General features: G+C 66.2%; 99 protein-coding genes and 1 pseudogene (2 of these 100 cut by a window edge). 38 read left to right on the forward strand and 62 right to left on the reverse strand.

Features of this window, described 5'->3' with window-relative positions:
• The 13 genes from JOF55_RS19195 to JOF55_RS19255 all read left to right on the forward strand — a co-directional run.
• On the forward strand, positions 1-5 hold the end of the coding sequence (locus JOF55_RS19195; RefSeq protein ID WP_310276152.1) for a type I polyketide synthase. 7,687 nt of this gene lie to the left of the window's left edge; the window shows 5 of its 7,692 coding nt (coding positions 7,688-7,692); the start codon falls outside the window, past its left edge; the stop codon is at positions 3-5.
• 2 nt (positions 6-7) lie between these two features.
• Entirely contained in the window at positions 8-2,107 is a 2,100-nt protein-coding gene (locus JOF55_RS19200; RefSeq protein ID WP_310276154.1) for a type I polyketide synthase, read from the forward strand.
• The gene (locus JOF55_RS19205) at positions 2,031-5,075 is read left to right on the forward strand and encodes a thioester reductase domain-containing protein (protein ID WP_310276156.1); all 3,045 of its coding nucleotides are present in this window, start codon (positions 2,031-2,033) and stop codon (positions 5,073-5,075) included. Before JOF55_RS19200 ends, JOF55_RS19205 begins: the two co-directional genes overlap by 77 nt.
• Positions 5,076-5,104: 29 nt before the next feature.
• Positions 5,105-6,298 (forward strand): cytochrome P450, encoded by a 1,194-nt coding sequence (locus tag JOF55_RS19210; protein ID WP_310276158.1) that lies wholly within the window; start codon positions 5,105-5,107, stop codon positions 6,296-6,298.
• A 58-nt stretch (positions 6,299-6,356) separates the two neighbouring features.
• Complete coding sequence (locus JOF55_RS19215; protein ID WP_310276160.1) at positions 6,357-8,090, forward strand: fatty acyl-AMP ligase; 1,734 nt, start codon at positions 6,357-6,359, stop codon at positions 8,088-8,090.
• The gene (locus JOF55_RS19220; RefSeq protein WP_310276162.1) at positions 8,087-8,347 is read left to right on the forward strand and encodes an acyl carrier protein; all 261 of its coding nucleotides are present in this window, start codon (positions 8,087-8,089) and stop codon (positions 8,345-8,347) included. The genes JOF55_RS19215 and JOF55_RS19220 overlap by 4 nt, the downstream gene beginning before the upstream one ends.
• A gap of 75 nt (positions 8,348-8,422) precedes the next feature.
• On the forward strand, positions 8,423-10,171 hold the full coding sequence (locus tag JOF55_RS19225; RefSeq protein ID WP_310276164.1) for a fatty acyl-AMP ligase: 1,749 nt from the start codon (positions 8,423-8,425) through the stop codon (positions 10,169-10,171).
• 135 nt (positions 10,172-10,306) lie between these two features.
• Positions 10,307-11,326 (forward strand): beta-ketoacyl-ACP synthase 3, encoded by a 1,020-nt coding sequence (locus JOF55_RS19230; protein ID WP_310276165.1) that lies wholly within the window; start codon positions 10,307-10,309, stop codon positions 11,324-11,326.
• Between the two features lie 208 nt (positions 11,327-11,534).
• Positions 11,535-11,954: a PIG-L deacetylase family protein gene (locus tag JOF55_RS19235; protein WP_310278460.1), complete on the forward strand. Its 420-nt coding sequence runs from the start codon at positions 11,535-11,537 to the stop codon at positions 11,952-11,954.
• Between the two features lie 37 nt (positions 11,955-11,991).
• Entirely contained in the window at positions 11,992-12,504 is a 513-nt protein-coding gene (locus JOF55_RS19240; RefSeq protein WP_310276168.1) for a MarR family winged helix-turn-helix transcriptional regulator, read from the forward strand.
• A gap of 30 nt (positions 12,505-12,534) precedes the next feature.
• Complete coding sequence (locus tag JOF55_RS19245) at positions 12,535-13,539, forward strand: pirin family protein (protein ID WP_310276171.1); 1,005 nt, start codon at positions 12,535-12,537, stop codon at positions 13,537-13,539.
• 108 nt (positions 13,540-13,647) lie between these two features.
• The gene (locus tag JOF55_RS19250; RefSeq protein ID WP_310276174.1) at positions 13,648-14,745 is read left to right on the forward strand and encodes an LLM class flavin-dependent oxidoreductase; all 1,098 of its coding nucleotides are present in this window, start codon (positions 13,648-13,650) and stop codon (positions 14,743-14,745) included.
• Complete coding sequence (locus JOF55_RS19255; protein ID WP_310276177.1) at positions 14,742-15,341, forward strand: FMN reductase; 600 nt, start codon at positions 14,742-14,744, stop codon at positions 15,339-15,341. Before JOF55_RS19250 ends, JOF55_RS19255 begins: the two co-directional genes overlap by 4 nt.
• A 76-nt stretch (positions 15,342-15,417) precedes the next feature.
• Here JOF55_RS19255 and JOF55_RS19260 read toward each other — a convergent pair whose 3' ends face one another.
• From JOF55_RS19260 to JOF55_RS19275, 4 genes are all read right to left on the reverse strand, one after another.
• Positions 15,418-16,194, reverse strand: coding sequence for a zf-HC2 domain-containing protein (locus JOF55_RS19260; protein WP_310276180.1), 777 nt, complete (start codon positions 16,192-16,194; stop codon positions 15,418-15,420).
• A gap of 180 nt (positions 16,195-16,374) precedes the next feature.
• Positions 16,375-18,699, reverse strand: a complete 2,325-nt coding sequence (locus tag JOF55_RS19265) for a heavy metal translocating P-type ATPase (RefSeq protein ID WP_374727557.1) — start codon at positions 18,697-18,699, stop codon at positions 16,375-16,377.
• Between the two features lie 58 nt (positions 18,700-18,757).
• Positions 18,758-19,771 (reverse strand): cytochrome c oxidase assembly protein, encoded by a 1,014-nt coding sequence (locus tag JOF55_RS19270; protein ID WP_310278464.1) that lies wholly within the window; start codon positions 19,769-19,771, stop codon positions 18,758-18,760.
• Between the two features lie 77 nt (positions 19,772-19,848).
• The gene (locus tag JOF55_RS19275) at positions 19,849-20,508 is read right to left on the reverse strand and encodes a DUF5134 domain-containing protein (RefSeq protein WP_310276186.1); all 660 of its coding nucleotides are present in this window, start codon (positions 20,506-20,508) and stop codon (positions 19,849-19,851) included.
• 373 nt (positions 20,509-20,881) lie between these two features.
• Between JOF55_RS19275 and JOF55_RS24555 the strand changes: the two are divergent.
• A pseudogene (locus JOF55_RS24555) lies at positions 20,882-21,100 on the forward strand (PAS domain S-box protein); the annotation flags it as partial.
• 245 nt (positions 21,101-21,345) lie between these two features.
• Here JOF55_RS24555 and JOF55_RS19280 read toward each other — a convergent pair.
• Complete coding sequence (locus JOF55_RS19280; protein WP_310276189.1) at positions 21,346-22,338, reverse strand: LacI family DNA-binding transcriptional regulator; 993 nt, start codon at positions 22,336-22,338, stop codon at positions 21,346-21,348.
• Positions 22,339-22,453: 115 nt separating this feature from the next.
• Here JOF55_RS19280 and JOF55_RS19285 point away from each other — a divergent pair, with 115 nt between their 5' ends.
• Together JOF55_RS19285 and JOF55_RS19290 are read left to right on the forward strand one after the other, a co-directional pair.
• Positions 22,454-23,371, forward strand: a complete 918-nt coding sequence (locus JOF55_RS19285; protein ID WP_310276193.1) for a dihydrodipicolinate synthase family protein — start codon at positions 22,454-22,456, stop codon at positions 23,369-23,371.
• A 295-nt stretch (positions 23,372-23,666) separates the two neighbouring features.
• Positions 23,667-24,848: an Nramp family divalent metal transporter gene (locus JOF55_RS19290; protein WP_374727558.1), complete on the forward strand. Its 1,182-nt coding sequence runs from the start codon at positions 23,667-23,669 to the stop codon at positions 24,846-24,848.
• A gap of 388 nt (positions 24,849-25,236) precedes the next feature.
• Here JOF55_RS19290 and JOF55_RS19295 read toward each other — a convergent pair whose 3' ends face one another.
• The 12 genes from JOF55_RS19295 to kdgD form a co-directional block, all read right to left on the reverse strand.
• Positions 25,237-25,836: a GNAT family N-acetyltransferase gene (locus JOF55_RS19295; RefSeq protein ID WP_310278467.1), complete on the reverse strand. Its 600-nt coding sequence runs from the start codon at positions 25,834-25,836 to the stop codon at positions 25,237-25,239.
• A 2-nt stretch (positions 25,837-25,838) separates the two neighbouring features.
• A complete protein-coding gene (locus tag JOF55_RS19300) occupies positions 25,839-27,383 on the reverse strand; it encodes an APC family permease (protein ID WP_310276199.1) in 1,545 nt (514 codons plus the stop codon).
• A 30-nt stretch (positions 27,384-27,413) separates the two neighbouring features.
• Entirely contained in the window at positions 27,414-28,067 is a 654-nt protein-coding gene (locus tag JOF55_RS19305) for a GOLPH3/VPS74 family protein (RefSeq protein WP_310276202.1), read from the reverse strand.
• Positions 28,068-28,371: 304 nt separating this feature from the next.
• Positions 28,372-28,593, reverse strand: a complete 222-nt coding sequence (locus tag JOF55_RS19310) for a hypothetical protein (protein WP_310276205.1) — start codon at positions 28,591-28,593, stop codon at positions 28,372-28,374.
• A 7-nt stretch (positions 28,594-28,600) separates the two neighbouring features.
• A complete protein-coding gene (gene mqo, locus JOF55_RS19315; RefSeq protein WP_310276207.1) occupies positions 28,601-30,112 on the reverse strand; it encodes a malate dehydrogenase (quinone) in 1,512 nt (503 codons plus the stop codon).
• A 110-nt stretch (positions 30,113-30,222) separates the two neighbouring features.
• Complete coding sequence (locus JOF55_RS19320) at positions 30,223-31,410, reverse strand: L-talarate/galactarate dehydratase (protein WP_310276210.1); 1,188 nt, start codon at positions 31,408-31,410, stop codon at positions 30,223-30,225.
• Between the two features lie 82 nt (positions 31,411-31,492).
• Complete coding sequence (locus JOF55_RS19325; protein ID WP_310276213.1) at positions 31,493-32,791, reverse strand: enolase C-terminal domain-like protein; 1,299 nt, start codon at positions 32,789-32,791, stop codon at positions 31,493-31,495.
• 147 nt (positions 32,792-32,938) lie between these two features.
• Positions 32,939-34,159 (reverse strand): MFS transporter, encoded by a 1,221-nt coding sequence (locus tag JOF55_RS19330; RefSeq protein WP_310276216.1) that lies wholly within the window; start codon positions 34,157-34,159, stop codon positions 32,939-32,941.
• Between the two features lie 67 nt (positions 34,160-34,226).
• Positions 34,227-35,573 carry an MFS transporter gene (locus JOF55_RS19335; protein WP_310276218.1) on the reverse strand — a complete coding sequence of 449 codons (1,347 nt, stop codon included), beginning with the start codon at positions 35,571-35,573 and terminating at the stop codon, positions 34,227-34,229.
• A 349-nt stretch (positions 35,574-35,922) separates the two neighbouring features.
• The gene (locus JOF55_RS19340; RefSeq protein ID WP_374727559.1) at positions 35,923-37,284 is read right to left on the reverse strand and encodes an enolase C-terminal domain-like protein; all 1,362 of its coding nucleotides are present in this window, start codon (positions 37,282-37,284) and stop codon (positions 35,923-35,925) included.
• Between the two features lie 77 nt (positions 37,285-37,361).
• Entirely contained in the window at positions 37,362-38,924 is a 1,563-nt protein-coding gene (locus JOF55_RS19345) for an aldehyde dehydrogenase (NADP(+)) (RefSeq protein WP_374727560.1), read from the reverse strand.
• A 95-nt stretch (positions 38,925-39,019) separates the two neighbouring features.
• Positions 39,020-39,946 (reverse strand): 5-dehydro-4-deoxyglucarate dehydratase, encoded by a 927-nt coding sequence (kdgD, locus tag JOF55_RS19350; RefSeq protein ID WP_310276225.1) that lies wholly within the window; start codon positions 39,944-39,946, stop codon positions 39,020-39,022.
• 203 nt (positions 39,947-40,149) lie between these two features.
• On the opposite strand from kdgD, the gene JOF55_RS19355 reads away from it, so the two are divergent.
• Both JOF55_RS19355 and JOF55_RS19360 read left to right on the forward strand, forming a co-directional pair.
• The gene (locus tag JOF55_RS19355) at positions 40,150-41,028 is read left to right on the forward strand and encodes a LysR family transcriptional regulator (RefSeq protein WP_310276227.1); all 879 of its coding nucleotides are present in this window, start codon (positions 40,150-40,152) and stop codon (positions 41,026-41,028) included.
• Between the two features lie 261 nt (positions 41,029-41,289).
• Complete coding sequence (locus JOF55_RS19360; RefSeq protein WP_310276230.1) at positions 41,290-42,414, forward strand: glycosyltransferase; 1,125 nt, start codon at positions 41,290-41,292, stop codon at positions 42,412-42,414.
• Between the two features lie 164 nt (positions 42,415-42,578).
• Here JOF55_RS19360 and JOF55_RS19365 read toward each other — a convergent pair whose 3' ends face one another.
• The 4 genes from JOF55_RS19365 to JOF55_RS19380 all read right to left on the reverse strand — a co-directional run bounded on the left by JOF55_RS19365 (position 42,579) and on the right by JOF55_RS19380 (position 45,864).
• Complete coding sequence (locus tag JOF55_RS19365; protein ID WP_310276232.1) at positions 42,579-43,427, reverse strand: glycerophosphodiester phosphodiesterase; 849 nt, start codon at positions 43,425-43,427, stop codon at positions 42,579-42,581.
• A gap of 328 nt (positions 43,428-43,755) precedes the next feature.
• Positions 43,756-43,971: a type II toxin-antitoxin system BrnA family antitoxin gene (gene brnA / locus JOF55_RS19370; protein ID WP_374727561.1), complete on the reverse strand. Its 216-nt coding sequence runs from the start codon at positions 43,969-43,971 to the stop codon at positions 43,756-43,758.
• Positions 43,972-44,074: 103 nt separating this feature from the next.
• On the reverse strand, positions 44,075-44,977 hold the full coding sequence (locus JOF55_RS19375; RefSeq protein WP_310276236.1) for a serine hydrolase: 903 nt from the start codon (positions 44,975-44,977) through the stop codon (positions 44,075-44,077).
• Positions 44,974-45,864: a LysR family transcriptional regulator gene (locus tag JOF55_RS19380; protein ID WP_310276239.1), complete on the reverse strand. Its 891-nt coding sequence runs from the start codon at positions 45,862-45,864 to the stop codon at positions 44,974-44,976. Before JOF55_RS19380 ends, JOF55_RS19375 begins: the two co-directional genes overlap by 4 nt.
• Positions 45,865-45,918: 54 nt before the next feature.
• Between JOF55_RS19380 and bla the strand changes: the two genes are divergently transcribed.
• A complete protein-coding gene (gene bla, locus JOF55_RS19385; protein ID WP_374727317.1) occupies positions 45,919-46,884 on the forward strand; it encodes a class A beta-lactamase in 966 nt (321 codons plus the stop codon).
• A gap of 50 nt (positions 46,885-46,934) precedes the next feature.
• Here bla and JOF55_RS19390 read toward each other — a convergent pair whose 3' ends face one another.
• The 3 genes from JOF55_RS19390 to JOF55_RS19400 all read right to left on the reverse strand — a co-directional run bounded on the left by JOF55_RS19390 (position 46,935) and on the right by JOF55_RS19400 (position 49,600).
• Positions 46,935-47,291 (reverse strand): VOC family protein, encoded by a 357-nt coding sequence (locus tag JOF55_RS19390; protein WP_310276243.1) that lies wholly within the window; start codon positions 47,289-47,291, stop codon positions 46,935-46,937.
• A gap of 178 nt (positions 47,292-47,469) precedes the next feature.
• Positions 47,470-48,285, reverse strand: coding sequence for a DUF6597 domain-containing transcriptional factor (locus tag JOF55_RS19395; protein WP_310276246.1), 816 nt, complete (start codon positions 48,283-48,285; stop codon positions 47,470-47,472).
• 268 nt (positions 48,286-48,553) lie between these two features.
• The gene (locus JOF55_RS19400) at positions 48,554-49,600 is read right to left on the reverse strand and encodes a LacI family DNA-binding transcriptional regulator (RefSeq protein ID WP_374727318.1); all 1,047 of its coding nucleotides are present in this window, start codon (positions 49,598-49,600) and stop codon (positions 48,554-48,556) included.
• A 180-nt stretch (positions 49,601-49,780) separates the two neighbouring features.
• On the opposite strand from JOF55_RS19400, the gene JOF55_RS19405 reads away from it, so the two are divergent.
• From JOF55_RS19405 to JOF55_RS19425, 5 genes are all read left to right on the forward strand, one after another.
• Positions 49,781-51,832: a bifunctional aldolase/short-chain dehydrogenase gene (locus tag JOF55_RS19405; RefSeq protein ID WP_310276251.1), complete on the forward strand. Its 2,052-nt coding sequence runs from the start codon at positions 49,781-49,783 to the stop codon at positions 51,830-51,832.
• A gap of 88 nt (positions 51,833-51,920) precedes the next feature.
• Positions 51,921-53,393 (forward strand): rhamnulokinase, encoded by a 1,473-nt coding sequence (locus tag JOF55_RS19410; RefSeq protein ID WP_310276254.1) that lies wholly within the window; start codon positions 51,921-51,923, stop codon positions 53,391-53,393.
• Positions 53,394-53,448: 55 nt separating this feature from the next.
• Positions 53,449-54,186: a (Fe-S)-binding protein gene (locus JOF55_RS19415; RefSeq protein WP_310276257.1), complete on the forward strand. Its 738-nt coding sequence runs from the start codon at positions 53,449-53,451 to the stop codon at positions 54,184-54,186.
• Between the two features lie 17 nt (positions 54,187-54,203).
• Positions 54,204-55,631, forward strand: a complete 1,428-nt coding sequence (locus JOF55_RS19420) for a LutB/LldF family L-lactate oxidation iron-sulfur protein (protein WP_374727562.1) — start codon at positions 54,204-54,206, stop codon at positions 55,629-55,631.
• Entirely contained in the window at positions 55,628-56,275 is a 648-nt protein-coding gene (locus tag JOF55_RS19425; RefSeq protein ID WP_310276263.1) for a LutC/YkgG family protein, read from the forward strand. Before JOF55_RS19420 ends, JOF55_RS19425 begins: the two co-directional genes overlap by 4 nt.
• Positions 56,276-56,387: 112 nt before the next feature.
• Here JOF55_RS19425 and JOF55_RS19430 read toward each other — a convergent pair whose 3' ends face one another.
• From JOF55_RS19430 to JOF55_RS19485, 12 genes are all read right to left on the reverse strand, one after another.
• The gene (locus JOF55_RS19430; protein WP_310276266.1) at positions 56,388-57,566 is read right to left on the reverse strand and encodes a DUF3500 domain-containing protein; all 1,179 of its coding nucleotides are present in this window, start codon (positions 57,564-57,566) and stop codon (positions 56,388-56,390) included.
• Between the two features lie 357 nt (positions 57,567-57,923).
• Positions 57,924-58,718, reverse strand: coding sequence for an acetoin reductase (locus JOF55_RS19435; RefSeq protein ID WP_310276269.1), 795 nt, complete (start codon positions 58,716-58,718; stop codon positions 57,924-57,926).
• 36 nt (positions 58,719-58,754) lie between these two features.
• On the reverse strand, positions 58,755-59,087 hold the full coding sequence (locus JOF55_RS19440; RefSeq protein WP_310276272.1) for a putative quinol monooxygenase: 333 nt from the start codon (positions 59,085-59,087) through the stop codon (positions 58,755-58,757).
• An 82-nt stretch (positions 59,088-59,169) separates the two neighbouring features.
• Positions 59,170-60,195, reverse strand: coding sequence for an NAD(P)-dependent alcohol dehydrogenase (locus JOF55_RS19445; protein WP_310276275.1), 1,026 nt, complete (start codon positions 60,193-60,195; stop codon positions 59,170-59,172).
• Positions 60,192-60,953 carry a metal-sulfur cluster assembly factor gene (locus tag JOF55_RS19450; RefSeq protein WP_310276278.1) on the reverse strand — a complete coding sequence of 254 codons (762 nt, stop codon included), beginning with the start codon at positions 60,951-60,953 and terminating at the stop codon, positions 60,192-60,194. Before JOF55_RS19450 ends, JOF55_RS19445 begins: the two co-directional genes overlap by 4 nt.
• Before the next feature lies 1 nt (position 60,954).
• Entirely contained in the window at positions 60,955-61,953 is a 999-nt protein-coding gene (locus tag JOF55_RS19455; protein WP_310276281.1) for an amidohydrolase family protein, read from the reverse strand.
• Positions 61,954-62,317: 364 nt separating this feature from the next.
• A complete protein-coding gene (locus JOF55_RS19460; RefSeq protein ID WP_310276285.1) occupies positions 62,318-63,757 on the reverse strand; it encodes a GAF domain-containing protein in 1,440 nt (479 codons plus the stop codon).
• Positions 63,758-63,958: 201 nt separating this feature from the next.
• Complete coding sequence (locus JOF55_RS19465; RefSeq protein WP_310276288.1) at positions 63,959-64,804, reverse strand: beta-galactosidase small subunit; 846 nt, start codon at positions 64,802-64,804, stop codon at positions 63,959-63,961.
• A gap of 135 nt (positions 64,805-64,939) precedes the next feature.
• Positions 64,940-66,298, reverse strand: a complete 1,359-nt coding sequence (gene tnpB, locus JOF55_RS19470; protein WP_310276291.1) for an IS607 family element RNA-guided endonuclease TnpB — start codon at positions 66,296-66,298, stop codon at positions 64,940-64,942.
• The gene (locus JOF55_RS19475; protein WP_310276294.1) at positions 66,295-66,864 is read right to left on the reverse strand and encodes an IS607 family transposase; all 570 of its coding nucleotides are present in this window, start codon (positions 66,862-66,864) and stop codon (positions 66,295-66,297) included. The genes tnpB and JOF55_RS19475 overlap by 4 nt, the downstream gene beginning before the upstream one ends.
• A 621-nt stretch (positions 66,865-67,485) precedes the next feature.
• Positions 67,486-69,366, reverse strand: a complete 1,881-nt coding sequence (locus JOF55_RS19480) for a rhamnogalacturonan lyase (protein ID WP_310276297.1) — start codon at positions 69,364-69,366, stop codon at positions 67,486-67,488.
• Positions 69,367-69,514: 148 nt separating this feature from the next.
• A complete protein-coding gene (locus tag JOF55_RS19485; protein ID WP_310276300.1) occupies positions 69,515-70,777 on the reverse strand; it encodes an SGNH/GDSL hydrolase family protein in 1,263 nt (420 codons plus the stop codon).
• Positions 70,778-71,190: 413 nt separating this feature from the next.
• On the opposite strand from JOF55_RS19485, the gene JOF55_RS19490 reads away from it, so the two are divergent.
• Positions 71,191-73,935, forward strand: coding sequence for an exo-rhamnogalacturonan lyase family protein (locus JOF55_RS19490; protein ID WP_310276303.1), 2,745 nt, complete (start codon positions 71,191-71,193; stop codon positions 73,933-73,935).
• A 214-nt stretch (positions 73,936-74,149) separates the two neighbouring features.
• Here JOF55_RS19490 and JOF55_RS19495 read toward each other — a convergent pair whose 3' ends face one another.
• Together JOF55_RS19495 and JOF55_RS19500 are read right to left on the reverse strand one after the other, a co-directional pair.
• Positions 74,150-74,989 carry a sugar phosphate isomerase/epimerase family protein gene (locus tag JOF55_RS19495; protein WP_310276306.1) on the reverse strand — a complete coding sequence of 280 codons (840 nt, stop codon included), beginning with the start codon at positions 74,987-74,989 and terminating at the stop codon, positions 74,150-74,152.
• Positions 74,986-76,149, reverse strand: a complete 1,164-nt coding sequence (locus JOF55_RS19500) for a dihydrodipicolinate synthase family protein (RefSeq protein WP_310276309.1) — start codon at positions 76,147-76,149, stop codon at positions 74,986-74,988. Before JOF55_RS19500 ends, JOF55_RS19495 begins: the two co-directional genes overlap by 4 nt.
• A 151-nt stretch (positions 76,150-76,300) precedes the next feature.
• Here JOF55_RS19500 and JOF55_RS19505 point away from each other — a divergent pair, with 151 nt between their 5' ends.
• Complete coding sequence (locus tag JOF55_RS19505) at positions 76,301-77,335, forward strand: LacI family DNA-binding transcriptional regulator (RefSeq protein ID WP_310276312.1); 1,035 nt, start codon at positions 76,301-76,303, stop codon at positions 77,333-77,335.
• Positions 77,336-77,638: 303 nt separating this feature from the next.
• Here the strand turns inward: JOF55_RS19505 and JOF55_RS19510 are convergent, their stop codons facing one another.
• Both JOF55_RS19510 and JOF55_RS19515 read right to left on the reverse strand, forming a co-directional pair.
• Positions 77,639-78,790: a Gfo/Idh/MocA family protein gene (locus JOF55_RS19510; RefSeq protein WP_310276315.1), complete on the reverse strand. Its 1,152-nt coding sequence runs from the start codon at positions 78,788-78,790 to the stop codon at positions 77,639-77,641.
• A gap of 232 nt (positions 78,791-79,022) precedes the next feature.
• Positions 79,023-80,405, reverse strand: coding sequence for an MFS transporter (locus JOF55_RS19515; protein WP_374727563.1), 1,383 nt, complete (start codon positions 80,403-80,405; stop codon positions 79,023-79,025).
• Positions 80,406-80,630: 225 nt separating this feature from the next.
• Between JOF55_RS19515 and JOF55_RS19520 the strand changes: the two genes are divergently transcribed.
• Entirely contained in the window at positions 80,631-80,921 is a 291-nt protein-coding gene (locus JOF55_RS19520) for a hypothetical protein (protein ID WP_310276321.1), read from the forward strand.
• 229 nt (positions 80,922-81,150) lie between these two features.
• Here the strand turns inward: JOF55_RS19520 and JOF55_RS19525 are convergent, their stop codons facing one another.
• The 3 genes from JOF55_RS19525 to JOF55_RS19535 all read right to left on the reverse strand — a co-directional run bounded on the left by JOF55_RS19525 (position 81,151) and on the right by JOF55_RS19535 (position 84,812).
• Positions 81,151-82,071 (reverse strand): DUF6807 domain-containing protein, encoded by a 921-nt coding sequence (locus JOF55_RS19525; RefSeq protein WP_310276325.1) that lies wholly within the window; start codon positions 82,069-82,071, stop codon positions 81,151-81,153.
• Positions 82,068-83,156: a Gfo/Idh/MocA family protein gene (locus JOF55_RS19530; RefSeq protein ID WP_310278470.1), complete on the reverse strand. Its 1,089-nt coding sequence runs from the start codon at positions 83,154-83,156 to the stop codon at positions 82,068-82,070. Before JOF55_RS19530 ends, JOF55_RS19525 begins: the two co-directional genes overlap by 4 nt.
• A gap of 438 nt (positions 83,157-83,594) precedes the next feature.
• A complete protein-coding gene (locus tag JOF55_RS19535; protein WP_310276328.1) occupies positions 83,595-84,812 on the reverse strand; it encodes an AGE family epimerase/isomerase in 1,218 nt (405 codons plus the stop codon).
• Positions 84,813-85,148: 336 nt separating this feature from the next.
• Between JOF55_RS19535 and JOF55_RS19540 the strand changes: the two genes are divergently transcribed.
• Positions 85,149-85,331, forward strand: coding sequence for a hypothetical protein (locus tag JOF55_RS19540; RefSeq protein ID WP_310276330.1), 183 nt, complete (start codon positions 85,149-85,151; stop codon positions 85,329-85,331).
• A 258-nt stretch (positions 85,332-85,589) separates the two neighbouring features.
• Here JOF55_RS19540 and JOF55_RS19545 read toward each other — a convergent pair whose 3' ends face one another.
• The 11 genes from JOF55_RS19545 to JOF55_RS19595 form a co-directional block, all read right to left on the reverse strand.
• Entirely contained in the window at positions 85,590-86,930 is a 1,341-nt protein-coding gene (locus JOF55_RS19545; RefSeq protein WP_310276333.1) for a benzoate/H(+) symporter BenE family transporter, read from the reverse strand.
• Between the two features lie 383 nt (positions 86,931-87,313).
• Positions 87,314-87,844 (reverse strand): flavin reductase family protein, encoded by a 531-nt coding sequence (locus tag JOF55_RS19550; protein ID WP_310276337.1) that lies wholly within the window; start codon positions 87,842-87,844, stop codon positions 87,314-87,316.
• A gap of 29 nt (positions 87,845-87,873) precedes the next feature.
• On the reverse strand, positions 87,874-88,218 hold the full coding sequence (locus tag JOF55_RS19555; RefSeq protein ID WP_310276340.1) for a cupin domain-containing protein: 345 nt from the start codon (positions 88,216-88,218) through the stop codon (positions 87,874-87,876).
• 30 nt (positions 88,219-88,248) lie between these two features.
• Positions 88,249-89,703 carry a 4-hydroxyphenylacetate 3-hydroxylase family protein gene (locus tag JOF55_RS19560; RefSeq protein WP_310276344.1) on the reverse strand — a complete coding sequence of 485 codons (1,455 nt, stop codon included), beginning with the start codon at positions 89,701-89,703 and terminating at the stop codon, positions 88,249-88,251.
• Entirely contained in the window at positions 89,703-90,386 is a 684-nt protein-coding gene (locus JOF55_RS19565; RefSeq protein ID WP_310276346.1) for a DUF2848 family protein, read from the reverse strand. The genes JOF55_RS19560 and JOF55_RS19565 overlap by 1 nt, the downstream gene beginning before the upstream one ends.
• Positions 90,383-91,219 carry a nitrilase-related carbon-nitrogen hydrolase gene (locus tag JOF55_RS19570; RefSeq protein WP_310276349.1) on the reverse strand — a complete coding sequence of 279 codons (837 nt, stop codon included), beginning with the start codon at positions 91,217-91,219 and terminating at the stop codon, positions 90,383-90,385. The genes JOF55_RS19565 and JOF55_RS19570 overlap by 4 nt, the downstream gene beginning before the upstream one ends.
• Entirely contained in the window at positions 91,216-91,920 is a 705-nt protein-coding gene (locus JOF55_RS19575; protein WP_310276352.1) for a GntR family transcriptional regulator, read from the reverse strand. The genes JOF55_RS19570 and JOF55_RS19575 overlap by 4 nt, the downstream gene beginning before the upstream one ends.
• 490 nt (positions 91,921-92,410) lie before the next feature.
• The gene (locus tag JOF55_RS19580; protein WP_310276356.1) at positions 92,411-94,042 is read right to left on the reverse strand and encodes an amidohydrolase; all 1,632 of its coding nucleotides are present in this window, start codon (positions 94,040-94,042) and stop codon (positions 92,411-92,413) included.
• Entirely contained in the window at positions 94,039-95,526 is a 1,488-nt protein-coding gene (locus JOF55_RS19585) for a purine-cytosine permease family protein (RefSeq protein WP_310276360.1), read from the reverse strand. The genes JOF55_RS19580 and JOF55_RS19585 overlap by 4 nt, the downstream gene beginning before the upstream one ends.
• Positions 95,520-95,690 carry a hypothetical protein gene (locus JOF55_RS19590; protein WP_310276363.1) on the reverse strand — a complete coding sequence of 57 codons (171 nt, stop codon included), beginning with the start codon at positions 95,688-95,690 and terminating at the stop codon, positions 95,520-95,522. Before JOF55_RS19590 ends, JOF55_RS19585 begins: the two co-directional genes overlap by 7 nt.
• A gap of 281 nt (positions 95,691-95,971) precedes the next feature.
• Positions 95,972-96,952, reverse strand: a complete 981-nt coding sequence (locus JOF55_RS19595; protein WP_310276366.1) for a cation diffusion facilitator family transporter — start codon at positions 96,950-96,952, stop codon at positions 95,972-95,974.
• 177 nt (positions 96,953-97,129) lie between these two features.
• Between JOF55_RS19595 and JOF55_RS19600 the strand changes: the two genes are divergently transcribed.
• Positions 97,130-97,486, forward strand: a complete 357-nt coding sequence (locus JOF55_RS19600; protein ID WP_374727564.1) for an ArsR/SmtB family transcription factor — start codon at positions 97,130-97,132, stop codon at positions 97,484-97,486.
• A gap of 142 nt (positions 97,487-97,628) precedes the next feature.
• On the opposite strand, the gene JOF55_RS19605 is transcribed toward JOF55_RS19600, so the two are convergent.
• Positions 97,629-98,216 (reverse strand): TetR/AcrR family transcriptional regulator, encoded by a 588-nt coding sequence (locus tag JOF55_RS19605; protein ID WP_310276371.1) that lies wholly within the window; start codon positions 98,214-98,216, stop codon positions 97,629-97,631.
• Between the two features lie 85 nt (positions 98,217-98,301).
• Between JOF55_RS19605 and JOF55_RS19610 the strand changes: the two genes are divergently transcribed.
• On the forward strand, positions 98,302-98,760 hold the full coding sequence (locus tag JOF55_RS19610; protein WP_310276374.1) for a nuclear transport factor 2 family protein: 459 nt from the start codon (positions 98,302-98,304) through the stop codon (positions 98,758-98,760).
• A 701-nt stretch (positions 98,761-99,461) separates the two neighbouring features.
• On the opposite strand, the gene JOF55_RS19615 is transcribed toward JOF55_RS19610, so the two are convergent.
• The 4 genes from JOF55_RS19615 to JOF55_RS19630 form a co-directional block, all read right to left on the reverse strand.
• Positions 99,462-99,686: a hypothetical protein gene (locus JOF55_RS19615; protein ID WP_310276377.1), complete on the reverse strand. Its 225-nt coding sequence runs from the start codon at positions 99,684-99,686 to the stop codon at positions 99,462-99,464.
• A gap of 121 nt (positions 99,687-99,807) precedes the next feature.
• A complete protein-coding gene (locus tag JOF55_RS19620) occupies positions 99,808-101,796 on the reverse strand; it encodes an alkyl/aryl-sulfatase (protein WP_310276380.1) in 1,989 nt (662 codons plus the stop codon).
• Positions 101,797-101,842: 46 nt separating this feature from the next.
• A complete protein-coding gene (locus JOF55_RS19625) occupies positions 101,843-103,024 on the reverse strand; it encodes an acyl-CoA dehydrogenase family protein (protein WP_310276381.1) in 1,182 nt (393 codons plus the stop codon).
• A gap of 19 nt (positions 103,025-103,043) precedes the next feature.
• Positions 103,044-104,663, reverse strand: coding sequence for a class I adenylate-forming enzyme family protein (locus tag JOF55_RS19630; RefSeq protein WP_310276384.1), 1,620 nt, complete (start codon positions 104,661-104,663; stop codon positions 103,044-103,046).
• Positions 104,664-104,824: 161 nt separating this feature from the next.
• Here JOF55_RS19630 and JOF55_RS19635 point away from each other — a divergent pair, with 161 nt between their 5' ends.
• The 4 genes from JOF55_RS19635 to JOF55_RS19650 all read left to right on the forward strand — a co-directional run bounded on the left by JOF55_RS19635 (position 104,825) and on the right by JOF55_RS19650 (position 109,001).
• Entirely contained in the window at positions 104,825-105,421 is a 597-nt protein-coding gene (locus tag JOF55_RS19635; protein WP_310276387.1) for a TetR/AcrR family transcriptional regulator, read from the forward strand.
• Between the two features lie 238 nt (positions 105,422-105,659).
• Positions 105,660-107,069 (forward strand): MFS transporter, encoded by a 1,410-nt coding sequence (locus JOF55_RS19640; RefSeq protein WP_310276390.1) that lies wholly within the window; start codon positions 105,660-105,662, stop codon positions 107,067-107,069.
• Positions 107,070-107,308: 239 nt separating this feature from the next.
• Positions 107,309-107,527, forward strand: coding sequence for a hypothetical protein (locus JOF55_RS19645; RefSeq protein ID WP_310276393.1), 219 nt, complete (start codon positions 107,309-107,311; stop codon positions 107,525-107,527).
• 115 nt (positions 107,528-107,642) lie between these two features.
• Positions 107,643-109,001: an NAD-dependent succinate-semialdehyde dehydrogenase gene (locus JOF55_RS19650; RefSeq protein WP_310276398.1), complete on the forward strand. Its 1,359-nt coding sequence runs from the start codon at positions 107,643-107,645 to the stop codon at positions 108,999-109,001.
• 139 nt (positions 109,002-109,140) lie between these two features.
• On the opposite strand, the gene ligM is transcribed toward JOF55_RS19650, so the two are convergent.
• From ligM to JOF55_RS19665, 3 genes are all read right to left on the reverse strand, one after another.
• The gene (gene ligM / locus JOF55_RS19655; RefSeq protein ID WP_310276401.1) at positions 109,141-110,544 is read right to left on the reverse strand and encodes a vanillate/3-O-methylgallate O-demethylase; all 1,404 of its coding nucleotides are present in this window, start codon (positions 110,542-110,544) and stop codon (positions 109,141-109,143) included.
• A gap of 177 nt (positions 110,545-110,721) precedes the next feature.
• The gene (locus JOF55_RS19660) at positions 110,722-111,417 is read right to left on the reverse strand and encodes a 4-carboxy-4-hydroxy-2-oxoadipate aldolase/oxaloacetate decarboxylase (protein WP_310276404.1); all 696 of its coding nucleotides are present in this window, start codon (positions 111,415-111,417) and stop codon (positions 110,722-110,724) included.
• On the reverse strand, positions 111,414-112,136 hold the full coding sequence (locus JOF55_RS19665) for a PIG-L deacetylase family protein (RefSeq protein ID WP_310276407.1): 723 nt from the start codon (positions 112,134-112,136) through the stop codon (positions 111,414-111,416). The genes JOF55_RS19660 and JOF55_RS19665 overlap by 4 nt, the downstream gene beginning before the upstream one ends.
• Positions 112,137-112,389: 253 nt before the next feature.
• Here JOF55_RS19665 and JOF55_RS19670 point away from each other — a divergent pair, with 253 nt between their 5' ends.
• The 4 genes in view from JOF55_RS19670 to JOF55_RS19685 are tightly spaced (at most 10 nt apart) and all read left to right on the forward strand, a layout consistent with a single transcriptional unit that may run on beyond the window.
• The gene (locus JOF55_RS19670; RefSeq protein ID WP_310276409.1) at positions 112,390-113,274 is read left to right on the forward strand and encodes a methylenetetrahydrofolate reductase; all 885 of its coding nucleotides are present in this window, start codon (positions 112,390-112,392) and stop codon (positions 113,272-113,274) included.
• On the forward strand, positions 113,271-114,143 hold the full coding sequence (gene purU / locus JOF55_RS19675) for a formyltetrahydrofolate deformylase (RefSeq protein WP_310276411.1): 873 nt from the start codon (positions 113,271-113,273) through the stop codon (positions 114,141-114,143). The genes JOF55_RS19670 and purU overlap by 4 nt, the downstream gene beginning before the upstream one ends.
• An 8-nt stretch (positions 114,144-114,151) precedes the next feature.
• The gene (locus tag JOF55_RS19680; RefSeq protein ID WP_310276414.1) at positions 114,152-115,039 is read left to right on the forward strand and encodes a bifunctional 5,10-methylenetetrahydrofolate dehydrogenase/5,10-methenyltetrahydrofolate cyclohydrolase; all 888 of its coding nucleotides are present in this window, start codon (positions 114,152-114,154) and stop codon (positions 115,037-115,039) included.
• A 10-nt stretch (positions 115,040-115,049) separates the two neighbouring features.
• Positions 115,050-115,343: the 5' portion of a hypothetical protein gene (locus JOF55_RS19685; RefSeq protein ID WP_310276417.1), read on the forward strand. 51 nt of this gene lie beyond the right edge of the window; only the first 294 of its 345 coding nucleotides appear in the window; it begins with the start codon at positions 115,050-115,052; the stop codon falls past the right edge of the window.

Here is a 115,343-nt window from a genome sequence, read left to right on the forward strand (position 1 = left end):
AATAATCATGACTGCTCACTCGGAGCGAGTTCAGAGCACGGAAACGAATGAGAGCGACCGCGCCGAGGTCCTGCGCCGTGCCTTGGTCGAGCTGAAAACTGCACGAGAAGAGGCCGCCGAGGCGAAGAAGAAGCTCTCCGAGCCGCTTGCTGTGGTGGGTGTGGGGTGTCGTTTTCCTGGTGGTGCTGTGGGGGTTGAGGGTTTTTGGGATTTGTTGGTGGGGGGGCGGTCCGGTGTGTGTGAGGTGCCGCCGGGTCGGTGGGATGTGGATGCGTTTTTTGATGCGGATCCGGATGTTCCGGGGCGGACGTATTCTCGGCATGGTGGTTTTATTGAGGGGGTTGGTGAGTTTGATGCGGGTTTGTTTGGGATTCCTCCGCGGGAGGCGGTGAGTATTGATCCGCAGCAGCGGTTGATGTTGGAGGTGGCGTGGGAGGCGTTGGAGCATGCGGGGGTGGCTCCGGATGCTGTGCGTGGTTCGCGTATGGGGGTGTTTGTGGGGGTGGGGGGGAGTGATTATGAGCGTTTGAATCTGTCGGCCGGTGGTGTTGCCGGGGTGGATGGGTATGCGGCTACTGGTAGTGCGGTGAATTTCGTGGCGAATCGTGTGTCGTATGCGTTGGGGTTGGAGGGTCCGAGCCTGGCGGTGGATACGGCGTGTTCGTCGTCGTTGGTGGCGTTGCATGTGGCTGCTGGTGCGTTGCGTGCGGGGGATTGCGACAGCGCGTTGGTGGGTGGGGTGAATCTGTTGTTGTCGCCGGGGACGACGGTGGCGTTGTCTCAGGGGCGCATGTTGTCTTCGGATGGTCGGTGCAGGACTTTTGATGCCGACGCGGACGGGTATGTGCGTGGTGAGGGCTGTGGTGTCGTGGTGGTGCGTCGGTTGTCGGACGCGCTGGCCGAGGGGCAGCAGATCCTCGGTGTCGTGCGCGGCACCGCCACCAACCAAGACGGTAAGAGTTCGGGGCTCACCGTTCCGCAGGGGTTTGCTCAGCAGGAGGTGGTGCGTCGGGCGTTGGCGGTTGGTGGTGTGTTGCCGTCCGAGGTGGGTTTTGTGGAGGCTCATGGTACGGGTACGTCGTTGGGGGATCCGATTGAGGTGCGGGCGTTGGCTCGGGTGTTGGGGCAGGGTCGTGCTGGTGGGGATCGGGTGCGGTTGGGGTCGGTGAAGACCAATATTGGTCATTTGGAGGCGGCGGCCGGTATTGCTGGTTTGATTAAGGCGTTGTTGGTGGCCGAGCGTGGGGTGGTTCCGCCGCATTTGAATGTGAATCGGCTCAATCCTTTGGTGGACTGGGATGGGTTGCCGGTTTCGGTGGTGCGGGAATTGTCCGCGTGGCAGCAGGATCGGCGGATCGCGGGTGTGTCCTCGTTTGGTTTTGGTGGTACGAATGCGCATGCGGTGATCGAGGGTCCGGCTGCGTATCAGGATTGTTCCGGTGGGGCCGGTGGTGTGTCGGCATCCGGTCGGGGTCCTGTGGTGGTGAAGGTGTCGGCGGCCTCGGCGGCATCGTTGCGGGAGTCGGCCCGGCAGCTTGCGGATTTCGTGGTCGCTGATGCGGAGGGGGATCTGCGGTCGGTGGCTTGGGCTGCGGGTGTGGGGCGTGCGGATTTGGCCGAGCGTGCCGCTGTGGTCGCCGGTGATCGTGGTGAGTTGGTGGGTGGGTTGCGGGCGGTTGCTGCCGGTGGCGAGGTCGCCGCGGGGGTGGTGCGGGGGCGGCGTTCTGCTGGTGGCAGTCCTCGGGTCGGGTTTGTTATTCCCGGTCAGGGCGCACCGTTGGCGGGTGTGTTGCAGGGGCTGTATGGCCATGACGCCACGATCACCCGTGTGGTGGACGAGGTGGCCACTGTGGTCGGTCCGGTCACCCGGCTTCCGCTGGCTGCGCTGCTGGATGATGGTGAAGACTCCGTCCGGGCGCTGCACGACACGGCTGTGGCTCAACCCGCGCTGTATGCCGCCGCGGTGGCGCTGGGGACGTGGTGGCAGGCCCAGGGAATCGAGCCGGAAGCCGTGGTCGGGCACAGCGTGGGTGCCTACGCCGCCGCCGCACTCACCGGCATCTTCACCACAACCACCGGCGCCCACCTCATCATGCGCCACCGATGAGCAGCAGTTCGCTGCCGTCCTGTCCGACGCGCAGCTCAACCGCGCCGAAACCGACCTGCTCACCGGCCACGGAGCGGCAGAAGCGGCTCTGGCGAGTGCCGATTTCTGGACCCGCCATGCCCAGCATCCCGCGCCCGCGGAGGCTGCTCTCGACGAGGCAGCCGGTGTGGACACCGACCTCTGGATCGAGCTTGGTACGGCGGATCACCTTCCGCTGCTCAAAAACCGCGGCGGAGAAGATGCCCCACCTCTCGTGGCCTCGCTGCCTGCGGACTGCGATAACGCGGCGGGCTTGTCGTCGGCACTTGCCCAGGTGTGGGCACACGGTGCCGACATCGACTGGACCCTCGTGAATGGCTCGCGCCCCGCGCGTCCTCCCAAGTTGCCCACATACCGCTTCGACCGCCGCTACTACTGGCGTGAGGAACCTGCGCGCAGTGCGGACGCTCCTCGCACTCGAGGAGTCGCGCTACAGCCGATGGTCCTCTCGGCGGCGACCGGCGAAACGCTCGCGGAGACCGAGCTCTCCCTCGCCGCCCTGCCCTTTCTCGGGGAACACCGGGTCCACGGGCACCTCGTCGTGCCCGGGGTGGTCTTCCTCGAACTCATCCTGCGTACCGCGGAATCGGCGTTCCACGCGCCCGCGCACGTGGAGGACCTGGTCCTCGCCCGCCCCTTGGTGCTCGGAGACCGGGACACCGCGGTCGTCCAAGTGGTGGTCTCCCGCCCCGAGGACGGTCGGGCAAAGGTCAGGGTGTTCACCAAGGACGCCGGAGACGACTGGCAGCAGCACCTGAGCGCTGTTGTTGCCACAGCAGTGGAAACGGACGAGTTCGAGGAGCTCGTGGACCCGGAGACCATCGCCAGGGCCCAGAACCGCATCGACGAATACATCGACGACGAGGAATTCTACGAGAAGGCGTGGCACCCGGACTTCCACCTCGGTCCGAGCTTCCGGCTGATTCGCGATCCCAGCAGGGGAAAGCAGGTCGGCGCGGGCACCTTGGTGCTCCCCGCGGATGACGCTTCCGGCATCACCTCCGGTGTCCGTCCCGAGCTGCTGGTGCTCGACGCCTGTATCCAGCTCGTGACCGCTGCCGCCCATTCCGGCGTCGAGCAAGGCTGGGAAGACCGACCGGTTCGCCTCGGCACCGGCTACGAGAGCATGGTGCTGCACAGGCCCATCACCGGGGACCGTATGGAGTGCACCGCCGCGTTGCGGGAGACCGGTGAAGGGCACCTGATCGGCGACCTCGTGCTCGTGGCTGCCGACGGCATGCCCATCGCCGAGATCGCCGGGGTTTCCTTCCGGCCCGTCTCACCGGAGATACTGCGCCGTGCCGTCGATGAACAAGCCACGGCGGAGGCGCAGGTTGCCCACCGGGCGACACCACCGGTGGTTGACCTGGCAGCACTGCGCGCCGCGGAAGGTGCCGAACGCGGGGAAACGGTGCTCGACCACCTGATTTCCCTGTTCGCGGACATCCTCGGGATGCGGCAGGAGGAACTCGACATCGACACAGGGATCGTCGAGCTCGCTGACTCGCTGATGATGGCCGAGCTCAAGGCGCGGGTCGAGCGAGACCTGGCGGTCACCCTCCCGATGGAGATGCTCTTCGACGGTAGCGGGCTCAAGAGCATCGCCCGCTGGGTCTCCTCCGAGATCGCGGATGTCGTCCCCACTGTCTCGGCCGAACCCGAGCCGGTGTCCGCGGTGACCGCGGATGCGGCAGCAAGCACGGCCTCCCCTGCCGCAGCGCCGGCGAGCTCGCTCGCCGTTCCCACGAGGCTGCGTTGGATGAGCGTGGAGGAAATGACGGCGGAAGCCGAGCTGGATACGGACATCACCGCGGACCGCGAGCCCGACGCCGCGGCTCCGGAAACCACGCTCCTGACCGGCGGAACCGGGTTCGTCGGCGCGTTCTTACTCGCCGAACTCCTGCGCCGGCGCAATGGGAACGTCATCTGCGTGGTCCGCGCCGAGGACGAGGAACACGCCCTGCGACGCGTTGTAAGCAACCTCGAGGCGTACGGTCTCGACGTCGGCTCCGAAACGTCGCGCATCGTACCCGTGATCGGCGACTTGGCGGAGCCCTTGTTCGGGCTTGACGAGGAATCTTTCGCGGCCTTGCACGACAGAGTGGGTGACATCGTCCACTGCGGTGGTGTGGTCAAGTGGACCTACCCCTACAAGGGATTGGAACCCGCCAACGTTTCAGGCACCCGCGAGGTGCTGCGCTTGGCGACCACGGGAGCACCGCGGCCGGTCCACTTCATCTCCACCGTCGGCGTGTTCTCCTCCGAGGAGTTCACTGCGGACGTGGTGGCGGAGGAGCAGCCGCTGCACACCAGCGGGCCGCTCGTCGTCGGATACGCGCAATCGAAGTGGGTCGCAGAGAAGATGGTGCGCACCGCGCACTCCCGCGGCGTTCCCATGACGATCCACCGGATCAACACCGGTGGGCACAGCGTCTCCGGCGCGTTCAACGAGCTGGACCACTTGAACATGATCCTGAAGGGGTGCATCGAAGCGGGCATCGCACCCGACGACGGGCCGATGCCGGTGCAGCCGGCTCCGATCGATTACGTGGCCGCTGCGGTCGTCGAGGCGTCCTGCCGGCCCGAGCTCGACGGTTCGACCCTGCACCTGGTGAATGACACGGCCATGGAGTGGCCGGAACTGTTCGACGCGGTGGAGAAGTTCGGCTACCCGCTGCAGCGGCTGAGCTTCGCCGAGTGGAAGGAACGAGTGACCAGCCGTAGCTCGGGGACGATGGCGCTGCTCGGCCTCGCCCCGTTCCTGAACGACACGGTCGACCACGTCCGCCTTCCCTTCTCCGACGCGGAAGCAACTCGCGCTGCCCTCGCGAATACGGGTCTCAGCTGCCCGCCCCTGAACGATGATCTGATCCACACTTATTTGCGCCAGTACGTGGCCACCGGATTCGTGGAAGCGCCTGCCAGGTAACGCACCATCCCCGCTCAAGGAGTGTGCTGATGACGACAATCACGATCGATCTCACCGATCCGGAATACCGGTTGAACCCGTGGCCGATCTACGAACGCCTCCGCGAAGAGGCGCCGGTCATGTATGCGAAAGGCCAAGCGTATGACGGCAGTGATTTCTACGTTCTGAGCCGGTACGAGGACGTCACCGCATGCCTTCGGGACAAGAAGAATTATTCGTCGCAGATCACCGGGCAGAACTATCTGAATCTCCCGTTGCTCGTGAACCGCGACGCGCCCGAACACACGCGGCTGCGCCACATGACCAACCGGGCTTTCAACGCCCGCCTGGTGCGGACACTGGGAACCTGGGTCGAGGAGCTGGTCGACTCTCTCATGGATCGGGTCCTCGCGGGCGACTCGACGGAGTTCGTCGAGGCGTTCACGACCGAGCTCCCGCTTCGGGTCGTCGGCGGTATGCTCGGGATCCCGCTGGACCGGAAGGCGGACCTGCGCCGGTGGTCCGGTGCGGTCATGAACATGTTCGCCGTGGCCGCGGGTATGGACCCGGACGAGGCACCCGGCTTCTTCGAGGACCTCGTCGAATTCGGCAACTACATGGGGACGCTCGCCGCCGAGCGCAAGGGCAAACCCAACAAGGGGGACGTCCTGGGCTCGCTCGTCGCCGAGCACGAGGAGGGCATGCTCGACCGCGACGAACTGGCCACGATGGCCTTCTCCTACGTTGCAGCGGGGCACGAGACCACGATGAACCTGCTCGGCGGCGGTATGCACATGCTGCTGTCGGATCCTGGTCTTGCCGCGCGGCTCCGCGCCGAACCGCATCTCACGGCTAGCTTCATCGACGAGTACCTGCGGATGTACAGCCCGACCCAGTGGTTGCTGCGCCGCACCTGCGGCGAGACCGAGCTGCACGGAGTGCACATTCCACAGGGGGCCTTGCTGCACGTGTTGCTCGGGTCGGCGAACCGGGACCCGCGTAAGTACCCGAACCCCGATGTGTTCGACCTCGACAGGGAGAACCAAGGCGACCACATGGCTTTCGGCGCAGGCAGGCACTTCTGCCCGGGAGCTGCGCTCTCCCGGTTGCTCGCCGAACACGCCTTCAATGCTTACTACAAGCATCTCGATCGGTTCTCGTTGGATCCGGACGACCCGCCGCAGTTGCGCTCTCGGCAGGGCTCGTACGGATTAGCCCGAATGAAACTTCTGATCTCGCAGTAGCGAAAACCGGAAACGGCCGGTCGTTTCGCCTCGGCCAACCGATATTAGGAAAGATCCGATGACCGTCATTACACCGGAGTCGACTCTGATCGATCGGCTCACCGCATACGGCGAGAACCAAGCAACGGCGACCGCTTACACCTTCCTCGACGAGAACGGCGAGGAAGCATCCACACTCACGTACGCCGAGCTTTCGGCGCGGACAGACAGCATCGCCGCCGCACTCCGCCGCCGTGTTGGGCGCGGTGAGCGTGCGCTGCTGCTGCTTCCGGATGGCATCGACTTCATGCCCACATATCTGGGCTGCCTGCGTGCGGGCGTTATCGCAGTCCCCGCGTATCCGCCTCTGCCGATGCAGGCGCAGCAGCGCATGCTGACCCTGCGTGCGATTTCCGCGGATTCCGAGCCCACCGTCGTCGTTACCAGCGGTCCTCAGGAACTGGTCGACACGATACGAGATGCGGTCCCCGAGCTGGCGGGTGTCTGGTGGGTGACGGCGGATGAACTTGTTCGGACACCGCCCGAACAAGCGCCCGCAGAGCGACCCGCCCCGGACGACATCGCCTTCCTGCAGTACACCTCGGGGTCCACATCGGAGCCCAAGGGCGTCGTTGTTACTCACCGTGCGCTGATGCACAATGAAGAGCTGATCAGAGTCACCTTTGGTCACGACGAGCAGAATCGTACGCTCGCCGGTTGGTTGCCCCTCTTTCACGACATGGGGCTCATCGGCAACTCACTGCAGCCGCTGTGGCTCGGCGGACATGGCATCTCCATGTCGCCGCTCTCGTTCATAAAGCGTCCCGTTCGTTGGCTCCAGGCGGTCACCAACTACCGAGCGAACACGAGTGGCGCGCCCAACTTCGCGTACGAGATGTGTCTTCGCAGAATCAGTGATGAGGAGTGTGCCGGACTCGACCTCAGTGCGTGGAAAGTTGCCTTCAGCGGCGCCGAGCCAGTGCGTGCAGCGACCCTCGACCGCTTCACTGAGCGCTTTGCCGAATACGGATTCCACAGCAAGTCGCTGTTTCCGGTGTACGGGCTTGCTGAAGCGACCCTGCTGGTCACAGCGAGCGCGGTCGGCGCGGAACCGGTACGGCTGACCGTGGATCCCGAGGAACTCCAGCTTGGCCGGGCCGTACCGCTGGCGGGCGGGTGGCCGCTGGTATCGAGCGGCACCGCCTGGAAAGACCGCAGTGTGGTCGTTGTCGACCCGGAGACGCGCGAGCAGGCCGCCGACTCGACCGTCGGTGAGATTTGGATCGGCGGTCCCGATTTGCCCGCCGGGTATTGGCGTAAACCCGAGGCCAGTGCGAAGACATTCGAAGGGCGCATTCTCGGCGGTGATGGCCGAACGTATCTTCGCTCAGGTGATCTCGGGTTCATCCGTGATGATGAGGTATATATCACCGGTCGCCACAAGGATCTTATTATTGTCGGTGGCCGTAACCACTACCCGCACGACATCGAGTGTACTGTTGAGAATGCCCACCCGGCCGCCCGGAAGGGTTGCTCGGCAGCCTTCTCGGTCGACATGAGTGACGAGGAGACCGTGGTCGTCGTGGCGGAGATTCGTGCGAATTTCGAACTCACCGATGAACTGATTGGTGATTTCTCACGAATATCTTCTTTGGCAATTTCCCAACATCACGGTATCAACGTGCACGAGGTCGTTCCGGTCGGCCCCGACAGCGTCCCCAAAACATCCAGCGGGAAGCTACAGCGTCATGCAGCCAGGCGTGCCTACTTGGCCGGAGAGTACAGCATTGTTCATGAAGGAGTCCATGTATGAGTATTTCTTCCACTTACACTGCAAGTCAGGTAGAAGATTGGATGATCGACCGCCTCGCGGCGATGTTGGATATAGATCCGGAAACGATATCCCGAGACACGGTGTTTAGTGAACTGGGGATATCCTCGATACAGGCGATCGAGTTGGCCACTGAAATCGAGGATAGCGTTGGCCGTGAGATCACGCCGACGCTCGTATACGAATACCCGACGATCGGCGAAGCTGTAAGTTACGTTATCGCGGCTTCGAGGGGATGAATCCGTTCGTGCGCTGACCGTGTCCGAGGATGATCGGCCAACAGTAGCAGGCTGATGTGGGAGTAGGAGACTTCAATGGCGACAACAAGCAGGGCTTCGACCTTGTTGAGCCGGTTGCGGGAGCATGTGGAGCGACGGCCGACAGCCACCGCGTACACCTTCCTCGACGACGATGTCGAAGTACAGCGGACCATGACTTTCGCCGACCTCGGCGCTGCAGTCCAGACAGTGGCAGCAAACCTCCTCGCACGCCTTCGCCCGGGAGATCGTGCCCTTTTGCTGCTGCCTGAAGGGCTTGACTTCGTACCGATCTTCCTTGGATGCCTGCAAGCGGGAGTGATCGCCGTTCCCGCTTATCCCCCTTCGCCGGTACAGTCACGGCTTCGTGTGGAAACCTTGCGCGCAATCGTGAAGGATTGCCAACCCGACGCAGTGGTCGCCTCGGCGCCCGAGGACGTGATAGCCGAGATAAAGGACGTAGTGCCGGAAATGGCCGGTGTCTGGTGGGCCTCGTCGGACACGCTGACGACAACGCCGGTTGATGACCCGATCGAAGAATTGCCCGATCCGGAGCGGATCGCATTCTTGCAATACACCTCCGGGTCAACATCGATGCCCAAGGGAGTCGTTGTGCCGCACGCCGCCTTGGTGCACAACGAGGAACTCATCCGGAAATCCATGGAGCACGACGAGGACCTGACCACTGTCGGATGGTTGCCCCTGTTTCACGACATGGGGTTGATCGGAATTGTGCTAAATCCGATCTGGCTCGGCGGGCAGGGCGTTTTGATGGCGCCCCGATCGTTCATCAAACGGCCTGCTCGTTGGCTGTGGGCGATTTCCCGCTACGGCGGTACGACCAGCGGAGCACCGAACTTCGCGTTCGACATGTGCACTCGCCGGATCCGTGACAGCGAAATCGAAGGACTCGACCTCAGCAGTTTGCGGGTCGCCTTTAACGGGGCAGAGCCGGTGCGCGCGCAAACATTGCACGCGTTCGGCCGGCGCTTTGCGCCCTACGGGCTCGATACAGGTGCCCTCTATGCCTGCTACGGGCTCGCCGAAGCCACTCTCCTGGTGACCGGGACTCGTGTTGGCACCAAGCCGCAGGAGATCATCGTCGATACTGATGCACTCCAGCACGGCAAGGTGGTTTTGTCCCAGACCGGGAGAACATTGGTCAGTAGCGGGTTCCCCCGCATCGACCGTGAAGTGCTCATCGTCGATCCGGACACCCATGAACCGCTCGATTCCGACCACGTCGGCGAAATCTGGATCGGTGGCCCGGGATTGCCGACGGGTTACTGGGGAAACCCTGGTGCGAGCAACCGGACGTTCGCTGCCGAACCAACCACCGGTGGCACGGGGCCGTGCATGCGTTCCGGTGACCTCGGGTTCCTCCACCGCGGCGAATTGTATGTCACGGGCCGAATCAAGGACGTGATCATCCTCGGCGGCAAGAACCACTATCCGCAAGATATCGAGGACACTGCCGAGGAAGCACACGCGTCGATCCGCACTGGCTGTGTTGCGTCCTTTTCGGTCGTCGACGACGACGCAGAAAGAGTGGTTGTCGTGGTTGGGGCAGGCGGCGCCGCCCTGGGATCGAGCGAAGCGGGAACTCGTAAGCGTGGCAACATCGTGAAGGCCGTACGTGCCGCGGTTGCCACGGATCATGGGATCACCGTTGACGACGTCGTGATCACCGGGCCGAACGCGGTCCCCAAGACGTCAAGCGGAAAAGTCCAGCGCGGTAGATGCCGGGCCGCTTACCTCGCCGGAGAATTCGCGCACACCGAAAAAAGGCAGAAGGAATCGCCATGAGCGCGTCAGGATTGGAGTGGCCACGGGGTTGTCCGACGCCGGGAATCCCTGACCATCGGGCAAGCTAATACGAACTCGAACCGGCTCGCGGTGAGACGTGCATCTATAAACCCAGGTTAGCAAGGAGAAATGACCATGGCCATCAGCTCTGCCCAGGGATCGTGCATCGCAAGCCTAGGACACTACTTGCCATCGACCGTCCTGACAACCGAGGAGGCGACCGCGAAGCTCGGTGTCGATGCGGAATGGGTTGTGGCAAGGTGTGGAATTCAACAACGGCGACTTGCCGACAAGGACGAGTACGTCGTGGACATGGCGACTGCGGCTGCTCGGGAAGCGCTGACCAAGATGGCAACCTATCCAGGTCGGGCGGACACCCCTTCCCATGTCGATACCGTCATAGTGGCGACGTCGACTGCCGAGTCCGGAATGCCGAGTGTGGCAGCACAGGTTGCCGGACGCCTCGGACTGCGACATCCGGCTGCGTTCGATGTGAACGCAGCCTGCGCAGGTTTTTGCTACGCCCTGGCTGCCGCGGACGCCATCATACGAGCGGGCAGCGGTCGCGGGGTGCTCGTCATCGGCGCCGACAAGTCCAGCAGCTGGCTGGACTGGGAGGACCGCGACACCGCCATTCTCTTCGGAGATGGAGCCGGAGCAGCAGTCGTTGTGCCACATGATCAACGCGCGATTGGCCCTGTACTGTGGGGAAGCATCGGGGAGCAGGCCGATCTCATCAGGATCGACCCCACCGAGCGGGTGATTCGGCAGGACGGTCGATCCGTGTACCGATGGGCCACAAGCCTGGGGGAGACCATCAGGGAGATGTGCCGGCGTAGCGACGTGGCCCCCGAGGATCTCGCGGCCTTCGTCCCGCACCAGGCCAATTTGCGGATCATCAATACATTGGCAAAGCACCTTGATGATGTCACCACTGCGACGGATGTTGTTGATGTCGGTAACACGATCGCGGCGACCGTTCCGATTGCGCTATCCCGAATGGTGGAACGCGAAGAAGTCGAGGATGGTGATAGCGTGCTGTTGTTCGGGTTCGGTGCAGGGCTCGCCTATGCCGGGCAGATTGTTACGCTGCAGACCGCGCCGGCTGCGACGGCTCATGAAGCCGCGATGGCAACAGCAGAACGACCAGGATGACGTCTTCGGCCGACCGTGCTGACCGAACACCGTCCTGATCGACGTTACCGCTGAGCGGGCCACCTCGGCGCTCGGTGCGGACATCCACACCCTGACCGGGCAGGTCGACGACCTGGCACGGCGCACCCGCAGTCGTACGCGGATGTTTTTCTCCCGCAGCAGTAAGAAGGCCGACGCGCTGGACCCGTCAGGGTAAGCAGGTCAGCTACTGCATGGCCACCAGCGGTGGGGTCGGAATCGACAGCATGCCCCCGAACAGGCTCGTGGGGTTCGCGAGGCTGAGCAGCGTGCCTCGGCCGAGATCGTCGGAGTAGCCGATGTGGACTTCCTCGGCCATCCGGACGGGATCGTCGGGTACGGGATCGCTTCGCGGCGCGAACTCACGCGCGCGGTGCGCAGGCACCGGCCCGAGACCGTGATCACGACCGACTTCCGCGAGACTTACGGGCCGGGCGCGCTGAACCAGGCTGATCACATCGCCGTGGGGTGGGCCACCATCGACGCGGTCCGTGACGCTGCCAACCGGTGGATCTTTCCCGAGCTGGACGACGAGGGGCTGGTGCCCTGGCACGGCGTCCGAGAAGTCCGGGCCGCCGGACACGGATGGCCGATGATGCTGGAGCAGTAGTATTTCGACGTTTGAAGTACCTCGGTATGCTGCTGGTATGTCGACCTGGCGGAATTCGCTGCAGCGGCGAGCCTGGCGGCCGTACATCGAGGCGAGCCTGCTGTTGGAGACCCGGCTCGATGAGGACTTGCGGGCGGCTGCCGGGTTGAGCTTGATGGACTACCACGTGTTGCTGATGCTCTCGGAGAGCCCGGCGCACCGGTTGCGGATGGGTGAGCTGGCAGCGCGCATGGTGTTCTCCCCGAGCCGGCTGACCTACCAGGTCAAGGTGCTGGAGCGGCGCGGCTGGGTGCTGCGGCAGCCCTCGCGCGAGGACAGGCGGGTCAATTATGCGGTGTTGACCGCGACCGGTCTCGAAGCGCTGCGCGAGGCCGATGACCACCACATCGAGACGGTGCAGCGGCTGGTCACCGACGATCTCGACGAACACGAGCTGCAGGTGCTCGCGAACGTGTTCACCCGTCTGCGGTGCCGCCTGCACGACGCACGCGGGCAGGAGGCCGACGCACGCGGGCAGGAGGCCGAGGAACCCGCATCCGGCACCGACTGACGGGCCGGGAGAGCAAGGCAGGAGCCACTGATGAGTAACGTCGAGGACTATCCCGCTGAGCAGACGGTGTGTTCGGCCGGCGTGGCTGTCGCGACCGAGCCCGACATCGAGCTGTTGTACCCGCGTGAGGTACCGCTGGGCGGGCCGCGGGCGATGCGGGTGCGGCGTGCGCTGCCGAACCGCGACCGGCGGATGGTGGGGGCGTGGTGCTTCGCCGACTCCTATGGTCCGAGCGACATCACCGGGCAGGCGGGAATGCAGGTGCCGCCGCATCCGCATACCGGCCTGCAGACGGTGACCTGGCTGGCCGAGGGCGAGGTCTGGCACCAGGACAGTGTTGGTAGCCGTCGGCTCGTGCGCCCCGGTGAGCTTCCGCTGATGACCGCCGGACACGGTATCGCGCATTCGGAGCAGTCTCCGCCGGACCATTCCGCGAGCCTGTACGGCGCGCAGCTGTGGGTGGCCCTGCCTGAAGAGTCCCGGCAGGTGGCACCGGCATTCGAGTTCCATTCCGCGTTGCCGCGGCACGAGTCGCGGCAGGGCAGCATCACGGTCCTCGCCGGAGAGGTCGACGGCGCGATCTCGCCGGCCACGACCTACTCGCCGCTGGTGGGGGCCGGGCTCGCCGTCCCCGCGGGCGGGCAGCCGACTGTGCCGCTCGAGCCGGAGTTCGAGCACGCGATCCTGGCCCTGTCGCCGGGGCTGAGCGCCGAGAACGTCTCCATCCCGGTGGGGGCGATGCTGTATCTCGGTCGTGGCCGCGATGAGGTCCGGCTGTCCGCTGAGGTAGCAGGCCAGGCGCTGGTGCTGGGTGGACAGCCGTTCGCCGAGGACCTGGTGATGTGGTGGAACTTCATCGGCCGCAGCCACGATGACATCGTCGCCGCACGTTCGGCCTGGGAACGCGAGCACGACACCGACACGCCCCACCGCCGGTTCGGCCCCGTGGACGGCTACGACGGGCCCGCCCTGGCCGCGCCGACGCTGCCCAACGCCCGGCTGAAAGCACGCGGGCGTTACCACCCCCACCACTGATCCGGAGCTCCCGCATGGCACGCGTCACCGCGTCCAGCCGGCGGGAATAGTGCCCACCTCGCCGCCGTTCCCCATTTAGTTAAAATCTGAAGGACCGAGGAGGTCGGCATGCAGTTCGGGGTTTTCACCGTCGGTGACGTCACCCCTGACCCGACGACGGGGCGGACGCCCACCGAGGGCGAGCGCATCCAGGCGATAATGCGGATCGCGCTCAAGACCGAGGAGGTGGGGCTGGACGTGTTCGCCACCGGCGAGCACCACAACCCGCCGTTCGTGCCGTCGTCGCCGACGACGATGCTCGGCTACGTCGCCGCCCGCACGCAGCGACTGATCCTGTCCACGGCCACGACGCTGATCACCACCAATGACCCGGTCAAGATCGCCGAGGACTTCGCGATGCTGCAGCACCTGGCCGACGGCCGGGTGGATCTCATGATGGGCCGGGGCAACCAGGGGCCGGTGTATCCGTGGTTCGGCCAGGACATCCGCCAGGGCATTCCGCTGGCCATCGAGAACTACCACCTGCTGCACCGGCTCTGGCGCGAGGACGTCGTCGACTGGCAGGGCAACTTCCGCACCCCGCTGCAAGGGTTCACCTCCACTCCGCGCCCGCTCGACGATGTGCCGCCGTTCGTCTGGCACGGTTCCATCCGCAGTCCCGAAATCGCCGAGCAGGCGGCCTACTACGGCGACGGGTTCTTCCACAACCACATCTTCTGGCCGAAAGAGCACACCCAGCGCATGGTCGAGCTCTATCGCAGCCGGTTCGAGCACTACGGCCACGGCTCGGCCGACCAGGCGATCGTCGGGCTGGGCGGGCAAGTGTTCATGCGCCGCAATTCCCAGGACGCGTGGAACGAGTTCCGCCCGTACTTCAACGACGCCCCGGTCTACGGCGGCGGCCCGACGCTGGAGCAATTCACCGAGCAGACCCCGCTGACGGTCGGCTCGCCGCAGCAGGTCATCGACCGCACCCTGACCTTCCGCGACTACGTCGGCGACTACCAGCGCCAGCTGTTCCTGCTCGACCACGCCGGCCTGCCGCTCAAGACCGTGCTGGAACAGCTCGACATGCTCGGCGAGGAAGTCGTACCCGTGCTGCGCAAGGAACTCGACGCGCGCAAACCCGCCCACGTTCCCGACGCCCCCACGCACGAGTCCCTGGTCCGGGCACAGCAGGAGAGCACAGAAGGGAGCGCGGCATGACCCGTATCCTCGCGATCTCCGCGGGCCTGTCGCAGCCGTCGTCCACCCGGTTGCTGGCCGACCGGCTGGCCACGGCCACCCGCAGCGAGCTGGACGACGAGCCCACGGTCGAGGTGGTCGAACTCCGCGACTACGCCCACGACATCACCGACAACCTGCTCACCGGCTTCGCCAACCAGCACCTGCGGGGCGTGCTCGACCAGCTCGAGGCCGCCGACGGGCTCATTCTGGTGAGCCCGACGTTCACCGCCTCCTACAGCGGCCTGTTCAAGTCCTTCATGGACATCGTCGACCCGGATTCGGTGCAGGACAAGCCGGTGCTGCTCGGCGCGACCGGCGGTACCGAGCGGCATTCGCTGGTGCTCGAGCACGCACTGCGTCCACTGCTGGCCTACCTACGCGCTCGGACCGTCCCCACCGCCGTCTACGCCGCCAGCGCCGACTGGGGCAACGACACCGACCTCCGCCAGCGCATCACCCGCGCCGCGAGCGAACTCGCCGCAACCGTGCGAGACCACCCGAAACGCGAGAAGACGGACCCGTTCACCGAGCCGGTACCGTTCGAGCAGCTCCTCCACGGGACCACGGCGCGCTAAGGGAAGCCATCTCCGACGAATCCACCGCTGTCGCGGTGCGGCCGTGGCCGTGGTCGCGTTCCGCGGGCACGGACTCTCATGCGCTTTCGCGGTGCCTCGCCGAGGGCGGTGCTGAACCGTCCCATCGCCGGGTCACCGGTTCGGGCGCCTCGTCGCCACCGACGTCGACGGCGTGCTCGGGGCGTTTCGCACGCGGGGTATCGGGACCGCTTTCCTCGCTGCGCAGCACGGCCAGACCGGCCACCAGCAGGACACCGAACAGTATCGGCAGATGTGAGGCCACGCGGGCCGTACTCACGTTGCCCAGCACCAGGTCGAAGCCGGACAGTCCGAACAGCACGCACGCGAAGCTGAACAGGAGCGGCAGGTGTGCGGCGGCGTGCTGTGCGCGCAGCGCGACCCATCCCAGTGCCACCGCGATCGCTGCGTTCCACGCCCCCGTCTCGTGGCTGATGTGCGGCATCGTTCCGCCGGGGGCGGGGTTCGCGTGCACGCTCACTCCCGTCCCCGTGACCTGCAGCAAGGCCACCAGCAGCTGCACCGCTGCCACCAACGCCAGCATTCCGCGCAACATCAGGCGCAGCCGCCGTCCCGCCCGCCCACGCAGGCGGTCGAGCAGCCGCGGCTGCCAGGCGGGCAGGACCGAGGCGGTCACGTCCGGCCCCGGCTCCACGGGCAGCAGTCGTGCCGACCGGGTGATGGCGGCCATCGCCTCGTAGTGCTGTCTGCAGTCGGCGCAGCCGCCGAGGTGTGCTTCGGCTGCGAGCCGCTCCTCCTCACTCGCCTCTCCGTCGAGCTCGGCGGAGAGGGTCTCGGTCGTTTCCACGCAGTCCACACGGTTCCGGTCGTACACAGCAGCCTGCGAGTTCCTTTCCCGTCCTGAAAGTCCTGCGAGACATGGGTGTCCTGCTGGCGGATGTCGACTGCGAGGGCATCGGACGTGTCGGGGCCTTCGGAAGTATCAGGCGTACTCGGGGTGTTCTCGGCGCCCGGCTGGATGTGCGTACAGCGTGGGGCCGGTGGGGGATGTCGCTCAGGTGGGGGCTACCGGGGTGCTTTCCGCTCGGTTGCGCTGTGCTCGGGTGGTCCCCCCGGTGGGGGGTGGTTCGGTGCCGAAGTTGCGCAGGCGCAGGCTGTTGGTCACCACGAACAACGACGACAGGGCCATGGCCGCGGCAGCGATCAGGGGATTGAGCAGACCGAAAACAGCCAGCGGCAGGGCGGCGAGGTTGTAGCCGAAGGCCCAGGCGAGGTTGCTGCGGATGGTGCGCAGCGTGCTGCGGGCCAGTGTGATCGCATGGGGCACGACGTCGAGCCGGTCGCGGACGAGAAGGACATCGGCGGCGTCCAGGGCGACGTCGGTGCCGGAGATCACGGCGAGGCCGAGGTCGGCGCGGGCGAGTGCGGGGGCGTCGTTGATGCCGTCGCCGACCATGGCCACGGTGCGGCCCTGGGCTTGCAGGGCCGTGATGGTGGCGGATTTGTCGGCGGGCAGGACTTCGGCCAGGGTCTCGTCGATGCCGACCGTGTTGGCGACGGCTCGTGCGGTGGCCGCGTTGTCGCCGGAGAGCAGGACGGTGCGTAGCCCGAGGCGGTGCAGCGCTGCGATCATGGGGGTCGCCGAGGGCTTGACCGTGTCGGTCAGGGCGAACACGCCCCGGGCTTGTCCGTCCACCGCCACGGCCACGGTGGTGCGCCCTTGGCGTTCCCAGTCGGCGCGCTGGGCGTCGAGTTCGGTGGGCAGAGCGCTGCCGCGTTCGCGCAGCAGCCGAGCCGATCCCACCAGCACCGCATGACCGTCCACGGTCCCGGCGGCGCCCAGTCCGGACAGGCTGGTGAAGTCCTGGACCGGTGCCGGTGGCCCGAGTTCTTGCCGGGCCAGCGCGCTGATCGCGTGGGCCACGACGTGTTCACAGGCGTCCTCGACGGCGCCGGCCTGGTGCAGCAGCGTGGCGGCGTCGGTGTCCGCAGTGGTGTGCAGGTCGACCACGGCCATGCGGCCGGTGGTCAGCGTGCCGGTCTTGTCCAGCACCACGGTGTCGATCGCCCGAGCCGACTCCAGCGCCTGATGGCCCTTGATGAAGATCCCCAGCTGGGCCCCGCGTCCGGTGGCTGCCAGCAGCGCGGTCGGGGTGGCCAGGCCCAATGCGCACGGGCAGGCGATGATCAGCACGGTCAGGGCCGCACTGAAGGCCTGCTCGAGGGGTGCCTCGAGCAGCCACCAGCTCAGGAAGGTCAGCGTGGCCAGCAGGCACACGGCGGGCACGAACCATCCGGAGATCCGGTCGGCAAGCCGCTGCACTCGGGCCTTGTCGGTCTGGGCCTGTTCGACCAGCCGCCGCAACTGGGCCAGTTGGGTGTCCGCGCCCACGCGGGTGGCGCGCACCACGATCCGTCCGCTGGTGGCGATGGTGCCGCCCACGACCGAATCTCCCGTCGAGGCTTCGACGGGGACCGGTTCGCCGGTCATCGTGCTGGTGTCCACGGTGCAGTGCCCGTGCAGCACGTCGCCGTCGGTGGCGATGGTCTCCCCGGGGCGGACCACGAAGTGGTCGTCGAGGCGCAGATCGCCGACCGGAACGCGGTGTTCGTGGCCGTGCTCGTCCAGCACGGTCACGTCCTTGGCTCCGAGGGAGGCCAGCGCTCGCAGGGCTCCGCCTGCGCGGTGCTTGGCCTTGGCCTCGAGCATGCGTCCGGCGAGCATGAATATGGTCACCGCGACGGCCACGTCGAGATAGACCGACCCGGCCGGCTGCAGGAGCAGACCGAGGAGGTCGTTGCCGGCGGTGGACGTGTGGCGGTAGGCGAAGATCGTATACACCGACCAGCAGCCGGCCGCGGTGATGCCGAGGGAGACCAGGGTGTCCATGGAGGTGGCACCGTGGCGGGCGTGCAGCAGGGCTTGGCGGTGAAACGGCCAGGCGGACCAGGTCACCACCGGCAGGGTCAGCGCCAGCAGCATCCACGGCCACCCCGGAAACCGCAACGAGGGCACCAGGGCCAGTGTGATCGACAGATTGGTCAGCGGCACGCCGCAGAGCAACGCCACCATGAGGCGGCGCCACAGGTACCGGACCCGCTCCTGCGGCTCGGCCTCGCCCGACGTGTCGGGCTCGATGACCGTGGCCTGGTACCCGGCTGTTTCGACCTGCTCGAGCAGCTGCTCATCGGCCACGTCGTCCGAGGTCTCGATGGTGGCCTTCTCGGTGGCGTAGTTGACGCTGGCCGACACACCGTCGAGCTTGTTGAGTTTGCGCTGCACCCGCGTCGCACAGGAGGCACACGTCATTCCCGCAACAGCCAGCTCCACCGAGCGCGTCTCGGGCTGGGGCTGCCTGGGTGGAGACATCGAGGTCATCCGCATCTCACTTCCTTTGAGCTCCCGGTGGAGGATGGTGGTACCCCGCGGGGCGTCGTCACGGATGGTTCTCCTGCTCGGAGCGGTGTGGGGGAGACCGTCTCGAATCGTGGTGCAAGCGGGCGAGCATGGCGTTGTAGTCGGCCAGTGCCTGCTCGTCGGCGTCGACGTCGTCGGCGTTGTCCAGCGCAGGCGCGGTCCCCGTGGTGGTGTGGGTCAAGGCGCTGCGGCGAGCCGACTCCAGCCACGAGCCGAATCCGGTCTCCGGGCCGCTGGTACGCAGCCAGATCCGGACGGTGATCAACGCCAGGACGGCCATGGTGGCATCCCCGAAAAACCACATGATCGCCCCGGCGAGGTGTTGGTCGGCCAGCAGTGTCGGGCCCCACTCGGGTCGCGCCAGACGGTAGGCCGGAGCGAAGGGCTGCGGGGCCATCATGAGCACGACCCCGACCAACGTGTCCGGCAGCATTCCCGCCATGAGCACCACCACCCGCAGCGGGTGCGGGAAGCGTTGCCACCGGGTCGGTTCCCCTCCGAGGAGGGGCAGGAAGAGCAGGTAACCACTGATCAGATACAGCGCGATTTCAAGATGCTGCAGCCAGGGGTGTTCCAGTCGTGCTTGGGCGAAGACCGTCAGGTGGGTGATCACCAGCACGGCGGCGTAGAACACGAAGGAGCTTGCGGGGTGGGTGAGCATGCCCACGGCGCGGGAGCGCAGGAACCGTTCTCGTCGCCCCGAGGGATCCCCGCCCGCGGTGACCCACAGCGACAGGGGGCGCCCCGCGATCAGCAGGATGGGCACGGCCATGATCAACATCAGGTGCTGGACCATGTGCACCCAGACCAGAGCCTCGCTGTAGACACCGATCCCGCTGTTGACCGCGAGAACGAACACGGTCAGCCCGGACAGGAAAGCCATCGTTCGCCACACGGGCCACCTGCCGTGGCGGCGGTATCTGGCAACGCCCATCAGGTAGGCCGCGGCCAGCACGGCCACGAGCCCGTCCCACGGGGAGAGTTGCCAGGATGTGAGCCCGGTGGCCCACGTCAGTGGCGGCAAATGCTGCATCACGATCCTCGAACCTCACGGGTCTGTCGGGTCCGGCCGCGTCCGCTTCGAGTCCTGCTCGGCTACGGCTGTGGTGGCTACATTATGGCCAGCATGTAAGCCATGCCGGCTGCCATCACCGCCAGCGTGACGCGTACCGCAACGGTGGAATGCGCGGTCAGTCCCACCACGGGGCCCGGCGCGGCCTCCGGCGCGGGATCGTCCGCCAACGGCGTCACCGCGTGTTCGTGCCGGTGCGTTCGCTCCACCGCGGTCGGTGAATCTCCGGGCGCGACAGTGGCCGGGAGCCCGCGGGCAAACACCGGCAATCGATCCCACAGCCCGAAGGCCCAGCCCAGAACCTGACCGCCCAGGTAGGCGACGAGCACCCAGGTCAACCACACCGGCCGGGCCGCCGGTGCCAGCAGCATATACGCCATCGCGAACATGTCCACTGCGGACAGTAGCCACAGGGGGTTGAGCATCCCTTCGCGGCGCCGGAACACGGCGGTGGCGGCGGCCTCGGCGACCATGATGAGCACGAACAGCACCAGCCCTGCCCGGTACAGCGCGGGATGCTGCATGCGGGGCAGCAGATACATCAGCGCCATGCCCGCGGCCATTGCCGTGTGCCCGACATGCCACCAGCGGCGCTGTCCCGGCATCGCCACAGCGTGGCCGACATGCGTCACGATCACGCCACACAACGCCACCACCCACACGATTCGCAACCACATCGGTAACAGCGGCATACTCATCGCTGCCATCTCACCGTGCACGTTCCGCTCCCTCGCTCCGGTTACCGCTTCGCAAAATGAACCCCGTTCGTCATACCTGTCGTGGGGTGCGGCCGTTCGGTTCCCGTCGCGCCCACATGAGCTTGGTCACTCCTCGGCCGTCAACGCGTGGTCCGGCGAAACATGGTGGTCACCGGAAAGGAGGGCCGACCAGGGCTGGTGCGGCGAGGTCCGAGCAGCAAGCGAATCGGCAGGTCCGGCCCCGATTCGTGCGGTTCGGCACGCAGGACATCGCCCCGGTCGGAGTCGGCTGTCGTTGTGGGAAAGACACAATGCCAGAGCGACCGAGGTCCTCCGGTGCCGTCCCACAACGTCGGCACTGCGGACACCCGCGGTGCTCGACCGCGAGGGGAACCACGTGGACGTCGATCCCGCCATGTGTTGCATGCTTGGTTACGATCGGGAATCTCTACGGGAGTTGCTCCCCGCGGACTTGATCCGTCCGGACGACGAGCCGATCGGGCGGGACAACATCACGGAGTTGTCGGCGGGGCACCGGGAAGGTTTCCCGACCGAGATACGACTCCGGCATTCCGACGGCAGTGTCAGTACGATGCTGTGCTCGCCGATCTGCGGCAGGACTGGGAAGGATCAGGGTCCCCGGAAGTACGGTTCTGGCCAACCGCCGCCCGCGACACGGTGGCTCGCGCCGGCGGAGACGAATTTGTCTGCAGAGGGACATCGAGAGCTGTGGCGTTCTCGGCTGACGAAGTGGGAGCTCGGGGTCGCTCGGCTGGTGGCCGGGGGACGAGCAGTGGAGAGGCTCTTGAAACGACGACCTTACGACGGGCCTGGCTGCTACGGAGGTGTGGTGGTGGAACTTCGCGGGATGAGGGTGGGGGTGGCGACCAGGGTGCGGGGCGGGTGGGTGGTGTCGTGGTCGAGGAGCAGTTCGAGAGCGCCTGTGGCGATGTGGTCGAAGGGTACGCGGACGGTGGTCAAGGGTACGGGTAGCCGGCTGACGACGGGGATGTCGTTATAGCCCGCCAGCGAGAGGTCTTCGGGGATGCGGAGGCCGAGCGCGTGGGCGGCGGCCATGACGCCGATTGCGGTGTTGTCGTTGACCGCGAAGATGGCCGTGGGCCGGTCGGACTTGCTCAACAGGGAGCGGCCTGCGGCTTCGCCGGCGTCCATGGAGAAGGAGTTGCCTGCCACGAGTGCTTCGTCGAGGCTGATTCCGGCTTCGACGAGGGCTTGTTGGTAGCCGTCGCGGCGGCCTTGGGAGCTGGAGGCGTAGGTGGGGCCGCTGACCAGGCCGATCCGCCGGTGGCCCAGGTCGAGCAGGTGGCGGGTGGCCAGATGCCCGCCGAGGCGATCGTCACCGATGGAGGAGGCGCTGATCCCGTCGGTGCGTAGGGCAAGGGCGTAGGGCACGGGGTAGCGGGCCGGTCCCTGTGGGGTTGGACCGGGTGTGCGTGCGGTGGTGAGGATGAGCCCGTCGACCCATCGTTGCAGCAGATTGTCGACAGCGATCCGCTCGGCCTCGGGCTGGTCCTCGGTGGTGGCCACGAGAGCGGAGAGTCCGCGATCGGTTGTGGCGGCGGCGATTTCCTCGTAGAGCATGGCCATGACCGTGTCGGTCAATCGCGGAACGACGACTCCGACGGTGCTGGTTCCGGTTCGCCGCAACTCCGAGGCGTGGGGGTTGCGGACGTAGCCGAGCTCGGCGGCGACCCGGCGAACGCGCTCAGCGGTGGCACTGTTGGAGCGGGGCAGGCGTTCGTCGAGCACCCGGGAGACTGTCGACTTGCTGACACCGGCCGCCCGGGCAACATCCAGGATGGTCACCACGGTCCCCGAGGCTACCGGTTGACGAGAGCGGGACGGATGAGGTGTTGACGGGCAGAACGTCATGTCGCATTGTTGGGAACGTTCCCGCAATCGTTCCCACATAGAAGGGAAGACAATGTCTCTCGATCTCCGCGGGTTGGTGCCTGCGCCGGTCACCCCGTTCACTCCCGAGGGCGCGGTCGACCACGCCGCGCTGGCCGGCTACGGCGCGTGGCTGGCCGGGTTCGACGGGGTCAAGGGCTTGGTCTGTCTGGGCCATGCCGGTGAGGGCACGTTCCTCACCCAGGACGAGCAGGTCGCCACGATCCGCACGCTGGTCGAAGCGGTCGATGGTGCGGTGCCGATCATTGCCGGCATCACCGGTGAGGGCACGGCCGTGGCCGCAGCTGAGGCCGTGCGGGCCGTCGAGGCCGGCGCGGCCGCGGGTTTGGTCTATCCCTCGCACGGTTGGTTGCGGTTCGGGTTCCAGCCTGGTGCCCCGCAGGAACGTTACCGGGCCATCCACGAGGAGTCCGGGCTGCCGCTGATCCTGTTCCAGTACCCCGATGCGACCAAGGCCAGCTACGACTTGGCCACCCAGCTGGACATCGCGGCGCAGCCGGGGGTGTTCGCCACCAAGAACGGGGTGCGCAACATGCGCCGCTGGGACACCGAGGTCCCCGTGCTGCGCGCCGAGCAGCCGGACCTGCAGGTTCTCACCTGCCATGACGAGTATCTGCTGCACACCATGTTCGATGTCGATGGTGCCCTCGTCGGCTACGGGGGCCTGGCTCCGGAGCCGCTGATCGAGCTCATCGCCGCCGGCAAGGCCAGTGACTATCCCGCAGCCCGTGCGGTGCACGACCGGCTGCTGCCGGTGACCAAGGCCGTCTACCACCGCGGGTCCCACATGGAGGGCACGGTCGCGCTCAAGCTCGGCCTCAAGGCCCGCGGCCTGCTGCCCTCGGCTACCGTGCGGTCCCCGCTGATCGACCTGTCGACCGAGGCCGAAGAGGAGATCACCCTCGCCCTCAAAAAGGCCGAGCTGATCTGACAACGCCTCCGATGAGGTTCACTCCGGCTCCGGCCGTCCCAGCACGGACGGAGCATGCCCGGGCGGCGGTAGTGCGCCGCCCGGGCTCCACCGCCGCGCCTTCGCTCGCGCGTCGGCCCGGTGACAACGTAGTCCCGACGAACTCCGCGTCTACCGTGGAGGGCGAGGAACGATCCACATGCCCGATGCAGTGCCTACCCACCGGACGAGCAGAACCAGTGGCGAATCCCACCGCTTCGACTCTGGTGACTCGTCGACCAGCCCTGCCCCTCGCGCGGGCCGCAGTGCCCGCCTTGTGCGGCTGCTCGCCCTCATGGGCCCCGCGTTCGTGGCCGGGGCTTGGCAGTTCGGCCCCGGCAACCTCACCTCGGCTGTTCAAGCCGGCAGTCGCTTCGGCTATTCCCTGATCTGGGTTCTCGTCATCTCGACCGTGTTGATGATCGCCTTCACGGACATGAGCGTGCGGATCGCGCTCGTTTCCCGCGACTCGGTCGTCGAAACCGTCAAGCGGACTCTGGGCCGCGCGGTCGGTGGCGCCGCCGGGCTCGGGGTCTTTGTCATCGCCCTGATGTTTTCCGTCGGCAACGCCGTCGGGGCTGGACTGGGGCTGTCGCTGGTGCTCGGCGGTTCGCCGGTGTGGTGGACCTTCGCGTGCACGGCCGTGGTCGCCACCTTCCTGTTCACCCGCGGACTCTACGGTGTGATCGAGAAAGTGCTCCTGGCCATGATCGCGACCATGGCGGTCTGCTTCGTGATCACCGCTGTGCTCAGCCGCCCCGACTGGACCGGTGCGGCCGCCGGACTGGTCCCGACCATCCCACCGGGAACCGGGCTGCTTCTGGTCGCACTGGTCGGAACGAACTTTTCCATCAACGCCGCGTTCTACACCGGCTACGCCTCCCGGGAACGCGGCCTGCATCGCGATCAGTACCGTGAAACCACCCTGGCCGACACCATTCCCGGCATCGTCGCACCCGGCATCATGACCGCGCTGGTCATCATCGCCTCGGCCGCCGTGCTCAGAGATGAACAGGGCGCCAGCCTCGCTGAACTGGCGGGTGTGCTCGAGCCGATCGCCGGCCAGACCGGACGAATCATTTTCGCCCTCGGCTTTTTCGGTGCTGCGTTCTCCTCGATGCTGGCCAACGCCACCGCCGGCGGCACACTGCTGTCCGACGGCCTGGGCTGGGGCAATCAGCTGTCCTCAGGCCGGGTGCGGCTCGCCATCCTCGGGGTGCTGGCCTTCGGCGCGACCGTCACCGCCGTAGCCGGCGGCTCACCCATTCAACTGATCATCACCGCGCAGGCGCTCACCGTCGTGGTCGCGCCCCTGCTCGGCATCCTGCTGGTGATCCTCGCCAACAACCGCAGACTCATGGGCGACCTGCGCAACCGCTGGTGGCACAACCCCCTCGCTGCCCTCGGCCTTGCCGCGATCCTGGCCACCTGCTACAGCCTGATCACCAGCTTCTCCTAACCTGGGACCGCGCCACGGCTGGAAAACCGAACTCCCTCGGCCGAGCGCTCACCACCACCGCCGAGCGAATCCCGCCGTCCCATGCCCCGGTTCCCCATAGCGCTGTTGTGGTTCGTGTGGATTCGTCCCATTCCTTCTGTCGTGCCGCCTGCCTACCTTCGAGGTGGTCAACTCATCGGCTTGCCGGAGGATTTCAACGGGGGACTGGTCGTCAGCGGCAGCCCCGGTAACCGACAGCAGTACGCCAACGACCGTGCCATCGCCGACTGGGAAGGCACGCTGTGGCGGCAGCAGCCGCCGCCCGGAACCGTTGTACGCCCTTTCTGCCGGAACCTGCCGGTGACCGGGTCCGCACTCGACACCTCGGACGAGGACACCGCCGCGGCGATCACCGAGACGCCGCGCGGGGAGCCGGCCTGCGCATCGGCCACATCGAAGGCCCGTCGGGGAGCTCGAAGGTGTCTCCGGTCAGCTGGTAACCCATGCGTTCGTAGAGCGCCCGGTTGCGGGGAGCGGAGGCCTCCAGGTAGGCGTCCAGGCCCTGCTCGTCGAGGCGCCGGTGGTGGTGTTCCAGCAGTGCGGTGCCGTATCCGGTGCTGTGCACGCGCGGTTCCACGGCCAGCAGCGCCAGATGGTGATGCCGGGTGTCGGTGGGATGGGCCCGGTGCATGGCCGCGTCGAGGGTGTGGAAGCGCTCGGCGCGGTGGCCGGTGGCCTCGGCCAGCCGCTCGTCGTAGTCGGCCGGTGGGGGTGCCTCCGGCGGCAGCCACAGAGCCGCACCGGATCCGTCGCTGGTGGCCTCGACCTCGCCGTCCCGTAAGGCGTAGTCGACGAGGATGCGGAAGTAGGCTTCCAGCATGCGCTGCCGCTCCGGCTCGGCTTCCATTCCCAGGGTGAGCCACTTCGTGACGGGATTGTCCGCGAAGGCGCGCGCGACCAGCCCGGCGAGGTAGGTGCCGTCGGTGGGCGTGCAGGAAGCGATCGTCATGGTCACTGCGTGATCTCCTCACTCGGGTGGGGTCGACGGCCGGATGGCTCCGTAGGGGCATTCGCGGTGTTCGGCAGCGCGGCGTCGGCTTCGGCGCCGCGGCCGATCGTCAGGTAGGCGTGCGGATTCCGCTGCCGCAGGACCAGGGCCCAGGAGATCCCGGCGAGCAGCGCCGCGAGATAGGTCAGCGGAATCAACCAGGTCAGCATCGAACCGGGGGCGACACCGAGCAGGATGTCGATCCTGGCCACGGCCAGACCGACTCCGGTCACGAGGAGAAGTGCGGCGAGGCCGGGCAGCAGCGCGGTGCGCCACGGCGAGTCCTGCGCCGTGCGGTGGCGGGCGAAGAACACGACCACGCTGATGCTCGTGGTGGCCAGCAGCATCAGCACACCGAGGCCTCCGCCGGTGCCCAGGGTGAAAAACAGCGCCACCATCGGATCGAGCCCGGCGACTGCGTAGCACAGCAGGACGAGCAGACCGAGGCCGCTCTGCACCAGAGAACCGACCTTGGGTGATCCGGTGCGCCGCCCGGTGGTTCCCAGCACGGCCGGTAGGACCCGTTCCCGTCCCAGGGCGAAGCTGTAGCGGGCGACGGTGTTGTGGAAGGCGAGCAAACCGGCGAAAACGCTGGTCAGTAGCAGGATGCGTGCGATGCCGCCTGCCGTGGTGCCCAGGTGCCCGCTGATGAGGTTGAACAGCAGTTCGGAGCCCTGGTCCCGTGCGGCGCCGACGATGCGGTCCGGTCCGAGGGTCACGGTCATCGCCCAGGACGACAGCGCGTACAGGCCCGCGATGATGCCCAGGGCGCTGAATGTCGCGATCGGGATGTTGCGGCGAGGATCACGGGCCTCCTCGGCGTAGACCGTGGGGGCCTCGAAACCGAGGAAGGCGGTGGCGGTCACCACCAGCGGCGCTCCGATCGCAGTGGTGGCCAGGTGTGCGGGCGACAGGGCGGCCAGGGAAATCGTGCCACCGGCAGGGTCGGCCAGCATCACGATGTCGGCGAGCAAAATGATCACGCACTCCGCGGCCAGCAGCAGGGACAGCACCCGGCCGTTGAGGTCCACCCGCAGCACGCCGAGAAGGGCCACGGCCAGCCAGGCGATCAGGGCCCATGACCACCACGGCATTTCCAGCCCGGACAGGGAGGCCGCCACCCCGCTGCTGATGACACCGAACGCGCCGTACAGGCCGATCTGCAGGCCGTTGTAGGCCAGCAGCGCCACACCGGCGGCTCCCACCCCGAGCGGGCGACCGAGCCCGTGAACCACGTAGGAGTACAGCGCTCCGGCATTGGCGACGTGGCGGGCCATCGTGGTGTATCCGACGGCGAAGAGCGCCAGCACCGCGCCGGTGAGCAGAAAGACGACGGGGATGCCGACGAATCCGGTGACTGCCCATGCCGTGCTGGTCAGGGCTGCCACGACCATCAGCGGTGCGGCTGCCGCACCGACGAAACCGATCATGGATATGCTTCCGACACGACTGCGCGCCAGAGCTCGGGTCACGGTGCTCGGCGCGGTGCCGGGTGGTGTGCTGGACACGGGAATCAATCTCTCCACAGGGGTCGGGCTTCAACGGCGTTCGGAGAGCACGGCGGCACTGGCGGCAGCACGCATTTGACCGAGCAGGGTGCGCAAAGTGGGTGACAGGGTCTGCAGAACAGCGGGGAGGAACTCCTGGGCGGTGGGGATTTCCTCCGGATCCAGGACTCCTTGCAGCAGCCCGGTCGCCTCGCTCAGGCCGACAAGCACGGCATCGTAGGCGGAGCGTGCTTCCCCGTGAATCAGCAGCGAACGAAGCCGACTGCTCGGTTGCCGGGCGATCTCGGGATCGACGGGCAGCCACCGCGGAGCCCACCACAATATCGAACGATTCCGCTCGATCAGCCCACGGCGCCACAGGTGTTGCCCGACATCCTCGTAGGCGGTGCGGGACAGATAGGACAGCCAGGTGCGTGTCGACAGGGGCTGTGGTTCGCCGCGGGCCACGGAGAAAACCTGGTGGGCGAGCACATCGGGAGGTACGTTCCGAGTGACGGGAACGACCAGGTCTTCGGTGAGTGTCATGTACTCGGCCGAAAGCAGCTCGGCCAGCAGTGCTCCCCCGAGTCCGATCCCCAAATGGGTCCTGTTCACCCGGGCCTTGCCCGAGGTGTCATCGTGTGCGAGCCAGAACCAGTCCGTGGCCAGGTGCCACGGTTCGGACGCCGTGTCGTTGGTACGCACGAGTCAGCAGAGGTGCCCGGACGACTTGCTCCGAACCATCCGTGCCCATGCACTGCTGGTGTCGATCATAGTGCGGACCCTAACGAACCCACCGCGGGTTGCTGGAGCACTTCGCCACGATTGCCACAAAAATCGATGACGCCTTGTTCCGAGGGCGAGCCGTACCCTATTCTGGCTCCTTTTCGGAATTCCCGGTGCGTGCGTCTTGCTTTCACTCGTGCCCCCAACCGAACCGGCACCGCGAGGCCGATACTCCGAATTGTGTGAAATCTTTTCACGATCTCTCGAGGAATGTGGATGCCGACTACCGGAACAGGGGAAGCATCCTCGGTGAAAACATATATCCGGCTGCCGAAACGGGTGAATGGCGATTCTGGGCGAGCTCCTCGGTGGTGCCCGGCCGCACTACAGCCGCGGCGGTCCCGGAGCACGCGTTGCGCCAGTCGGTCAGGTAACCGTCCGGGTCGCTGACCAGGCCGGTGGATCCGATGCCGTCGCGCAGCCGGGCGGTGAGGTCAGCGGTCACGGGACCATCACTCCTTTCTGCGGGGGGCGGTGCTCAGCGGCGCCAGTCCGAGCACCCGGCGGGCTCGTGCCACCTCTTCGGTCAGCCTCCCGGGATCGGATTCCCGCGCCGTCTGCGCCGACGGCACCAGCCGGTCCAGCCGGGGTGCCCACTCCGGCATCCGCTGCGGAAAACTCGCTGCGAGCACGTCGAGCATCGTGGAGGCAGCGGTCGAGGCACCGGGCGAGGCGCCGAGCAGGGCGGCCAGCGACCCGCCCGCGGAAGTGACGATCTCCGTGCCAAATCCGACCAGCGTGCCGCGGCCGTCGGTTTTCTTGAGAACCTGCACCCGCTGGCCTGCGGTGCTCAGCGTCCAGTCGTCCGCTCGTGCCGTCGGCACGAACCGCCGCAGGGCGGCCATCCGAGCTTCCGCGGACTGAGTCACCTGCCGGACGAGGTAGGTCACCAGAGAGCGGTTGTCCCGCGCGGAGGTCAGCAGGACCGGCAGGTTGCCGAGGCGCACCGAGCGCGGGAGGTCGGTCAGCCGGCCGCGGGTGAGGAAGCGGGGCGAAAAGGACGCGAACGGGCCGAACAGCAGCGACTCCCGCCCGTCCAACACCCGCAGGTCGAGGTGGGGGACCGAGATCGCCGGGGCACCCGGCTCCGCGTGGCCGTACACCTTGCCCCGGTGCGCTGCCACGAGATCGGGCCGGTCGGTCCGCAAGAACCGACCGCTGATGGGGAAGGCGCCGTACCGCCGGGTCTCGGGAATCCGTGCCGATTGCAGCAGTGGCAGCGTCCCACCCCCGGCGCCGATGAAGACGTAAGGTGTCCGCAGTCGCCGACGCTGCTCGGTCCCGCGGTCGCGGACCTCCATCTGCCAGGCCTGCCCTCGTCTGCGCAGGGACGTGACTTGCCTGCGCAGGTGGACGGCGCCGCCACGATCCTCCAGGACCGACAGCAATTGCCGGGTCAGGACGCCGAAGTCGACATCGGTGCCCTGCGCCGTCCTGGTGAGCGCCACCGGCTCGTTGCTCCTCCTGCCTTCGGACATCAGCGGCGCCCAGGAGGCGATGCTGTCGGGGGAGTCGCTGAACTCCATGTCGGAGAAGAGCGGGTGGTCTCGTAGGGCCTCCCACCGGGCGCGCAGGTAAGCCACGCTGTCCGTACCACTACCGAAGCTCAGGTGCGGGACCGAGCGAATGAACGCCTCCGGTGGCCCCAGCACACCCTGCTCCACGAGGCGGGACCAGAACAGCAGGGAAGTCGCGAACTGCTCGCCGATCCGAACGGCGCTGGACACGTCCACCGTGCCGTCGGGCCTGCGTGGCGTGTAGTTGAACTCGCAGAGCCCGGCATGGCCGGTGCCCGCGTTGTTCCGGGCGTTCGAGCTTTCCAGACCGGCTTCGTCGAGCCGCTCGACGACGGCGATCCGCCAGTCCGGTCGCACCTCGCTGAGCAGCACTCCCAGCGTGGCGCTCATGATTCCGCCTCCGACGAGAACGACGTCCCAGTGCTCGATCGACTCGGTTCCGGACACGGGTTGTTGCTCCTCTCGTCGGTGCACCGGAGACCCCGGCACGGGTGCGGCTCGAGCGGTACGGACTCGAGGCCGCACCCGCCGGGCATGCTGATGGTCGGGAGGGCTGCTCAGGTGGTGCGATGGCCCACGGTCGTTTGTTCGGTGGTCCAGGCGTGGCTTTGGTCGCTGAGGGAGAGCCCGAGACCGGGGCGGTCCGGCACCACCATGCGGCCTTCGCGGCATTCGAGGCGTTCGTTGAACAGTGGTTCGAGCCATTCGAAGTGCTCGACCCAGGTGGTGCGCGGGTAGGCCGCCGCCAGGTGCAGGTGGATCTCCATGGCGAAGTGCGGTGCCATGTCGAGGTGGTGCTCATCGGCGAGTGCGGCGATGCGCAGGAACGGTGTGATGCCCCCGACTCGCGGCGCATCGGGCTGGACGAAGTCGCAGGCTCCGGCCCGGAGCAGATCCCTGTGCTCGCCGATGCTGGTGAGCATTTCACCGGTTGCCACGGGAGTGTCGAGTTTGCCTGCGAGGGCGGCATGTCCTTCGGTGTCGTAGGCGTCGACGGGCTCTTCGATCCAGGTCAGGTCGAAACGTTCCAGCACACTTCCGATACGTTGCGCTGTGGCGCGGTTCCATTGCTGGTTGGCGTCGACCATGAGCGGGACGGCTTCGCCGAGATGCTCGCGGACGGCCTCCACCCGCCGGATGTCGGTCGCGGAGTCCGGGTGCCCCACCTTGACCTTGATTCCACCGATGCCACGGCTCAGTGACGCTGTGGCGTTTTCCAGAATTCCCTCGACGGGTGTGGACAGGAAGCCGCCCGAGGTGTTGTAGCAGGCGACGGAATCGCGGTGGGCGCCCAGTAACTTGGCCAGCGGGAGCGCGGCACGGCGCGCTTTGAGATCCCACAGCGCGATGTCGAGGGCCGCGATGGCCTGGGTGGCCAGGCCGCTGCGGCCGACCGAGGCGCCGGCCCACACGAGTTTCTGCCAGAGACGTCCGATGTCGTGTGGATCCTCGCCGATCAACTCGGGCGCGATCTCGGTGGCGTGGGCGTAGAGTCCGGCACCACCTGCGCGTTTGGAGTAACTGAATCCGAGGCCTTCTCGGCCGCTTTCGGTGCCGACTTCGGCGAAGAGGAATGCGACCTCGGTGAGTGGTTTCTGGCGTCCGGTGAGGACCTTGGCGTCACTGATCGGTGTGTGCAGCGGTAGGTGCACCAAGGACAGACGTATCCGTGTAATGCGGTCGGTCGCGGGTTCGCCCGGTGCGGTGGCGGCGGATTCGGCTTCGGGGGATCCGGTGATGGTCATGTGGTCGTCCTCCGGCGGGAATCGGTGCACTCGGTGCACGAGGTGAGGTCTCGGATGGGGACTCGGGCAGGTGACGAGGCGGTTACCAGCGCGGCATCGACGGCATGCTCCAGTGCGGGTCCGCCACCTGCATGGCGGCGACATCGTCCCGGGTGCGCACATCGCTGCCCGACCAACGCTCGTGCAGGCGAGCGAGCGCCTCGCGGTCCAGTTCCACTCCCAGGCCCGGCTCGTCCGGCACCGTGATGGCCCCGCCGTCGAACCGGTGCGGCCGGGTGATCACGTCTTCGGTCTGCCACGGCCGGTGGGTATCGCAGGCGTGCAGATCACCCTGTGCACAGGCGGCGGCGTGTGTCATGGCGGCGAGGCTGATGCCCAGGTGGGTGTTGGAGTGCATCGACAGCCCGACGCCGTAGGTCTTGCAGATGGCGGACAGGTGTTGGGTGGCCTGCAGTCCGCCCCAGAAGTGGTGGTCGCAGAGCAGGACTTGGACGGCGTCGGTGGCAAAGGCCTCGGGGATCTCCCCGGGGGTGGTCACGCACATGTTGGTGGCCAGCCGAACTCGCGCACGGCGGTGGACCTCGGCCATGGCCCGGGTACCGGTGCAGGGATCTTCGAGGTACTCGACAACATCCCGCAGGTTCTCGGCGACCTTGGTGCCGGTGTCGACCGACCAGGCCCCGTTGGGGTCGAGCCGGACAGGCAGGTCGGGAAAGGCCTGGTGCAGAGCCGTGACGGCGGCGATCTCCTCCTCGGGCGGGAACACGCCGCCCTTGAGTTTCAGCGATCGGAACCCGTGCTCGCGCACCATGCGCTCGGCCTGGCGGACCACGCCACCCGGATCCAGGGCCGCGTCCCAGTCGTCGCTCGATGCGTGTGAGGTGGGGTGTTCGGACCACCGGTAGAACAGATAGGCCGCGTAGTCGACCCGGTCGCGGAGCTTCCCACCGAGCAGGGCGTGCACAGGTAGGTCCACGGTGCGACCGAGCGCGTCGAGTAGTGCCACCTCGAAAGCCGAGACCACGATCCCGTGCAGTTTGTCGAGGTTCCTGCGGCCGAACATCTCCCGGTCCGGTCGTTCACCGAGGAGATCGGCATCGACGGTCTCCGGCCGCAGGATCTCGGCGGCCAGGTCCCACAATCGGGTGGAGGCGGTGACGGGATGGCCGGGCAGGTGAGCGGCGAAGGTCTGCAGGGCTGTCAGGTATTCCCGGTCGCCGTAGGTTTCGCCGAGGCCGACGACTCCACCCTCGGTGACGACTTCGATGACACAGCGAGGGGTATACGGTTGATGCACCCCCTGAAGATTCAGCAGCGGGGCATCGCTCACCAGGATCGGGGTCACGCGTGCCTCGGAAATGAGCATCGAGCGCTCGTACATCGGATCTTTCTCCCGTGATGAATCATCTGCGATGAGCTTTGGTGAGGTGGAACTTCGCGGCGAACCGCGCGGGACGGCGGTGATCGCCGCGCAAGAGTCGTTGGTTCCTTTCTCGTGCGATGGATGATTCCTCCTGGCTGGGTGGAATCAGCACCGGAGTGGGGCCTCGGCGGAGCGCAACATCCGACGCCCCACCAGGACCATTGCGACCGCGGCCAGCAGTGTGCCGCCGGTGGCCAGCCACGCCGCCGGATAACCGCCGGTGGCGGCCACGAGACCGAAACCGAGCGGTCCCAGGCACGAGCCCGCACTGGCTCCGGCTTGGGTGATGCCGGTGGCGTGGCCGGGACGCTTCGGGTAGCTCGTCACGATCGCATAGCTGAACAGCCCACCCCACCCGGAGCCGAGTCCGTAACCGAGCAGGATCGCCGCGACGTAGGCCCACAGCTGGTTGGTGGCCAGTAGTGCGATGCCCACCGCACCGGCCGCGCTCATCGCGGCGACGATCGACAGTCCGCTGCCCGATTGCCGGTCGGCGAGGATCCCGGCGACGACTCGGGCGGTGATGCTGCACAACGCACCGGCCATGGCCAGGATCCCGGCGGTCGCGGCCGAGTAACCGGCTTGGACCGCGGTCAGGACGAAAAAGGAACCCAAGGCGTTGGAACCGGCCGAGGCCAGTCCCCATCCGATCGCGAGCACGATCAGGGCAGCCGATGACCCCGCCGACTTCCGGGAAGGCGGCGGTGGTGCGGAGATCGTCGCGGCGCGTTGAGCGGGTGGGGGACGGCGAACGGCCGCCGCGGTGATCCCCACTGCGGCGGCGGTGGCCACGTAAACCGTGCGCCAGTCGGCCACATAGGCCGCCACCGGCACGGCCAACCCGCCGATGAGCATGGCCGCCGGGATCGCCGACTGCTTGATGCCGAAGGCCGTCCCTTGGTGGTGCGGGGGGATCAGCCGACCGATGTAGCGGTTCGCGGCAGGCTGGATGGCTCCGTTGGCCACCCCGGCACAGGCGAGCACGGTGGCCAGCCCGCCCCAGTCGTGCACCGCGAACCCGATCCACGACAGGCAGGCGGCGGCCAGCAGCAGAGCGGCGCGCATCACGCGCACACTTCCCATCCGGTCGACCAAGCGACCGGACAGCGGAGCCGTGAGGCTGCTGGTGGCGAAGAAGACCGCCACGACCACACCGAGCCGGGCCGCCGTCAGCCCGAGATCCCCGCGTAGTTGCGGAGCCAGGGCGGAGGTGACGAAGGCCGCTACCAGGCCACCGCTGGTGGCCAGCACCGCCTGAGTAGCGGCTCCGGAAAGCCCTGCGCCGGTTCGGGTGCGCGGGTCCGTGCCGGTCCCGTCGGTCGTCACCTGTGCCTCCCCGACTCCGTGTCGATCACGCGTTTCCCGGTGTGTCCGAAAAATGGCGGTGTGCCGGTCACAGTGCCGCGTCGGCGGCTGTTGCCGGTCGGTTGCGGATACCGAGCGGTTCGACCTTGACCACGAACGCGTAGATGGCCGCCGCTCCCAGGCACAGCACACCCATCGCCACCAGAGGTGCGACGAAGGATCCGGTCACCGCGACGAGGAAGCCGACCACGATCGGGCTCAGCAGCCCACCGATCTGGGAGCCCGTGTTCTGGATCGCGTAGATGGACGACACATTGCCCGCGCCGGGGGAGACGTCGATGGGCAGGCTCAGGATGCCGGCCGAGGCGAAGGAAGAACTGGCGAACGAGATGCTCAAGAACACCAGCGCGATGACCGCGCTGGGTGCGAAGATCGCGAACGCGACGGTGCCGGACCCGAGGGTGCCGATGATGATCGGGAGTTTGCGTGCCCGGCTCAGCGAAGTGCCACGCCGCACGAGATAATCGGAGAACCAGCCACCGGCGAAATTGCCGAAGATCGCGACGATGCCGGGAATCGCGCCGTACTTGGCGAGGTCCATCGTGGAAAAGCCCTGGGCCTGGACGAGGTAGGTCGGATACCAGGTGATGAAGAAGTAGTTCAGGAAGTTGCGGCAGATGTATCCGGAGAACAGTCCCCACACCGTGCCGTGGCGAAACAGATGTGCCCAGGGCAGTGACCTGTCCTGGCCGGTCGGCTCGGTATCGAGGCCACCACCGTCGACGATGTAGTCGACCTCGGCCTGCGAGGTCCACCGCTGCTTGCGCGGTGTCTGGTAGATCCACAGCCATGCCGCGGCCCAGACCAGCCCGAGCGCACCGGTGGCCACGAACGCACCGCGCCAGCCGAAGGCGACGATGATCAGCGCGACGAGCGGGACGGCGATCGCGGCGCCGGCCTCGCTGCCCGAGCCGTAGAGCCCGGAGGCCAGGGCCCGCTCCTTCTTGGGAAACCATTCCGAGACCGCTTTGGCGCTGCTGGGCATGACGGGGGCCTCACCGATGCCCAGCAGGAGCCGCAGTCCCAGCAGGGAGCCGACACCGCGCACGAGCGCCACACCCGCGGTGCACAGCGACCACCACACGACCGCGACGGCATACACCGTACGCGGCCCGAGCTTGTCCGACAGCCAGCCTGCGGGAAGTTGGAACAGTGCGTAGGTCCATGCCCAGGCACCGAGCAGAACTCCCTGCAGTGCCGGACTGATCCCGAATTGCTCGCTGATCGTGGGCATGGCCACGGACAGGTTGGCGCGGTCGATGAAAGCGATGATCAGACCTGTCGCCAGCAGGCCGGCGATCAACCACCGCACCCCGGTGCGCCGGACGGGTCTGTCGGGAGTGTCGGTTCTGACTTCGGTGGTTTGTTCGGACATCGAGCCCTCCTCGATGGTGTGGTCACGAGTGAAGAAAGCTGCACCGGCAGCGCGTGGCATGCCGTGCTATCGGGTTTGGCAAAAATCTTCCGACCGAAGAATGGTCACAATGTAAAGCGTTGCCAGGGCGATAACAAGACTTCGTCGGCACCGTTCTTTTGTTTCTGTGCAGGATCGAAAATCGAATGCTGTTGGCCGGCCCGTTTTCCGCGTCGAATCAGCGGTGAACGGGAGTCGGTGTATGAGTCGCGCGCCGATCGAGCACGAATGTGATCGAAGCGGGTGATTTCTGTGCGGCTTTGCGGAGCCGATGTGGGCAACAGCCGAAGCTGTGTGGTCGGTCCGGTGGTCAGTCCCGGTCGAGGGCGGGACGTTTGCTGTCGAACGACCATCCGGGAATCAGATACTGCATGGCCACGGCGTCGTCGCGCGCACCGAGTCCTTCGCGCCGATAGAGCTCGTGTGCTTCGTCGACCCGCTCCATGTCCAGCTCCACCCCGAGCCCCGGGTCCGTGGGAACCGCGATTTGTCCACCGAGGATGGACTGTGGTTTGCGCGTGAGCCGCTGACCGTCCTGCCAGATCCAGTGCGTGTCGATCGCCGTGATATTGCCCGGAGCGGCTCCCGCGACGTGGGTGAACATCGCCAGCGACACGTCGAAATGGTTGTTGGAGTGCGATCCCCAAGTCAGTCCCCACGCGTCGCAGAGCTGGGCCACTCGCACCGAACCGCTCATCGTCCAGAAATGCGGATCCGCCAGCGGAATATCGACGGCGTCGGTGCGGAGGGCATGCCCCAGCTGTCTCCAGTCCGTGGCGACCATGTTGGTGGCCGTGGGCATTCCCGTGGCTCGCCGGAATTCCGTCATCGTCTCCCGAGCCGAATATCCGTGTTCGGCTCCGCACGGGTCTTCGGCGTAGGCCAGCGTGCCGCGCAGCTTCCGGCCCAATTCGATGGCCTCGGACAGGCTCCAGCCACCGTTGGGATCCACGGTGATCCGGGCATCGGGAAACCGCTCCGCGAGCGCGGTGACCACCTTGACCTCTTCGGAACCCGGCAACACACCACCCTTGAGCTTGAGGTCCCGGAAGCCGTAACGGTCCCGGGCCGCCTCGGCCAGACGCACCACGGCATCCGGCGTCAGTGCCTCCTCGTGACGCAGCCGCATCCAGTCGTCGGCATCGGTGGATTCCTCGGCGCCCGAGCGGTAGGCCAGGTCGGTCCGAGAACGGTCGCCGATGAAAAACAGGTAGCCCAGCACCGGTACGGTGTCGCGTTGCCTGCCGTCGCCGAGCAGTTCGGCCACCGGTACATCGAGGTGCTTGCCCAGTAGATCCAGCATCGCGGCCTCGACCGCGGTGACCGCATGTACCGCGACACGCAGATCGAAGGTCTGTGCGCCACGGCCACCGGAATCCCGAGAATCGAAGTTGCCGCGCAGACCGTTGAGCACCGAACGGTACTCGCCGATGGAGCGACCCGTCACCAGCTCTGCTGCCTCGGTGAGGGTGGCTCGGATCTCCTCCCCGCCGGGTACCTCACCGACTCCCGTGTTTCCGGACGAATCGGTGAGAATCACCAGGTTACGGGTGAAAAACGGCCCGTGGGCACCACTGAGATTCAGGAGCATGCTGTCGTGTCCGGCCACCGGGATCACTCGCATATGGGTGACCACGGGGCACTGAGGAACGATCGTGCTGGTCATGCTGATGTCCTCGCATAGGTCGGCGGCGCGGTGTTGTTCGAGTGGTACTCGATGGGGAGTGATTTCGCACAGGACGCGGATGCTCAGTGCTTGCCGAGTTCACCGTCGACCCGGCGCCAGATCTTGTCCGGGTTGCTGTCCGCGACGGCGCTGGGCAGCAACGCGGAGGGGACGTCCTGATAGGCGACAGGACGGAGGAAACGCTCGATCGCCAACGTACCGACGGAGGTCGTCCTCGCATCCGATGTGGCGGGAAAGGGACCGCCGTGGACCATGGCGTGTCCGACCTCGACACCGGTGGGCCAGCCATTGAACAGGATGCGGCCTGCGCGCAACTCCAGCGTCGGCACAAGCTGTGCCGCCTCGGCGTGATCGCGCTCGGTAGCGTGCACGGTCGCCGTCAGCTGTCCTTCGAGCGCTTCGGCGACGGCTCGAACCTGCGCGGAGTCCCGGCATCGGACCACGAGCCCACACGCCCCGAACACCTCCTGCTGCAGAGCTTCGCTGCCGATGACGCTGTCGGCATCGGTGACCAGCAGTGCCGCCCGACAGGCCTGCGGTAGCTCGGTTTCCGGACCGCGGGCGAGCACGGTGACCTCCTCGCGTGCGGCCAGCGCGGATACTCCGTCGTCGTAGGTGCGGGCGATGGACGGGGTCAGCATGGCGGTGGGGCTTGCTTCACCGATCGCGGTTGCCGAAGCCTCGAGGAACGTCTGCAGGTCCGGGCCGTCCGCAGCGATGATCAAGCCGGGATTGGTGCAGAACTGCCCGGACCCGAGTGTCAGCGAACCGACGAACTGCTCGGCGAGCTGCTCACCGCGCTCGGCGAGCGCGGCGGGCAGCACAAACACCGGATTGATGCTGCTCATCTCCGCGTGTACCGGAATCGGCCGGGGCCGTCCGGCCGCCGCGGTCATCAGCGCCGTACCGGCCGAGCGGGAACCGGTGAACCCGACCGCCTGGATGCGCGGATCGGTCACCAGAGCGGTTCCCAGTTCGGGCCCGGCTCCGAACAGCATCGAGAAGGTGCCCTCCGGCAGGCCGCACGCGGCGACGGCGGCAGCGATGGCCCGGCCGACCAGTTCGGAGGTTCCCGGATGGGCGTCGTGCGCCTTGGCCACCACCGGACATCCCGCGGCCAGCGCCGAGGCGGTGTCGCCACCGGCTACCGAGAACGCGAGCGGGAAGTTGCTGGCTCCGAACACCGCGACCGGGCCGAGTGCGATCTTGCGCTGCCGGATGTCGGCCCGCGGCTGCGGGCTTCGATCGGGCTGGGCGGGATCGATGCGGGCGCCGGCCCAGCTTCCCTCCCGAGCCACTGTTGCGAACAGGCGCAACTGGCCGGTCGTGCGGGCACGTTCCCCGGTGACCCGCCCCCATGGCAGTCCGGATTCGGCATGCACCCGTTCGAGGAGAGCATCGCCCAGCGCCTCGATGTTGTCCGCGATCGTCTCCAGCAGTGCCGCTCGTTGTTCGCCGGTGGTGGTGCGGTACTCGGCGAAGGCGCGGTCAGCGGCCTCGCAGGCCTGCTCGATCTCGGCCGCACCGCCGTAGCCGAAGGCGGGGCCGAACGCACGACCGGTGCTCGGGTCCACCGCGCGCACCTGCTCGCCGCCGCCGAACACCGCCGTTCCCGCGATCAGCATGTGTCCGGTCGGTTCGCTCGAGATGGTTGTTTCGGTCGTCGTCACAGTAGTCCTCCTCGTGTCGATCTCGGAGTCGGTTCAGCACGATGCTCGGGTCAGGCGTTCGAGTCGGGAAGTCCTTTGATGAGTTCGGTGAGCATGCCCAATTCGTCCTCGTCAAGATCCACCAGCGGACTGCGCACCGGCCCGGCCGACCGCCCGATCGCTTTCATACCCGCCTTGACGATGCTCACCGCGTAACCCGCACGACGGTCGCGGATATCGCAGTAGGGCAGCACGAAATCGTTGAGGTACTGCTGCACCGTGGCGTGATCGCGTCGGCGCACCGCGCCGTAGAAGTCCAGCGCGAACTGTGGGACGAAGTTGTACATCGCCGAAGAATAGGTGGTGACTCCCATCTCCAGGTACGGCAGCGCGAAGGTTTCGGCGGTGGGCAGTCCGCCGACATAGGCGAGCCGGTCGCCGAGTCGGGAATGGATCCGGGTCATTTTCTCGATGCTGCCCACACCGTCCTTGAATCCGATCAGATTCGGGCAGCTCTCGGCGAGTGCGGCGACCGTGGTGTCGGAGTAGACGGCGTTGGCCCTGCTGTAGAGAATCACCCCCAGTTCCGTGGCAGCACACACCGCCCGCACATGGGCCGCGAGACCCTCCTGATCGGATTCGGTGAGATAAGGCGGCAGCAGCAGAACCCCGTGCGCGCCTGCGCGTTCGGCGGCGTGGGTCATCTCGACGGCGATCGCGGTGCCGTACCCGGCGGGTGCGATCACGGGAACGTCCGCCGGCGTCTCCTGCACAGCGGCGGCGACCACTGTCTCGACCTCGGCGGGGGTCAACGAGAAGAACTCGCCGGTGCCCCCGGCCGCGAAGAGCCCCGCCGGACCGTACTGGCTCAACCAACCGATGTTCTCTCGATACGCGGCCTCATCGAAGGAGTGGTCATCGCGGAAGTGGGTCACCGGAAACGACAGCAGTCCGGAGCTCAACTGCTTGGCGACTTCTTGCGGTGAGGGGCGGGACATCAACGAGTTCTCCTAGCCTGGGACGAATTTCGGGCGGACACGCACACACCGACAGCACGGCATGTCCGATGCGCCGGCTCTCGATCCGGACCATTTCCGTATGTGTTCGGTATCACCGTGCGCTGGCAGGATTCGACCGTAAGCGGGAATATCAATGCAAGTCCAACACTGATATGGCATCTACTGATACCGGAAGAGCATCGATGTTCACCTTCAGTCAACTGAGCAGCTTCGTCGCCGTCGCCGAAGAACTGCATTTCGGTCGCGCCGCGGAACGTCTGCGCATGACCCAGCCACCACTGAGCCGCCATATTCAGCAGCTGGAAAGGGAACTTCGGACGCAGCTGCTCGACCGCAGCAGCCGTGCTGTGCGCCTGACTCCGGCGGGCCATGCCTTTTTGCAGGACGCCCGGAACCTGCTGCACGAGGCGGAGAACGCCACCCTGTCGGTACGTCGGGTGACCAGCGGCGAGGCAGGAGTGGTGCGCGTCGGCTTCACCGCCACCTCGGCCTACGAGGTGTTGGGCGGCCTGCTGGAGACCGCACGCGACCGGCTTCCGCACGTCGACGTGGTACTGCGGGAGCTGGTCACGCGAGACCAGCTCGAGCAGCTGTCGGCGGGCGCGCTCGACCTCGGCCTCATCCGGCCACCGGTGAGCCGCCCCGAACTGCGATCCCGACCACTGGTCACGGAACCGCTGCTGGCGGCACTGCCCCGGGCACACCCACTGGCCCGGCAGCCGGAAAGCACCATGGACCTGCAAGAATTCGACGGGCAAGATGTGGTGATGTACTCGCCGACCGAGGCACGGTACTTCCACGAGCTGCTGGTGAGTATCTTCCGAGGCGCGGGAATCGTTCCCAGGTATCGCCAGCACGTCAGCCAGATCCACACGATGCTCGCGCTGGTGCAGGTCGGCCTCGGCGTGGCCCTGGTGCCTGCTGCCGCTGCACGGCTTCGTCTGGAGGGAGTGAGTTTCCGCCCCGTCGAGCTGCCGGATCCGGATCCCGTGGAGCTGCATCTGGCGTGGCAACGGGGCAACGACAATCCCGCGCTCGGTGCCTTTCTTTCGTTGTTGTGAACACGTGTTGCGACCTCAACCACGATTCCGTCCCGTTGGCCGGGACACATATTCGGCACATGTCGCGGACTCCGGAAGTTCTCGCCACATCCCGGCATGCGCATCGTTCCGGGTAACGGCGGTGTACCGTGCGAGCCCCGCTCTGCGGCAACGAGTGCACTGGTGCACGCTACGCACCTGCGAGAAGACCCGCCCCTCGGCACAATCGGTGCGGTCGTTCAACGGGGAAGGCATCAACGACATGTCGGGGAGGCCGGCAGTATGGCCGTGGTGGGGTGGATCGCTGTCGGGGCGTGGCTGGTGCTGGGATTGTTGCGCGGCCGGTTCTGGTGCACGGACCAGCGCTTGCCGCCCCTGGCAGCGGTGCAGCGGTGGCCGTCGGTGGCGATCGTGGTGCCTGCGCGGAACGAGGCCGGGGTGGTGACCGCGACCCTGCCCACCCTGTTGTCGCAGCGATATCCGGGGCGGGTGCGGGTGGTCCTGGTCGACGACAACAGCACCGACGGCACGGCCCACGTGTCCAGGCGGATAGGTGGTACGTCACTGACGGTGACCACGCCGGCCACTCCACCCGAGGGGTGGAGCGGCAAGCTGTGGGCGGTGGATCATGGGATCGCCGAAGCCGGCGAGGTCGACTATATTCTGCTCACCGACGCGGACATCGCGCACGGACCCGACTCGCTGACCGCGTTGGTTCAAGCCGCCGAGGGCGGACACGATCTGGTCTCGCAGATGGCGATGCTGCGTACGGAAACGCTGTGGGAACGGCTGGTTGTGCCTGCTTTCGTGTACTTCTTCGCCCTGCTGTATCCGTTCCGCCGGGTGAACCGGCCCACCGCAGCGACCGCTGCCGCTGCTGGGGGGTGCATGCTGGTGCGGCGAGAGGTGCTTGCCCGAGCTGGGGGAGTGGCGGCCATTCGCGGGGCTGTGATCGACGACGTGGCCCTGGCGCGGCTGGTGCAGTCCTGCGGCGGCCGCCTCTGGCTCGGCTTGGCCGGGTCGGTCCGCAGTTTGCGCGCCTGTCCTCGTCTGGCGGATTTGTGGCACATGATCGCCCGGAGTGCTTATCCGCAACTGCGGTACTCTCCCGTGCTACTGGCCGGAACCGTGCTGGGGCTGGGAGTGGTGTTCCTGGCACCCCCGGTGACCACGGTTGCCGGGACATTGGTCGGCGATCTCGCCGTGCTGGTGCCCGGCGCTGTTGCCTGGTTGGTCATGGCGGCGACATTCGCGCCGATGCTGCGCTACTACGGTCGGCCTCTACCCGCGGCCCTGCTGTTGCCGGCAACCGCGCTGCTGTACATGCTGATGACTCTTGACTCGGCCCGGCGACACTGGTCCGGCCGCGGGACGGTCTGGAAGGGGCGAAGCTACTCCATCCGCTGAGCACCGTCGTCACCCTGCCTGTCGGCGGACCTCGACCGGCGGGACCGCCGGTGGCGAAGACGCACGAATCGGTGGCCCGCAGCCGGCACGGGACACCGATTCTCGCCAATCAATCCACCGCAACTCCCGCGTGCGGGTCGCGGGAGTTGCGGTGGGGGTGAACTTCAGTGCATCACGTCGTGCAGCACGTCCGGGCGGTTGCTGATGATCCCGTCGACGCCACGGTCGAGCAGCGTGCGCATCCGATCCGGATCATCGACCGTGTACGGGTTGATCGTCATGCCGTGCGCGTGCACATCGGCGATGTATTCCGAGGTCGCGTCGGAGTGGTGCGGGTTGACCTGATCGGAATAGGTGGCCACCTCGGCGAGTCGGCCGGTACTCGGGGCGCCGAGAACACCGACCGTGACCTGCGGAAGCAGCTCGTTGAAGTGACGGATGAAACCCCAGTCGAAGCTCTGCACCACCAGGCGCCGCCCAGCCGGGTCGGGATGGACCCAATGCGGCCGCTGCTGCAGCTCATCGGCGATCCGCTGCCCGATGCCCGGGTACAGATCGGGTGATTTCACTTCGAGGAGCAGTCCGGCCCGGGTGTGCTCGAGCAGGTCCAGCACCTCGGCCAGGGTCGGGATACGCTCACCGGCGTACTTCGGGGCCTTCCACGAACCGGCGTCCAAGCTGCGGATCTCGGCGAGGGTGAAGTCGGCGACCCGCCACGGGGCACGCTCGGGGTACTTCTGCTCGACGTCGGTGGTTCGGGCCAGGGTCGTATCGTGGATCACGACCAGCCGGTCGTCCTTGGTTTGCTGGACATCGATCTCGACGAGGTCGCTTTTCATCTCGACGCCCAGTCGGACGGCGGCCAGCGTGTTTTCCGGTGCGTAGGCCGAAGCGCCTCGATGGGCGATGTTCGAGGCCTTGGGCTGGGGTGCGGTGCCCGCGGCAGCAACCGGTGTGGCAACCATCAGTGCCAGCAGCGCACTCGCGGCGATGACCGCAAAGCGGTGCAACATGCCTTTTCCTCTCTCGGGCGGAAGTACGGCCAAACCATCCTGCTGATCGCTGTTGAACTGTGCATGCTTCACAGGTGTCATGGCAGTGTCAACACCGTGAAGGAAGCACCGACCGAAGGCGCTATGGAGGCCCTGCCTGTAGCAGGACCTCGCGTGCCGGGGCGAGACCGACTGTTCGAGGAGGGCACCAAGTCGGCCGGGACGCAACGGCAGTCGAGCCGAACGCGTCGCGGCCGCCGTCGGTGGCAATCAGCCCGCGCGTTCGTGGCGGTGCTCTGGACGTGCTCGAAAACGCCCCGGTCCGTGATCCGTCGGTGATGGCGCATGGTCAGGCGGCGTGGGTTGTGTGGTGTTCGAGGCGGTCGGCGAGCCAGACCTTGATGACGGACTGGCGGGTCACGCCCAACCGTCGGGCTTCGCGGTCCAGCGCTGCGATCATCCATTCGGGGAAGTCGACGTTGACGCGTCGTTGTTCCTCGCCGGGGCGCCGTGCCTCGACCAGGGCGGCGCTGGTCAACACGCGGCCGGAGCGGCGGGTGGCGATAGCCGGCCCGAGCAGCAGCAGAGCCCGACCACGAGTCCCGGACAGGGTGGCCGGACAGGGTGGCCGGACAGGCCGCCATGATGGTGCGCAAGTCGTTGCCGGGTCAGCTGTGTCGTAGATGGTCGCGGAGAGTTCGCGCCACCCAGCCCATGAGTGTGTCGGCTTCGGGTTGGGTGGCCGCAGCCACGTGGGACTCGGTGAGTGCGGCGATGCCGAAGGTCCGCCCGTCGGCATGTTCGACGACGCCGACTTCGTGCCGCAGGTTGAGCAGGGTTCCGGTCTTCGACGACCATGTCGACGCATCGGAGACGAATTCCGGTGCCAATCGGTGCCGTAGCAGGTTGTTGGCCATGAGTTCGCGGACTCGTGCACCGATGCTGTGGTGAATCTTGGAGGGGGTCCACAATGCCTGCAGCAGGTCGATGAAGGCTCGTGCCGAACCGGAGTTGGCGCGGGTGACATCGAGCTGGGCCAGTGGGTGTCCGCGCCCGGTGGTGCCTGCGGTGATGGCCAGCGAGTGGGCGAGGGGAACCTCGGTGACCTCGAAGCGTTCCGCCGGGGTTTCGGTGAGGTCGCGTATCCTGTGGCGCGCCGTGATCCCGTGCAGATCCCACTGGTGCATCAACCGTGTGACCTCGGCGGGCGAGGTGATGTCGAACAGGGCGTCGGCCGCTGCTCCGTCACTGATCGAGGTGCTCAAATACAGCAGGTCGTCGATGGCCACGTGGGCTTCGTGGCGGAACCGGCTCAAGCCGGTCGGGCCCGGGGTGGTGATGCGGCCGGGCTGCACTGCCACCGTGGTGGAACCGTCGATGTCACCACGGTGAATGCGCTCGAGTGTGGCAGCGGCGAGGGGGACCTTGATCAGTGAGGCGATCGGGTACTGCACGTCCGGGTCGATGCCGATTTCGTAGCCGGAGTGCAGGTCGCGCACGAGAAAGGAGCCTCGCAGCCCGCCGCTCTCGAGTTCGGCCCGAAGCCCTCTGATCAATGCTTCGATGGTCATCCCGTCTCCTGCCCGTCCACTGTGGCTCCGAGAGATCGTGCGACAGCGTTGGACAGTCGGTTGCGGATACGTTCGGCGTCGCCGGCGACAGCAGCCGTGATGTCGAAGCCACGCTCGAGTCGGCCCTCGCCGATCGACCGCCACGCCATGCCGAGCTCGCAGGCCTGCGCAGCCGAACACACCAGCAGGTCCGCAGAGCCGAGAACGTCGGCTATTGCCGCGGTCAGCGACTCGGCGACGGCGACCTGAGCGGGATGTAACCCGACAGCGTCGCGGATCCGCATGAGGCGATCCCGGATGTGTGGCACGTCGTCCTCCGGCTGGATCCAGACTCTGCGCCGTGGCAATCGGCGGGATCGTCCGACGCGCAGGGTTTCCAGGTGGACCGCACGCGGGGGCATCGCAGCGGTACCGGCGAGGCCCAACGGCACGGTCCACGTTCCGGCATCGGCGGGCACCGCCGTGATGGCTGCCCGAACGTCGTGTGTGCGCACCAGCTCGGCGCGCTCACCCGGTGTGGCCGGATGGAACTCGAGAAACAGCTCGTGTGCGCGCGCTTCGGAGTCGAGTTCGGCCAGACCGCGCGTGGTGCAGGTTTCGGGGACGGCGATCCGCAGCGGGCGGGACTTGGCGCGCTGCGCGTCCTGCTCGATCGCGTCGGCGAGCCGCACCAAGCGCTGCGCCGAGGGCAGCATGTCCCTGCCGAACGGGGTCAGAATCGCCCGACGGCTGGAGCGATCGAACAAGCGCTCACCGAGATGGCGCTCGAGCGCCGAGATGCGGCGACTGGCCACCGACTGGGGAATACGGGCGAGGGCGGCTCCGCGGGTGAAGCTGCCCGCCTCGCTCACGGCCACGAATGCTTTGCAGCCACCGACGAGATCCACACGCACAGTCTATGCGCTTTCGGCATCGAATCATCCGCTGGTGACTTGGACGGGATGACCCGGGGCTCCCGAGACTGTCCGCGACGATCAACGACGAAAGGAGCTCTCGTGCTCATACGGTGCGTCCACCGGACACTCCTGATCCCCCTGGCCTTCCTCGTGCTCGTCGGATGCACCGGCGTCGAGGCCGACCCGCCGGTGCCCTCGAAGACGTCGACAGCCACGGAAGCCGAGGTCACAGCACTACGCGAAGAGTTCAGTCGGCTCGAACGCGAATTCGGGGCTCGCCTCGGGGTGTACGCCGTGGATACGGCGACGGGACAGGAGCTCACCTACCGCGCCGACGAACGCTTCGCCTACGCCTCCACCCTCAAGGCGCTGTTGGCAGGCGCGGTCCTGCAGCAGAACACGATCGAGGAGCTGAACAAGAAGATCACCTACGATCGCGATGCTCTCGTGCCCTATTCGCCGATCACGAAAAAGCACGTCGACAGTGGTATGACGCTGCGCGCCGTGCTCGATGCCGCTGTGCGCCACAGCGACAACACCGCCGGGAATCTCCTGTTCCGCGAAATCGGTGGTCCGGAGGGCCTGAACGCGGTGTTGCGCGGCATCGGCGACACCACCACCCACGTCGCCCGGATCGAACCCGAGCTCAACGAGTTCACACCCGGTGACATCCGCGATACCAGTACTCCTCGCGCACTGGCCACCAGCCTGCGCGCGTTCACCGTCGGAGACGCCCTGACGGCGGACAAACGCGCCATCCTCAACACGATGCTGCGTACCAACACCACCGGCGATGAGCTCATCCAGGCAGGAGCACCCGCCGGGTGGCAGGTCGGTGACAAAAGCGGCGCCGCCGACTACGGAACCCGCAACGACATCGCCATCCTCCGGCCACCGAAGGGCGAACCCATCATGATCGCGATTCTGTCCGACCGGAACACCAAGGACGCCGAGTACGACAATGCTCTCATCGCCCGAGCCGCCGCGGTGGCACTCCGGGTTTTCCGATAGTCCGGCGATCCCCGCTCGTGCAGACTCGCCCACCTCGCGCTCTCGTTGTCTTACGCGAGGTGGGCGAGCACGTTGATGACCGTCCCGCCGGGGTCCTGGACGAAGAAGCGACGCACGCCCCAGGGCTCGTCTGTCAGCGGGTAGACGATCCGCAGGCAGCGTTCCACCGCGGCGGTGTGTGCGGTGTCCACGGCGGCGGGGTCACCGACATCGACGCCGAAGCGCGGTTCGGGATTTTCCATGCCCGGTGGCGGGATGATGACCTGTGCTGCCGGGTTGGTAGGCGAGGTGAGCCCGAGCACGGGGTTTTGCATGGCGACCTGCAGTCCGAGCACCTCGACGTAGAAGTCCCGGGAGCCGGCGATGTCGGTTCCCTCGGCATAGGGCACGATCCTGGTCACTGACATGCGGACGACCTCCTCGACTGACCTGTCAACGATTGGCGAGTTCGAGCAGCGGAGGGACTCTGCTGGAGTTTGCCGCCCAGGCTGCGTGGGACGCCGTCCTCGATGCAACGTTGTCGGTCCATGCCTACCACGGTGCCGACCGGCCACGCGCGGGTCTTGGACGGATGCGAAATGCGCTTTACGTCGGAAGTGGCACGTGGTTGAGCTGCTCGCCTCGTTGCTGGAGATACGCGGTGGGCGAGAGCCCGCAGTGGGCGCGGAACTCGCGACTGAGGTGCGCCTGGTCGTAATAACCGTGCTCCAGCGCGAACGCCGACCAGCCGAGCTGTGCGGAGCCGTCGATGCCCGCGAGTGCCGAGCGAAAGCGCTGCAGACGCTGGTAAGACTTGGGCGAAAGTCCCACATCGGTGCGAAATACCTGTTCCACGCGGCGCAGGCTCCACCCCAAGTGCTCGCCGAGCCTGCCGATATCATGACGCCCCGGAGCGTCGGCGAGGCAAGCAGTCGCGGCGGCGGCCAAAGGATGTGCGATCTCGGCGGAACGGGCCAGCCGGTCGCGCAGAGCAGATTCGAGCGTACGGAGCCGTGTTGCGGCATCGGGCGCGGCGAGCACCTGCTCGCGCACCAGGCCCGCGCTGGCACCCCAGAGATCCTCCAACGCAACGTGGCGATCGCAGAGCTCGTGCAACGGCGCGTCGATCAGCGGCCGCGCCCCACCGGGCCGGAACACCACCCCGAGGACATGCGACTGCTGGGCGGTGTCCAACACGTATGCGCGCTGGTACGGCCCTGCCATGACTGCGCCCGGATGGACCTGGCGCAACGCGGCGTTGTCGGGTAGCCAGAAGCAATCCGCACGCAAGTTGAACATGAGCTCGACCGCACCGGTCGGCAGGCGCAGCTCCGTTCTCCGCACCGGCCTCTCGCCCTCGTGCAGCCAGATCGACTTCACGAACTTGCCCGTCAGTCCGCCGGGCGCCATCGACGTGAACATGATGCTGGACACATTAGCGCCAATCCCGAAACACTGTTGAGTGTCTCCGAGCGTGCGCGCCTGCGTTCGACCGGGAAATGAAACGTTTTAAGTTTCCGGGCCGTAGGGTCGAAGTGTGGCCGGTCAACACCGGAATCCGCTTGATGCATCCAGCATGCGTTGTACGAGGGCGATGGAGCGGCCACCGTGGTGGCTGTTCGAGACGCGTGGCGCCTCGCGGTTCGAGCGGCAGTTCTGCTCGATCGTCCGAGAGGCGCTGTGGAGCCGATCAGGACCGCTGGGTGAGCGTTGAGCGCCGCACGATCAGCTCGGGCTGGTACACGACGCTGTCGTGGACGTGGTCCGGCCCGTCTTCGGTTTCGTTCAGCAGCATCTCCGCGGCCGTCTCGCCGATGCGTACCGCGGGTTGGCGCACCGAGGTCAACGGCACGGCGGCGGCCTCGGCGAATTCGATGTCGTCGTAGCCGACCAGCGCGATGTCCTCGGGCACGCGCACCCCGGCGGCGAACATCGCCTGCAGCACTCCCAGCGCCAGCAGGTCGTTCGCGCAGAAGACAGCTGTCGGCCGGGGACGCAGCCCCAGTAGCCGCGCGCCGGCGTCCTTGCCCGAGCTGACATCCAATCGCTGTGTTTCCAGCACGGTCAACGCCTCGGAGGGCAATCCCGCCTCTTCGATCGCGGCGGCCGCGCCGACGCCCCGGTCCTGGCACTGCGCCAAATGTGCGGGCCCGCTGACGTAGGCGATCCGCTCGTGCCCGCCCTCGGCGAGGTGCTGCACGGCAAATCTGCCACCGCTGACGTCGTCGACGGAGACCGAGCAGGCATCGTCGCTGTCGACCACGCGATCGACGAACACGTAGGGAATCCCGTGCCGCCGGAACCCGGCCAGGCTCGCCCCGCTGGTGTCGGCCGGAGTCACGAGTACGCCGCGGACGCGCTGTTCGGCGAACATGGACAGATACAGCGATTCCGCCTCGGGGTCCTGCGCGCTGTGGCACATCATCACCCCCAGGCCACGGGCTCGGGCGGTGTGCTCCGCACCTCGGGAGACGTCCACGAAAAACGGGTTGCCGATGTCCAGCACCAGCAGCGCCATGATGCGGCTGTCGCCCGATCGGAGCTGCCGTGCGGATTCGCTGCGCACGTAACCCAGCTCGTCGATGACCGCTCGTACCCGGGCGCGCGTGTCCGCCGATACCCGGTCCGGTCGGTTCAACGCGTTGGAGACCGTCCCGATGGACACGCCCGCATGATGGGCGACGTCCTTGATGCTGATCTCCCCGGTGTTGTGGCTACCACCCGCAGCTCGCACCACGCCTCCCTTGACTCGAGTACACCCCCATCCTATCCTCCAGCCGGGTAAAACGTTTCACCACGATCGAACAGCTGACTGCCCATTGGCGCTCCGGCCACCGGGGCGAGATCAACGAGGCACGACGTGACGGCCGACAGGCCGGTTGGGGCGCATGATTCCGCTGTCGTGAAAGGACACAGTATGACCGAGCAGTCGACACCGAACCACGCCGTATCCGAGCTGCTGGACCGTTCCCACCGGCTGGGTGCCGATCCGCGCAACACGAACTACGCGGGCGGCAACACCTCGGCCAAGGACACCGGAATCGACCCCGTCACCGGAACCCCGGAAGAGTTGATGTGGGTGAAGGGTTCCGGTGGTGATCTCGGCACCCTGACCGAATCGGGTTTGTCCGTGCTGCGCCTGCATCGGCTGCGGTCCCTCGTCGACGTCTACCCGGGGTCGGACCGGGAAGACGAGATGGTCGCCGCCTTCGACCATTGCCTGCACGGCAAAGGGGGCGCCGCGCCGTCGATCGACACCGCGATGCACGGGCTGGTCGAGGCCGAACACGTGGATCACCTGCATCCCGATGCCGGTATCGCACTGGCGACCGCGGCGGATGGACCCGCACTGACCGAGGAGTGCTTCGGCGACAAGGTGGTCTGGGTGCCGTGGCGTCGGCCCGGATTTCAGCTCGGTATGGACATCGCCGCGATCAAGGCCGGGAATCCGCAGGCAGTCGGCGTCGTCCTGGGGGGTCACGGCATCACGGCCTGGGGGGCGACCAGCGCGGAATGCGAGGCGAACTCGCTGTGGATCATCCGGACCGCCGAGGCGTTTCTGGCCGAGCGCGGGCGCCCCGAACCCTTCGGTGAGGTCGTCGAGGAATTCGCAGCACTACCGGAGGAACAACGCCGTGCCCGGGCCGCCGCCCTGGCGCCGGTGATCCGAGGGCTCGTCTCCACCGACCACGCCCGGATCGGCCATTACGACGACAGCGAGGCCGTGCTCGACTTCCTGTCCCGCGCGGCGCATCCGCGACTGGCCCAGCTGGGCACCTCCTGCCCGGATCACTTCCTGCGCACCAAGGTGCGCCCACTCGTGGTGGACGTCGCTCCCGACGCACCGTTCGAGGAGGTCACCGAACGGCTGCGCGAGCTGCACCGCTCGTACCGCGAGGAGTACCGGGCGTACTACGAGCGCCACGCGCAGCCGGATTCTCCGGCGATGCGCGGTGCCGACCCGGCCATCGTGCTCGTGCCCGGCATCGGCATGTTCTCCTTCGGCACCGACAAGCAGACCGCATGCGTGGCGGGTGAGTTCTACGTCAACGCGATCAACGTGATGCGCGGAGCCGAGTCGGTATCCGGCTACACGCCCATCTCCGAGTCCGAGAAGTTCCGGATCGAGTATTGGGCGCTGGAGGAGGCCAAGCTCGCCCGCAGGCCCGCTCCCCAACCGCTGGCGAGCCGTGTCGCGTTCGTGACAGGTGGCGGTTCGGGCATCGGCAAGGCCACCGCAAGGCGTCTGTCCGCCGAAGGGGCCTGTGTGGTCGTCGTCGACCGTGACCTCGACCCGGCGCGGCAGCTCGCGGACGAACTGGGCGGCTCGGACAAGGCGGTGGCCGTGCAAGCCGATGTCACCGAGGAGGACGACATCGCCGCCGCGTTCCGTGCGGGCGCGCTGGCCTTCGGCGGCATCGATCTGGTGGTCAACAACGCGGGCACGTCGATTTCCAAACCATTGTCGGAGACGACCACGGCCGAGTGGGATCTGCAGCACGGCATCATGGCGCGTGGCTCGTTCTTGGTCTCTCGCGAGGCGGCACGCACCATGATCGCGCAGGGCTTCGGTGGCGACATCGTCTACGTCGTCAGCAAGAACGCGGTCTTCGCGGGGCCGAACAACGTCGCCTACGGAGCCACCAAGGCCGACCAGGCCCACCAGGTCCGGCTGTTGGCCGCCGAACTCGGCGAGCACGGCATTCGCGTCAACGGCGTGAACCCGGACGGTGTGGTGCAGGGGTCGGGCATCTTCGCGGGCGGCTGGGGAGCACAGCGGGCCGCGGTGTACGGAGTCGAGGAAAGCGAGCTGGGCAAGTTCTACGCCCAGCGCACCCTGCTCAAGCGTGAAGTGCTGCCGGAGCACGTGGCCGCCGCCGTGTTCACGCTGGCAGGCGGCGATCTCACGCACACCACCGGGCTGCACGTGCCGGTCGACGCCGGTGTCGCCGCGGCCTTTCTGCGGTGAACCGCGTCGGGGCGGAAAGGGCTCATCGCTGACCGTCCGCCCCGGCGCCCCTTCCTGCCCTCCGCACTTCGACACCGACGAGGCCACCATGCCTGAAATCGACTACACCTGCGCCGCCATCGATCTGGGCGCGTCCAGCGGACGCGTCGTCGTGGGCAAGGTCGGCGACGGCGAACTCGGACTGACCGAGGTCCATCGCTTCCCCAACGCGCCGGTATCGCGAACCTCGAGTCTGCACTGGGACGTTTCACGGCTGTACCGGGAGATTCTCGACGGGTTGCGGAAAGCCGCTTCCTACACTCCTTCATCGGCAGGCATCGACAGCTGGGCCGTCGACTACGGGCTGCTCGACGATTGCGGACGGTTGTTGGCCGAGCCCCGACACCACCGCGACCCGCGCACCCGCGATTCGATCGAGGAGGTCCGCGAGCACGTCTCCGACCAGGAGCTCTACCGGGTCACCGGCCTGCAACAGCTGCCCATCAACACGCTGTACCAACTGGTCGCCGACCGGGCGGAACTGCGACTCGACGACGCGCGAAAGCTGTTGCTGATCCCGGATCTGTTCATCCACTGGCTCACCGGCGAGGTCGGTGCCGAGATCACCAACGTCTCGACCACGCAGCTCTACGACGTGTCAACAGGAGACTGGGCCCATGACCTGATGCGTACGCTCGACCTGCCCACGCACCTGCTGGCGCCGCTGCGCGAACCCGGCGATCAGGCGGGGACGTTACGGGCCGATGTCGCCGAACGCACCGGTCTCGGTTCCGGCTTTTCGGTCACGACGGTGGCCTCGCACGACACCGCCTCGGCCGTGGCAGCGGTGCCCGCGACACGCGAGGACTTCGCCTACATCTCGTGCGGCACCTGGTCGCTGGTCGGACTCGAGCTCGATTCCCCGGTGCTCGGCGAACAATCGCGCGCCGCCAACATCACCAACGAACGCGGCATCGACGGCACCACCCGCTACCTGCGCAACACGATGGGCCTGTGGCTGTTGCAGGAATGCGTGCGCACCTGGCACCAGCACGGGTGGACCGAGAGACTGGACGCACTGCTGGATCGAGCCGCCCGAGAACCGGCCTTCACCTCCGTGATCGACACCGACGATCCCGCGTTCCTGACTCCGCAGGACATGCCCGCCGCCATCGCCAACGCCTGCGCGCACGCAGGCGAACCGGTTCCCTCGACACCGGCGGCCACCGTCCGCTGCCTGCTGGAAAGCCTGGCGATGGCGCATCGACGGACGTTGCGCGACGTCGCGCGGCTGGCAGACCGCCACGTGGGAGTCGTGCACCTCGTCGGCGGCGGCAGTCGCAACGCGCTGCTGTGCCAGCTGACCGCCGACGCCTGCGGGGTGCCGGTGATCGCGGGCCCGACCGAGGCCACCGCGCTGGGGAACATCCTGGTCCAAGCCCGCGCGCACGGGGTGCTCGGCGAACGAGCCGAACTTCGCAAGCTGGTCGCCGAAACCCAGCCGCTCCGACACTTCGAACCGAGCGGCAACGAACGAGCCTGGGCAGCAGCCGAATCACGGCTCGCCGGTGGCAGGTACTGAGCACACCCGGGACGCGGCACCTGCGGTCGCGCAGTCACAGAGAGGCACACAGATCATGAAGGTTGCGCTGTTCGCGACCTGTCTCGGCGACACGATCTTTCCGAACGCGGTCCGAGCAACGGTGGCCGTGCTGGAACGGATGGGCTGTTCGGTGGACTTCCCGATGGCCCAGACCTGCTGCGGTCAGATGCACACCAACACCGGGTACCGCAGGCACGCTGTGCCTGCCGTACGGACCTTCGTCGACGCGTTCTCCGGTTACGACGCCGTTGTCGCGCCATCGGGATCCTGTGTGGGCTCGGTACGTCACCAACACGCGACCGTGGCCGACAGTGCCGCCGACCCCGAACTGTCCGAAGCGGTGCGGCAAACGGCACCCGCCGTGCGCGAGCTCTCCGAATTCCTGGTGGATGTGCTGGGGGCGACCGACGTCGGTGCGTACTTTCCGCACCGGGTCACCTACCACCCCACCTGCCACTCGCTGCGCATGTTGCGGGTCGACGACAAGCCCCTGCGACTGTTGCGTTCGGTCCGTGGACTCGATCTGGCCGAGTTACCGGATGCGGAGCAATGCTGCGGATTCGGCGGAACGTTCGCGATGAAAAACCCCGATGTCTCGGTGGCCATGGGATCCGACAAGGCCCGGAACGTGCGCAGTACGCGAGCCGAAGTGCTCTGCGCGGGCGACAGCTCGTGCCTGATGCACGTCGACGGAGTGCTCTCCCGGCAACGAGCCGGCATCCGCACCATGCACCTGGCCGAGATTCTCGCCTGCACCGAGGAGGAGCAGTGAGCAGTACCTACTTGGGAATGCCCGCGTTTCCCGAGGCGGCGAGCTCGGCCGTGGCCGATTCGCAATTGCGGCACAACCTGCAAAAGGCAACCGGCACGATCCGGCGCAAACGCGCCGAGGTGGTCGAGGAACTGGACGACTGGTCCGATCTGCGCGCCGCCGGAGCGGCCATCAAGGCGCACACCCTGAGCCATCTGGACGAGTACCTGGAGCGCTTCGAAACTGCCGTGACCAAGGCGGGCGGCACGGTGCACTGGGCCCGGGATGCGGCCGAGGCCAACCGCATCGTGGTGGACCTGGTTCATGCCACCGGCGAAACCGAAGCAGTCAAGATCAAGTCGATGACCACGCAGGAGATCGAGCTCAACGATGCCTTGGCGAACGCGGACATCTCGGCCTGGGAAACCGACCTGGCCGAACTGATCGTCCAGCTCGACGAGGACACCCCGAGCCACATCCTGGTGCCCGCCATTCACCGCAATCGTGCCGAGATCCGCGAGATCTTCAGACGCGAAATGGGTGTTTCCGGAAAGCCCGCACCCGCAGACCTCACCGACGATCCGGCCGATCTCGCCGAGGCCGCTCGCCGCCATCTCCGAGAGAAGTTCCTGCGCTCACGCGTCGCCATCTCGGGCGCCAATTTCGCCGTCGCCGACACCGGCAGTCTCGTCGTGGTCGAATCCGAAGGCAACGGACGCATGTGTCTGACCATGCCCGAGACGTTGATCAGTGTGGTCGGTATCGAAAAGCTCATACCCAGCTGGCAGGACTTGGAGGTGTTCCTGCAACTGCTGCCGCGCTCCAGCACCGGCGAACGCATGAATCCGTACACCTCGACCTGGACCGGGGTGGCAGCAGGCGACGGCCCGAGCGCGTTTCATGTCGTACTGCTGGACAACGGGCGCAGCAGCGCGCTCGCCGACGAGGTCGGCAGCCAAGCACTGCGCTGCATCCGCTGCTCCGCCTGCCTGAACGTTTGTCCGGTCTACGAACGAACCGGTGGACACGCCTATGGATCGGTCTATCCGGGCCCCATCGGCGCGGTACTCACGCCGCAACTGCGCGGCACCGAATCCGATGTGGACGCATCATTGCCGTACGCCTCCACGTTGTGCGGAGCGTGCTACGACGTCTGCCCGGTGGCCATCGACATCCCGGAGCTGCTGGTGCGGCTGCGTACCAAAACCGTGGAAGAGCCGAAGCGTCGAGGTCCGCGCGGGTTGGACGTGGTGATGCGCGGGGTCGGGTGGATTCTCGGCGATGCGCGCAGGCTCGCCCGGGTGCAACGGTTGGCGTCATGGAGCGGGTCCTGGCTCGGCAAAGCAGGCAGGATCGGCCGATTGCCGTGGCCGGCATCGAAATGGACCAACGCCCGGGACGCGCCGACACCACCGACAGAGTCGTTCCGCTCATGGTGGCAACGCACGCGAGGAGGAAACTCGTGACAGCACGGAACTCGACGGCACGTGCGACAATTCTCGGTTCGGTGCGCTCGGCGTTGGCGGGCACGAGCCGAGTCCCTCGCGACAGCGTGCCCCACGACTACCGCGACCGGCGAGAATCATCCGACCTGGTCGAACTGTTCCGCGCCCGCACCGAAGAATACCGTGCCGCCGTGCACGTGACCGACAGTACGAATGTCGCCGACACGGTTCTGGTGGCGCTGCACGCGGCACGGGCCGACCACACGATTGTTCCGACCGGTATCCCATCGCACTGGGTGCAGCCCGTCCATGGCACGCATCGGACGATCAGCGATGATACGGCCCTGGACACGGCCACACTGGATGCCTGTGACGCCGTGGTCACCACCTCGTTCGGCGGCATCGCCACCACCGGAACCGTCGTACTCGACCACGGCCCGGGCCAAGGGCGACGTGCGTTGACCCTGATCCCGGACACGCATGTGTGTCTGGTTCAAGCCTCCCGCATCGTCGATGACGTCCCGGCTGTCCTGGCCCGTCTCGATCCGAACCACCCGCTGACGTTCATCAGCGGCCCCTCGGCGACCAGCGATATCGAACTCGACCGGGTCGAAGGGGTGCACGGCCCCAGATCCCTGCACGTCATCGTGATTCGGGACGAATGACTGGGGCGCGTCGAAGCCGACCGTCGTCGAGCGGTACGCAGCATCTGCTGCATTGGCCGCGAAACGCCCGGAACGCGGTGGGCGCGAGCACGGCATCCGGAAGGTGCCCGTTTCACTCATTCTTCCGACGGGAGGTGCCCGATGTGTGGTGGGCGGCTCGGTGCTGGGCGAGTACGTCGAGGCCGAAGTCGTGAGTGGGGTCTCGCCACACCGAGTGGGCGTGGTTGACACCGCGCTGGGTGTGGTCCCATTCCGCGAGCAGGTGTGGGCCTTGTACGCGGTAGTAGTGCGGCTCGCCGCGCTCTGCGCCGCCGGCCCACGCGAAGTGCACCTCGTCGAGCAGGTCGCCGTCGAAGCGGGCTCGTTCGCGTTCGACCAGGCCGGACGGCATCCGCCCGATGTAGACTTCGAGCAGTTCGCGCAGGTGTTCGCGCCGCTCCGGTGGCAGATCGCGCGCGGCGATGCCCTTGGGTGCTTTGGTCAACTCCACCGCGCGGTGGTCGGATTCGGTGACTCCGAGATGGGCTTCGAGATTGTTGTGCATCGACCACAGCCGGTCCTCGAGGGGCTGGTCGTCGAAGTGGCCCCGCCACAGGTCGGGCAGCGGGATCGGCCGGTCGCCGTCCGACAGGCGTACCCGGTTGCCGCTGATGATGTCCACCGGCGCGGTCGTGCTCAGCGTCGCCCGGTCCCGCTCCTGGGAGTCCAGCGAGTGCAGCAGCTCGCGGGCAATGTCCTCGACCCCGCCCAGGGGACGTAGCTCCCGGCCTCCCAGCAGCGGGGAGACGGCGGGATCGGCACCGAGGAAGCACGGTGTGCCGGCCACGACTTCGCCGTCGACCACGAGGTGGTTCACCGACACGTGGTGGCCTCCGTAGCGCCATGCCCAGGGTCGACCGCTTTGCGGGTCGCCGAAGACCCGCAAGTAGTACATGCCCGGGTCGCGGCCCCGGTCACGGGCGAAGCCGGCGGTGAAGTTCTCGGTCCGGTCGAGAACGTTCTCCAAGCCCATAATCGTGGTCGCCGTGGCGTAGCCGGCGTCCGACAGCCCGGCCGCAAGCAGCCGCATGGCGGCGCGCTGCTGGTGCGGAGCCATCCGGTGCAGGGTGAGTCCGCCGTGGTCGGTGGGGGTGTAGTACCAGCGGACACGCTCGTGGTCGGCGGCGGGTGAGCCCGGCCAGTGCCACACCCCATCGGAGCGCTGGGTGTCGTCGAGGGTGGCGATCCATTCGGCCGCCGCTTCGGCCATCGCGGTGGCGACATCGCGGGGGGTGCACTGCTCAGCGGTCATGCGATGCGCTGGAGCCGCTGGATGTGCAGCTCGCCGTCGCGGAGTTCGCCGCGCCGCTCGACGAAGGCGGTCAGCAGGCTGTGGTCCTTGCTGGTGGGCGTGGTCACAAGACGGTCCTTTCGGTGCGGTGGGTGTTCCGATCGTAGGCGGTGTGCGAGGACCAACGCTCGGGGAAATGGCCCACCCGAGGGGTCCCCGCTTTGTCGGAGGCTTTGGTGTGCCCCTGATTGCCCGGAGGCGGTGCATGCCACATCGTCCGACGGTTCCTGTTCTTCGTGGGCCGTATCGCGGGGATGCCGGAGATTCCGCTCGTCGACAGCCCCGCGATCCGTTCCGGACTCCTCTACCCGCTGTGGGTCAGGAGAATTGGATGCCCCCGTCGATCATCACGGATTGACCGGTCATGTAGTCGGAATCCTCGGACGCGAGGTAGGAAACGAAGCCCGCAACGTCCTCGGGCACCGATACCCGGCCGAGGTGGATGAGCTCCGAGTACTTCTCGATGGCTGCACCCTTGCGCAGGCCCTCGTTCTCCGCCAGTTTCTCGTCGATGTGGTCCCACATCGCGGTGCCGACGATGCCCGGGCAGTAGGCATTCACCGTGATGTCGTGCTGTGCCCATTCCATCGCGGCGGCTTGGGTGAGTCCCCGGACGGCCCACTTGGAAGCCGAATAGTTCCCGAGAAGCGGAAACGGCCGGTAGGCCACGATCGATGCCGCACCGATGATCTTACCGCCCGTGCCCTGGGCGATCATCTGCTTGGCCGCGACCGTGTAGCACAAGTACACGCCACGCAGGTTGATCGACATCAGGTGGTCGAAATCCTCGGGTGTGGTCTCCAACAACGGCTTCACGTCGGCGATTCCGGCGTTGGCGACCATCACGTTCAGTTGCCCGAGGTCGGTGGCCACTCGCTCCACCATCGTCTGGACGGCGTCGGGATCGGACACGTCGGCCACGACCGTTGTCGACCGCCTGCCCGTCGACTCGATCTGTTCTGCGACCTCCTTGAGCTGGTCGCTGTTGGCTTCGATGTCGTTGACCGCGACATCGAGGCCGTCAGCAGCCAGCCGCAGAGCGATGCCCTTGCCGATGCCTCTGGCGGCGCCCGTGACGAGTGCGACCCGCGGTGATTCCTGTTGTGCGGCCATGATTCTCTCCGAATTCGTCGAGTGCGGGGAGTGTGGTCACTTCTGGCTCTGTACGGACATTTCGCCGAGCAGCGACCAATCGTTTTGCGGCAACGTCGTGTTGATGATCCGTGGAGTTTCCGCGAGGTAGGGAGGCAGCGTTTTCTGTGCGGTCTTGAAGTGCTCGGAGTTGACGTGTGCAGCTCCGGCCTCGTCATCGCGAAAAGCCTCGAGCAGAACGTACTCGTTCGGATCTTCGACACTGCGGGACCAGTCGTACCAAAGGCATCCCGGTTCGCTGCGGGTCTCCTGGGTGAAGACATCGGCGATGTCGGGCCATTGGTCGGCGTATTCGTGCTTGACCCGGAATTTCGCGGTAATGAAGATCATTGGTTTCCTCGATCGGTTGTGATGACGCAGATGGACTTTCCGGGTGCGATGAGTTGTTTCTTTTCGCTTCTCCCGGGCTCGGTCAAGGGGTGAGGATCGCGCGGCCACGGATGCGGCCGAAGTCGAGATCGTCGAGGGCATTTTGGAAGCCATCCAGCGGGTACTTGGTGGTGTGCAGCCGAACCTGCCCTTGCGCGGCGAGGGTCATCAGCTCGCACAGATCGTTGTAGGAGCCGACGAGGTTGCCGATGAAGTTGATTTCGCTCGAGATGATGTCGATGGTCGGAAGGTCGAGGTTCTCTCCGTAACCGACCACGTGGTAATCACCGGCACGGCGCAGCATGCCGATACCGTCGGCGGTGGCGCCGCCTTCTCCGACGAAGTCGATGACGGTTTCGACACCATGCCCGCCGGTGAGATCCAGTACTTCCTCGACGTGGCTGCCATCGGCGATGATTCCGTGATCGGCGCCGATGTCGGCAGCCAGCTTCACGGCCTCGGGATTGCGGTCGACGACGACGAGCTCGGCGGCGGTGAGGGCCTTGAGCACCTGGATGCCGATGTGCCCAAGCCCGCCGGCGCCGATCACGACGCACCGGTGACCGGGCCGGAGAGTACGTGCGGCTTTCGCCGCGGCGTGGTATGCGGTCAGGCCCGCGTCGGCAAGGGCGGCCACGTCGGAGGGTTCCAGGGATTCGTCGATGCGCACGACACTGCGGGCGGAGGTCTTGAGGTATTCCGCGTATCCGCCCGCGGTGTCGATGCCGGGGAACGACGACTGCTGGCAGTGCACATCGTCACCGGAGCGGCAGGCGTGGCACAGACCGCAGGTGATCAGAGGGTGCACGATCACCTTGTCGCCTTCGGCGACGTTGGTGACCGCGCTGCCGGTGGCGTGCACCCAGCCAGCGTTCTCGTGCCCGATCGTGTAGGGCAAGGCCACGCCGGACTTTTCCGCCCACTGGCCTTCGAGGATGTGGATGTCGGTCCGGCACACCCCGGCGCCGCCGACCCTGACGATCACGTCGTGCGGTCCGGTGACGTCCGGTACGGGCACCTCCGCCATGCGCAGCTTCTCGCCGTAGCCGGTGACCTGGACTGCTTTCATGGTGTGTCTCCTCGATCGTTGCGTGCACCTGCGTAAGTGCCTGCTTGTGCGTGCGGCGCCTGGTCGTGTGTGGAGTCCGGGTAGCGGGTCCGCAGCAGCCCGCGGCAGAAATGGGCGTTGCCCTCGATCGAAACCCGGACCGAACGGGCGAAGCGCAGATGAAGGGGAATCTCCTCGCGCGGGTGAGGATTCCCGTGGTCGTCCACGAGCACCTTTTCCGTACGAGCACGGCTCAGTCCGAGAGCTTCTCGGCGCCGCAGGAGCGCCCGGGTCGTCGGTGCTTCGGGAAGGTCGCCGAGGGTGACCTCGTGCAGGCCTTCCTCGGTGAGGTCGGGATCGCTACGCAGCAGGATGGTCAGTACACGTTCCATGGCTGCCGTGTGCGCCTTGCGGCGGAAGGTCGACCGGAGCTCGTCGAGGTCCTGTGCCGCTTCCTCTCCGAAGGTTCCGCGGTAGCCGGCGTCCGCGGCCACACCACGGTTGATCCTGTCCGAGTCGTGGTGATCGTCCAGGACGACCACGACCTCACGTGCCTGCGGCAGCGCGGACAGGACGTCCTTGGCGTCGGAGACCATCAGGTAGGCGAAGTTCGGTGCGCAGAACGAGGTCGGCAGCCTGAGGTGCACGGTGACGTTCCCGGAGTGCGTTACCTCCAGAGAGCTGACGAAGCCGAGGTCGGTGATGGGTTCGTCCAGTTCCGGGTCGAAAACCTCGTCCAGCGCTGCGCGTGCGGCTTGTTCCAGTGGTTCCGTGGACATCTCAGGCCACCGCCCGTTCGGCCACATCCAGGTTTTCCGGGACCTCGATGCCGTACATCGCTGCCGCGTTGAGCCCGAGGATCTTCTTCTTCTGCTCCACCGTGAGCGGCGCGTACTCGGTCATGTCCTCCGGGATCTGGAAATCGACGAAGCGCTCGATCAGCCAGCGCGGTGTCCAGAGCGCGTAGTCGCTGGAGAACTGGATGCGGTCCTCGTCGAGCCAGTACAGGAGCTCCCCGATGATCTGCGCGAAGTACCGCGGCCTGGTGTGGATGAACGGGATCGCGACGGCGAGGCCGGCGTGCACGTTCGGTTCCTGTGTGGCGATCCAGCAGAAGTCCTCCAGTCGCGGCAGGCCGCAGTGCTCGACGACGAAGTTCAGCTCCGGGAAGTCCGTCGCGGCTTTGTCGACGTCCGCGACGTCGAACGCGTCGCGGTCCAGCGGCCGGATCGTCGGTCCTTTGTGGATGTGGATGTTGCGGATGCCCAGTTCCTGGCAGGTTTCCAGGTAGCGGTAGGACCAGGGGTCGTTCAGCTTGTAGCCGCGGGAGTCGCCCTGCCACTCGGCCGTGTAGAGCTTGCAGCCCTTGAGCCCGAATCGCTCGGCGTCGTCTCGGAGCTGGTCGAGCCCGGCCTGTTCGAAACGTGGATCCCAGCAGTGGTTGTAGGTCAGCTTGTCCGGATACCGCTGGGCGAGGGCGAAAGCCTCTTCGGTCTGGCCGAAACCGTTGCGGAAGAACGCTCCGAGATGTGCGGGCTGGAAGATGGCGTGGTCGACGTAGCCGTCGTCGAACAGGTCACGCATGAGCCTCTCGCCGCCCTGGTAGAGGAACTCCTCGTAGGGCCACAGTTCGGACTCCGGGCCCAGGTTGCGGTGATAGTCGTAGAAGCAGTCGATGAACTGCTTGCCGTGGATGTTGAGCCGGTTTTCCGGACGTGCGTCCCAGAGTGCGATGTGCGCATCGACGATGAAATACGTTTCGCCGTCCTTGCTGTACATGGGCGTCCTCCTGATTGGTGACAGCTTTGCTGTATTGGCAGGGACGCTAGGCGGGAAAAACCGAAATGTGGAGCCGTTGAACGTCTCAGTTTGAGACATTCGGATTGGCGGGATTTGCTGCTGTGCGTCCTGACACGAACGAAAGGTGGTGCCGTCGGACGCCACCGGAAACATGGAAAAGCGCCGGCGCAGAAACCTTCAAGAAGTCACGACTGCAGCATCGGAGGCGGCCGGCGAGGCGGGAAGCAGTTTCCCGGATCGCCTTTCGACAAGAGGAAAGCCGGTCACCGGGAGTTTCGTGTCAGTGTCTTGCCGATTTCGTCGGTTCGCCTGTCCCGGCGTGCCTGCGGAGTTCGCATGCCGGTCAGTCGGGTGTGCGGATGCCGTACTGGGTGATCTTGCGGTAGATCGTCGCGCGGCTCATGCCGAGGATCTCCGCGGCGCGGGTAACCGTGGTGCCCGGCTCGGCGAGGCAGCGAGCGATCTCGTCACGCTCGAGGGTTTCGATCCGGGTCAGCGTGCGGGTCGGTCCGCACAGCACCTCGGGAGGCAGGTGCCGAGTGTCGACGACGTCACTCCTGGCAGCGGCCTCGCGGACGACCCGGCGGAGTTGTTCGGAGTTGTCCGGCCAGTGGTAGGTACGCAGTGCGCGAGCCGCTGCGGGGGTGAACCGGACCTCGCGGCCGCGGGCTCGTTTGCCGAGGTGCTCGGCCAGTGGCAGGACGTCGTCCGGTCGATGTCGCAGCGGCGGAAGCTCCACCACCGTGTCGACGTGCCGGGCGAGCGCGTCCGGGATCGCCGTCGCCTCGCGCGCGGTGACGGTGAACGGTCGCCGAGCTTGTGCCGCGACGATTTCGGCCAGTTCGGTGGCCGCCCACGACGGCAGGGTGTCCACCCCGGCGGCGATGACGCTGGTGTTGTCCTTGCCCAGTTCGGGGGTCCACAGCGTGAGCCACCACTCGGTGTCGCGCGGGTCCGGTGGCCGGGCATTGAGGATCCGGTCGTGTGGCTGTACGTGACGTAGGGCCGTGGCCAACAGGGTGGTCTTGCCAACCCCTGGTTCCCCGACGATCCCGACCGACAGTCCTTCGGCCAGTGCGGCCCGAACCTCGGTCAGCGCGATTTGCCACGGTCCTGAGAGCTCGGGCGCGGATCCGAACTGTGCTGCTGCGTTCATCCGGAAGACCTCGCCGCGAGGGGCCGGGCGTGGTTGCATGCCGTGCCCCCGGGACAGCATCAACGCCGAGGTGTGTCCGGCAGCCGTCTGGGCCAGCGCGAGCAGCAGGTTCGCGGACTTCTGCGACCAGGTGGTCAGGTTGATGCTGCCGAGCAGGCGCCCGTGCACGGGGTCCAGGACCGGGACGGCCGCGCAGGTGTAGTCCCACAGTCCGGTGCAGTAGTGCTCGTCGCCGCGGACCAGCGACGGAGTGCGGTCGGCCAGTGCGAGGCCGAGCCCGTTGGTCCCGGCTTCCCGTTCGGAGAAGGCGAAGCCGGGGGCGAGGTAGGTCCTGTCGAGGGCCTCGATCAGCGCGTGGTTGTGGCACACGCGGCTGAGCACGTGACCGTCCTCGTCGGTCAACATCAGGCTGACCGGCTCGTTCGCGAGCGTCTCGTGCAAGCCGAGCAGGACCTGCTGACCGCACTGGAAGAACAGCGACTCGTCGTCGACGGTACCGATGAAGACCGGATCGACCTTTTCCGCGGGTGCCCCGTAGTTGTGGCTCCGTCGCCACGATGCCGACAGCCGTGGCGTCGTGGCGACCGGAACACCTCCCGTGCGGGCCCGTTCGGCAAGCTCATCCATTCACGCACCTCCTCGTACGCCACCCAGAGCCTGCACCGACTGTGACACAGCCAACTCGCACGCCAATGTGATCGGCGTCTCAAATTGAGACGTGGAGCCGTCCCGGACAACGGGCAAGCCCGGGCGGTGGATAGCCGGGTGCGAAAGGGCGCTCGTGATCGTCGTGACGCACGACCGCCAACGCCCTCCGCGCCCGGACGCCTACTTCACCGGCCGCAGCGTCACCGAGTAGGAGTGCGGGCGGTCGGCACGCACTCGGTACTGTTCGCGTACCGAGTTCGGCGTGTCACCGAGGCCGGTCATGTCCGCACTCACATGGAAGGTGACAAACGGGTCCCGGCGCAGTTGCCAGGCGAAATCCGTCCGTTCGGCATTGGAGAAGCGGTCCGCCGAGACCGCCAGCGAGTCACCGGAGACCAACAGTCCACCGCGCTCGCCGGACAACGACGCCCACGAGGTGTCCACCTTCACCCCGTTGTCCTGTGGCGGAAGGTAGTCGAACCACTGCTCGTCGACCGTGCCGGACCAGCGGCCGATGTGCTGGGCATCCTTGCGGTCCGGGTAGGACTCGCCGGGCCCGCGCCCGTACCAGTCGAGCGTGCCGAACGATTCCGGCAGCCGCATCGAGAAGCCGACCCGCGGCAGCCACGGTAGTGACCGCATCTTCTCCCCGTACGCCTCGACCTCGTGGTCCAGTCGAATCGTCCCCGAATCGTCGATCGTGTAGGTCCAGCGACTGTCGAAGCCGTTGCCCGCCACGTCCGGCGCGGTGACATCGGTGTCCACCACCACGCGCACCTCGCCGGACGATGGGCTGCTGACGTCGAGGGACCTGACGTGTGTGGCCAGCCGGTCCAGGCCCATGTCGCGGAACTTCCGCTCCGGGTCGACGCCGCTCCAATTGGCCCACTCGTTGCCGATCGGTGCGCGGAACACGTCGAGCCGCGGCCCGTCGACGGCGTGCTCGACCCCACCGATCTTCATCGACGACAAGGTGCCTGTGGAGCGGTCGAACGAGTAGCGGAACTTCCCACCCTTCACCGACACCGTCTTGGCGGCCTCCTGAACCCGTAGCTTGCCACCTGCGTCCTGTTCACGAGGGGCTGCCGCCGCCGGCGGCGGTGCAGGCTCGCTGCCGTTCAGAAAGTGTGTAGGAATGTACACTTCCTGAGCTACGTATCGCTACGTAGCTTTGACCACGCTCGGCGTGGTCTTCCCGTGGCGGTACCCGTTGCCCGGCGCACCCGAGGATGCGGCGGTCTTACATGGGTTTCCATCGGGCTCGTTTTCCGTCGCCCCGCAACTCTGGGAGGACGTGCTGCATGCAACCTCGCCTGCGAGCGCGGCGAGGTTGCATGCGGCGTTGAGGTCGCGGTTGAGCACAAGAGCGCACTCGCCGCAGTGGAAGGTCCGCTCGGATAGGCGCAGCTTGGCTTTCACCACACCACATGCCGAGCAGGTTTTACTGGACGGATACCACCGGTCAGCGATGACCAGCGTGCGCCCGTTCCAGGTGGTTTTGTAGGTGATCTGCCTGCGCAGTTCGCCCATGCCCACGTCCGCGATGGAGCGGGACAGAGTGCGGTTGTGCAGCATCCCGGCCACATGCAGATCTTCGCCCACGATGGTGTCGAACTCGGACACCAGCCGGGTGGACAGTTTGTGCAGACCGTCTTGGCGGGCGTTGGCGACGTACGTGTGCAACCGCCGTATCCGGTCCTGAGTCTGGTGCCAGCGTTTCGACTGCCGATCCGGTTTCAGTCCGGGGGTCCACCGGCGGGCGGCTTGCCGCTGCAACCGCCGCAGCTTTCGTTGGGCCGCGTCGAGATGTTTCGGGTTGGCGATGATTTCGCCGGTCGACAGCACGGCGAGGGACTTCACTCCGAGGTCGACACCGACAGTTCCGCCGCGTGTGGCCGGTTTCGGTTCGTCCCGTTCGATATCGACGGACAACGACACCTGCCACCGGCCACGACGCCACGACACCGTGGCCGACCGGACACGAGCCGTGCCGCGCTCAATGTGCCGAGCCAGCTTTCGGGTGGACTCGTGCGTACGTACCACACCGATACGGGGCAGCTTCACATGCCGCCGATCACTGTTGGACAGGCCGAAAGCCCCGGTCGAAAACCGGCAGGACGGGGTGTCGCGGTGTTTGGACTTGAACCGGGGAAACCCGGCCTTACGTCCTTTGCGCTGGCCCTTTTTGCCGGCGTTCCAGATGTTCAGCGCGTCGGCCAGGTTTGCCAGCCCGGTCGCGTACGCCTCCTTGGAGTTGTCGGCCCACCACGGTGCCACCTCGTGTTTCGCGGCGTTCCAGTCTTTGCGCAGGCTGTAGAAGGACCAGTTGAGGCTGGGTGTCAACTCATCCTCAGCAACGCCGTAGGACCGTTCCGCCTCCCGTTGGGCCAGATTCGCTTTCACCCGCGCCAGACCCCAGTTGAACGCCGCACGCTGCCCGCCACAGTGGCTGGACAACGCTGCCGCCTGCACCTCGGTCGGGTCGAGCACAAACCGGTACGCCTGAATCACACTGCTCACCGAGGCGGCACCTCCGCCGCCTGCATCGCGGTTTTCGCTCGCTTCGCCGCCGACCGGCGCCCGTACAGCCGGGCACACATGCTGGTGAGTACTTCCGTCACATCGCGCACCAGATCATCGGCCACTTCGGTGGCCTCGAGCACGACGATTCGGCGGGACTGCGCCGCTAACGCAGCCTCCAGGTGTTCGACGCCGAAGCGGGCCAGCCGGTCACGGTGCTCCACAACGAGGGTTGTCACAGTCGGGTCCGACAATAGTTTGCCCAGTTTGGGCCGGTTGCCGTTCAGCCCGGACCCGACTTCGGTGACCGTAGAGTCCAGCACGATTCCGCGTGTGGCGCATCCTTGCGCGACACGTCCGGCTTGCCGGTCCAGGTCGTCGCGCTGGTCCGCACCGGACACACGGCAATACGCCACCGAAGCTCCACACGGTTGGGCGGCGGGTTCGACCAGGATCGTGCCGGTATCGAGCTGCCGCGCGGGCGCGGGCAGCGTACCCGCGTGGAACCAGTTCAACGCGGCCCTGTACGACACACCCTGTTCACGCGCCCAATCCTTCAACTTCACACGTACAAAATAACACAGAACAACACACTATGACTCAAAACAGTCAACATTTGAACGCCCTCACCGGTGCGCTGGGGGTCTTCGAGGTAGGACTCGATTGTGGCCGGATCGGTCGGACCATCCGGAGCTGCCCGGGCGATGGCCGTGGTCGCGAGCCCGGAACCGATCATGGCGACGGCGCTGAGCAAGGCAAGCGTGCCGCGGACGCCGCTCCGGCGGGATCGTTGTCTTGAGGATGTCAGAGATCGAGCACGGTGCATGGACCCTCCGCACAGGCCGCGTCATGACGTCTTTTGTGTTTTCTTGTTCAGTTGTGTTGTTTCTTGGGTATCTTGTCCGCTGCTCCCGAGGGAGTCAATAAATCGATGCAAAATCACCTGGACGGCCGAGTCGCCTCGCGCCTCGGCGAGAGCCGCCGTGCGCAGAAATCCCGGAACACCTTCGGCTTGATTGCCCCGGACCGGGGTGGTCCCCGGGTCGGGAGTGTCCAACCGGGTCGCCGCCCATGCGGCTCCCGCCTCCACCGGAATATGTTTCCGCAGGGGAGATGTCCGCGTCCGGCGCGAGACGTCGATCGTCTTCTCCCGAGCTTCGCAAGGAAGCGGCGAAGTCGGTGCTTACTTACATGCCCCAGCCGAGGTAATAGCCGGTGTGGGGCGGTTGGTTGTAGGCGACGTTCTGCCATGCCACGCCCAGGCGGTAGACGTGATCCTGCATCAGAGCGGGGAGGCGGTGCTCGGTGGGGTGCGGGGTCATGTAGAGCCGCAGCGCGGTGCTGTCCTCGGTCGGCCACAGCACTTCCTCGCGCCAGTCACCCAGGATATCGGCCTGCAGGCTCGGATTTCCCTTGGTGCCGTTGATCGAGACGGTGCCGGAGGCGGTCAACAGGTTCTCCACCTTTTCGGTCTCGGGATTCCAGTCGTCGATTCGACCGGTGCCGGTGCCGGTGGCGCTGTCGTAGTTATGGTCGAGGAGCTCACGACCGAGATCGCCGTCCCACCAGATCGCGAAGTTCGCCGGGGGAATCGTGGTGGAGATCTTCTCGCCCCGTGCGGAACGCAGGTATCCGGTCGGGCTGTTCCACGCGCCACCGGTGGCCCAGGCCTCGGCTCCGAGGTAGCGGGGATCGATGTCGGCGGCAAGTCCTCGTCCGGTGTCCTCGCCGGTGCGCACCCCCCAGAGAGCTTCGCCGCTGTCGGCGTCACGGAATTCCACTCCCATGGCCGCGTCCTCGTTCTCGTGCACGTCGAAGACTTCCAGGCCCGGGTGCGTCGGGTCGAGGTCGCCGAGGTGCATGGCGTCGCCGTGCCCGAGGCCTGTGCTGTACAGCCCGGTCCCGTTATCGTCGATTGCCATTGCGCCGTAGACGATCTCGTCGCGCCCGTCCGCGTCCACGTCGGCGATGCTCAGATTGTGGTTGCCCTGCCCCGCGTACTTCTCGTTGCCGGGTGTGTCGCTGTCGAAGGTCCATCGGTGCTGTAGTTCGCCGCCGCGCCAGTCGAAGGCGCTCACCATGGTCTTGGCGTAGTAGCCGCGCCCCATGACGATGCTCGGATGTGTGCCGTCGAGGTAGGCGACCGCTGCGAGAAAGCGGTCCCCGCGGTTGCCGTAGCAGTCACCCCAGTCGCAGATGTCGCCTCGGGCCGGAGCGAAGTCGGTTGTGCTGAGTGCCTTGCCGGTGGTGCCGTCGAAAACGGTGAGGTACTCCGGTCCGGTGAGCACATAGCCTTGGTCATTGCGGTGGTCCGCGCTGGGGTCGCCGATGACGCGCCCGGTGCCGTCGACGGTGCCGTCGGCGGTTCTGAATACGACCTCGGACCTGCCGTCCCCGTTGAAGTCGTAGACGAGGAACTGCGTGTAGTGCGCTCCGGCTCGGATGTTGCGCCCGAGACCGATGCGCCACAGCCGCGTTCCGTCGAGCTCGTAAGCATCGAGAAACACTTCTCCCGTGTAGCCGGGGCGGGAGTTGTCATGGGAGTTCGTTGGATCCCACTTGAGAACGATCTCGTACTCCCCGTCGCCGTCGAGGTCACCGATGCTCGCATCGTTGGCGCGGTAGGTGTAGTCCACGCCGTCCGGTGACGTGCCGCCTTTCGGCTTGTCCAGCGGGATGTCCCGCTGCCCGGCTTGCCACACCTTCGCGGTCGTCGCTTGCGACGCGCGCTCACCGGCGACCCGCAGCCGGTAGTTCGCCCTTGGCCCCGCTCCTCGATCGAGGAAGTTCGTGCTGGACACGATCGGTTCCCGGTTCACCTTCCGCCCGTTGCGGTAGAGGTCGAAGGGCGTGTTGTGCGGCTCGTCCGCCAAGAGCCGCCAGCTGACGAGGTTGCCCTCGGGTGTGCCGACGGCGACGAGACCGCGCTTCGGGGGCTTCGCCGGACCGGAGTGCTGTTCCGTCTGCTGGGGGACGTGGACGGAAGGCCTTGCCTGTGCGGCGCCAGGCGCGCTCGCCAGTACCAGGAGACCTATCCCCGCGGCCAGCAGTCTTCGTGCTCTTGTCATGGCAGTCCTTTCCTCGGTCGGGTCTCGACCGCATCGGAGGGAGCTTGCTGTCGGTCGAGTCAGGTGAACGGGGCGGGTCCCTCAATGTCGGGAAAAGCGGCTATGCCGAGTCCGCTCAAGAGGGATCGCCCGGTCCGCCGGGGAGTCGCTAGTCCAATGTGTCCAGTTCGATGGCCGCGGCCATGGCGGCCAGGCCTGCGTCGTTCGGGTGGACGTGGTCGCCTGTGTCGTAGCGTGGGGCGAGCCGGGTCGGGTGCGCCGGATCCCGAAGCACGGCGTCGAAATCCACCACGGCATCGAATTTCCCGGAGTTGCGTATCCACGTGTTGACCGCTTGCCGGACCGCCTCGCCCTCCGCCGTGTAGCGGGGCGCGCCTTCGAAGGGCGTAATCGTGCCTGCGACGACGCTGATTCCGGCTTCGTGGGCTCGAATGATCAACTGTTCGTAGACGCGAATGAGCTGTTCGGGTTCGACCGCGCCGTAGCTGTTGTGGATGTCGTTGATGCCCTCGAGCAGGACAACGGTCTGCACTCCGGTTTGTCCGAGGACGTCGCGCTCGAACCGTGCCAGTGCGGACTCACCGCCGAGGCCTGCGTCGGTCAGGAGCCGGTTCGCGCTCAGCCCGGCGTTGAGTACCCCGAGCTCACGGGGATCCGGCCTTTTCAGCAGGCGATCGGCCACCACGTCCGGGTAGCGATGGTGGGCATCGATGGTGGATTTGACGCCGTCGGTGATCGAGTCACCGAAGAAGACCACCGAGCCATTCGCTCCGGAACGGACATCCACCCCGTCGAGGAAGTAGCGTGAGGTGCCCATCGTCGAGTAGGCATCTCCCGTGTTCGCGGTCGCGTTTCCGGGGGCGGCGAAAGTCGTTGCCATCCCCTCGTAGTGCACGGAGGCTCGCCCGGTGGGGTGCGGGAGATACATGCTGATGACCAGGTCGGTGTTGTCGGGGACGGCCATGGTGATCGGGTCGGAGACCCATTCGGTGCCCGCGGGGATGGTCGCCGATGATTCACCGTCGAAGGTGACCGACGTCAAGGTCGAGGGCTGGACAAGGGGAGTACCGGCAGCACCGTCGCGTACCGCTACTGTCACCGCACCGACGGACAGTGGCTTGGTGCCGTGGACATTCGTGAGGCGCAGCCGGAGACTGTCGCCGCCGACCGACAGGTGCACCACCTGCCGCAGCGTCGTGTCGTCGAATCGCTGGACTTCCGGGCGGTCGTCCGCAGGCGGGGTGACCGCCGCGGCCCAAGATCCGACCCAGTCGCCTCCACCGACGGTAGGAGGAGTGTGGTCGGTAGCGGAGGAGGACGGGGGCAGTAGCAGAATGGCGGCCGTGGCGACCGTGAGGCAGTGCCACCAACTCGCGCGAAACGTCGTCCTGCTGGAGAGAAACGTACTCAAGTGAGCCTCCTCAACCGTTGATGCCCGGGAGGTCGTCGCTGTGGCCGGATGGATCGGAACATCGGGCCCGTCCGGTCAGGCTGGACCCACATGCGGAAATTGAATCGATTTAAGAAAGTATATCCTTGCGGATCCGCCGTCAAGGAAATAGTCGAGAACTTGGCAGAATGTCAGCCGCGCGGAGTATTGCCTTCGCGCGGAAACCCGTCGTGCTGCTGTTTCGTCCGGAAAGGGATTGCGAAACAGGCAAGAGCACGGTGTTGACATCGACAGCGGACGTTGTTAAAACGTTTTATAGATTTCGTTGTGCTGCGCGGTCGAGCCGCGCATGTCCCGTTCCCGTCGCATGTCCTTGATGGCGATGGGCTCCTGCACCAGGTGACCGGTGCCAATCCGTCATTCGGAGGCCGTTGATGCCCTCTTCCTCGTCGTTCAACCGCCGTGGCTTCTTGACCAGTGCTGGGGTCACTGCGGCGGCTGCCGCTCTGGGCGGCCGTGCTTCGGCTGCCCCGCCGTCGGGTGAAAAGCCGAACGCTGCCCAGGGCGTCGAGTTGCGCTGGCTCGGTGAAGCACCCCGGGCATCGACGGGTACGGCCTGGGGTGTGCCGTGGCCGAAGGGACAGCTCGCCAAGGACACCTCGTTCGCGCTGACCGGCAGCGATGGCACGCACATCCCCGTGCAATCCTGGCCGCTGGCCTACTGGCCGGACGGCACGCTCAAGTGGAGCGGGCACGCGGTCGGCTCCAACGCCCTGGCCAAGACCTTCCATCTCTCCCCGGGAACTCCGGCCGCTCCGCAACAGCCGGTGACTGCCTCCCGCCAGGGGAATGCGATCCGGATGGCCAACGGCACGGTCGAGGTCCGGATCGCGACCGAGGGGACGATCGCGATCCGGTCGATGACGCGTGGCGGGCGGTCCACGGCCGAGGAAGGCCGTCTGGTGCTGCTTATGCAGGACCGACCCGATGATGAAAACACCTCCCCGCGCCGGAGCAACTGGACCGGCGTCGTGGAGAGGGCGGAGATCGAGCAGACCGGCCCGGTGCGCGCGGTGATCAAGATCGCCGGGCGATACCGGCAAGACCACGGCAGCAAGCACGGCGTCGGGGGACGCGCGATCCTGCCCTGGACGATGCGTTTCTATCTTGCCGCCGGTGACGAGTCGATGCGCTTGGTGCACAACTTCACCTGGGATGCGGACATGAACCACGATTTCGTCCGAGGTCTGGGTCTGGAGTTGACGGTCCCCATGGCCGATGAGGCACACAACCGGCACATCCGTTTCGGCACCACCGAGGGTGGGGTGTGGAGCGAGCCGGTTCGGGTGCTCACCGGTCTCCGTCGTGACCCGGGAGCTGCCGTGCGCGAAGCCCAGTTCGCCGGGACTGCGACACCTGCTGTCTCGCAGTGGTCGCAGGAGGTGCGCGAGGGTTACCGGAAGCTGGCGCAGTGGAACGATGTCACTCTCTTCCAGGAGTCGTCGGCCCACTTCGTGATTCGGAAGCGCACTACGTCGGCGGGCAGCTGGCTGCACCATGCCGGCCGTGGGCAACGCGCCTCCGGTTTCGGCTATGTCGGCGGTGTCAGCGGCGGCCTCGGTGTCGGCATGCGCGATTTCTGGCAACGCTTCCCGCGCTCGCTCGATATGCGGGGTGCCGCCGGGGACAGGGCCACGGTGACCTTGTGGTCGTGGTCGCCGGACGCCGGGGCGATGGATTTGCGGCACTACGACACCACCGCGCACGGTCTCGACCTTGCCTACGAAGACGTGCAGGACGGCTTCAGCAGGCCCGAGGGCATCTGTCGGTCCACGGAGATGGAACTGTGGGCGTTGGACTCCACACCCACACGTGATCAGGTCGCTGCTCTGTCCGGCGCTCTGACCGAACGACCGCAACTGGTGACCAAGCCCGAGTGGTATCACGGCGCAGGTGTTTTCGGGAGATGGAGCCTGCCTGACCGCAGCACGCCGGGGCGAGTGGCGCTGGAAAATTCGATCGACCGCGATGTCGCTTTCTATGCGGGTCAGGTCGAACAGCGCGAATGGTACGGATTCTGGCACTACGGCGACGTCATGCACACCTACGACTCCGACAGACATGAGTGGCGTTACGACGTGGGCGGTTACGCATGGGACAACGGTGAGTTGGGCAGCGACGCGATGCTCTGGTACGCGTTCCTTCGGTCCGGAGACCCCGCAGCCTTCCGGCTCGCCCGAGCCATGACGCAGCACATCAGCGAAGTCGATACCTACCACGCCGGCCGTTTCGCCGGGTTGGGCTCACGGCACAACGTCTCCCACTGGGGCGACGGTGCCAAGGAGGCGCGGGTGGGGGAGTCGTTCACCAAGCGCTTTTCCTACTACCTCACGGCCGATGAGCTGCTCGGCGACCTGATCCGATCCTCGCTGCGGGCCGACAAGACGTTGCTCACGGTCGAGCCACTACGCGAAGTGTTGCCGCCGCAGGACAAAGCACCGACTCGGCTGCGCATCGGCCCGGACTGGTACGCGCTGGTGAGTAACTGGATGACCGAGTGGGAGCGCACCGGAGACACCCGCTGGCGCGATCGGATCGTGACCGGCATGAAGGACATCGCCAAGTTCCCGGCCGGCCTGTTCACCGGTGAGGCGGGGGGTGCGGTCGGATTCGACCCGGAGACCGCTCACCTGGTCAACCTCGGCAAGGGGGACTACCAGGGCGGCTACAATCTCGCGATGGCCTTCTGCGGGGAGCAGATCCTGTGGGAAACCCTCGATCTCGTCGATGTCCCCGAATTTCGTCGGACCTACCTGGACTTCGCCCGATACGCGCAGGCCCCCTCGGAGGAGAAGATCGAGCGATACGGGTTCGACTTCGACCCGAAGGTGTTCAAAACGATCTACTCGCGTGTGACCGCCTGGGCCGGAGAGCAGCTCGGCGATCCGGTCATCCGCCAACGCGGCTGGAACCGCTTCACCTCCGACCCCAATGGACAGCCCTGGCCCGAGCCGGTCCGGGTCGGCGGCAACTCGGTCGCATCGCCCGTGGACGAGATCCCAACGGAACGCACCGAAAACCAGTCGGGGGACTTCGCCACCTGCTCGACCAATGATGCCGCACAGCGCACGCTCGCCATTATCTCGCTGCTGGACATCGCTCCCGACGAGGGTCCCTGAGAATGATCGGTTGCTCCGGCGGCCCCTCGCCGGGGTGGTGGCGTGGCGATTGCGAACACACCCGGAGCCCCACCGGTGTTCTCGGTGGGGCTCCGGGCCGTGCCGACACTTCCGCGCAGCCCGAGAGCCGTGGCACGGACCGGCACGATGGTGCCCCGGAGCGGTCAAGGGCGGTTTTCGGTCCGATCGCCGAACGATCTCTTGTGTCCGGGTGTCAGTCGCATACGCAGCCGAGGTAACGCTCGGCCATGGTGTGCAGAACGGTGTGCGGTTCCTCTGCCCAGACGTCGGCGTTGAAGATCTCGACCTCGATATCGCCGCGGTAGCCCGCTCGTTCCACTGCTGCGCGCAGCGGCCGGAAGTCGATGTGACCGTCGCCCATCATCCCACGGCCGAGCAGCACGTCGGCCGGTAGCGGGGTGAGCCAGTCACAGACCTGGAAGCTCGCGATCCGGTCAGCGGCCCTGCCGATCTGGGTGAACAGCTCAGGGTCCCACCACACGTGGAACGCGTCGACGACGACACCGACCTGCTCGACCGGGAACGCCTCCGCGATCTCCAGCGCTTGGCCCAGTGTCGACAGCACGGCACGGTCGGCGCAATACATCGGGTGCAACGGTTCCAGCGCGAGCCGCACCCCGCGTTCGCCCGCGTACGGAGCCAGCTCCGCGAGTGCGTCGACCACCCGTTGCCTCGCCCCTGGCAGGTCGCGTGAGCCTGCGGGCAATCCGCCGACCACGAGCACCAGGCACGGTGCGCCCAGCTCGGCAGCCTCGTCCAGCGCACGGCGGTTGTCCGCCATCGCTCCACGGCGCTCGGCGCCTTCCACTCCGGTGAAGAATCCGCCGCGGCACAGCGAGGAGACCCGCAACCCGGCGTCATCGACCAGCTTTGCGGTCTTCGCCACGCCGATCTCGTGCACTGGCTCGCGCCACAGTCCGATCGCCGGGATCCCGACCTCAGTACACCCCTGAACTGCTTCCGCGACCGAGCAGCGGTTGACGGTCTTCTGGTTCAGCGACAGACGCGCCAGTCTCGGGTCCTGGTTGATCATCGGGTCACCCCCGCGACATGGAGCAGGGAACGCATTCGGCTCACCGCGAGTTCGGGGTCGGGCAGCAGCCCGGCCCGGTCGGCCAACCGGAATGCTTCGGCGAGGTGGAGTACGCTGCGCCCGCTCTGCAGGCCGCCGACCATCGTGAAACCGGGTTGGTGTCCGCAGATCCAGGCCAGGAAGGCGATTCCGGTCTTGTAGTAGTACGTCGGTGCGGTGAACAGGTGCCGTGCCAGAGGAACGGTCGGTAGCAAGGCGTTGTCGAACGCCGCTTCGTCGCCGCGGTCCAGAGCGTGCAGGGCAGCCGAGGCAGCCGGTGCGATCGCGGCGAACACGCCGAGCAGTGCGTCGCTGGAGGAGTCCGACTCGCCCTTGATCAGTCTCGGATAGTTGAAGTCGTCGCCGGTGTAGAGCCGGACGCCCTCGGGGAGGGCGGCGCGCAGCCGGACCTCGTGTTCGGCGTCCAGCAGCGACACCTTCACCCCGTCGATTTTGGTGGCGTGCTCGCGCAGCAACGTCAGGAACGACTCGGTCGCCGCCGCGATGTCCGTCGACCCCCAATACCCGCTCAGGGCCGGGTCGAACATCGGACCGAGCCAGTGCAGGATCACCGGGTCGTCGACCTGGTCGAGCAGCCGCGCGTAGACCTTGTGATAGTCCTCCGGGCCGCGGGCGAGCGTGGCAAGCTGGCGGCTGGCCATCAGGATCACCTGGGCGCCGGCCTCCTGCACCACCTCCAGCTGTTCCTCGTAACCGGAGACCAGTTGGTCCGAGTCGGACACCTCGGCCGGAAGGTGATCGGTACCCGCCCCGGCGGCGATACGTCCACCCACCGCCTTCGCTTCCGCGGCGCTGCGCCGAATAAGTTCCCGGGTAGCGGGCCAGTTGAGTCCCATTCCGCGCTGTGCGGTGTCCATGGCCTCGGCCACTCCCAGTCCACAGGACCACAAGTACCGGCGGAAGCCCAGTGTCGTCGACCAATCGATGCTTGCGGGCGCACCGGGGACGTTGTCGCCGAACGGATCGGCCGCTACGTGCGCAGCGGCGTAGGCGATGCGGGTTCGGGGTGGGGAAGCGGGGAGAGGCCACGTGACGGGGTCGCGCAGTCGATGCGCGCTGACCGAGCCGTCGGCCTGGGGGAGCTGGATGGTGGGCGTCACGACAACCTCAACACAGATCGGAAAGCGCTTTCCAATGCAGAATAGGGGGCCGTGTCACCCCGGCGCAAGAACTTCCTGGGAGCATGCTGGAAAGTGTTTTCCCGGCCAGGTGCCCGGGGCGAGGCTCGACGGCGCTACTCGAGGAGGGGCAATGTCACGTGCGACCGGCAAGGTGAATCTGCTCGACGTGGCCCGCCGGGCCGGAGTATCGCTGGCGACCGCGTCACGGGTGCTCAACGGTAGTGCTCGTAACGTGGGGGAGGATTTGCAGCAGCGAGTTCGCTCGGCTGCGGAGCAACTGAACTATTCGCCCAGCGCGCCTGCGCAAGCCATGGCTCGGGGCGGGACCAACGTCGTCGGGCTGGTAGTGCCCGACATCTCCGATCCCTACTTTTCGACCACTGCGGCCAGCATCATGCGGGTCGCCGAACCACACGAGTTGATCATTGCGCTGTCCAGCACGCAGCGACGTGTCGAGCGGGAAGCCGAGTACGTCGCCGCGCTGCGTCGACAGCGGGCACGGGGCGTCATCCTGGTCGGCAGCCGAACCACGAACGCTCGGCACGAGGACGAGTTGCGCGCCGAGTTGGAGACCTTCATCGCCTCCGGGGGCCGAGTTGCCGCGATCAGCCAGCAACAACTCCCGGCCGACACCGTTGTCATCGAGAATCGTGCCGGAGCGCGAGATCTCGCCGAGACCCTTGCCGGGCTCGGCTATCGGCGGTTCGCGGTGTTGGCGGGTCCCAGCGACCTGGTGACCGCGCGGGATCGGGTGGCGGGATTTCGTCAGGGGTTGAAGCGGAGCGGAGTGAGTCTCGATACCAACGACGTGATCACCGGGGAATTCACCAGAGATGGTGGCTATGACGCTGCCGTGGAGTTGCTCGACCGGGACCGGGACGTCGAGTGCGTGTTCGCCGTCAATGACGTGATGGCGGTCGGTGCGATCGCCGCGTTCCGCGATCGTGACCTCCGCTTGCCCGAGGATATCGCGGTGGCCGGGTTCGACGACATCGTCAGTCTCCGCGACATCTGGCCACCGCTGACCACCGTGCGTATTCCACTCGAGCGGCTCGGTGAGGAGGCGCTGGGATTCATCCTGGATGAGCAACCCAGCGACCGTCCTCGAGCCCGCCGCTTCCGCGGCGAGGTCATCGTGCGGGCGAGCACGCCACGGCTGAGTTGATCAGGAAAACGTAGCGTGCAGGCCCCCGGTCACAGAGGCCCCGGCCAGTAGGAACTGTCGGGCTCGCGGCGCCTCGCGGCGTTGTCGTGGAGTCAACGTGGCTCCGCCACGCCTCCTTCCTCCTGACAAGACCCGATGCGAGGCATCCGCCCGGCCACCGCTCCCTGATCCAACGCCCCACTGCCGGAGCCTTTTGGCCGTGGGGAGGAAGTCAACGTGGTCCCAGTCGACAAGCCGCCTGCCGGTCTCGGGGTGAAACAGGCAAGGGAGACCGCCTCGAGGGTGCGGCTGTCAGGCTCGTCGTCATAGCTCGACCTCTCCGAGATCCACACGGCGGCCCTCACGGGACGAGGTCAGTCCTGCCTCGGCAAGGCGGATGCCGCGCGCACCCGCGAGGAAGTCGTACGCGTGGTCGCCGTCGTCGCAGAGGAACCGGATGAACTGTTCCCACTGCGCCTTGAAGCCGTTGTCGAACTCCGCGTTGTCGGGCACGGGATACCACTGGTGCCGAAACGGGGTGTTTTCCACCTGGTCGGGGTTCCACACCGGTTTGGGGGTCTGGGTGCGGTGCTGGACGACGCACTGATTCAGTCCCGCGACCGCGCTGCCGTGAGTTCCGTCCACGTGGAACTCCACCAGCTCGTCGCGATGGACGCGGGTCGCCCACGACGAGTTGATCTGGGCTATGATGCCGCCTTCGAGTTCGAAGAGACCGTAGGCGGCATCGTCGGCGGTGGCGCCATAGCGCTGCCCGCGCTCGTCCCACCGCTCGGGGATGTGCGTGACGACCTTGGCGGTGACCGCCTCCACCCGGCCGAAGAGGTTCTCCATGATGTAGTTCCAGTGCGGGAACATGTCGGTGGACATACCGCCGCCGTCTTCCTGGCGGTAGTTCCAGCTCGGACGCTGTGCCGACTGCCAGTCGCCTTCGAACACCCAGTAACCGAACTCGCCGCGGATCGACAGGATCCGCCCGAAGAAACCGCTGTCGATCAGCCGCCGCAACTTGAGCAGCCCCGGCAGGTAGAGCTTGTCGTGCACCACGCCGTTCTTGACGTTCGCGGCATCGGCCATCCGCGCCAGGCGCAGTGACCCCTCGAGGTCGTCGGCGATCGGCTTCTCGGTGTAGACGTGCTTGCCCGCGGCGATGGCCTTGCTGAGGGCGGACTCCCGCACCGTCGTGAGCTGAGCGTCGAAGTACAGGGTGTCGGCCGTGTTGGACAGGGCCTCGTCGAGATCGGTGGTCCAGCGGTCGATACCGTGGCGTTTCGCGATCTCCTGCAGCTTCTCGCCGTTCCTGCCCACGAGGACCGGGTCCACCCGCACTCGCGTGCCGTCCGAGAGTTCGATACCACCCTGCTCGCGGATGGCGAGGACGGAACGGACCAGGTGCTGCCGGTACCCCATCCGTCCGGTGACGCCGTTCATGATGACGCCCAGCCGTCGCTCAGACATGTACTACCGCCTTTCTGGAAAGCGCTTTCCGCTAGCTTATGACGAATCGATAGCGCTGCACAAGACATTGGACAGCGCTTTCCTGATGCGCGATGCCCGGTGGTCGACGAAGCGTCCCCGGGCGTCATGCCGAGGCTGACGCGGCTGCTCGACGGCCGGTTCGCCCGACGATGAAGCGACGGGTCCGAACACCGAGTGCTCGGACCCGTCGCTCGACGGTCCGACTTTCCGGTCACCGCGTCTCGGCCCGGATCCGGGCGAGCTCCTCACGCGAAACGGGTTCGCCATCCCGTTTCCCCAGCTCATCGACGGGAACGCGGTGGGTCTCCCGGGCGGACCAGGCGGCCAGGGCACCGATGATCGTGATCCCGAAGCAGAGGGTCCCGACCGTGAGTGGAACGTGCGACGACCCCGGAGGAGCGACCAACGTGAAGATGCTCGGAAGGAAGGCGGTGATGGCGAGCCCGATATTCTGCGAGATGGCGAACCCGGTGACCCGGGTCCGCGCCGGGAACAGCTCCTGGAAGAAACTGGCGAACGTCGCGTTCCAGACCTGGTAGAGGACGCCCCACGTGAGAATGGCGAAGATGACGGCGAGCGGCACGTTGTTCTGGCTGACCGCGAACAGGTAGGCGTATGACAACAACCCCGCGCCCAACGACCCGACGATCATCAGCGGCCGCCTGCCGAACCGATCCGACAGGTCCCCGAACCACGGGATGACAGCCAGCGCGACGAGGTTCGCCACCACCGGGATCCACAGGTAGACGGACTCGCTCATCCCGATTCCGTAACCCGATTGAGTCGCGTAAGCCGCGCCGAACACGGACACGGTCACCCCGATGACGTTGACCAGCGTCATGCAGACCGCTCGCACGACGTCCAGCCCGCTTTTCCGGAGCACCTCGAGAATCGGTGCCTTCGCGGTTTCCTGCTGGGCGTTCTTGTCGAGGAACACGGGGGTCTCCTCGACCCGGCGCCGGATGACGTAACCCGCGACCATGATGACCACGCTGAGCAGGAACGGGATGCGCCATCCCCAGGCCTGGAAGGCCTCGTCGGACAGTATCGCCGTGAGCGGGAGGAAGGCCCCGGCAGCGAGGATCTGACCTCCCTGCGTGCCGTGAAGGCTGAAGCTGGCGTAGTACCCGCGGCGTCCGAACGGCGCGTGCTCCGTGATCATGGCACTGGCGCCGCTCAGCTCGCCGGCTACGGCGAACCCCTGGACGAGCCGCAGGAGCACCAGCAGGATGGGAGCCAGGATGCCTATCTGGCCGTAGGTGGGAAGCACCCCGATCGCGAACACCGACGCGCCCATCATCATCATGCAGAGGAACAACAGGTTCTTGCGCCCCCGCTTGTCCCCCCAATGCCCGAGGACGACCGCGCCGATCGGCCGCGCGACATATCCGACGGCGTACGTGCCCAACGACGCGATCAGCGCGATGGCCGGGTGACCTTCGGGGAAGAAAATGCCGGGAAAGACCAGTGCGGCGGCTGTGCCGTAGAGGAACCAGTCGTAGTACTCCAGGGCGCTGCCGATCCAGCCGCTCGCTGCGGCCTTTTTCGCCGTTTTCCGGGAGGTTCGCTGTTCGGGCGAAGGTGAGCGCTCCATTGTATCGCGTCTCAATGTCATCTCCTGGGATGATTCGTTCACGTCATTTGATCGGCTGAGTTCCGTGCCGTATGGGGTTTGATGAGATGCTCGCGTCTCGAGGCCCGGGGAGGAGCCTTTGGTAAGCGCTTTCCATAGAAAAGCAGCCTCGATCGCCACTGTCAACACCAAAATATTGCGGAAGGCGTACGCTTCCCTGGAGCGTTATTCACCGGACATGAATCGATGTACTTCACCGCAGGTCAGAACCTTGATGAAGCCTCGGTGAGTGCCACCGTGAATAACGCTCCCGCTCGTCGGCGTGCTTCGGCAGCCGTTCCGGATATCGGTGAAGAAGCGATCTACAGGAGGGCGGAGATCGGAGAGTTGCTGAAACGGCGCGGTATGAACGACGAAATTGTGCCGACGTTGAAAAGTACGCAGGGTGCGGCCAAGGCCGTGATGGATCCGCCGGGTGTCTTCGATTCGGGCAAGGTGATTACTACCGCTCCGAAAGAAGAGAGCGATACACGATAAAGAGCTGACTGTCGTCCTGGGCGAAGCTGCGGTCTCTTGGTAGTTGTCGACCGTGCGGGTCTGCACCGCACCACTGCCTGCGGTGACGACGTAGGCTTCGGTGCACGCCAGGTGCATGTGCGGGCTCCCGCCGCGCACACCGTCCTCGGCGGGCCAGTCGTAGGCGTTGACGTGCGAGAACTGATCGCTCCGGGCAGCGGCGTCGAGTGCGTCGCGGGCATGAGTCCTCCTACCAGGGGTGGGTCTTGAGGTAGCGCTCGATGCGGTCGTGGTCCCACGCACCGTCGGCGACCACGACGCGATAGCGGTAGGTGAAGTCGTCGCCGGGAGCAAGCTCGAACTCCTCGAAGAATGCCCAGGACACGGCGACGGCCGGAGTCGGTTCCGAACGCACGAACCAGTGCGACTCGTGGATTGCCTCCGCGTTCTCCGGCGCGTGCGCGAAGATCATCGTCGAATGGCGGTCGACACCGTCGTGCTCGCCGACGAAGCTCAGCCACGGGGCCTGTCGCCCCATCAGCTCCGCTTCGCCCCGGCGCTGATTCGCGCCAAGTACCTCACCGCCGGTGAAATCGCGAGGACCACGCCAGTGCAGGCCGGTGTAGCCTGCCATCTCCCGGCCCGCTGTCGTAGGGCTTCCGAAATGCAGCGGTTCCGGGCGGAGGTTGGTGAGGTGGATCGACCAGTCCAACGCCCAGGCGCCCTCATCCGTATCGACCGAGTGCAGAGCGACGCCACGCCTCTCGTCCGCCCACGGTTGCCCGCCGTTTTCCAGCCAGGTCAGCCGCTCGACGAAGCTCATCCGGTCCGCGGTGACCTCGAAGGAGTCGAAGCCGTCGTGGCGCATCGAACCGATGCGCTCGGGCAGCGCCTGATAACCCGCACCGTGAACATAGCTGTTGCCACCCCAGAAGTTCTGCCCGGAGACGTGGCTCGCGGTCATCTGCAGCCCCTTGTGCCACCGGTGATCGTTCGGCCGATACCCGGTGACCGTGTTGCCCGACAGAGTGCGCAGCGGGTGGGCGTACGGCTTGCGTGACTCGAACTCCACCGGATCGGGCTTGTACACATAGGACACCAGCTCGACGTCGCACGCGTGCACCGTGATCCGCTCGCCGTGCCGATGCGTGACCGTGATCGGCTCGTTCATGCTTCGACCTCCTCCGCGAGCGCAACCAACCGCTCCGGCGCACCGCCGTGCATGAGCGCATAGAAGGGGTCTTCCGAGCCGATCTCACCGGAGTGCACCGGTCGGTCGGTGGCGGCCGACTTGTACATCGCGGCGACGAATTCCAGTGCCGCGCGCCCGTCCGCTCCACTGCACACCGGGCGTTCACCCACGCTCATCGCGGCGAGCAGGTGTCGAAGCATCGCGGTGTGTGAGCTGGGTTCGCTTTCGGCCGGGGTGCGCCAGCGCTCGATCCGTACCGGGTCCTTGACGTGTGGCGCCGGGGTGTAAACCCAATCCTCGTTGCCATAGCCGTACAGGTGGGTCAGTTCGACCGTGGCGTCCGAGCAGTCCAGTCGAATGCGGCTGACCTCGTCCGGCGACAGAACGCTGTTCACCACTGTGGCCATCGCGCCGGAGGCGAATCGCACCAGGGCCGTCGAGACGTCCTCGGTCTGCACGTCGTGCACCAGTCGCCCCGTCATCGCCCGCACTTCGGTCCACGGGCCGAGCAGATGCAGCATGAGATCCATTTGGTGAATGCCGTGACCCATGGTGGGACCGCCGCCCTCGGTTTCCCACTTTCCTCGCCAGGGAACGGTGAAGTAGTCGGAATCCCGGTACCACGTGGTCTGGCAGTGCGCGGTCAGTGGTGTGCCCAACTCCTTCGAGGCGAGCAGCTGCCGAGCGTGCTGGGCGGCCGAACCGAAGCGCTGCTGGAAAACGAAAGACGCGTACGGCCCGCCCTCGGATTCGGCGTCAACGATCTCGTCATAGCCGGCCAGCGACAGGCACGGCGGCTTCTCGCACCACACCCACGCGCCGCTGCGCAGGACCGCCACGGCTTGATCGACATGCAGTGCCGGCGGCGTGCAGATCGAGACCAGCTCGGGGCGTTCTGCGGCCAACATCGTGTGCAGGTCGGTGTAACCCCGCACCTGCCCGCCCTGAGCGCAGAAGGCGTCCAGGCGGGAGGCGTCGAGGTCGACCGCCGCGACCGGTTCGACCTGGTCGCTGAACGCACGGAACGCGGCCAGGTGACTGGCTGCGATGGCACCCGTGCCGATGACAGCGGCACGGACGCGGGGCTTCTCGGTGGACGTGGCTCTCTCCTCTCGTGCACGTCTTCGCCGCGATGGCGTCGACCGGGAATCTGGAAAGCGCTTTCCTGTCGAGGTAAGACGCTAACCCCTCCGTAATGGACATCACAAGGGGAATGGGTGATTTTCCGACGCGACCCCGGGATGACGACCGTGTCGTCATCCGCGATGGCCTGCCGCGAGACCGGTGGATCAGGTGCGTCAGCGTATTCGCACGACTCGCCTTGCCGATGCTGAAGACTTGACGCTTAAGCGGTTAACTGATGAACAGCTCTCAGCTGTTGTTCAGGGGTTGCTGTGGGACGGCACGCGTTGTCGGGACCACGCGCCCTGCCTTTTCGATGTCCTGGTCGATAGTGGGAGTGATTCTGCTGAACCGGGATACAACACTGCGTGCGGATCGGATCACCGAGGGGCTTGCCGCATCCTCTTGGCGGCGAGTACGGCGGGTGCGGGGGCGAGTGGCAGCGTGGGCAGCAGTGCTGCCTGGTAGGCGTGATAGGCGTCGGGTTTGCCGGACCAGACCGAGTCGGCGGGGTGCCCATCGGGGGTGACTTCGTGGTGCCAGCTGCCGTGGTCGGTGTCGATGTGGTGGGTGCGCGCGTAGTCCCAGAAGGTGCCGTACCACCGCAGGTAGTGGTCCTCGCCGGTGCGGTGGTGCAGGGCGGCGGCGGTGAGGATCGCTTCGGCGATGACCCAGTGCATGCGTGCTCGTACCTGGGGACGGTCCTGCCAGTCGAGGGTGTAGACGAATCCGGGGTGACCATCGGCGTTCCAGCCGCGATCGAGGGCCGATTCGAACAGGTGGCGGGCGTCGCCGAGCAACCAGTCGGGTGCCTCGGTGCCGAGGACGGCTTCCAGCTGCACCAGGAGCCTGGCCCATTCCAGCCAGTGCCCGACGGTGCTGCCGTGGGGACGGAACCGGTGCTGCGGCTGGTCGCTGTTGTAGTCCAGGATCGGCTGCCAGTTCGGGGTGAAGTGCTCGGGTAGGCGCCAGTCGTGGGCGGCGGCGACCTCGTGGATGAGGTTTTCGGCGATGCCCAGCGCCCGCCGGTGCCATGTGTGGTCGCCGGTGGCGTCGCCTGCGGCGAGGAAGGCCTCGACGAGGTGCATGTTGCTGTTGGCACCTCGGTACTCTTCGGTGGCGCTCCATTGCCGGTCCCAGCTTTCCCTGGCGAGTCCGGCCCCGTCTTCCCAGAACCGCTTCTCGACGGTGTCCAGGGCTTCGGCCAGCAGCTCCTCGGCGCCGGGCCTGCCCATCGCTGCCGCGCTGCCTGCGGCCAGGACCACGAAGGCGTGCTCGTAGGCGCCCTTGGTGGTATCGGCCGTGCCCGAGTACCAGCCGCCGTGTTCGTCATCGTGCAGCGGGCCGCGTAGCGCGGTGATCCCGTGGTCGGCCAGTGCGGCCGTGTCCGCGTCGCCGAATCCGTGGGCCAGACTGAAGACGTGCGTCATACGGGCGGTGATCCACGTGGCGATCGGCTCTCGTTGCGAGAGCTTTCCCGCCGCGTCGAGCCAGCCGAACCCGCTCTCGGGGATCCGGGAGGCCACGGCGAAGTCGACGATCTCGCGCCGTTGTGCGGCCAACCATTCGTGGTGGACGGATGTGTCCCGATCGGTCACTGCGTCTCCTTGAAGAGTTCGAACGGTCGCTCGTGGGCATGATGGATGACAGGCTGGTCCCGCGGTCCTGTCGGGTCGAATCACTGTGCTCGGCGGTGGTCGTTTCCCGCACCGGTTCGGACCGGTGGGTATCGACGTCGGAAAGTGGCCGTGCTCGGCGGCTGGAGGGGCGAGCCTTGAGTAACCGGACGTCGTTTCGTAACGTCCGGCGGTCGCGCGGCAGACGGGCTGATCGGCACGCGAGCGAGGCTGATCGGCAGCGGATCCTGGAGATCGCCGAGCGGCTAGGCTCCCAGCAGCGCTGCTCGTTCACTGACCGGCGGACAGGTGAACGCCGTGGGGCTGGTGGTGGATCGCCCCGCGCGTGTACTGGGGATTGAGCCGTACTTCATGCAGCTTATATCCGGGATCCAGGATGCGCTCGCCGATGGACCTGCCGCGCTGTTGTTGCAGGTCACCGACGACAGCGCTGCCGAATATTTACCGTCATCACCGCAGGTCACAACACCTAGAACTTGACCTTGCTGGGGCCCTGCTCACCTGGCTTCAGCAGTCGACAACCGAAGATTCTGCGAGGCTGGCCGAGCGATGCCCTGCCGCCGGGTCCCATATGCTTATCACTCAAAATCCCTTGATTTTGACCTTTGTTCGATGCCGTCAAAACCTGGTCGAGAATAGCAATGATAGTACTCCTTCAAGGAGATGATAGAGCGCCATCAGAAACGGAACTCCAAGACTTCGATAGTGGATGGACATGCGGGAGGCAAGCTTACTGCCTCACCGGGCAGCAGCGGCTGGGGAGTCGTGCTTGCTGCCGAGGTTCGTCCGGTCCCCCGAGTCTGTGCTGCCGAGCCGTTGTGTGCGGAAGTCGTTGGACTCGAGTATGAGGGAGGTAATGACTCCAGCGACGAGCGACCAGAAGGGACTCGATACGCCCAGCAGCGTCATATCACTCATCGCAACGACGAGTGTCACCAGCGCGCCGAGCCGGTAACGGCCCGCACCGAAGGCTCCGCCGAACGCGGTGAGCAATACGCTCAGCATGGCAAGTCCCGCGACGGCGGCGATGAGTGGCTGCGGTAACACGGTGACGACGGTGACGGCGATTCCGGCGAACGCACCGAAGGCTACGAAGATTATGCCGTTCACGATCGAAGCTGCGTAGCGACCGTCGCGGTGGACGCCTGCTTGATCCGAGCCGCAGATCGCCGTCATCGGGCCGGCGATGCTGCCGTTGTGGCCGCCAAAGCTCGACACAAGAACACTCGCGGCGCCGCTAACCACCGTCATGTTGTTGACCGGGGGGCGGAACCCCGCAGCAATCATGACGCCCATCGACTGGATGTTTTCGGCCTGGATGACCAAAGCTAGAGGTATGCCGACACCCAAGGCGGCGAGCCAGTTCCACTCAGGAAAGGTCACGCTCGGAAGGATCATTCCTGCATTTCCTGTGGCGGATTCAAATCCGCCTGTGAAGCTTGCCACGATGCTACCGAGTACGAGGGCGCCGACCACACCAGGTACGACCTTGACGAATCGGCTTAGTAAAAAGTACCCGATAACCGCCGCGCCTACTACGTATGGCGCGGTCTCAGCTGCGACGACAACGTCGATTGTGAATCCGAAAAGTACCCCGCCGATCATCGCCATGAGAATCGGCATCGGAAGCCAGGCCACAAGTTTGCGTACGAAGCCGCTTAGACCCAGGACAAGCACGAGGACGCTGGCAACGAGGTAGGCCCCGATCATCTCCGGTAGGGAAAAATCGGGAAGTGCCGCGATCACGAGCGCCGCTCCGGGAATGCTCCAGGCTCCTGTCACAGGTTGCTTGTAGTACAAGGCCATGAACAGAGAGATCAGGCCGCCGATCAGGTAGACCGCACCAATCCAGGAACTGATTTGCTGAGCGGACAGACCCGCGTCGCCGGCTCCATTAATGATGATCAGTGCTGGGCCGGTACAGCCGAAGATGGCCGCGACGAGGCCTGCCCCCACTGTGGAGAAGTTGAGGCTATGCGGTAGCCCCTTGAGGCCGGCGATGAAGCCGGGGCCACGCTCGATGAGCCGGTCTGTTTCCGGTAGCCCGCCAAGTTCGTTCTCTGAAGTACTCGTACTCACGTGCCGCTCCTCTCGTGCGAGCCGCCGGTTCGTATCCCATGCGCAGCTGTGGGTGACGTCCAGTTGAAGGCGCGCGGATCGATGGGGCCCGAGTGGTGGTGGAGCAGGATCCTCCGGTAGGGAACTCGGCGGTTGATGTCGGAAAATCCGACTCTGTCGAAACTCCGCAGCGCGGAAACGTTTCTCGGATGACCGGTCGATAACTCGCATCGAAAAAACAACGTCAGAAAACGGTACGATCGACGGTGATTTCGACGCGTCTCAGCCGGGATTCGTTCCGACCGGGGTGATCACTGCTACCGGAGGATCCTGTACTGCTACTACTTCGGGCCCCTTGATGACGCATCCGACATGTGGGGATGCAGCGGTGCTGCTTCTGGTGGTCAGAAGAACCAGGGCGGGGCTTCGGGGCCATGTCCTGAGGAATCGATGAACCGGCCGCCGTGGAACACCAGCGGTTCGCCGTCTCGGTCGCAGGTGGCGATGGCCCGGCCGAGGAACAGTACATGGTCGCCCGCTGGGATCTCCTGCTGGACCTCGCATTCCACATGTGCCAAGGCGCCCGGCACTATAGGAATGTGGTGATCTCCGTATTCCAGCGGCAGTCCGGCGAAGTGGTCCTCTCCGCGCCGGGCGAACCGCATCGCGATCGCATCCTGCCGGGCGGACAGGATACTGATCGCGAAGCTGCCGGTGGCGGCCACCGCATCGGTAGTGCGGGCGCCGATGGTGAGGCTGATCAGGATCAGTGGCGGGTCGAGCGAAACCGAGGTCAGCGAGTTCACGGTCATGCCGTGCGGCTCGTCGTCGGCGGTGGTCACGACGGCTACTCCGGTCGTGAACCGGCCCATCGTGCGACGCAGCGTGGACGGTTCCACGCTCGTCTCCGCAGGCGGGGAGTGGGTGGGTGACATGGTCACCTCCTTGAGAGGGTGGTCAGGGTTCAGGCCGGATAGCGGACCTCGAAGGTGACGATGCCTTCATCGGTGCGCCAGGGGCCATGAGGCATGCCCGGTGGGCGGCAGGCGTACATGCCGACGGTGAAGGTTTCATTGAGCGAGAGGTCGGTGAACGAGCCTTCGATGATGTAGACCTCTTCCCAGAAGTCGTGCTTTTGCACACCCATCGGAGTGGAGTCCGCGCCGGGGGCGTAGCGCAGGATGCGAGTCGCGACCCCGGTGTCGGGATCGGCGGAAAGGATTCGTTCAGTGATTTTCGGATTGTCCCCGGGGCAAATGGTGCAGTCCACGTCGGTGACGGGAAAGAACTCGTACTCGGGCTTGGCCATGAGGGGGTACTCCAGACGGATCAGCGGCTGTCAGGCGACATCGGTGTCGTAGCTGGCGAGGAAAGAATCGACCTCGGCCATCGGGGCGTCGAAGCCGTAACCACGGTAGGCGTAGCCCTTCACAACGAAAGGGGCGCCAGCGTAGAACATCTCATACTGGTGGTGGCGGCCGGCGAATTCGCTGCCGATGGCGTCCCAGGCGAGTTTGAATAACTTCACTCGCTCGGCGGCCTCGGCGTTCGGGCTGTGGATGTAGTGGTCGATGTCTGCACGGGTGTCAGGATTGCGCATGTCCTCCACGCTGGAGGGAAGCTGTAGCACCCCGCCGCCGACCAGATCGCGCAGGATGGCCAGGACTCGCGGGTAGAGCTCGGATTGCAATCCCATGGCGCCGTAGACCGCACGAGCGCCGGGCCGCCACATACCCTGCTCGTCCGGCCCCGCAGTGTATTCGGCGGCCAGGACTGCGGATTCGACCAGCGAGGTCAGGCTGGCCAGTTCGCCGAGTTTTTCCACCACGCCGGGGAACTTGTCGACCCCGTTGACGGCGGCGACCTTGCGGGCGATGCCGGCGAGGAACTGCAGTTTCACCATGAAGCGAATCTGGGCTTGCCAGTTGCCGAGCACGTGGGCGCCGGTATCGAAGAACTGGCGACGCAGCCCGGCGACGTCGCGGTAGACGAACACCCGTTCCCACGGGATGAACACGTCGTCGAAGACCAGCAGCGCGTCGGTCTCATCGTAGCGGGTCGTCAGGGGATAGTCGTAATGGCTGTTCGCAGCCGGGGCATACGGGCGACGGCAGTACAATTTCAAACCATCGGCACCGACCGGCACGGTGAACCCGAGGGCGAAGTCGCGATCCTCCTCGGTCAGCGGTTTGATGCAGGAGACGAAGATTTCATCCGCGACCGCACCACCGGTGGCCAGCATCTGCGCGCCACGCACGATGATGCCGTCGTCGCGTTCCTCGGCCACGCCGGTTTGGACGAGCTCACCGGCCCAGGCATGGGCAGTGTTGGCGCGGGAGACCTGGGGAGGGATGATCGCATAGGACACGTAGAGGTTCTCCCGCATCATCCGTTCGTGGAACGCTGCGATGTTGCTGGAGAAATCGTGCTCATCGCCTTCGAATGCTTCGGGATGCGCCGCGAACGCGGCGAGGAACGCACCGACGTGATCCGGGCTGCGCCCTACCCATCCGTGCGTATGGCGTGCCCAGGTCTCGGCAGCCTGCCGGAACGCGGTGAGATCCTCACGGCTGCGCGGCGTGGTGAACACGCGATTGGTCTCGATATCAGCGTTCGGTTCAGCGTGGGTCGTCATGCCGGAAGACGGATCCGCCGCCACGTCGAACAGCTCGGCGATCGTCGTGGCGATCGGGGCGAAGGCCGGATGGTCGGCCACATCGTGTATCCGTTGACCATCGACATAGATTTCCCGATCGTCCTTCAAGGAGGCGAGGTAGTCGGGTCCGGTACGCATCACAGGCTCCTCTGCTTCGTTTCGTAAGAATGGGTCAAGGTCGTGCCGTTGGCGAGAGCGAGGTGGATTCGCCAGTAGCTACCGTGAACGAACTCGCCGGTCAGCAGCGGCAGCGTCCCGCCGAAGATCACGAGGTCCCCGTCGATCTCGCCCAGCGTTGCCGTCAGGCGACTCATCAGGTCGTCGGGCGTGCGTAGGGCTGCCAGGGTTCCCCGCTGATAGGGCACCTCGTCGGCACTGCTCGATACGGTGATGGAATCCCAGTCCACTGCGGACAGGTCCTCGCCGAGCGGGAGCACCAATTGGCCCACGGGTTTGGGGCAGGCGGCCTTCGACGCGGCGATCTCATGACGTTCGAGATCGCGGTCAGTGTGATCGGACCCCACGGCCAGGTAGTAGGATCCCTGGTGGCGAATCAAGACCGGCTCGACTTCACCCGAGGTCATCGACCCGTCGATCGCCACAACGGCTTCGGTGGTCAACAGCGCCGGATCGAGCTCGTAGAACGCGGGCACGCTCGCCGGTTCCGGCACCCCGATCGCGGCAAGCTCGGCGATGTGCTCGGCCACCGCTCGTTCATCGCGCGCGGTATAACCGGCCACGATCAGTTGCTCGGGCACTACATCGAGGACTCTCCCCTCTCCGGCGATGTGCAGCTGCAGCGCTGCCTGATTTTCGGTCACGATTGACCTCCTTGCATCGTTACCTCGGCTACGGTGCTGTTCTGGTGTGGCTGCATGGTGAGCAACCGTCGGTCCCGCAGCACCGGAAACTGCGCCCGAACCCGACCGACAGCGCCGATGTCCACCTCGCAGCAGGTGATGCCCTCCTCAGTGCCGGCTTCGACCAGTACCTCACCCCACGGGTCGACGATGCGACTGTGCCCGCCGAGGGCGGTGCCGTGCTGCTCACCTACGGCGTTGCAGCCGATGACCACCATTTGCTGTTCCACGGCGCGGGTGGTGGTGAACAGCTGCCAATGCGCTCGCCGCGCGGCCGGCCACGCCGCAGGCACGGCCACCGTCTGTGCGCCGGCATCGACCAGCGCCCGCCACAATTCGGGAAACCGCAAGTCATAGCAGGTGGTGGAACCGATCGGCCCCAGCGCGCTGTCTGCCACGGAGACCGTGTCACCGCTGGTGAGTAGTTCCGCTTCGCGGGACTGATAGCCGAAGACGTGCATCTTGCGGTAGGTGTGCAACACCGATCCATCCGGTGCGATCAGCACCGCCGTGTTGTGGATGCGTCCCTCTGCGCCGCGTTCCAGGATGCTGCCGAGGTGAACGTGCGCATCCAAATCCCGCGCCCAGTCGCGTCCGGCTGAGACCGTGTCTCCGTTCAAGGACTCGGCCAGCTCGTCGTAGGCATCGAAGGCGAAGTATCCCGGTGCCCACAGTTCTGGCAGCACCACCAGGTCCGCCCCACGCGCTTGCCGCACCATCCGGCCAATACGGTGACGTCGCTGCCACACCGGCTCTTCCGGTGGGCTGGCGGCCTGCACCATCGCGACTCTCATGACGCCACCACCGGTCCGGAGCCGCCGGCGTGGGATCCCCAGTCGACGATGGCAGGCAGGTTCAGTGTTGCCAGCGTGCTCGCCAGGTGGGCGGAGACCGCATGCGCGGCGCGTTCCGCCTCGCCGGACCGTATCGCCGACACGATCGCGGCATGCTCGTCCAGTACGGTGCGCACCCGATCCTCGGCAGAAGCGACGGCATGCAAACCCATGCGTACCTGCCGTTCGCGCAGCGACTCGTAGAAATCGGCAAGCACCTGATTCCCTGCCCTACGTACGATCGTGCGGTGGAAGGCTCGGTCGCAGTCGATAAAGGCCACCGGATCCTCGGACAGGTCCTCCTGCTCGGTCACGAGACGGTCCAGATCCTCAGCCAGACCCTCCACAATGGGCGTCACCTGACGCACGCACCAGTCCTCCACCAGACCCCGGGCCTGCATCACCGCCTGCACCTCGCTATCCGAGATCGGCGGCACGAACGCCCCCTTCTTGGGCACGATCTGCACGACCCCTTCGGCCTGTAACCGCAGCAGCGCCTCACGTACCGGCGTCCGCGACGTGCCCGCCGCCTCGGCAACTCCTACCTCGGTCAGGAACGAACCCTCCTGGCGAGGCAAGCCGGCGATGTGGCCCTTCAGCCACCGATACGTCACGTCCTGCGCGGAGCCACGGCGCTCCTCGGATCCCTGTTCGTTCCTCATGGACTAACTGTATACATGTTGCGTACAGGAAGCACAAGACCTGTATGCAGTAAGAGGACATGCGGGGAAGGACCGGGTGGGCATATCCATACAAGAGCAGGACGCATCGAGCGCTGGAGCGGAACAGCTCACCGGGGCAAGCCGCACACGTCCGTTCGGCGACGAACTCCTGCAGCTGTCCCAAGGTGAGGTCGGCCGGAGTGCGACACCGACCGACATCGCGGAATGCGTGCGGCGAGGCACCACCAGACTTGATCAGCAAGGACTGATCAAGCCGGCCCGCTCCGATCGGCAACGCAGTCGAATGCCCTGCCGAACGACCGAATGTGGGAGCCGCGGAAGCGCGGCCGAGAAACGTGCCAGGCGTATTCCGGCCGTCCCCGGGAAGGGCTCTTGCACGGGATCGCCGAAATCGACGCCGGTCGGGCGCCGGGATGCAGTCTGCGGGGACCTGGCCGGGTCGAGTATGTCTGTCGATGGGTCCGTGAGTTTACGCCCGCCATACCGTGCTGCCGCCGATAACGGTGCGCAGTACGCGGGCCTGTAGCAGCGATCCGGGATCGGTGTTGAATGGGTTGCGGTCCAGGACGATGAAGTCGGCGAGGAGTCCGGATTCGAGCTTGCCGAGCGCAGTTTCGCTGCCGCAGGCCCAGGCTGAGTCTGTTGTGGCGTGTCGGACTGCGTCGGGCAGTGGTACCGCGAGATGCGGCTGTGGTGCGAGGAGGGATGGATCAGAGGGTGAGCGTCGGGTATTGGCGATGTAGAGATTCGGCAGAGGTGGGTGCGGGGCGGTCGGTGCGTCGGTGCCGAAAGCGAGTCGGGCACCGGTGCCGGTGAATTCGGGCCAGGCGAAGCCTCGCTCGGCGCGTGCGTCACCGAGCATGGCGGCCCAGTTCGCTCTGATGGCAGGGTCGGCGTGTACCGGCTGCATGGACGCAGTGATGCCGAGTTGGGCAAGGCGGGGTACGTCAGCCGGGTCGACGTACTCGAGGTGCTCGATGCGATGCCTGCGGGGGCGTGGGCCGTTCGCCTGGTGGGCGTGTTCGAGTGCGTCGAGCGCGATTCGGGTGGCCTTGTCACCGATCGCGTGCAGTGCGACTTGCAGCCCGGCGGCGTCGGCGGCAGCTACCGCGGGGGCGAGGTGGTCGAGGTCCCAGATCGGTTCCGCGCTGGTGCCGTCGGCGTACGGTTCGAGCATGCTGGCGGTGCAGCCGTCGATGACGCCGTCGACGACGAATTTCACCCCGGTGATGCGCAGTGTGTCCGAATGGTGGGTGGCCGCGAGTTCGGCGGCCCGCTTGATCTGGGCGAGGTGCTGGGCGGGATCGGCGGCGCGCCGGATCAGCCAGTGGCCGACGATCCGCATGTTCAGTGTGTTCGCGCGTTCGGCCCGCACCATCGCCGCGAGGCTGGGCTCGTCGAGGGCCATGTCGACGGCACAGGTGACCCCGCTGGACAGGTAGCTGGTGTTGGCTGCGACCAGTGCTGCATCGCGATCCTCGTCCGTCGTGGCGTCGGCGATGAAGGGCCATACGAGGTTTTGCGCGGCGGTTTCCTCCAGGTGCCCGGTCGGTTCTCCCGTGGCAGGGTCGCGCACGATCCGGCCTCCGACAGGGTCCGGAGTGTCGCGGGTGATGCCGAGCTCAGCCAGGGCCGCAGTGTTGACCCATACGGAATGGTAGTCGTTGGCATCAAGGTAGACCGGGCGGTCGGGAACGATCGCATCCAGCATTTCCTTGGTGGGACGGCCCTCGGGAATCGAGGAGAACAACCAGCCGCGACCCAGCACACGGGGCGCGTCCGGGTTGTTGCTGGCCCATGTGGTGACACGGCGGTGAATCTCGGCGAGGTCGCCTGCGTCGGTGAGATGCGCGTGCAGGCTTGCCTGGCCGGTCATCAACACGTGTGCGTGCCCGTCGACGAATCCGGGCAGGACCGTGCTGCCCTGGAGATCGATCCTTGTCGTGTCCGCCCCGGCGTAGTCCGCTGCGGAAGCGTCCGGGCCCACGTAGACGATGTGACTGCCTCGCAGCACCAAGGACTCGGTCCATGATTGCTGAGGGTCACCGGTGAAGACGTGACCGCCCGAATACCAGACCGCATGGTCAGTAGTGGTGCTCATGCACCCTCCTCTGCCGTAGCTGAAGCATGCCGACGATGGGCTTGGTGACGAGCATCGGCGCGATAACCACCCTTGCCTGCCTTGCGAACCCAGATCAGTGTGAGCAGCACATGGACCAACCCCGTAACGACCAGCGCGGGCATCGCCGCCGTGGTGTAGGGGAAGATGGGCGCTGCCTCGAAGGTGACCGGGTTGAGGAGCAGGTAGTAGGTCAGCGCCCCGGCTGCGACTGCGAGGAACGCTGCCGGGTTGATGCCCCACCAAAATGTGTAGCGCGAGACGCCCTCGGGCTCGTACAGCTCTCGTAACCACAAGCGCCGCCGACGCAGCAGGTAGAAGTCGGCGAGATACACGGCCGTCAGTGGCGCCATTACCAGTCCGATCCATGCGATGAACTTGAAAAAGTTGTCGTACAGGGCAGTAGGCCAGAACACCACGATGGCTGACGGTGCGTAGAGCAATGCCACGAACAGCGGCCAGGGAATCCGCCGGACCGGCGCACCGATTGCCCGGATCAACGCAAGTCCGCTCGCGTAGGTCTGCGCCACCATGCTTGTGACGTTGGCGAAAGCGATGAACAGCAGTGCCAGCCCACCGAGGGCGGTCCCGCCGAGGGCCACCATCCAGACCGTGGGATCCACCGCGCCGAGGACGAGCGCGGCCAACGTTCCGATGATTCCGGCAACCGCGGAGGCGAAGAAGATGCCGACGAGGTTCGGCCAGAAGGCCGCACGCTGGCTGGTGGTCAGCCGTGCGAGATTACCCATGAGCGTCCACCACGAGAATCCGGTCGCGAAGCTCAGTTCCACAGCGATGGCGAAGTTCAGTCGGGCGTCTGCGAACGCGTCCAGCGGCTGCGCGGTTACCAGTTCCGTCCACGAGTGGCCGACCAAGATCATGATCAGCATCGCCACGGTCATCGCGGCCAGCATCGGGGCGACGATCTTGTTGATCCACGCGATGGACACCGGCCCGTGCACGAGAGTGAGCCAGGCGAGGGCCAGGGCCAGTAGGGACATCACGATCACCATCGGACCGTTCGGGTCATAGCTGGTGCCCAGCACCGCATTGAGTATGTTGGTGACCGCGCGCCCGAACATGATCGCAAGCACGGCGTTCCACCCGGCTGCGAGCAGCGGCATGATCACGGCGATCAATGCCCGCACACCGTTCACTCCGAACACCGAGCGCAGAGCGGTGTACTGCTCGACGCCGTATTTCGCCGAAGGCAGGCAGGTGCTCATCGCCACCAGGCTCGCGCCCACGAGGTTGCCGATGACGGTGGCCACGATCGCTGTCTTCACTCCCACGAACAGCGCGATGGTGCCACCGGACAGAAACGCCCAGGTGGCAATCGCCAGCCCGACATTGACGGATGTGAACTGCCAGAATCCCCAGATGCGTTCGTGCCTGAGCACCGGCAATTCGGTGAACTCGGCCGCGGTCGATGTCTGCCCTGCCGACTGGTCCGATTCCGCTACCATGGGTACCCCCACGCCAGCAGGGTGCCGACCAGTGCGATGCCAGCGGTCAACAATGCAATGAGGTCGCGCACGGGAAGATCCGTACGTGCGGCATCGTCGTACGCGGGGTCTTCGAGCACGGCCAATCGTCGCTCCAACTCCTGCCGGAATTGCATCGCGTCCATTCCAGACCTCCTTGCGGCTGGCTGTGTGGCACATCGCGGGGGCGATCACACCGGGTAGGTTCCCCACGGTGACTGCCGTCACCACACTCCGACAGTGACCGATCCTCCGAAATGCACGGCAAGCATTGGAGAATCACACAATGCCGCCCCAGTCGCTCGCGAGCCACCTCGCCTTGCAGCGCCGCATGTCGGTCTCGGTGGATTGAGCTCTGCAAGCTCGGCCGGGCGGGACCGTCTCCCGGGCAGAGGCCATGCGGGTTCGCCTCCGATGGAGGCTGCCGCTAGTGGTGGTGGGCGATTTCGGCGTGCGGGTCGTGTTCTGTGGTGGGGGCGGGGTCGGTGTGCACGATCGCTCGGCTCAGGCGAGGCATGGCATGCAACAGTCGATGTTCGGCGTCGACGGCGATGGCGTGGGCGTCGACGACGGAGAGGTTCGGGTCGACGACCAGGTCGGTTTCGGCGTGCAGTTGGTGGCCGACCCAGCGCATCCGCAGCGTATCCACGGTCAGTACGCCGCTGGTGGCTTGGAGGGCGGTCTCGGCCCGGGTGACCAGGGTGGGATCGACGGCGTCGAGCATGCGGGCGAAGATTTCCTTGGCGGCGCCGCAGAGCACGGAGATGATCGCCGCGGTGATCAGCAATCCGACGATCGGGTCTGCCCAGCGCCAGCCCAGCCAGGCCCCGCCTGCGGCCAGCAGCACGCCCAGGGAGGTGAACCCGTCAGTACGGGCGTGCAGCCCGTCGGCGACCAGGGCAGCCGAGCCGATCTTGCGGCCCACGATGATGCGGTAGCGGGCCACCAGTTCGTTGCCTGCGAATCCGACGAGTCCGGCCGCGGCGACCCAGCCGATGTTGCTCATCTGCTGCGGATGGAGAAGCCGGTCGATGGCCGTCCAGGCGGCCAGCACCGCCGAGGCGGACATCACCAGCAGGATCACCAGCCCGGCGAGGTCTTCGCTGCGTCCGAGTCCGTAGGTGAATCGTCGAGTGGCTGCTCGTCTGCCCAGTACGAATGCGATCGCCAAGGGGACCGCTGTGAGCGCGTCGGCGACGTTGTGCAGCGTGTCGCCCAATAGCGCCACCGAGCCGGTGAATGACACCAAGACTGCCTGGGCCAGTGCGGTGACCACGAGCCCCGCGAACGAGATCCACAGCGCCCGCATCCCGGCCCGGCTGGTCTGCAGCGTGGCGTCGACGATCTCGGTGCTGTCGTGGCTGTGTGGGGTCACCGCGTGAATGACCCGCGACCACCAGCGCGCCATTCGGTTCCCACCATGCCCGTGGCCGTGCTCGTGATGGTCGGCATCGTGGGAGTGGGCATGCTCGGTGTGGGGGTCCGGGGTGGGCCGAGGACGGGAGTGCGCGGTCTCGTCGGTCATGGCGGCATCGACTCCGGGGTGGTGGACAACAAGCACCGAATGACCGCACCATATGTGCCCATGTGCGCACGCGACAATGATGCAAGTGCCAGTGCCGGGCAACAACTCCCCGCCGAAGACCTGGTGGAGGCCGCGGGCACCGCACTGCGGATGCTGACCGATCCCACCCGGTTGCGGATCGTGTGGCTGCTGCGCGAGACCGAGATGGATGTGGCCGGCCTGGCCACCGCCACCGGGGCGGCCCGGCCCGCGGTCTCGCAGCACCTGGCCAAACTTCGCTTGGCCGGGCTGGTACGGACGCGCCGAGAGGGTCGCCGCGCGGTCTACACCGCCCGGGGCGGCCACGTGCAGCGCCTGATCGAGGAAGTGCTCTCGGCCGCCGAGCATCACCTCACCGGAGCCCCCGACCACGACTGAGCACTGCAGAACATCTCAACGTGGCCGGGCATGGTGAGGTGCGATGCCCCGGACCGGTTCGTTGCGGAACCACCCCGGCTGCTTGAAGCGTTGTTGGTGTCGGAGGCGACACCGGGCAACTCGGCACCACCTCGAACAGGGGCTACCGGCAGGCTCGGTGCTGTGGGCCGAACTGGGTATCGATCAACGTCTGTGCAGCGGTTTTGGTGTGTTCTCCGGCGCACTGCGGGAAATCCTGCATGGAGGCGGTCACGATCGCGCCCTCGACGAGGACGAGGAGCTGGCCGGCGAGTGCTTCGGCGTCCTCGGCTTCGGCTTCGGTGGCGAGTTCGCGGAGGCGAGCGCGCAGGGTGTGCTTGTGCGACCGGGCGATGGCGGCAACCGGAGTGGACACGGCCCCGAGTTCGCCGAATGCGTTGATGAACGCACACCCGCGGAAGTCCGGGGCGGCGAACCAGTCGGTGAGAAAGTCGAACACGGCAAGCAGGCGTTGCCGACCACTGCGATAGCGATCGACATGTTCGGTCAGTGCCTGGTGCCAGTGTTGATCACGTCGGTTGAGGTAGCTGTCGATCAGGTCTTCTTTGGAGGGGAAGCACTGGTAGAGCCGTTTGAGGGACACGCCCGATGCCTGACGAATGTTGGCCATGCCCACCGTCTGGAGGCCGTGCGTGTAAAAAAGCTCTTCGGCGGCGGTCAGGATCCGCTCGCGGGCCTCGTGCTCGTCCACCGGCTCACCTCGCCTCGACAGGAGAATGAATATTCTCTAGGCTAGCAGCAACCGGAGAACGATCATTCTCTGTCGAGGGAGGATCATGACGGCACGGCCCCCGCTGCCACCGTTTACCGAGGAGACAGCACAGGAGAAGGTCCAGGCAGCCGAGGACGCCTGGAACACGTGCGACCCCGAACGGGTCGCGCTGGCCTACACCGAAGACTCGGTGTGGCGCAATCGCGATCGGTTCGTCACCGGACGCGCCGAGATCGTGCGATTTCTCCAGCACAAGTGGCACCGTGAACTCGACTATGCGTTGCGCAAGGAACTGTGGGCATTCCAGGGCAGTCGGATCGCGGTGCGATATCAGTACGAGTGCCGCGATGGTCGGGGCCAGTGGTGGCGCAGCTATGGCAACGAGCTGTGGGAGTTCGCCGACAATGGACTGATGAGCCGTCGTGAATCCAGCATCGACGACGTGCCCATCGACGCTAACCAGCGGCGCATCCACGGCCCGCGCCCACGAACCGAACGCGGAGCACCTCTCCCGCTGCAATAGTGGTATCTCGCAGGAGTGCCGGGCCGCAGCGGTGCAGCGCTCACTCACCCGGCACACCCGCCAACCCTGCTGCACAAGATTCTTCAGTGGCCGCGCCCTGCGCCACCGATGCAGCGTGACGAGCTCCTCGTCAGACATGTCGTGCAGCCGGTCGCGGTCCCACCCGGTCAGCACGGCGAATTGCGGTTCCTACGCGTCCAGTGCAGCGGATTGGCCGGGTTGGAGGACAATGATCCGGTCCGCGATTCCCCCGGTGTGGAATTCCCGCCCGAGGTGTCCAGGTTGTCGGGGTGGTGGTCGTGGGAGACGAGTGCGATGTCGACCGCTCCGACCTCGTCGGCGTCTCCAGCAGACCAGGGGTAGCCGGGCAGGGCCAGTACAGATGCTGTACCGGTGGCAGACTCATGGCGCTCGGCACGTTGGTCGCCCAGTTCCCGACCTGGTTCCGGCTCAGCCCGTTCGCCGGCCAGGTCGCGGTGCAGCGATCTACCGGGACGGTGCCGAGAGAACGGGACTGACGCGTCGAGGCGGTACCACGCAGGGACTCGCCCCGGTGCCGCGGTTGTCGTGCGGCTCAGAAGGGTGGCGCCCGGTCGATGGCTGCACGGTGATCCACCGGGGCTCGTAGAGGGGATGTGTGGGGACACGGCGTGCGGGTCTTGCACGGTGGCGTAGCCGCTCCCGAACGCCGTGGTCGGCGGTCAGCAGACCTGGATGCCGTAGGTCCGGTAACCGTGACTGCTGTCGCTGAAGTCGAAAGCGGTGGAGGTGTATTGATCGACCCACGGTTCGCCGGGAGCCTGCCCCGGGATCCGGCGAAACACATTCGGTGGGCGTGCGAGCACCCTCCGAGGTTGCTCGCGCTGTCCGGTTCCGGCGCTACCCCGCACAGCAGCATGTGCTCGGTGCTGGACAGCCGAGCCCATACCGGCTCCCTGACCACGACACGGTCATCGACGGATGGTGTCCGTGGGTTTCGCGACCACGCTCCACCATCTCAGGCAGGAGACCACTGCTGCCTGAGAAATACTCTTCGGGTGCGCGTACTCATCTCCACGAAGGGCCATCGGCGCGCTCAGGGGCGGCCTGACCGCGATTACGGTCACCGGCGGACCACGAAGCGTCCAGCGCGGCCGGCGTGACGACCGGAAAGTCAGGTCGTGGCTTCTCGGTGAGGCCGAAGAGGGTGACGAGCACGGTGAGGTCACCGTCGTGCTGCAGCTCGCCGTACTCAACCAGCGCGTGCACACGAGATGGTCCGGCCACGAGTTGGTTCAGTGTGGCTCGGCTGAGGATGAGCGTCAGCTCGGGACGCGAGCCGGGCACCGGATTGTTTTCGTGGTGCACGAGTGCCCCGTTGGAAAGCACCGTGTGGTACTGGGAATGCTCGTCGGTGATCTCCCAGACAATGTGCAGCCTGTGCCTCGCAGCGCGGGGGCCGTTGACGCGGATGGCGATGCTGTCGAAGACCTGTCGCAGGCTTAGCGCAGCGACCGTGCTGCTGTCCCGCGACTGCCGTGGCGCGCTGGCGCTGGTCCGGCCGAGTCGCAGCTCCAGTGCGGCGGCCAAGTAGAAGTTGCGCCAGGTCGCATTCTCGGAGCCGTATCCGAGCTGTTCCAGCGCCGCGGCCTGCAGCAGGCGTGCTCGCTCGTTGTTGGGCTCGGCGTACACGACGTGGTTGACCACCTCGGCGACCCACCGATAGTCGCCCGCGCCGTAGCTTTCCTCGGCCATCTCCAGCACGCGTTCCGCACCGCCCATGAAGTCCACGTAACGCGCGGCGGCGGCGACGGGCGGGTGCGGCCACAGGTGGGCGGGGTTGCCGTCGAACCATCCGATGTAGCGCTGATAGATCGCTTTGATGTTGTGGCTGGTCGAACCGTAGTATCCGCGCGTATGCCAGGTGCCCTCCAGAGTCGGGGGCAGCGCCAAGGACTCGGCGATGTCCGCGGCGGTGAGACCCTGGTTCATCAACCGCAAGGTCTGGTCGTGCAGGTAGGTGTAGAGGTCGCGTTGCTCGCTGAGGAAGCTCACCACTTTCTCGGTTCCCCAAGTGGGCCAGTGGTGTCCCGCGAGGAGCACGTTGGCACGAGAACCGAAAAGCACGAGGGACTCGGTGAGCGCGTGTGCCCACGCGCGGGCGTCGCGCACTGGCGCCCCGCGCAGCGTGCCGAGGTTGTGCTGGGTGTGGGTGGCGGTCTCGGCCAAACACAGCGCGGCGACATCGGGAAGGAAGAAGTTCAGCTCGGCGGGTGCCTCGGTGCCGGAGACGATCTGGAACACCATCCGCACGCCGTCGATCGTGCACTCTTGCCCAGTCCGTTCAATGTGGACGGTTGGTCGGGCGAGAGTGACTCGGCCCGTGGAGGTCCCCAGACCGAGTCCCACACCGACCTGCCCGCGCGGGCCGACCGGGAGCGCGGACCCATACATGAGCGTGGCACGACGGCTCATCACCGGGCCGGCGTAGACATTCTCGCTCACCGCATGCTCGGTGAAGCCTTCCGGCGCCAGAATCTCGATGGTGCCGGAAGTGAGTTCGTCGGCTCCGGCGAGACCGAACACCCCACCGAAATGATCGGCATGGTTGTGGGTGAACACCACGGCGGTCACCGGTCGTGGTCCACGATGCCGCTGATACAGATCGAGGGCGGCGCGAGCGGTTTCCACGCTGATCAGCGGGTCCACCACGATGATGCCGCACTCGCCTTCGATCAGTGTCATGTTGGACAGGTCGAACCCGCGCACCTGGTACACGCCGGGAACGACCTCGAACAGGCCCGCCTTGGCAAGCAGCCGCGTCTGGCGCCACAGCGCCGGGTGCACCGATCCCGGAGGCTCGCCATCGAGGAAGTGGTAGCGGTCGAAGGCCCACACCGTTCGCCCCTCGGCGTCCTCGATGGTGCGGTGCTCGGGCGCGGCGATGAACCCCCGCTCGGCATCGGCGATGTCGTCCGTGCGTGACCAGGGCAGGGTTCGTGTCGCGTGGCGATGGGCCGCGATGATGTGTTCGGTCGGCTGGGTGGGTCGAGTCATCGGCGGAAGATCCCCATGGTGAGTCGGCGCGGAAGGCGGGGCTGGTTCATCGACCATGGCGGGCCAGGTCCTTGGCGATGGCGTTGCGCTGAACTTCGGACGTCCCGGTCAAGATGCGAAACATCCGGATCTTCCGGAACAGGTACTCGATCTCGTTTCCCTGGGTGAGCCCTTCTTTACCGTGAATCTGCACAGCCTGGTCGGCGATGCGGAAGGCCGACTCGGCGACGAACAGCTTGCACATGAACGCTTCCGTGCGCACGTCATCGCCGTTGTCGAGGGCCTCCAGCGCCTTATAGGTCATCGAGCGCGCCGCGTAGAACTCGGTGGCCATGTCGGCCAGCTTGTGCTGGATCGCTTGGAGATCGAGCAGTGGCTGGCCACCTGCGACTTTCCGGTGCAGCGCACGGTCGCGGGTGAGGTTGATGATCCGACGTGTGGCACCGAGCACAGTCGGGCAGTGCAATAGCCGGTTGGTGGTCACCCGACCCAGTGCGATGCGCATGCCTTTGCCCTCCTCGCCGAGGAGGTTGGCTGAGGGAATGTGGCAATCTTGCAGCGCGATGTCGCTTTCGATGTACTCGCCGGACATCGGGGTGTCGCCGTCGAGCACCGTGCAGCCTGGGGTGTCCAGGTCGACGATGAACGCCGAGAAGGCATCATCGCTGTCTCCCATGCGAGCGACGACGATCGCGAAGTCGGCGAAGGGGCCGGCGGAGCTGAAAACCTTGCGCCCGGTCAATCGGTAGCCATCCGGCTCACGGTGGGCGGTTGTGCGCATCGAGCGGACATCCGAACCCGCGTCCGGCTCGGTCAGCGAGAAGCAGCAGGCGCGTTCTCCGTCCACGACGGGCAGCAGGTACTTGTTGAGCTGGTGTTCGGTGGCGTGCCGGAGTATGTCGCCTGCGCGCAGGGGGCCGCCCATATCACCGAGGACGCTGTGGCCGAGAATCCGGCCGCTCGCACCGACCTCCTCCTTGAGCGCGGCCAGTGCCGTGCAGGTCAGTCCTTGCCCGCCGTATTCGGTGGGCAAGTGAATGCCGTAGAAGCCGAGCTCGCGGCTACGCCGCCAGACCGGTTTCAGGTCCGCGCGGGTGAGCCGGCTCTGCCGTGTGATGCCACGGTTGCGCTCGTACTCGGAGAGTTCCCCGTCCAGGTAGTCCCGGAGCCTGTCGACGAGAGCGGACAGTTCGGCGTCCCGGTAGGTGGGGTGCAGTGAAAACGTCATCGAAACTCCTGTTCCCCTGTCAGTTCACCCGGCGCGCCGTGTCCGCCCAGTACGGCTCGCGCACGGCCTTGCGATCGATCTTGCCGTTGCGGTTGTGCGGAAGCTCGGGCACGAAGTCGATCGATCGGGGCTTCTTGAACCGGTCGAGGCGTTCGGCGCAGAACCCGATCAGCTCGTTCGCGGTCGGCTCGTGACCGGCGCGCAGGACGACGGCGGCCTGCACCGCCTCGCCCCACATTTCGTCCGGAACACCAATGACGCAGACCTCGTTGACGGCGGGATGCTCGTACAGCGCTGCCTCCACCTCGGTGCAGTAGATGTTGAAACCGCCCGAGATGATCATGTCTTTTTTCCGGTCCACGATGAACAGGTAGCCGTCCTCGCGCATCCAGGCCAGGTCCCCGGTGTGCACCCAGCCATCGCGAAACGTGCGCGCGGACTGCTCGGGGTCGTTCCAGTACCTGGTGACGCAGTCCGGGCCGCGGGCAACGATCTCGCCGATCTCGCGTGGCGGTAGCTCGGTGTTGTTTTCGTCCACAACGTGGATCTCGGTGTCGTAGGCGGCCCGCCCGCACGACCGCAGCAGCTCGGGATCATCGGTTACCGCATTGGCGATCTCCTCGCTGGTCAAGCCCGCTACTACGCTGGTCGTCTCGGCGAGGCCATAGCCCTGCGCCACGACAGGGCCGAACAGGGCCACGGCCTCGCGCAGCCGTCGCGGCGAGATGGGGGCGCCGCCGAGCCGCACGCTGGTCAGACTGGACAGGTCGCGCTCGCCAACGTCGGGATGCTCGAGCACCATGGTGAGCATGGCGGGCACGAGGAACGTGGAGGTGATGCGTTCCCGCTCCACGATGTCCAGGAACGTGGCCGGATTCCAGGAGTGAAGGATGTAGGTGGTCGAGCCGCCGAAGACGCCGCCGAGAAGCCCCATTCCGGTCGCGTGGGTGATCGGTCCGCACGCGAGGTAGCGCATGCCGGGACGTGGGGGTGACTCGTGGCTCATCAGCTGCTTGCGCATGTTGGCCAAGCGGTTGCCAAAGGTCTGCACGGCCGCCTTGAGCTTGCCGGTCGAGCCGGAGGTGAAGTTCAGAACCGCAGCGTCGTCCTCGCCGACGTCAACGGCAACCGGGTCGGCGCGACCGTCGTTGACGAGTTCGCGGTACGAAAGCACCCCTGTGACCGGGGGTGCCTCCGCGGGCCCGAATGGCTCGCTTGCCGCACCGTCGAAATCCTCTCCGAGCTCGTCGTCGAGCAGCACGGGCAGGCATCCGGTTCCCGCGGATGCGATGGCGGCGAGAGCATCATCGCGATGCGCGGCGTCGAAGACCAGCATCCGCACGGAGGCGTCCCGCAGGATGTGCTCGATCTCCGCCCTGCCGAGACGCGCGTTGATCGGAACCCTTGGCATTCCGGCCTTGTAGAGCGCGAATTCGATCTCGACCAGCTCGCCGCGGTTCCACGCCAGCGATCCCACCGCGTCGCCGGTGTCCAGCCCGAGGCGACTGCTGAACGATGCGGCAAGGCGGTTGGTGCGCTCCTCGAAATCCCGGTACATCCAGACGCGTGCGCCGCAGACGAGCGCGGGCTGGTCGGGCCAGTGCCGCGCGCTCCGGGTGAGGTAGGTGCCCAGGTTCATCGACGCCTCCAGGGCGATTAGTCTACATTTAGTCTATTTGCATACAGAGTGTTCAATAACTTCTCTTCTGTCAACCTCTCCTACACTGGTTCGGCAATGTCCGAGCATCCGGGTCTCGGTGCCGAGGAGGCGCGGGGCCCAGCGACGAACAAGAGGGAGAGATGGTCGAGGACAGGCGCACCAAACGCACCCGGCGTGCGCTCAGCGACGCCCTGGTGGCACTGGTGCTCGAGCGTGGTTTCACCGCGCTCACGGTGGAGGACATCGCCGAACGCGCCGACGTGGCGCGCGCTACCTTCTACAGTCACGTTCAGGGCAAGGAAGAATTGTTCGCCAGGGTGACCTCCGACTTGATGGCCGATCTGGCCGAGCGGACGCGCCCGGCCATCACCGAAAACGCGGTGGGGTTCACCGGCAAGCCGCTGCTCGAGTTGTTGCGGCACGCGCACGACGAGCGCGACCGGTACCGGATCGTGCTGCGCGGGGAGGGGGACGGCAAACCCCTGCACATGTTCATGGACTCGCTCGCGCAGGCGGTGGCCGAGGAGTTCCGTGTGCGCGCGGAGCGCAACGGTGTTACGCCGCGCATCGATGCCGAGCTGCTGGCTCGCGTGTGGGTCGGCGAGCAGATAGCCGTCCTCCAGTGGTGGGTCTCCCAAGATACGCCGCCGATGCCTGCGGAGGAGGTCTCGCGCATGCTGCTCGACCTGGCCATGTATGGACGTTACTGGGCCAGCGGCTTCGACCTGCCCGGATGAGGCCAACCCGTGTCTCGATGACGTGCGGCCGTGCGTCGCGGCTGCTCTCGGTGATCCGGTGAGCAGCCGCAACCTCGGTGTCGATGCGGCCCCTCGGTGCTTCGTCGCCGTCGGCCACTCCTCTTGAACCGGCGCTCGTTCGCGGTCTATATTCATGAACCTAATGTTCGCTATTGGACAAATTGTCTTATAAATTTGGCGAAACCCTGAACGACGCGGTTCAGACAAGGAGCGGCCCATGACCGCATCGACCCCGGGGCCTGCCGGTGCCGAACTACTCGACCGGCTCGATCGGCTTCCTCTGTCCAAACCCCATCGTCGGCTGATGCTGCAAGGAGGGATGGGCTACCTGTTCGAGGCATACGACGGAGTGCTGCTCGGGTATGCCGCGTCGGCGCTGGTGGCACTGTGGTCGCTGGACGCTTCGATGGCCGGGTGGGTCCTGGCCTCGGTATTTATCGGCTATCTCATCGGTGCACTGCTCGCAGGCGTGCTCGCCGACTGGATCGGACGCCGCCGGGTGCTGATGTACGCCCTGCTCGTCTACGCGGTGTTCACGCTGCTCGCGGCGACCGCGTCCAGTCCCGGCGAGCTCATCCTGTGGCGCATCCTCAGCGGTATTGGGATCGGCGCCGAAGCAACAGCGATCGTCCCCTACGTCTCCGAGTTCCTTCCCCGGCGGAATCGGGGCCGCAGTATCGGCAGGACCATTATGTTCCTCGGCGTGGGCTATGTGCTGGCCGGGCTCACCGCGGTCACCGTGATCAGTCCGCAGCCGGAGCCGGGCTGGCGGATCGCGTGCCTGAGCGGCATTCTGCCGGTACTGCTTCTGCTGTGGTGGCGACGGACGATGGTGGAGTCGCCGCGGTTCCTGATCAGCAAGGGGCGCATCGCCGAAGCAGGCGGGATCGTGGAGCGGTTCGAACGAGATACCGCCGCGGCAGGCGACACGGTTCCTCCAGCGTCGTCGAGCGACAGCGTGGAGTGCGAGGTGGACCGCCTCGCGGGACAGACCAACCCGCTGCGACGGTTGGGGGCCCTGTGGGGTCCCGGGATGGCACGTCGGAGCACGGTGGTGTGCCTGCTGTGGTTCGCCTTCCAAGCGGCGCAGTACGGGTACGGCACGTGGCTGCCCACGCTGCTCATGCTCAAAGGCTTCGCGATCTCCCAAAGTTTCGCCTTCGCCATGGCCGGCGCAGTCGCTCAGGTGCCTGGTTACTATATCGCCGCGTCGGTCAGTGAACACTTGGATCGCAAGTGGACCATCGTGGTGTTTCTGCTGGGCAGTGTCGGTTGCGCGGCTGGTCTCGGCACGGCGGGCAACGCCGCGTCGATCTTTTGCTACAGCGTGGCGCTGTCGTTTTTCATGAACGGGGCCGCTTCGCCGCTGTATGCCTACACTGCGGAGATCTATCCCACGGGCATCCGGACGAGCGGGATGGGCATGGCGAGTGCGACAGCGAGGATCGGAGCCATCCTGGCGCCAGTCGTGATCGGTTATCTCTACGCTGACCTCGGCTTCGGCGGAGTGTTCGCAGTACTGTGCGGACTCCTACTGCTCGGCACCGTCGTCCTCGCCATCTTCGGTTTGCGGACAGCAGGGCGCAGCCTCGAAGATCTGCATGCTCCGGCGCGCGTCAAGAACTAGTTGTGTTGTCTCGGGATTCGTTGTCGACACCGAGCACCGAGCGTGGACATCAGCCGGTTGACCGCGATCGAGGGGCACACGCACGTGCTCGCGTCCGTGAACGAGGGGAAGTGGTCGGGCACTGCGGCGGATTCTCTCGCTTGTACGGAACCACCCTGGTCGCCTGAAGCGGTGTTGGTGCCGGAGTCGACGCCAAGTAGCTCCGGCACCACTCCGGATAGGCGGTACCGGGAGGCTCGATGTTGTGGGCTGCAGCGGGTATCGATCAGCGTCTGTGCGGCGGTCTTGACGTGCTCTGCGGTGCGCTGCGGAGAACCCTGCATGGAGGCGGTCACGATCGCGCCGTCTGCGCAGGCGAGGAGCTGGCCGCCGAGCTCCTCGGCGTCCTCGGCCACGTTGTGATCCGCTCCCTGGGCGAGGGGAACTCCGTGCAGCGCACCGGGGCCGGATCGCGGTGATGTCGTTCACATTGTAGAGCGCGGAAGCGCAATGCAGTATGGTGTATACAGTATTTTGCCGACTTGGCATCGTCGACCGAGAGACCGCATTGCAGAAGACGGAGGCTCGCACCTCATGTACACAGTCACCAACGCGGCTACAGACGAACTGATTGAAGAGATCCAGAACGCGACCGACGCGGAGGTCCGTGCGGCGATCGATCGGGTGCACCACGGGTACGCATCGTGGCGACGCCGCTCGGTCGCAGACCGGGCGAAGATCGTGGCACGCGCGGCCGAGCTCTTTGCCGAGCGTGCCGACGAGCTGGCCGAGATCATGACGCTGGAGATGGGCAAGCGGATCAACGAAGGGCGCGGCGAAGTCGGCGTCGTGGTCGACATCTTCAACTACTACGCGGAGAACGGGCCGTCGATGCTGGCCGACGAGCCGTTGCCGATCAAGGGGGGTGAGGCGGTCATCCGCAAGGAACCGGTCGGCGCGCTGCTCGGTGTCATGCCGTGGAACTTCCCCTGCTACCAGGTCGCGCGGTTCGTGGCGCCGAACCTGGTGCTGGGCAACACCATCCTGCTCAAGCACGCCTCGATCTGCCCGCGCTCGGCGGTGGCGATCGAGCAGGTGCTGCACGACGCCGGCGTGCCCGAGGACGCCTACGTCAACGTATTCGCCTCCAGCAAGCAGATCCCCGAGATGCTCGCCGATCCGCGGATCCAGGGCGTGTCGCTGACCGGCAGTGAGCCCGCCGGAATCTCGGTGGCCGCCGAAGCGGGTAAGAACCTGAAGAAGTCCGTGCTGGAGCTGGGCGGATCGGATCCGCTGATCGTGCTGGACACCGACGACATGGCCGAGACGGTCAAGGCCACCGCCACCGCCCGGATGCGCAACTGCGGGCAGTCCTGTAACGCGCCCAAGCGGATGATCGTGATGGACGACATCTACGACGAGTTCGTCGAGCGGCTGACCGAGCGGGTGGCGGAGTACTACGTGCCGGGTGACCCGGCCGATCCGGCGACGAAGCTGCCGCCGCTGGCGTCGGCCGCCGCGGCCGACGAGGTGGCCGGGCAGATCGAGACCGCCGTCCGGCAGGGTGCGACGCTGCGCACCGGCGGGCACCGCATCACCCCCGGGGCCTACGTGGCGGCCACCGTGCTGACCGATGTGACCCAGGAGATGGACGCCTACCGCGAGGAGATCTTCGGCCCGGTCGTGCTGGTGTTCCGCGCGGAGAGCGAGGAGCACGCGATCGCGATCGCCAACGACTCGCCGTTCGGACTGGGCGCCAGCGTGTACGGCACCGACAGGGAGCGGGCCAGGCGCGTGGCCGAGCAGATCGAGGCGGGCATGGTGTACCTGAACAGCTCCGGTGGCTCGCAGGCCGATCTGCCGTTCGGGGGCATCAAGCGTTCCGGCATCGGCCGGGAACTCGGTCCGCTCGGCATCGAGGAATTCATGAACAAGAAATCCATCCGACTGTAGCCCGACGCCATGGCGACGGCGACCGGCCTTACTGCTTTCGAGGCGTACTGCCTGCCGGGTGGCGGGATCATCCCGCCACCCGGCCATGAGGTGCTGCCCCGCCACGGCAGACCACTGCTCGGAATACGCCTGGTCGATGTCAGACCGTTGCGGCGGTGCGCCATCCGGGTCGGTAGCTCTCCCGGGCCACGGCGGAATAGGGTGCCGGGCTCACCACGGCGCGCACGGCGAACTGTTCGTGGGGCTGGACGGTCGACTTGCGGGTGCCGCCGTCCGGTTCTCCCCAGATCACCTTGACCTCGGCGCCGATCGGGACGCCGGGATCCACAGTCGCGAGTGAGAGCGTCGTGCGCTCGTTCGCGCTGTATCCGGTGAACAGGGACAGCCCGACCTGCCTGCCTTCCGCGTCCACCACCGAGTCGAAGTTGGACGATCCGTAGTTGGCGTTGGGCAGGTCGAAGAACTGGTAGTCGGGACCGTCCTGGTTGAGCGGCGAGGCCAGCAGCGTGGTGACGTCCTCGGCGTTCCAGGCGAGGGTGACCTTGCGTCGCTGGGTTTCCGGGGTGATGGCTTCCAACGCGTCCCGGCCCACGAAGTCGTGGTCGAACTTGACGAAGGGACCATAACCGAGCTCCCACGGGTTCAGGTAGTAGTCCTCGATCCTGTCGGACACGAAGCTACCGGCCAGGGCGTTCATCGCCTCGTAGCTGTCCGCCCCCAGCCATTCCCGGTACGGACGCATTTCCTCGCTGGTGTAGACCGCAGGCAGGGGAGATGGGATCCAGCCCGACTCCAGGGTGTTGCACGAGTAGGCGCGTGCCCCCGCAGGCTCCAGGCCGAATTCGCGACCCGCTTCGAGGATGGCGTCGCGCACCTTGCCGTAGCTCTCGTAGGGTCCCCAGATCTCCAGCCCCGGAGCTCCCGCCATTCCGTGGCGCAGCGTGCGAACCTGCTCGCCGGCCACGTTCATGTAGCCCATCCTGAAGAAGCGCAGCTGCTCGACCGGGCCACCGTTGACCTTTTCGATGACCTTCCACGCGTTCGGGCCCTGGATCTGAAAGCGCCACACATCGCGCGTGACCGCGTTGCCGTACGGCCGCGAGGGCGAGCGCTCGTCCCAGCGAATGTCGACGTTGTAGCCCTTGCCGCCCCGGAAGGTCAGCCAGTTGGCCACGGGGGCACGTCCGACGAACACGAACTCCTCGTCGGCCAGTCGGAACAGGACGCCGTCACCGATGACCCCCCCTTCGGGGGAAACCGGAACGAACTGCTTGGCCGAGTCCACCGGGAAGTTGGCCATGCTGTTGATTCCGGTGTCGGAGAGCAACTGCAGCGCGTCCGGGCCCGAGACGAACAGGTTGACCATGTGGTGCGTCTGGTCGAACAGCACTGCCGATTCACGCCAGGAAGTCACCTCGCGGCGCCAGTTCGTGAATTCGGCCGGGACGACGGGGTAGATGAAGGATCCGAGCTGGGAATTTCGGAGCAAATCCACCGTGTTCCCCGCCTGGTCCAACACTTCTTGCAGGTTCTTCGCGCTCATGTGCTTACCATTTTCTTTCGAGATCGTCGGCGATTCCGTCACTCTCAAGCTATCCACGACGTGTGGCGGATGAGATGGAGAAATGGCGGCAATGGAATGTCCGCGATCGGCCGGGACTGCTGAGTCATATGACGTAATAAAATGGAGACGACCGGGATTCGGGAAAGCTGTTACCGGTTATAGTCCGTATTCCTGTGCGGTCAGGTATTGCACGCCGAGTTCGGCGAGTTTGGTGCGCAGGTTGTAGCGGTCGAGGCCGAGTTCTCCGTTGCGGAAGGCCTCTCGGGTGGCTTGTTCCTTGTCGACGCGGGCCTGGGAAGCTTCGAGTGCGTGGTCGATGCTCTGGCGGGGGACGACCATGACGCCGTCGTCGTCGGCGAGGACGGCATCACCGGGCCGGACGAGTTGCCCGCCGAGGGTGATGGGCACGTTGACCGAGCCCGGCGTGGCCTTGACGGTGCCCTGCGCGCTGACCGCGGCCGACCAGACGGGAAAGCCCATCTCGTGCAGATCGGTCACGTCGCGCACGCCGCTGGTGGTGACGAGTCCGCGCACATCGCGCACCTGCAGGGCGGTGGCGAACAGCTCTCCGAACAGTCCGTCGGTGCAGGGCGAGGTCGTGGTCACGACGAGCACGTCGCCGGGGCGGCATTGTTCGATCGCGGCGTGGATCATGAGGTTGTCGCCGGGCCAGCACAGCACCGTGACGGCGGTGCCGCCGATGCGTGAGCCGAGGTGTGTCGGACGTAGCCGCGAGTCGAGGAATCCGGTGCGGCCCAGTGCTTCGTGCACGGTGGCGACGCCGTACTCGGAAAGCTTGGTGACCTTGTCGAGCTCGGCGCGGGGCGGGTCGGTGACGATGACGTTGTTCATTTCAGCACCTCTGTGACCTGGGGGTAGAGTCGCATGTAGGCCTCGCCCATGGTGTTGTGCGGCAGGCCGAGGTTGGGGCCTGCGTTGCGCTTGAGCTGCACGCCGCGCCGTTTGGCGAGGTCGGTGTAGTACTCCCACATGTGTTGCTGCGCGGGCAGGCACTCCATCGTCGTGCGTTTGGTGTCGAACACCGAGGTGATGTCGAGCAGCACGTCCGGTTTGAAGTCGCACTGTTCGGGCTGGTGCGGTTCGAAGAAGAACACCGGTGGCGCGCCCAGCGGTTCGCCCGGTGCGTCGTAGCCGATGGCCTGGGCGAGCACGCGGGCTTGCAGTGCCATGCGCGCGGCCGCGGGGTGGTCCTGGTTGTAGGGGTCTTCCAGCGGGTGGGTCAGTACGACGGCGGGATCGATCTCTCGGTACACCCGCACGATCCGGTCGACCAGCTCCTGGCTCTCCTGCAACGGGTAGTCGCCGGCGTCGAGGAACTCGATCTCCGCGCCCAGCACATCGGCGGCGCTGGTCGCTTCGGCACGCCGGAGCTCTTTGATCTCCTCGAGATTTTTGCCCTCGCGCCACGCCTTGGCCGACTCGCCGCGTTCGCCGTAGGTCAGGCACAGCACCTTCGCCCGATCACCGCGGGCGGTGGCCAGTGCGATGGCCCCGGCGGCCCGCCAGACGAAGTCGCCCGCATGGGCGCTGATCACGAGTAACGAACTCATCCCGGCATCTCCTTCGAAGTCCTCGGCCGTCCTGAAGGACAGTAGGAGAAGCCGGCCCGGATCGGGACGTCGCCGAGACCGGTCTGCTCTACGTCATTCGACTCAGTGCGGTTGTTCGACTCAGCGCGCTTGGCGGTATGCCGCCTTCGGCGCCTCGGTCATTTGTCGCGGTCAACTCGGCATCAATGCCGGACGAAACACGATCTCCACTCGGCTCTACTGGTTGTGCTCGCACGAAGACTGAGGAGACGCCATGAGCATCCAGCGTGAGGTTGCCCAAAGCCGGCGCCGACACTCCGATCTCGCCGACCTGGTGCGCAACGTCAGTTACGAGGTGATGCCGTTCAAGAGCACCGAGCAGGACGTGCTCGCCGAGGTACCGGTCACGGTGCCGCTGACCGTCACGGTCACCGAGGCGAAAGGGATCGATGCGACCCTGAACCTGACAGAGCGTCTGCTGCGGCACGGCTACGGTGTGGCACCGCATCTGCCCGCACGGCAGTTCGTCGATCAAAGCCATGTCGACGACGTGGTGGCCCGTCTTCGTGAGGCAGGGGGCCGGTCGGTCTTCGTCATCGGCGGGGACGCCTCGGAGCCGGCGGGCGAGTTTCCGGACGCGTACTCGCTGCTGCAGGCGATGGAGGTGGCCGACCAGCCTTTTGAGGAGGTCGGTATCGGCGGTTACCCGGAGGGGCACGCGGCCCTCCCGCAGGAGTCGATCGATCTGGCGCTGAAGCAGAAGGCGCCGCTGGCGACCCACGTCACCACGCAGATCTGCTTCGATGCCACCACGACGAGTTCTTGGGCGGCGGGCATCGCCACCTCGGGCATCGATCTTCCGGTCTCCGTGGGCATGCCGGGCCCGGTGAGCCGCCAGAAGCTGATGCGGATCTCGGCGGGAATCGGGTTGGGGCAGTCGGCACGGTTCCTGCAGAAGCAACAAAGCCTGCTGTGGCGGTTTCTCCTGCCGGGCGGTTACAACCCGACGAAACTGGCCAAGCGGCTCGGCACCGTGGTGGGCAACACCACGGGAAACATTCGCGGGCTGCACATCTTCACCTTCAACGAGATACGCAAGACCGAGACCTGGCGGCGGGAACTGGTGGCCGCGGTCTCCGACAAGGGCGATCGGTCATGACCGAGCAGAACCACGACCAGGACTGCGGACGCCTCATCGTTCGAGGAGCGGATCGCCCCGGAATCGTGGCGAACGTATCGGCTGTGCTCACCGAGCACGGGGCCAACATCGTCTCGCTCGATCAATCCTCGAGTGACCCGGCGGGTGGCCGGTTCTTCCAGCGCACCGTCTTTCATCTCCCGGAGATGCCGGCCAAGCTCGACGAGCTGAACGAGAGCCTGGAAGCCAAGCTGGGTGCGGAGCTGGGGCTGGAATTCGAGCTTGTCGAGGCGAAGCGACAGAAACGCGTCGCCCTCTTCGTGTCCAGAGCAGATCACTGCCTGCTCGATCTGCTCTGGCGGCAGCGGCGCGGAGAACTGCCCATGACCATCTCGATGGTGGTGTCCAACCACCCCGATCTCGGCGACGAGGTGCGGCAGTTCGATGTTCCCTTCTTTCACGTGCCGGTGGACAGGGGAAACAAGGCGGCCGCCGAGAAGGAGCAGTTGAACCTGCTCAAGGGCAATGTGGACCTGCTCGTCCTGGCGCGTTACATGCAGATCGTTTCCGGCGAATTCCTCGACGAGCTGGGCGTTCCGGTCATCAACATCCACCACTCGTTTCTTCCGGCATTCATGGGTGCAGGCCCCTACCAACGAGCGAAGGAACGCGGTGTGAAGCTGGTCGGCGCGACGGCGCACTACGTGACCGAGGATCTCGACGAGGGACCCATCATCGAGCAGGACGTGATTCGTGTGTCGCACCGGGAATCGGTGCGGGATCTGCAGCGCAAGGGCGCGGATGTCGAACGGTTGGTGCTGTCCCGCGCGGTGTCCTGGCACTGCGACGACCGCGTCATCCGCGACGGCACCACGACGGTCGTTTTCTAGGAGAGCCGGTGACTGCACGAATTCTGGACGGACGAGCCGTGTCGGCGGAGATGCTCGATCGGGTTCATCGCGAGGTGGCGGAGTTCGTCGACGAGTACGATCGAACCCCGACCCTGGTCACAGTCCTGGTGGGGGACGACCCCGCCTCGCATACCTATGTGCGCATGAAGGCCAACCGCTGCGCGAAGGTCGGTATGCAGTCGCGCCGCATCGAGCTCGACGCGACCATCGACACCGAGACACTGGTGAGCCGGATCCGGGAGCTGTCCGCTGACACAGGTGTCGACGGGATCCTGCTGCAGCATCCGGTGCCCGAGCATATCGACGAACGCGCCGCGTTCGAGGCGATCGACCCGAGTAAGGACGTCGACGGGGTCACCCGCACCTCGTTTGCCGCCATGGCCCTCGACGAGGGCGGTTTCCATTCGGCGACACCGGGCGGAATCATGGCGCTGCTGGACGCCTACGAGGTGCCGCTGGCGGGCAAGAACGCCGTGGTAGTGGGGCGCAGCCCCATCCTCGGCAAACCCGTGGGCATGCTGCTGTTGGCGCGGGACGCGACCGTCACCTACTGCCACTCCCGAACCGCTGACCTCGCCGATCGGCTCGCCGAGGCGGATGTGGTGGTCGCGGCCGTCGGCCGGCCGGGAATGATCCGCGGTGACCGGATCAAACCCGGCGCTGTCGTGGTCGACGCAGGCTACGCCGACAACACCGGCGACGTGGAATATGCGTCGGCGGCCGAGAAAGCCTCGTTCATCACCCCGGTGCCCGGCGGTGTCGGCCCCATGACCATTGCGACTCTGCTCGCGCAGACGGTCGGCGCAGCGCGGGATCGCGAAACTGCGCGCTACGCACGGACAGACAAAACCCGGGGCGGAGAACCTGCTCGGTGAGGGAGTGGAAATGACCGAAGCTCGCGACGATTACGTACTCGATTTGGCGCAGAGTCGGCGGGGTTACGCGCTCAACCGGCTGTGCGGCTCGCTGAAGGACGCCGACAACCGGCGACGGTTCAGCGAGGACGAGGCCGCCTATTGCGATGCCTACAAGCTGTCGCCGGAACAGAAGCAGGCGGTCCTGGAGCGGGACTGGACCGCGATGCTGGATCTGGGCGCCTCCATTTTCTACACGTTCAAGTTGGCAATGCTGGACCGGAAGTCGATGCAGTACCTCGGTGGTGTTTTCACCGGCATGTCG

It is taken from the genome of Haloactinomyces albus (assembly GCF_031458135.1).
In the GTDB taxonomy this organism is placed as follows: domain Bacteria; phylum Actinomycetota; class Actinomycetes; order Mycobacteriales; family Pseudonocardiaceae; genus Haloactinomyces; species Haloactinomyces albus.

Bases quoted from the DNA above. Each gene is read 5' to 3' on its own strand.
- JOF55_RS19395 (WP_310276246.1), bottom strand. From the start codon at position 48,285: ATGTTCACGTCGATGGCGCCCGGCGGACTGACGGGCAAGTTCGTGAAG.
- JOF55_RS19450 (WP_310276278.1), bottom strand. From the start codon at position 60,953: ATGTCCACGGAACCACTGGAACAAGCCGCACGCGCAGCGCTGGACGAG.
- JOF55_RS19435 (WP_310276269.1), bottom strand. From the start codon at position 58,718: ATGGCCGCACAACAGGAATCACCGCGGGTCGCACTCGTCACGGGCGCC.
- JOF55_RS19225 (WP_310276164.1), top strand. From the start codon at position 8,423: ATGGCGACAACAAGCAGGGCTTCGACCTTGTTGAGCCGGTTGCGGGAG.
- JOF55_RS19320 (WP_310276210.1), bottom strand. From the start codon at position 31,410: ATGACCATCACCGGATCCCCCGAAGCCGAATCCGCCGCCACCGCACCG.
- JOF55_RS19445 (WP_310276275.1), bottom strand. From the start codon at position 60,195: ATGAAAGCAGTCCAGGTCACCGGCTACGGCGAGAAGCTGCGCATGGCG.
- JOF55_RS19635 (WP_310276387.1), top strand. From the start codon at position 104,825: ATGGTCGAGGACAGGCGCACCAAACGCACCCGGCGTGCGCTCAGCGAC.
- JOF55_RS19455 (WP_310276281.1), bottom strand. From the start codon at position 61,953: ATGTACAGCAAGGACGGCGAAACGTATTTCATCGTCGATGCGCACATC.
- JOF55_RS19630 (WP_310276384.1), bottom strand. From the start codon at position 104,663: ATGAACCTGGGCACCTACCTCACCCGGAGCGCGCGGCACTGGCCCGAC.
- JOF55_RS19510 (WP_310276315.1), bottom strand. From the start codon at position 78,790: ATGTCTGAGCGACGGCTGGGCGTCATCATGAACGGCGTCACCGGACGG.
- JOF55_RS19325 (WP_310276213.1), bottom strand. From the start codon at position 32,791: ATGTACGAGCGCTCGATGCTCATTTCCGAGGCACGCGTGACCCCGATC.
- JOF55_RS19615 (WP_310276377.1), bottom strand. From the start codon at position 99,686: ATGGGCTCGGCTGTCCAGCACCGAGCACATGCTGCTGTGCGGGGTAGC.
- JOF55_RS19660 (WP_310276404.1), bottom strand. From the start codon at position 111,417: ATGAACAACGTCATCGTCACCGACCCGCCCCGCGCCGAGCTCGACAAG.
- JOF55_RS19420 (WP_374727562.1), top strand. From the start codon at position 54,204: ATGCCCGCGTTTCCCGAGGCGGCGAGCTCGGCCGTGGCCGATTCGCAA.
- JOF55_RS19265 (WP_374727557.1), bottom strand. From the start codon at position 18,699: ATGACCTCGATGTCTCCACCCAGGCAGCCCCAGCCCGAGACGCGCTCG.
- JOF55_RS19365 (WP_310276232.1), bottom strand. From the start codon at position 43,427: ATGTTGCACCGCTTTGCGGTCATCGCCGCGAGTGCGCTGCTGGCACTG.
- JOF55_RS19200 (WP_310276154.1), top strand. From the start codon at position 8: ATGACTGCTCACTCGGAGCGAGTTCAGAGCACGGAAACGAATGAGAGC.
- JOF55_RS19620 (WP_310276380.1), bottom strand. From the start codon at position 101,796: ATGACTCGACCCACCCAGCCGACCGAACACATCATCGCGGCCCATCGC.
- JOF55_RS19590 (WP_310276363.1), bottom strand. From the start codon at position 95,690: ATGGACGCGATGCAATTCCGGCAGGAGTTGGAGCGACGATTGGCCGTG.
- JOF55_RS19670 (WP_310276409.1), top strand. From the start codon at position 112,390: ATGAGCATCCAGCGTGAGGTTGCCCAAAGCCGGCGCCGACACTCCGAT.
- JOF55_RS19430 (WP_310276266.1), bottom strand. From the start codon at position 57,566: ATGACCGCTGAGCAGTGCACCCCCCGCGATGTCGCCACCGCGATGGCC.
- JOF55_RS19580 (WP_310276356.1), bottom strand. From the start codon at position 94,042: ATGAGCACCACTACTGACCATGCGGTCTGGTATTCGGGCGGTCACGTC.
- JOF55_RS19375 (WP_310276236.1), bottom strand. From the start codon at position 44,977: ATGACCATCGAAGCATTGATCAGAGGGCTTCGGGCCGAACTCGAGAGC.
- JOF55_RS19360 (WP_310276230.1), top strand. From the start codon at position 41,290: ATGGCCGTGGTGGGGTGGATCGCTGTCGGGGCGTGGCTGGTGCTGGGA.
- JOF55_RS19270 (WP_310278464.1), bottom strand. From the start codon at position 19,771: ATGCAGCATTTGCCGCCACTGACGTGGGCCACCGGGCTCACATCCTGG.
- JOF55_RS19390 (WP_310276243.1), bottom strand. From the start codon at position 47,291: ATGTCAGTGACCAGGATCGTGCCCTATGCCGAGGGAACCGACATCGCC.
- JOF55_RS19275 (WP_310276186.1), bottom strand. From the start codon at position 20,508: ATGAGTATGCCGCTGTTACCGATGTGGTTGCGAATCGTGTGGGTGGTG.
- JOF55_RS19490 (WP_310276303.1), top strand. From the start codon at position 71,191: ATGCCCTCTTCCTCGTCGTTCAACCGCCGTGGCTTCTTGACCAGTGCT.
- purU (WP_310276411.1), top strand. From the start codon at position 113,271: ATGACCGAGCAGAACCACGACCAGGACTGCGGACGCCTCATCGTTCGA.
- JOF55_RS19645 (WP_310276393.1), top strand. From the start codon at position 107,309: ATGTTGTGGGCTGCAGCGGGTATCGATCAGCGTCTGTGCGGCGGTCTT.
- JOF55_RS19575 (WP_310276352.1), bottom strand. From the start codon at position 91,920: ATGAGGAACGAACAGGGATCCGAGGAGCGCCGTGGCTCCGCGCAGGAC.
- JOF55_RS19285 (WP_310276193.1), top strand. From the start codon at position 22,454: ATGTCTCTCGATCTCCGCGGGTTGGTGCCTGCGCCGGTCACCCCGTTC.
- JOF55_RS19625 (WP_310276381.1), bottom strand. From the start codon at position 103,024: ATGACGTTTTCACTGCACCCCACCTACCGGGACGCCGAACTGTCCGCT.
- JOF55_RS19570 (WP_310276349.1), bottom strand. From the start codon at position 91,219: ATGAGAGTCGCGATGGTGCAGGCCGCCAGCCCACCGGAAGAGCCGGTG.
- JOF55_RS19410 (WP_310276254.1), top strand. From the start codon at position 51,921: ATGCCTGAAATCGACTACACCTGCGCCGCCATCGATCTGGGCGCGTCC.
- JOF55_RS19415 (WP_310276257.1), top strand. From the start codon at position 53,449: ATGAAGGTTGCGCTGTTCGCGACCTGTCTCGGCGACACGATCTTTCCG.
- JOF55_RS19515 (WP_374727563.1), bottom strand. From the start codon at position 80,405: ATGGAGCGCTCACCTTCGCCCGAACAGCGAACCTCCCGGAAAACGGCG.
- bla (WP_374727317.1), top strand. From the start codon at position 45,919: ATGACCCGGGGCTCCCGAGACTGTCCGCGACGATCAACGACGAAAGGA.
- JOF55_RS19505 (WP_310276312.1), top strand. From the start codon at position 76,301: ATGTCACGTGCGACCGGCAAGGTGAATCTGCTCGACGTGGCCCGCCGG.
- JOF55_RS19250 (WP_310276174.1), top strand. From the start codon at position 13,648: ATGCAGTTCGGGGTTTTCACCGTCGGTGACGTCACCCCTGACCCGACG.
- JOF55_RS19585 (WP_310276360.1), bottom strand. From the start codon at position 95,526: ATGGTAGCGGAATCGGACCAGTCGGCAGGGCAGACATCGACCGCGGCC.
- JOF55_RS19210 (WP_310276158.1), top strand. From the start codon at position 5,105: ATGACGACAATCACGATCGATCTCACCGATCCGGAATACCGGTTGAAC.
- JOF55_RS19610 (WP_310276374.1), top strand. From the start codon at position 98,302: ATGACGGCACGGCCCCCGCTGCCACCGTTTACCGAGGAGACAGCACAG.
- JOF55_RS19550 (WP_310276337.1), bottom strand. From the start codon at position 87,844: ATGTCACCCACCCACTCCCCGCCTGCGGAGACGAGCGTGGAACCGTCC.
- JOF55_RS19460 (WP_310276285.1), bottom strand. From the start codon at position 63,757: ATGGATGAGCTTGCCGAACGGGCCCGCACGGGAGGTGTTCCGGTCGCC.
- JOF55_RS19665 (WP_310276407.1), bottom strand. From the start codon at position 112,136: ATGAGTTCGTTACTCGTGATCAGCGCCCATGCGGGCGACTTCGTCTGG.
- ligM (WP_310276401.1), bottom strand. From the start codon at position 110,544: ATGAGCGCGAAGAACCTGCAAGAAGTGTTGGACCAGGCGGGGAACACG.
- JOF55_RS19215 (WP_310276160.1), top strand. From the start codon at position 6,357: ATGACCGTCATTACACCGGAGTCGACTCTGATCGATCGGCTCACCGCA.
- JOF55_RS19650 (WP_310276398.1), top strand. From the start codon at position 107,643: ATGTACACAGTCACCAACGCGGCTACAGACGAACTGATTGAAGAGATC.
- JOF55_RS19640 (WP_310276390.1), top strand. From the start codon at position 105,660: ATGACCGCATCGACCCCGGGGCCTGCCGGTGCCGAACTACTCGACCGG.
- JOF55_RS19255 (WP_310276177.1), top strand. From the start codon at position 14,742: ATGACCCGTATCCTCGCGATCTCCGCGGGCCTGTCGCAGCCGTCGTCC.
- JOF55_RS19595 (WP_310276366.1), bottom strand. From the start codon at position 96,952: ATGGCGCGCTGGTGGTCGCGGGTCATTCACGCGGTGACCCCACACAGC.
- JOF55_RS19345 (WP_374727560.1), bottom strand. From the start codon at position 38,924: ATGCTGATCGCGGGAACGGCGGTGTTCGGCGGCGGCGAGCAGGTGCGC.
- JOF55_RS19600 (WP_374727564.1), top strand. From the start codon at position 97,130: ATGTGCGCACGCGACAATGATGCAAGTGCCAGTGCCGGGCAACAACTC.
- JOF55_RS19495 (WP_310276306.1), bottom strand. From the start codon at position 74,989: ATGATCAACCAGGACCCGAGACTGGCGCGTCTGTCGCTGAACCAGAAG.
- JOF55_RS19230 (WP_310276165.1), top strand. From the start codon at position 10,307: ATGGCCATCAGCTCTGCCCAGGGATCGTGCATCGCAAGCCTAGGACAC.
- JOF55_RS19355 (WP_310276227.1), top strand. From the start codon at position 40,150: ATGTTCACCTTCAGTCAACTGAGCAGCTTCGTCGCCGTCGCCGAAGAA.
- JOF55_RS19405 (WP_310276251.1), top strand. From the start codon at position 49,781: ATGACCGAGCAGTCGACACCGAACCACGCCGTATCCGAGCTGCTGGAC.
- JOF55_RS19295 (WP_310278467.1), bottom strand. From the start codon at position 25,836: ATGACGATCGCTTCCTGCACGCCCACCGACGGCACCTACCTCGCCGGG.
- JOF55_RS19520 (WP_310276321.1), top strand. From the start codon at position 80,631: ATGTACTTCACCGCAGGTCAGAACCTTGATGAAGCCTCGGTGAGTGCC.
- JOF55_RS19220 (WP_310276162.1), top strand. From the start codon at position 8,087: ATGAGTATTTCTTCCACTTACACTGCAAGTCAGGTAGAAGATTGGATG.
- JOF55_RS19335 (WP_310276218.1), bottom strand. From the start codon at position 35,573: ATGTCCGAACAAACCACCGAAGTCAGAACCGACACTCCCGACAGACCC.
- JOF55_RS19480 (WP_310276297.1), bottom strand. From the start codon at position 69,366: ATGACAAGAGCACGAAGACTGCTGGCCGCGGGGATAGGTCTCCTGGTA.
- JOF55_RS19560 (WP_310276344.1), bottom strand. From the start codon at position 89,703: ATGCGTACCGGACCCGACTACCTCGCCTCCTTGAAGGACGATCGGGAA.
- JOF55_RS19240 (WP_310276168.1), top strand. From the start codon at position 11,992: ATGTCGACCTGGCGGAATTCGCTGCAGCGGCGAGCCTGGCGGCCGTAC.
- JOF55_RS19525 (WP_310276325.1), bottom strand. From the start codon at position 82,071: ATGAACGAGCCGATCACGGTCACGCATCGGCACGGCGAGCGGATCACG.
- JOF55_RS19555 (WP_310276340.1), bottom strand. From the start codon at position 88,218: ATGGCCAAGCCCGAGTACGAGTTCTTTCCCGTCACCGACGTGGACTGC.
- JOF55_RS19440 (WP_310276272.1), bottom strand. From the start codon at position 59,087: ATGATCTTCATTACCGCGAAATTCCGGGTCAAGCACGAATACGCCGAC.
- JOF55_RS19245 (WP_310276171.1), top strand. From the start codon at position 12,535: ATGAGTAACGTCGAGGACTATCCCGCTGAGCAGACGGTGTGTTCGGCC.
- kdgD (WP_310276225.1), bottom strand. From the start codon at position 39,946: ATGTCCCGCCCCTCACCGCAAGAAGTCGCCAAGCAGTTGAGCTCCGGA.